This window comes from Pseudomonas sp. NY15437 (assembly GCF_048068435.1).
Classification (GTDB): Bacteria; Pseudomonadota; Gammaproteobacteria; order Pseudomonadales; family Pseudomonadaceae; genus Pseudomonas; species Pseudomonas nitroreducens_B.
Genome location: NZ_JBLUQC010000002.1, coordinates 551,677 through 665,874, shown reverse-complemented (window position 1 = coordinate 665,874; position 114,198 = coordinate 551,677). Strand labels below are relative to the sequence as shown.

93 protein-coding genes, 1 tRNA gene and 1 pseudogene (2 of these 95 cut by a window edge) are annotated in these 114,198 nt (G+C 66.8%); 49 read left to right on the top strand and 46 right to left on the bottom strand.

The features are described 5' to 3' along the window. Together ACNFIA_RS07110 and ACNFIA_RS07105 are read right to left on the bottom strand one after the other, a co-directional pair. A protein-coding gene (locus ACNFIA_RS07110; RefSeq protein ID WP_416783632.1) for a lipopolysaccharide biosynthesis protein crosses the window boundary here: on the bottom strand, positions 1-1,180 show its 5' portion. 86 nt of this gene lie to the left of the window's left edge; the window shows 1,180 of its 1,266 coding nt (coding positions 1-1,180); it begins with the start codon at positions 1,178-1,180; its stop codon lies off the left edge, out of view. Continuing rightward, complete coding sequence (locus ACNFIA_RS07105; protein ID WP_416783631.1) at positions 1,177-2,490, bottom strand: nucleotide sugar dehydrogenase; 1,314 nt, start codon at positions 2,488-2,490, stop codon at positions 1,177-1,179. Before ACNFIA_RS07105 ends, ACNFIA_RS07110 begins: the two co-directional genes overlap by 4 nt. 164 nt (positions 2,491-2,654) lie before the next feature. Between ACNFIA_RS07105 and ACNFIA_RS07100 the strand changes: the two genes are divergently transcribed. After that, positions 2,655-2,730, top strand: a tRNA-Thr gene (locus ACNFIA_RS07100). Between the two features lie 58 nt (positions 2,731-2,788). Here ACNFIA_RS07100 and galE read toward each other — a convergent pair. After that, complete coding sequence (galE, locus tag ACNFIA_RS07095) at positions 2,789-3,805, bottom strand: UDP-glucose 4-epimerase GalE (RefSeq protein ID WP_416783629.1); 1,017 nt, start codon at positions 3,803-3,805, stop codon at positions 2,789-2,791. Between the two features lie 127 nt (positions 3,806-3,932). Next, on the bottom strand, positions 3,933-4,781 hold the full coding sequence (nadC, locus tag ACNFIA_RS07090) for a carboxylating nicotinate-nucleotide diphosphorylase (protein ID WP_169888364.1): 849 nt from the start codon (positions 4,779-4,781) through the stop codon (positions 3,933-3,935). Between the two features lie 279 nt (positions 4,782-5,060). Between nadC and ACNFIA_RS07085 the strand changes: the two genes are divergently transcribed. The 5 genes and pseudogenes from ACNFIA_RS07085 (at position 5,061) to ACNFIA_RS07065 (ending at position 11,189) form a co-directional block, all read left to right on the top strand. Beyond that, positions 5,061-7,352, top strand: coding sequence for a DUF1631 domain-containing protein (locus tag ACNFIA_RS07085; RefSeq protein WP_416783628.1), 2,292 nt, complete (start codon positions 5,061-5,063; stop codon positions 7,350-7,352). Between the two features lie 169 nt (positions 7,353-7,521). Then, positions 7,522-8,094 (top strand): 1,6-anhydro-N-acetylmuramyl-L-alanine amidase AmpD, encoded by a 573-nt coding sequence (ampD, locus tag ACNFIA_RS07080; protein ID WP_416783626.1) that lies wholly within the window; start codon positions 7,522-7,524, stop codon positions 8,092-8,094. After that, the gene (gene ampE, locus ACNFIA_RS07075) at positions 8,091-8,933 is read left to right on the top strand and encodes a regulatory signaling modulator protein AmpE (RefSeq protein WP_259759294.1); all 843 of its coding nucleotides are present in this window, start codon (positions 8,091-8,093) and stop codon (positions 8,931-8,933) included. The genes ampD and ampE overlap by 4 nt, the downstream gene beginning before the upstream one ends. A 258-nt stretch (positions 8,934-9,191) precedes the next feature. After that, positions 9,192-10,331 (top strand): annotated as a pseudogene (locus ACNFIA_RS07070) (HAMP domain-containing protein); the annotation flags it as partial. Between the two features lie 144 nt (positions 10,332-10,475). Beyond that, positions 10,476-11,189 (top strand): methyl-accepting chemotaxis protein, encoded by a 714-nt coding sequence (locus ACNFIA_RS07065; RefSeq protein ID WP_416783753.1) that lies wholly within the window; start codon positions 10,476-10,478, stop codon positions 11,187-11,189. 315 nt (positions 11,190-11,504) lie between these two features. Here the strand turns inward: ACNFIA_RS07065 and ACNFIA_RS07060 are convergent, their stop codons facing one another. Both ACNFIA_RS07060 and cra read right to left on the bottom strand, forming a co-directional pair. Then, positions 11,505-12,284, bottom strand: a complete 780-nt coding sequence (locus tag ACNFIA_RS07060) for a TatD family hydrolase (RefSeq protein WP_416783624.1) — start codon at positions 12,282-12,284, stop codon at positions 11,505-11,507. 4 nt (positions 12,285-12,288) lie between these two features. Beyond that, positions 12,289-13,281 (bottom strand): catabolite repressor/activator, encoded by a 993-nt coding sequence (cra, locus tag ACNFIA_RS07055; RefSeq protein ID WP_416783622.1) that lies wholly within the window; start codon positions 13,279-13,281, stop codon positions 12,289-12,291. Positions 13,282-13,484: 203 nt separating this feature from the next. On the opposite strand from cra, the gene ptsP reads away from it, so the two are divergent. Genes ptsP through ACNFIA_RS07040 form a run of 3 tightly spaced genes read left to right on the top strand, consistent with a single transcriptional unit; the run spans position 13,485 to position 19,079 of the window. After that, complete coding sequence (ptsP, locus tag ACNFIA_RS07050) at positions 13,485-16,379, top strand: phosphoenolpyruvate--protein phosphotransferase (RefSeq protein ID WP_416783620.1); 2,895 nt, start codon at positions 13,485-13,487, stop codon at positions 16,377-16,379. After that, positions 16,379-17,314, top strand: a complete 936-nt coding sequence (gene pfkB, locus ACNFIA_RS07045; RefSeq protein ID WP_416783618.1) for a 1-phosphofructokinase — start codon at positions 16,379-16,381, stop codon at positions 17,312-17,314. The genes ptsP and pfkB overlap by 1 nt, the downstream gene beginning before the upstream one ends. Positions 17,315-17,339: 25 nt before the next feature. Then, positions 17,340-19,079: a PTS fructose-like transporter subunit IIB gene (locus ACNFIA_RS07040; protein WP_416783616.1), complete on the top strand. Its 1,740-nt coding sequence runs from the start codon at positions 17,340-17,342 to the stop codon at positions 19,077-19,079. Positions 19,080-19,401: 322 nt separating this feature from the next. On the opposite strand, the gene ACNFIA_RS07035 is transcribed toward ACNFIA_RS07040, so the two are convergent. Genes ACNFIA_RS07035 through arnB form a run of 8 tightly spaced genes read right to left on the bottom strand, consistent with a single transcriptional unit; the run spans position 19,402 to position 28,285 of the window. Next, positions 19,402-20,784, bottom strand: coding sequence for a UDP-glucose dehydrogenase family protein (locus ACNFIA_RS07035; protein ID WP_259759299.1), 1,383 nt, complete (start codon positions 20,782-20,784; stop codon positions 19,402-19,404). A 41-nt stretch (positions 20,785-20,825) separates the two neighbouring features. Beyond that, on the bottom strand, positions 20,826-21,254 hold the full coding sequence (gene arnF, locus ACNFIA_RS07030) for a 4-amino-4-deoxy-L-arabinose-phosphoundecaprenol flippase subunit ArnF (protein WP_169888331.1): 429 nt from the start codon (positions 21,252-21,254) through the stop codon (positions 20,826-20,828). Then, positions 21,251-21,595: a 4-amino-4-deoxy-L-arabinose-phosphoundecaprenol flippase subunit ArnE gene (gene arnE / locus ACNFIA_RS07025; protein WP_334180726.1), complete on the bottom strand. Its 345-nt coding sequence runs from the start codon at positions 21,593-21,595 to the stop codon at positions 21,251-21,253. Before arnE ends, arnF begins: the two co-directional genes overlap by 4 nt. Continuing rightward, the gene (gene arnT, locus ACNFIA_RS07020) at positions 21,592-23,238 is read right to left on the bottom strand and encodes a lipid IV(A) 4-amino-4-deoxy-L-arabinosyltransferase (protein WP_416783614.1); all 1,647 of its coding nucleotides are present in this window, start codon (positions 23,236-23,238) and stop codon (positions 21,592-21,594) included. Before arnT ends, arnE begins: the two co-directional genes overlap by 4 nt. Beyond that, positions 23,235-24,122 carry a 4-deoxy-4-formamido-L-arabinose-phosphoundecaprenol deformylase gene (arnD, locus tag ACNFIA_RS07015; RefSeq protein ID WP_416783751.1) on the bottom strand — a complete coding sequence of 296 codons (888 nt, stop codon included), beginning with the start codon at positions 24,120-24,122 and terminating at the stop codon, positions 23,235-23,237. The genes arnT and arnD overlap by 4 nt, the downstream gene beginning before the upstream one ends. Next, the gene (gene arnA, locus ACNFIA_RS07010; protein WP_416783613.1) at positions 24,119-26,137 is read right to left on the bottom strand and encodes a bifunctional UDP-4-amino-4-deoxy-L-arabinose formyltransferase/UDP-glucuronic acid oxidase ArnA; all 2,019 of its coding nucleotides are present in this window, start codon (positions 26,135-26,137) and stop codon (positions 24,119-24,121) included. The genes arnD and arnA overlap by 4 nt, the downstream gene beginning before the upstream one ends. Beyond that, positions 26,134-27,138 carry an undecaprenyl-phosphate 4-deoxy-4-formamido-L-arabinose transferase gene (gene arnC, locus ACNFIA_RS07005; RefSeq protein WP_313465391.1) on the bottom strand — a complete coding sequence of 335 codons (1,005 nt, stop codon included), beginning with the start codon at positions 27,136-27,138 and terminating at the stop codon, positions 26,134-26,136. Before arnC ends, arnA begins: the two co-directional genes overlap by 4 nt. Before the next feature lie 7 nt (positions 27,139-27,145). After that, the gene (gene arnB, locus ACNFIA_RS07000) at positions 27,146-28,285 is read right to left on the bottom strand and encodes a UDP-4-amino-4-deoxy-L-arabinose aminotransferase (protein ID WP_259759304.1); all 1,140 of its coding nucleotides are present in this window, start codon (positions 28,283-28,285) and stop codon (positions 27,146-27,148) included. A 278-nt stretch (positions 28,286-28,563) separates the two neighbouring features. Here arnB and ACNFIA_RS06995 point away from each other — a divergent pair, with 278 nt between their 5' ends. From ACNFIA_RS06995 to ACNFIA_RS06980, 4 genes are all read left to right on the top strand, one after another. After that, entirely contained in the window at positions 28,564-30,606 is a 2,043-nt protein-coding gene (locus tag ACNFIA_RS06995; RefSeq protein ID WP_416783612.1) for an aminotransferase class I/II-fold pyridoxal phosphate-dependent enzyme, read from the top strand. A 68-nt stretch (positions 30,607-30,674) separates the two neighbouring features. Then, the gene (locus ACNFIA_RS06990) at positions 30,675-31,460 is read left to right on the top strand and encodes a transporter substrate-binding domain-containing protein (RefSeq protein ID WP_259759305.1); all 786 of its coding nucleotides are present in this window, start codon (positions 30,675-30,677) and stop codon (positions 31,458-31,460) included. A gap of 84 nt (positions 31,461-31,544) precedes the next feature. Beyond that, on the top strand, positions 31,545-32,255 hold the full coding sequence (locus ACNFIA_RS06985) for an ABC transporter permease (protein WP_259759306.1): 711 nt from the start codon (positions 31,545-31,547) through the stop codon (positions 32,253-32,255). Between the two features lie 13 nt (positions 32,256-32,268). Beyond that, entirely contained in the window at positions 32,269-33,018 is a 750-nt protein-coding gene (locus tag ACNFIA_RS06980) for an ABC transporter permease (protein ID WP_259759307.1), read from the top strand. 72 nt (positions 33,019-33,090) lie between these two features. Here ACNFIA_RS06980 and ACNFIA_RS06975 read toward each other — a convergent pair whose 3' ends face one another. Then, positions 33,091-33,714 (bottom strand): TetR/AcrR family transcriptional regulator, encoded by a 624-nt coding sequence (locus tag ACNFIA_RS06975; RefSeq protein ID WP_259759308.1) that lies wholly within the window; start codon positions 33,712-33,714, stop codon positions 33,091-33,093. Between the two features lie 104 nt (positions 33,715-33,818). On the opposite strand from ACNFIA_RS06975, the gene ACNFIA_RS06970 reads away from it, so the two are divergent. Further along, a complete protein-coding gene (locus ACNFIA_RS06970) occupies positions 33,819-34,832 on the top strand; it encodes a succinylglutamate desuccinylase/aspartoacylase domain-containing protein (RefSeq protein WP_416783611.1) in 1,014 nt (337 codons plus the stop codon). A gap of 92 nt (positions 34,833-34,924) precedes the next feature. Here the strand turns inward: ACNFIA_RS06970 and ACNFIA_RS06965 are convergent, their stop codons facing one another. The 3 genes from ACNFIA_RS06965 to ACNFIA_RS06955 all read right to left on the bottom strand — a co-directional run bounded on the left by ACNFIA_RS06965 (position 34,925) and on the right by ACNFIA_RS06955 (position 38,529). Beyond that, positions 34,925-35,368 carry an REP-associated tyrosine transposase gene (locus ACNFIA_RS06965; RefSeq protein ID WP_416783610.1) on the bottom strand — a complete coding sequence of 148 codons (444 nt, stop codon included), beginning with the start codon at positions 35,366-35,368 and terminating at the stop codon, positions 34,925-34,927. 177 nt (positions 35,369-35,545) lie between these two features. Next, positions 35,546-37,129, bottom strand: coding sequence for a peptide chain release factor 3 (locus tag ACNFIA_RS06960; protein ID WP_416783609.1), 1,584 nt, complete (start codon positions 37,127-37,129; stop codon positions 35,546-35,548). Between the two features lie 128 nt (positions 37,130-37,257). Next, the gene (locus ACNFIA_RS06955) at positions 37,258-38,529 is read right to left on the bottom strand and encodes a cation:proton antiporter (protein WP_259759312.1); all 1,272 of its coding nucleotides are present in this window, start codon (positions 38,527-38,529) and stop codon (positions 37,258-37,260) included. A 139-nt stretch (positions 38,530-38,668) separates the two neighbouring features. On the opposite strand from ACNFIA_RS06955, the gene ACNFIA_RS06950 reads away from it, so the two are divergent. From ACNFIA_RS06950 to ACNFIA_RS06925, 6 genes are all read left to right on the top strand, one after another. Then, on the top strand, positions 38,669-38,860 hold the full coding sequence (locus ACNFIA_RS06950) for a hypothetical protein (protein ID WP_416783607.1): 192 nt from the start codon (positions 38,669-38,671) through the stop codon (positions 38,858-38,860). A 91-nt stretch (positions 38,861-38,951) separates the two neighbouring features. Beyond that, on the top strand, positions 38,952-39,668 hold the full coding sequence (locus ACNFIA_RS06945) for an ABC transporter permease (protein ID WP_416783605.1): 717 nt from the start codon (positions 38,952-38,954) through the stop codon (positions 39,666-39,668). Positions 39,669-39,679: 11 nt separating this feature from the next. After that, on the top strand, positions 39,680-40,618 hold the full coding sequence (locus ACNFIA_RS06940) for a glycine betaine ABC transporter substrate-binding protein (protein WP_416783604.1): 939 nt from the start codon (positions 39,680-39,682) through the stop codon (positions 40,616-40,618). Between the two features lies 1 nt (position 40,619). Further along, on the top strand, positions 40,620-41,285 hold the full coding sequence (locus tag ACNFIA_RS06935) for an ABC transporter permease (protein ID WP_259759315.1): 666 nt from the start codon (positions 40,620-40,622) through the stop codon (positions 41,283-41,285). Between the two features lie 2 nt (positions 41,286-41,287). Then, positions 41,288-42,454, top strand: a complete 1,167-nt coding sequence (locus ACNFIA_RS06930) for a betaine/proline/choline family ABC transporter ATP-binding protein (protein WP_416783601.1) — start codon at positions 41,288-41,290, stop codon at positions 42,452-42,454. Between the two features lie 602 nt (positions 42,455-43,056). Then, entirely contained in the window at positions 43,057-44,220 is a 1,164-nt protein-coding gene (locus ACNFIA_RS06925) for a type III PLP-dependent enzyme (protein WP_088421176.1), read from the top strand. A gap of 876 nt (positions 44,221-45,096) precedes the next feature. Here ACNFIA_RS06925 and ACNFIA_RS06920 read toward each other — a convergent pair. From ACNFIA_RS06920 to ACNFIA_RS06910, 3 genes are all read right to left on the bottom strand, one after another. Continuing rightward, a complete protein-coding gene (locus ACNFIA_RS06920; RefSeq protein WP_416783599.1) occupies positions 45,097-46,896 on the bottom strand; it encodes a phosphoethanolamine transferase CptA in 1,800 nt (599 codons plus the stop codon). A gap of 98 nt (positions 46,897-46,994) precedes the next feature. Next, a complete protein-coding gene (locus ACNFIA_RS06915; RefSeq protein WP_416783597.1) occupies positions 46,995-47,789 on the bottom strand; it encodes a tetratricopeptide repeat protein in 795 nt (264 codons plus the stop codon). 6 nt (positions 47,790-47,795) lie between these two features. Next, positions 47,796-48,476, bottom strand: a complete 681-nt coding sequence (locus ACNFIA_RS06910; RefSeq protein ID WP_259759319.1) for a Fe2+-dependent dioxygenase — start codon at positions 48,474-48,476, stop codon at positions 47,796-47,798. Positions 48,477-48,677: 201 nt separating this feature from the next. Here ACNFIA_RS06910 and ACNFIA_RS06905 point away from each other — a divergent pair, with 201 nt between their 5' ends. Together ACNFIA_RS06905 and ACNFIA_RS06900 are read left to right on the top strand one after the other, a co-directional pair. Continuing rightward, positions 48,678-50,939, top strand: coding sequence for a TonB-dependent receptor (locus ACNFIA_RS06905; protein ID WP_416783595.1), 2,262 nt, complete (start codon positions 48,678-48,680; stop codon positions 50,937-50,939). A 185-nt stretch (positions 50,940-51,124) separates the two neighbouring features. Next, positions 51,125-53,674, top strand: a complete 2,550-nt coding sequence (locus ACNFIA_RS06900) for a PepSY domain-containing protein (RefSeq protein ID WP_416783749.1) — start codon at positions 51,125-51,127, stop codon at positions 53,672-53,674. Positions 53,675-54,257: 583 nt separating this feature from the next. On the opposite strand, the gene lpxO is transcribed toward ACNFIA_RS06900, so the two are convergent. Further along, positions 54,258-55,157, bottom strand: a complete 900-nt coding sequence (lpxO, locus tag ACNFIA_RS06895; protein ID WP_416783747.1) for a lipid A hydroxylase LpxO — start codon at positions 55,155-55,157, stop codon at positions 54,258-54,260. 132 nt (positions 55,158-55,289) lie between these two features. Here lpxO and ACNFIA_RS06890 point away from each other — a divergent pair, with 132 nt between their 5' ends. The 3 genes from ACNFIA_RS06890 to ACNFIA_RS06880 are packed head-to-tail and all read left to right on the top strand — an operon-like array spanning position 55,290 to position 57,633. Then, a complete protein-coding gene (locus tag ACNFIA_RS06890; protein ID WP_416783593.1) occupies positions 55,290-56,045 on the top strand; it encodes a 5-oxoprolinase subunit PxpA in 756 nt (251 codons plus the stop codon). Beyond that, the gene (pxpB, locus tag ACNFIA_RS06885) at positions 56,042-56,719 is read left to right on the top strand and encodes a 5-oxoprolinase subunit PxpB (protein ID WP_416783591.1); all 678 of its coding nucleotides are present in this window, start codon (positions 56,042-56,044) and stop codon (positions 56,717-56,719) included. The genes ACNFIA_RS06890 and pxpB overlap by 4 nt, the downstream gene beginning before the upstream one ends. Continuing rightward, positions 56,716-57,633 carry a biotin-dependent carboxyltransferase family protein gene (locus ACNFIA_RS06880; RefSeq protein ID WP_416783589.1) on the top strand — a complete coding sequence of 306 codons (918 nt, stop codon included), beginning with the start codon at positions 56,716-56,718 and terminating at the stop codon, positions 57,631-57,633. The genes pxpB and ACNFIA_RS06880 overlap by 4 nt, the downstream gene beginning before the upstream one ends. A 2-nt stretch (positions 57,634-57,635) precedes the next feature. On the opposite strand, the gene prfH is transcribed toward ACNFIA_RS06880, so the two are convergent. The 3 genes from prfH to ACNFIA_RS06865 all read right to left on the bottom strand — a co-directional run bounded on the left by prfH (position 57,636) and on the right by ACNFIA_RS06865 (position 60,075). Then, positions 57,636-58,247 (bottom strand): peptide chain release factor H, encoded by a 612-nt coding sequence (gene prfH / locus ACNFIA_RS06875; protein WP_416783587.1) that lies wholly within the window; start codon positions 58,245-58,247, stop codon positions 57,636-57,638. Beyond that, complete coding sequence (locus ACNFIA_RS06870; RefSeq protein WP_416783586.1) at positions 58,247-59,383, bottom strand: RNA ligase RtcB family protein; 1,137 nt, start codon at positions 59,381-59,383, stop codon at positions 58,247-58,249. The genes prfH and ACNFIA_RS06870 overlap by 1 nt, the downstream gene beginning before the upstream one ends. A gap of 209 nt (positions 59,384-59,592) precedes the next feature. Next, complete coding sequence (locus ACNFIA_RS06865) at positions 59,593-60,075, bottom strand: Lrp/AsnC family transcriptional regulator (protein ID WP_416783584.1); 483 nt, start codon at positions 60,073-60,075, stop codon at positions 59,593-59,595. A gap of 135 nt (positions 60,076-60,210) precedes the next feature. Here ACNFIA_RS06865 and ACNFIA_RS06860 point away from each other — a divergent pair, with 135 nt between their 5' ends. Beyond that, on the top strand, positions 60,211-60,837 hold the full coding sequence (locus tag ACNFIA_RS06860) for a LysE family translocator (protein WP_416783582.1): 627 nt from the start codon (positions 60,211-60,213) through the stop codon (positions 60,835-60,837). Between the two features lie 377 nt (positions 60,838-61,214). Here ACNFIA_RS06860 and ACNFIA_RS06855 read toward each other — a convergent pair whose 3' ends face one another. The 9 genes from ACNFIA_RS06855 to ACNFIA_RS06815 form a co-directional block, all read right to left on the bottom strand. Then, positions 61,215-61,877 carry a hypothetical protein gene (locus tag ACNFIA_RS06855; protein ID WP_416783580.1) on the bottom strand — a complete coding sequence of 221 codons (663 nt, stop codon included), beginning with the start codon at positions 61,875-61,877 and terminating at the stop codon, positions 61,215-61,217. Positions 61,878-62,037: 160 nt separating this feature from the next. Beyond that, entirely contained in the window at positions 62,038-63,009 is a 972-nt protein-coding gene (locus ACNFIA_RS06850) for a peptide ABC transporter ATP-binding protein (RefSeq protein WP_259759328.1), read from the bottom strand. Continuing rightward, positions 63,006-63,983, bottom strand: a complete 978-nt coding sequence (locus ACNFIA_RS06845) for an ABC transporter ATP-binding protein (RefSeq protein WP_416783578.1) — start codon at positions 63,981-63,983, stop codon at positions 63,006-63,008. Before ACNFIA_RS06845 ends, ACNFIA_RS06850 begins: the two co-directional genes overlap by 4 nt. Before the next feature lie 145 nt (positions 63,984-64,128). Next, positions 64,129-65,040, bottom strand: a complete 912-nt coding sequence (locus ACNFIA_RS06840) for an ABC transporter permease subunit (protein ID WP_416783576.1) — start codon at positions 65,038-65,040, stop codon at positions 64,129-64,131. Between the two features lie 14 nt (positions 65,041-65,054). Then, the gene (locus tag ACNFIA_RS06835) at positions 65,055-66,065 is read right to left on the bottom strand and encodes an ABC transporter permease subunit (RefSeq protein WP_259759331.1); all 1,011 of its coding nucleotides are present in this window, start codon (positions 66,063-66,065) and stop codon (positions 65,055-65,057) included. 72 nt (positions 66,066-66,137) lie between these two features. Beyond that, the gene (locus ACNFIA_RS06830) at positions 66,138-67,721 is read right to left on the bottom strand and encodes an ABC transporter substrate-binding protein (protein ID WP_259759332.1); all 1,584 of its coding nucleotides are present in this window, start codon (positions 67,719-67,721) and stop codon (positions 66,138-66,140) included. An 11-nt stretch (positions 67,722-67,732) separates the two neighbouring features. After that, complete coding sequence (locus tag ACNFIA_RS06825) at positions 67,733-69,109, bottom strand: OprD family porin (RefSeq protein WP_416783573.1); 1,377 nt, start codon at positions 69,107-69,109, stop codon at positions 67,733-67,735. Between the two features lie 161 nt (positions 69,110-69,270). Continuing rightward, the gene (locus ACNFIA_RS06820) at positions 69,271-70,878 is read right to left on the bottom strand and encodes an ABC transporter substrate-binding protein (protein ID WP_416783571.1); all 1,608 of its coding nucleotides are present in this window, start codon (positions 70,876-70,878) and stop codon (positions 69,271-69,273) included. Positions 70,879-71,077: 199 nt separating this feature from the next. Beyond that, the gene (locus ACNFIA_RS06815; protein WP_259759335.1) at positions 71,078-71,641 is read right to left on the bottom strand and encodes a helix-turn-helix domain-containing protein; all 564 of its coding nucleotides are present in this window, start codon (positions 71,639-71,641) and stop codon (positions 71,078-71,080) included. A gap of 174 nt (positions 71,642-71,815) precedes the next feature. Here ACNFIA_RS06815 and ACNFIA_RS06810 point away from each other — a divergent pair, with 174 nt between their 5' ends. After that, on the top strand, positions 71,816-73,033 hold the full coding sequence (locus ACNFIA_RS06810; protein ID WP_416783569.1) for a M24 family metallopeptidase: 1,218 nt from the start codon (positions 71,816-71,818) through the stop codon (positions 73,031-73,033). A 90-nt stretch (positions 73,034-73,123) separates the two neighbouring features. Here the strand turns inward: ACNFIA_RS06810 and ACNFIA_RS06805 are convergent, their stop codons facing one another. The 3 genes from ACNFIA_RS06805 to ACNFIA_RS06795 all read right to left on the bottom strand — a co-directional run bounded on the left by ACNFIA_RS06805 (position 73,124) and on the right by ACNFIA_RS06795 (position 77,305). Next, positions 73,124-74,716 carry an ABC transporter substrate-binding protein gene (locus ACNFIA_RS06805; RefSeq protein WP_416783567.1) on the bottom strand — a complete coding sequence of 531 codons (1,593 nt, stop codon included), beginning with the start codon at positions 74,714-74,716 and terminating at the stop codon, positions 73,124-73,126. Positions 74,717-74,764: 48 nt separating this feature from the next. Then, positions 74,765-76,366 (bottom strand): ABC transporter substrate-binding protein, encoded by a 1,602-nt coding sequence (locus ACNFIA_RS06800; protein ID WP_259759337.1) that lies wholly within the window; start codon positions 76,364-76,366, stop codon positions 74,765-74,767. Positions 76,367-76,588: 222 nt separating this feature from the next. Next, on the bottom strand, positions 76,589-77,305 hold the full coding sequence (locus ACNFIA_RS06795; protein ID WP_259759338.1) for an SIMPL domain-containing protein: 717 nt from the start codon (positions 77,303-77,305) through the stop codon (positions 76,589-76,591). Positions 77,306-77,526: 221 nt separating this feature from the next. Here ACNFIA_RS06795 and ACNFIA_RS06790 point away from each other — a divergent pair, with 221 nt between their 5' ends. The 13 genes from ACNFIA_RS06790 to ACNFIA_RS06730 all read left to right on the top strand — a co-directional run bounded on the left by ACNFIA_RS06790 (position 77,527) and on the right by ACNFIA_RS06730 (position 94,565). Next, on the top strand, positions 77,527-78,783 hold the full coding sequence (locus tag ACNFIA_RS06790) for an ATP-binding protein (protein ID WP_259759339.1): 1,257 nt from the start codon (positions 77,527-77,529) through the stop codon (positions 78,781-78,783). Positions 78,784-78,807: 24 nt separating this feature from the next. Continuing rightward, positions 78,808-79,368, top strand: a complete 561-nt coding sequence (locus tag ACNFIA_RS06785) for a response regulator transcription factor (RefSeq protein WP_054906642.1) — start codon at positions 78,808-78,810, stop codon at positions 79,366-79,368. A 67-nt stretch (positions 79,369-79,435) separates the two neighbouring features. Beyond that, on the top strand, positions 79,436-81,169 hold the full coding sequence (locus ACNFIA_RS06780; RefSeq protein ID WP_416783564.1) for an ABC transporter ATP-binding protein/permease: 1,734 nt from the start codon (positions 79,436-79,438) through the stop codon (positions 81,167-81,169). 192 nt (positions 81,170-81,361) lie between these two features. Further along, positions 81,362-82,339 carry a M23 family metallopeptidase gene (locus tag ACNFIA_RS06775; protein WP_416783563.1) on the top strand — a complete coding sequence of 326 codons (978 nt, stop codon included), beginning with the start codon at positions 81,362-81,364 and terminating at the stop codon, positions 82,337-82,339. 127 nt (positions 82,340-82,466) lie between these two features. After that, on the top strand, positions 82,467-82,700 hold the full coding sequence (locus tag ACNFIA_RS06770) for a hypothetical protein (protein WP_416783562.1): 234 nt from the start codon (positions 82,467-82,469) through the stop codon (positions 82,698-82,700). Positions 82,701-82,718: 18 nt separating this feature from the next. Then, entirely contained in the window at positions 82,719-83,153 is a 435-nt protein-coding gene (locus tag ACNFIA_RS06765; RefSeq protein ID WP_259759343.1) for a bactofilin family protein, read from the top strand. A 69-nt stretch (positions 83,154-83,222) separates the two neighbouring features. After that, the gene (locus ACNFIA_RS06760) at positions 83,223-84,164 is read left to right on the top strand and encodes an AEC family transporter (RefSeq protein WP_416783560.1); all 942 of its coding nucleotides are present in this window, start codon (positions 83,223-83,225) and stop codon (positions 84,162-84,164) included. 187 nt (positions 84,165-84,351) lie between these two features. Beyond that, positions 84,352-85,146, top strand: a complete 795-nt coding sequence (locus ACNFIA_RS06755) for a YfaP family protein (RefSeq protein WP_416783745.1) — start codon at positions 84,352-84,354, stop codon at positions 85,144-85,146. 38 nt (positions 85,147-85,184) lie between these two features. Further along, positions 85,185-86,936 carry a DUF2138 domain-containing protein gene (locus tag ACNFIA_RS06750; protein ID WP_259759345.1) on the top strand — a complete coding sequence of 584 codons (1,752 nt, stop codon included), beginning with the start codon at positions 85,185-85,187 and terminating at the stop codon, positions 86,934-86,936. Next, complete coding sequence (locus ACNFIA_RS06745) at positions 86,921-87,565, top strand: DUF1175 domain-containing protein (RefSeq protein WP_259759346.1); 645 nt, start codon at positions 86,921-86,923, stop codon at positions 87,563-87,565. Before ACNFIA_RS06750 ends, ACNFIA_RS06745 begins: the two co-directional genes overlap by 16 nt. Next, positions 87,562-92,109 carry an alpha-2-macroglobulin family protein gene (locus ACNFIA_RS06740; RefSeq protein ID WP_416783557.1) on the top strand — a complete coding sequence of 1,516 codons (4,548 nt, stop codon included), beginning with the start codon at positions 87,562-87,564 and terminating at the stop codon, positions 92,107-92,109. Before ACNFIA_RS06745 ends, ACNFIA_RS06740 begins: the two co-directional genes overlap by 4 nt. Then, positions 92,110-93,744 (top strand): DUF2300 domain-containing protein, encoded by a 1,635-nt coding sequence (locus tag ACNFIA_RS06735; RefSeq protein WP_416783556.1) that lies wholly within the window; start codon positions 92,110-92,112, stop codon positions 93,742-93,744. Between the two features lie 5 nt (positions 93,745-93,749). Next, entirely contained in the window at positions 93,750-94,565 is an 816-nt protein-coding gene (locus ACNFIA_RS06730) for a YfaP family protein (RefSeq protein ID WP_416783554.1), read from the top strand. Positions 94,566-95,101: 536 nt separating this feature from the next. Here the strand turns inward: ACNFIA_RS06730 and ACNFIA_RS06725 are convergent. Genes ACNFIA_RS06725 through gatC form a run of 5 tightly spaced genes read right to left on the bottom strand, consistent with a single transcriptional unit; the run spans position 95,102 to position 99,158 of the window. Then, positions 95,102-95,491: a carboxymuconolactone decarboxylase family protein gene (locus ACNFIA_RS06725; protein ID WP_259759350.1), complete on the bottom strand. Its 390-nt coding sequence runs from the start codon at positions 95,489-95,491 to the stop codon at positions 95,102-95,104. Between the two features lie 10 nt (positions 95,492-95,501). Further along, complete coding sequence (locus ACNFIA_RS06720; protein WP_416783553.1) at positions 95,502-95,885, bottom strand: septal ring lytic transglycosylase RlpA family protein; 384 nt, start codon at positions 95,883-95,885, stop codon at positions 95,502-95,504. Positions 95,886-95,939: 54 nt separating this feature from the next. Beyond that, entirely contained in the window at positions 95,940-97,385 is a 1,446-nt protein-coding gene (gene gatB, locus ACNFIA_RS06715; protein WP_416783551.1) for an Asp-tRNA(Asn)/Glu-tRNA(Gln) amidotransferase subunit GatB, read from the bottom strand. An 11-nt stretch (positions 97,386-97,396) separates the two neighbouring features. Continuing rightward, positions 97,397-98,851 (bottom strand): Asp-tRNA(Asn)/Glu-tRNA(Gln) amidotransferase subunit GatA, encoded by a 1,455-nt coding sequence (gene gatA, locus ACNFIA_RS06710; RefSeq protein WP_416783549.1) that lies wholly within the window; start codon positions 98,849-98,851, stop codon positions 97,397-97,399. 19 nt (positions 98,852-98,870) lie between these two features. Next, positions 98,871-99,158, bottom strand: a complete 288-nt coding sequence (gene gatC, locus ACNFIA_RS06705) for an Asp-tRNA(Asn)/Glu-tRNA(Gln) amidotransferase subunit GatC (RefSeq protein WP_416783548.1) — start codon at positions 99,156-99,158, stop codon at positions 98,871-98,873. A 239-nt stretch (positions 99,159-99,397) separates the two neighbouring features. Here gatC and mreB point away from each other — a divergent pair, with 239 nt between their 5' ends. From mreB to tldD, 8 genes are all read left to right on the top strand, one after another. Further along, positions 99,398-100,435, top strand: a complete 1,038-nt coding sequence (mreB, locus tag ACNFIA_RS06700; RefSeq protein ID WP_017518164.1) for a rod shape-determining protein MreB — start codon at positions 99,398-99,400, stop codon at positions 100,433-100,435. Between the two features lie 92 nt (positions 100,436-100,527). Continuing rightward, positions 100,528-101,589 carry a rod shape-determining protein MreC gene (gene mreC, locus ACNFIA_RS06695; RefSeq protein ID WP_416783743.1) on the top strand — a complete coding sequence of 354 codons (1,062 nt, stop codon included), beginning with the start codon at positions 100,528-100,530 and terminating at the stop codon, positions 101,587-101,589. Next, positions 101,589-102,077: a rod shape-determining protein MreD gene (gene mreD, locus ACNFIA_RS06690; protein WP_416783547.1), complete on the top strand. Its 489-nt coding sequence runs from the start codon at positions 101,589-101,591 to the stop codon at positions 102,075-102,077. The genes mreC and mreD overlap by 1 nt, the downstream gene beginning before the upstream one ends. A gap of 61 nt (positions 102,078-102,138) precedes the next feature. Next, positions 102,139-102,723, top strand: coding sequence for a Maf family protein (locus tag ACNFIA_RS06685; protein ID WP_259759357.1), 585 nt, complete (start codon positions 102,139-102,141; stop codon positions 102,721-102,723). Positions 102,724-102,770: 47 nt separating this feature from the next. Then, complete coding sequence (rng, locus tag ACNFIA_RS06680; RefSeq protein WP_259759358.1) at positions 102,771-104,228, top strand: ribonuclease G; 1,458 nt, start codon at positions 102,771-102,773, stop codon at positions 104,226-104,228. Between the two features lie 158 nt (positions 104,229-104,386). Further along, positions 104,387-108,205: a YhdP family protein gene (locus ACNFIA_RS06675; RefSeq protein WP_416783545.1), complete on the top strand. Its 3,819-nt coding sequence runs from the start codon at positions 104,387-104,389 to the stop codon at positions 108,203-108,205. 67 nt (positions 108,206-108,272) lie between these two features. Then, entirely contained in the window at positions 108,273-109,121 is an 849-nt protein-coding gene (locus tag ACNFIA_RS06670) for a carbon-nitrogen hydrolase family protein (protein WP_416783544.1), read from the top strand. A gap of 2 nt (positions 109,122-109,123) precedes the next feature. After that, positions 109,124-110,566 (top strand): metalloprotease TldD, encoded by a 1,443-nt coding sequence (gene tldD, locus ACNFIA_RS06665; RefSeq protein ID WP_259759361.1) that lies wholly within the window; start codon positions 109,124-109,126, stop codon positions 110,564-110,566. Between the two features lie 40 nt (positions 110,567-110,606). Here tldD and yjgA read toward each other — a convergent pair whose 3' ends face one another. After that, positions 110,607-111,131, bottom strand: coding sequence for a ribosome biogenesis factor YjgA (yjgA, locus tag ACNFIA_RS06660; protein WP_259759362.1), 525 nt, complete (start codon positions 111,129-111,131; stop codon positions 110,607-110,609). Between the two features lie 116 nt (positions 111,132-111,247). Here yjgA and pmbA point away from each other — a divergent pair, with 116 nt between their 5' ends. Continuing rightward, positions 111,248-112,597, top strand: coding sequence for a metalloprotease PmbA (gene pmbA / locus ACNFIA_RS06655; RefSeq protein WP_416783542.1), 1,350 nt, complete (start codon positions 111,248-111,250; stop codon positions 112,595-112,597). Positions 112,598-113,006: 409 nt separating this feature from the next. On the opposite strand, the gene ACNFIA_RS06650 is transcribed toward pmbA, so the two are convergent. The 3 genes in view from ACNFIA_RS06650 to ptsN are tightly spaced (at most 34 nt apart) and all read right to left on the bottom strand, a layout consistent with a single transcriptional unit that may run on beyond the window. Next, positions 113,007-113,279, bottom strand: coding sequence for an HPr family phosphocarrier protein (locus tag ACNFIA_RS06650; protein ID WP_259759364.1), 273 nt, complete (start codon positions 113,277-113,279; stop codon positions 113,007-113,009). 34 nt (positions 113,280-113,313) lie between these two features. Continuing rightward, on the bottom strand, positions 113,314-114,171 hold the full coding sequence (gene rapZ / locus ACNFIA_RS06645) for an RNase adapter RapZ (protein ID WP_259759365.1): 858 nt from the start codon (positions 114,169-114,171) through the stop codon (positions 113,314-113,316). A 2-nt stretch (positions 114,172-114,173) separates the two neighbouring features. Then, a protein-coding gene (ptsN, locus tag ACNFIA_RS06640) for a PTS IIA-like nitrogen regulatory protein PtsN (RefSeq protein ID WP_037009823.1) crosses the window boundary here: on the bottom strand, positions 114,174-114,198 show its 3' end. The gene runs 443 nt beyond the window's last position; the window shows 25 of its 468 coding nt (coding positions 444-468); its start codon lies off the right edge, out of view; the stop codon is at positions 114,174-114,176.

Here is a 114,198-nt window from a genome sequence, read left to right as displayed (position 1 = left end):
TTTCGGCTCCCGCCAGCGCCATGGCGGTGCCGGAGAGCCCGTAGCTGGGGACTAGCCAGATAATCAGGCCGAGCAGTACAGGAATTCCGATGATCTCAAAGATCAATCGTCGCTCCGGCTGCCCATTCGCAACGAGGATGGTGCCGCTGCTGACGCGCAGGGCGAGCGGGAGCGCTGCACACGCCAATAGCGGAGCAAGCTCCGCCGTCTCACGATAGCTATCGCCCAACAACCAGGGCAGGGCCAAGCTGCCGATGGCGAGTACTACAGCGGCACCTGCACCACCCAAGGCGCTGCACAGTGCGATAAGACTCACCAGCCGGGCCTGTGGCCCACGGGCGGAGGCTCCGCTTAACTGAAATAGTTTGGGTTGCGCAGCCAGCAGCAGCGCGCTCACCGGCGTCATCAGCGCCCCCAGTACTCGATTGGTGATGGCGTAGATTCCGGCATCCTGGGCACTGGCCACCTTGACAATGGCAATCTTGTCGATCTCGGACGGGTTCATTGCCACCACATGCATGACGCAGTACGTCAGTCCTTTACGCCATTCGGCAAGGCCCAGGCGGCGAGCTGTGGAGCGCAGTCGCAGGCCGCGGACGGTCAGCCTGAGAACGATGCACAGCGCGAGGGTGGCGGCCAGCACTTGACCGGCGATGAAGGCTTGTAGATTGGAAAGGCTCTCGGTCAATACGCATGGCAGCAACGCCAGCAGGCGTAGGCCCAGTGGTAGCCATTGCAACATCTGACCACGGGCGACTTGATGGTGAGCCTGATGTGCCCAGCTGCACAGCAGGATCAGCGGCATTATGAACAGCTCGATTAACCCCAGCCCCAGGATGACCGTGAGTCCGAGGTTGAGGTCGAGTGCAAGGCAGTGGGCCAGCAGCAGGAATCCTCCCAGCAGCGCGGTGGCGGCTCCTAAGCTTGCCGGCCATGCGCCACGCCAGATATTTTCCACTGCCTCGTGCCCCTGTGGTGATGCTGCGAGCATCAGGTAGCCGCAGCCAAGCGTAGGCACCAGGCCCAGAAGCGTCGCCAGCGCCGCCAGCGCTGCATATGGGCCGTATACGGCTGGGGGCATGATATGCGTCAGGAGAACCAGAGAGCCTGCCAGCGTGAGCAGGCGTAATCCCAGTATCAGCGAAGTATCGAGCGTGCTGCGTGCCAGGGCACCGATCATGCCGGAACGATGTTCCTGGCTTTATCGGGAGCGTATCGACCACGGGTATCGACCAGCAATCTGGAATGCCTGGCAAGCGATTCGTAATCGAACAGATCGTGGTCAGTTGCCAGCACCACACAGTCAAACTCCTGAAGCTTCTCGCCAGTCAGCTGCACGGAGTCCAGGTCGAAAGAGTAGTCGCGCTTGCGCGGAAAACTAGGAACGTGCGGGTCCGAATAAGCGACCTCGGCGCCCTTCTGTTCGAGCAGTGACATGATCTCCACAGCAGGCGATTCACGCGTATCGTCGATATTCTTCTTATAGGCCAGACCCAGGACGAGAATTCGGCTGCCTTTTACTGGAAGTCCACGATCATTCAGTGCGTCTGCAACTTTCTGAACCACCCAATGCGGCATGTAGTGGTTGATCTCGCCAGCCAGCTCGATGAAGCGGGTGTTAACTCCGTATTCCTTGGCCTTCCAGGTAAGGTAGAAGGGATCGATCGGGATGCAGTGTCCGCCAAGGCCCGGTCCTGGCGTATAGGGAACAAACCCGAAGGGCTTCGTTGCTGCCGCGCGGATCACCTCGTGAATGTCGATGCCCATCTTGTCGGAGACGATCTTCATTTCATTGACCAGGCCAATATTCACTGCGCGGTGAATGTTCTCCAGCAGCTTGGTCATCTCGGCTGCGCGTGGGCTGCTAACCGGCACCAGCGTATTGATAGCGTGGCCGTAGATGGCCTGGCCCAACTCCAGGCAGCGAGGTGTCATGCCGCCGATGACCTTCGGAATGGTCCGCGTGTCGTAATGAGCGTTGCCCGGATCCTCACGTTCGGGGGAAAAGACCAAGGCGCAGTTGGTGCCAGCCTTGAATCCTCGGCGCTCAAGGCGAGGCGCCAGTTCTTCTTCAGTCGTGCCTGGCCAGGTTGTACTTTCCAGGCTCAACAGTTGGCCTTCGCGGAAGAAAGGAAGGATCGCTTCCGTGGTGTCGATGACAAAGCTCAGGTCAGGTTCGTGGTGGGTATTGAGCGGAGTTGGGACGCAAATGATCAGAACGTCCGCCTCGCTACTGCGGGAAAAATCACCGGTTGCCTCGAAGCCGGCCTCCCGAGCGGCTTTGATCAGATGGTCGCCCAGGCGCTCGATATAGCTTCGCCCTGCGTTGAGCGCTTGGACCTTGTTGTCATCGATATCGAAGCCGATGACGTGTATTCCCACCTCGGCAAAGCGCAATGCGAGGGGAAGCCCCACGTAGCCAAGACCGTAAATGCCAACGACAGCACTCCCGTCGGAAATCTTGGTATGAAGCTGGTCCAGTGCGCTCATGGAAATGCTCAGATAGAAATGAATCCGTCTATTCTGGCGAGTTTTTCTAGTGGTGGGAATTATCGGAAACGCAGCTGAGACAATATGTGACTGAACTCTCGCCCATGACCTGCCCGAGCAGAGCAATTGCCTAGCGGTCGGGGGGATGGTAGTTTACGCCCGCCGCCGGTGTAGCTCAGTCGGTAGAGCAGCTCATTCGTAATGAGAAGGTCGGGGGTTCGATTCCTCTTACCGGCACCATCTTCAGCAAAAAGCCCCGCTTTCGAGCGGGGCTTTTTGTTTTCCGGATCAGGGAAAATCAGGCGTAGCCGCCAGGGTTCTGGCTCTGCCAGTTCCAGGCGTCGCGGCACATGTCTTCGATGTCGCGGGGGGCGGTCCAGTGCAGTTCCTGGCCGGCCAGGGTCGGGTCGGCATGGTAGCTGGCGATGTCGCCGTCGCGGCGGGGGAGGAACTGGAAGGGCAGTTCGCGGCCGCAGGCCTTTTCATAGGCGCGGATGATTTCCAGCACGCTGTAGCCGCGGCCGGTGCCGATGTTGAAGGTCTTCGCGCCGCTGGCGCCGTCCAGCCAGCGCAGGGCGCTGAGGTGGGCGGTGGCCAGGTCGACGACGTGCAGGTAGTCGCGCACGCCGGTGCCGTCCGGGGTGGGGTAGTCGTTGCCGAATACGCGGATGAACGGCTGCTTGCCGGTGGCGACCTGGGACACATACGGCATCAGGTTGTTGGGAATGCCGTTGGGGTCTTCGCCGATGCGGCCGCTGGCGTGGGCGCCCACGGGATTGAAGTAGCGCAGGATGGCCATGGTCCACTGCGGATCGGCCTGGGCGATGTCGCGCAGGGCGATTTCCGCCATCAGCTTGGATTGGCCGTAGGGGCTGGCCGGGCCGGTGGGGGCGTCTTCGCGGATCGGGCTCTGCGCCGCCAGGCCGTAGACGGTCGCCGAGGAGCTATAGATGAAGCGCTTCACGCCATGGCGCTGCATGACCTGGCAGAGGGTGACGGTGCCGGCGAAGTTGGTCTGGTAGTAGGCGATGGGGTCGGCCACCGATTCGGCGACGGACTTCAGCCCGGCCAGGTGAATGGTGGCGTCGATGTCATGCTCGCGGAACAGGCGGTCGAGTGCTGCCTCGTCACGGACGTCGCCTTCCACGAAGGGGATCGCCTGGCCGGTGAGTTGCTCGATGCGCTGCAGCGGGATGGGCGAGCTGTTGCTGAGGTTGTCGAGGACGACGGGATGGAAGCCCTGCTCGATCAGCTCCAGGCAGATGTGGGAACCGATGTAGCCACAGCCACCGGTCAACAGAATCCTTTTCGTCATGATCGCGCCTTTTGCTCCCTTCGCTGTTCGCCGATTCGTGAGCGTCTGAGTATGTCAGAGGCGCACGAATCGGCACTATCGAGGGCGGCGTGACCGTGTCGGCAGGTCCGAAACGTCGTACGCCGGTTTACAGGCTCAGGCGCATCGACAGGTCCAGCGCCTTGACGTCCTTGGTCAGGGTGCCGATGGAGATGTAGTCCACGCCGGTCTCGGCAATGGTGCGCAGGGTGGCCTCGGTGATGCCGCCCGAGGCTTCCAGCTTGGCGCGGCCGGCGGTGAGGGCGACGGCGGTGCGCATGTCGTCCAGGCTCAGCTCGTCGAGCATGACGATATCGGCGCCGGCGTCCAGGGCCTGGCGCAGCTCGTCGAGATCTTCCACCTCGATCTCCACCGGCTTGCCAGGGGCGATCTGGTGGGCGGCGGCGATGGCCTGGGCGATGCCGCCGCAGGCGGCGATGTGGTTTTCCTTGATGAGGAAGGCGTCGTACAGCCCGATGCGGTGGTTATGGCAGCCGCCGCAGGTGATGGCGTATTTCTGCGCCAGGCGCAGGCCGGGCAGGGTCTTGCGGGTGTCGAGCAGCTTCACGCCGGTGCCGTCCACCAGGTCGGCGTAGTGGCGGGCACGGGTGGCGGTGCCGGAGAGCAACTGCAGGAAGTTCAGTGCGCTGCGCTCCCCGGTGAGCAGGGCGCGGGCGGGGCCTTCCAGGGTGAACAGGGTCTGGTCGGCGCTGACCTGCTCGCCGTCGCGCACCTGCCATTTCACCTGCACGCGCGGATCGACCTGGCGGAACACTTCGTCGACCCAGGCGGTGCCGGCGAGCGTGGCGTTCTCGCGGGTGATGATGCGAGCGCTGGCGACGCGCTCGGCGGGGATCAGTTGGGCGGTGATGTCGCCGCTGCCGACGTCTTCGGCCAGCGCGGCGCGGACGTTGGCCTGGATTTCCCCGGAAAGCTCGGCGAGGGTGAGGTTGGGCATGGAAAGCTCCTGTTCGCAGTGGCGCGATTATACGGGCGACGGCGGGTGACGTGCAGGGCGGGCAGGTTTTTGGACCGTCGTGCGCTTTGTCGGACGGACGGCGGGTACTTCGCTGTGAATTTCTTCAAGAATGCGTGAAATGTCTCTTGGTTGTGTAAGAAGCTTCCCTATAATGACGTTGAACCTTTCTACTTTTTGACGCCACTAAATTGACGTTACGGATGACGCCTCGATGACTGTTGGTGCCGCCAGCTTGGGTCTGTCGGCAGGAGACTTGCGATGCAGAACGACGCGAACGTAGTGCCGCTGAACAAGTCGGCCACGCAAACCTCGCAGACTTCGTTCGCTGGACGCGTTCCGGCGGGGCTCGTCGCTGTCCGCGACAAGGTCGCCGTCCAACTGCGTCACGCCATGCAGGCCCTGTTCGACAACGCCGACGACACCCTGTTCGAGATGGCCGATCGCGCCGCCAACAACGCCGAGCAGAGCGCCTACTTCGAAGCCATGCGCGACCTGCGCCTCAAGCGCAAGGGCATCGAGCGCGGATTCCTGCAGAAGGTCTTCGAGAACTTCGCCAACCTGAACCAGTATGAAATCGGCCGCGCACCGGCGCTGGACACCGTCTCCTACGAGAATCTGACCCTGGTGCAGAACGACGAGCTGGAAGAAGCCGTCGCCCTGGACGCCATGGTCGCCAAGGTGATGAGCCGCGACGGCGTCGCCCTCACGCACCTCACCACCCGTTTCAACACGCTGGTCAGCAAGAAGGTCGAGGACAAGAGCAACCCGCTCGGTCCGCGCCAGCTGTGCGAGGCCTTCCTCGAGGCCTGCCGTGGCCTGGGCGTGGAGATCAAGGTCAAGCTGATCATCCTCAAGTTGTTCGAGAAGTATGTGCTGGCCGACGCCGAGCACCTCTACGCGGAAGCCAACCAGACCCTGATCGCCCTGGGCGTGCTGCCGGAGCTCAAATCCGTTCCGCTGCGCCGCCCGCCGCAACGCACCGTCGCCGCCAGCCAGGGCACGGCCCCGGCCGCAACCGCCGCCGACGTTGGCGAGCAGGGCGGCGGCCAGTACATGGACGCCGACAGCCAGGCTGCCTTCGCCGCCCTGCGCGATCTGCTCTCGCAGGTGCGCGGCAGTGCCGCCCCGGCCCGCACCCTGCCGGCCGACGCGGTACCGATTTCCAGCAATGATCTGATGCGCCTGCTTTCCCACCTGCAGTCGCACCTGCCGGCGCAGAGCATCGACGAGATCGACGTGCGCCAGCACCTGGATCACCTGCTGACCCGCGTCAGCAGCAAGAGCGGCCGTTCCCGCGTGGTCGGCCAGGTGGACGAGGACGTCATCAACCTCGTGTCCATGCTCTTCGAATTCATCCTCGATGACCGCACCCTGCCGGATTCGCTCAAGGCCCTGATCGGCCGCATGCAGATCCCGATGCTCAAGGTCGCGGTGCTCGACAAGACCTTCTTCAGCCGCGGCAGCCACCCGGCGCGTCGCCTGCTCAACGAGATCGCCTCGGCCGCCCTCGGCTGGGCCGAGCAGTCCGACGGCCAGCGCGACCACCTGTACCAGAAGATCGAGCAGGTGGTGATGCGCCTGCTGAACGACTTCGTCGACGATCCGGCGATCTTCTCCGAGCTGCTCGACGAATTCATTGCCTTCACCGGTGACGAGCGCCGTCGCAGCGACCTGCTGGAACAGCGCACCCGCGATGCCGAGGAAGGCCGCGCCCGCGCCGAACTGGCCCGCCAGGACGTGGAAGGCGTGCTCAACGAGCGCCTGCTCGGCCGCACCCTGCCCGAAGTGGTCGTGCGCCTGCTGCAGGAGGCCTGGAGCCAGGTCCTGCTGCTCACCTGCCTGAAGCACGGCACGCACTCCGCCGAGTGGGAAGCTGCCCTGGCGACCATGGACGACCTGATCTGGAGCGTGGAACCCCACGAGGACCCGGACTCCCGCCTGCGCCTGCTGGAGATGGTGCCGCAACTGCTCAAGTCGCTGCGCGAAGGCCTGGCCTCCGCCGCCTTCGATCCGTTCTCCACCGGCGAATTCTTCAGTCGCCTGGAAGGGCTGCATGTGCAGGCCTTCCAGCGCTACAAGCAGGTCGAGGAAGCCCCGCTGCTCGACCCGGACGACGAGCTGCCGCTGCTGGACGATCCGCTGGATGCGCCAGCGGCCGTTGCCCCGGCGGCCGCGCAGCCGGCCATGGTCGCGGTGGTCGAGGAAATCGTCCTCGCCTCGCCGGAGCAGGGCCGCGCCGCGGAGCCCGAAGAGGTCTTCGCCGAGGATGACGAGTCGCTGCGCAAGGTCGATGAACTGCGCGTCGGCAGCTGGGTGGAAATCCAGGAAGACGAAGAGCACAAGCTGCGCTGCAAGCTGGCCGCGGTGATCCGCCCCAGCGGCCGCTACATCTTCGTCAACCGCACCGGCATGAAGGTGCTGGAAAAGACCCGCATGAGCCTGGCCGTAGAGTTCCGTCGCAACGCCGTGCGCCTGCTGGACGACGCGCTGCTGTTCGACCGCGCGCTGGAGTCGGTGATCGGCAACCTCAGACGCCTGAAGAACGCCTGAGAACCTGCTTGCGATCCGCTGCGCGTAAACGCCGCTGCCTCATCCGATTTCCCCTGGTTCTGCGCTAGCTCGCGAAATCCTAAGCCGATGCTGAGCCCGCTGGCCGCTCGCCAGCGAGTTCATTTCCCCCGTCGCCTGCTTTAGAGTGGGGCTCTGCCAAGGAGCTTCCATGCAGATCGACCCCGAATCCGGCTGGTGCCTCGACGCCCAGCGCTGTCCCTCGCCGAACTTCAACGCCCGCCCCGAGGGCGAGGAAGTCTCGCTGCTGGTCATCCACAACATCAGCCTGCCGCCCGGCCAGTTCGGCACGTGCAAGGTGCAGGAGTTCTTCCAGAACCGCCTGGACGCCGACGAGCATCCCTACTTCGCCAGCATCTGCAGCCTGACGGTGTCCGCACATTTCCTCATCGAGCGCGACGGTTCGCTGTTCCAGTTCGTCTCGTGCAACGCGCGCGCCTGGCATGCCGGCGTGTCGCGCTTCGACGGGCGCGAAAACTGCAACGATTTCTCCATCGGCATCGAGCTGGAGGGTACCGATATCGAACCCTACAGCGAGCGGCAGTATGAGGTGCTGGCGGAGCTGACCCGGCAATTGCGCAAGGTGTACCCGGCGATCACTCCGGAGCGCATCCAGGGTCACTGCGACATCGCCCCCGAGCGCAAGACCGACCCCGGCGAGGCCTTCGACTGGGCGCGCTACCTGGCCGATATCGGCGCCGGCGTGAAGAAGGAGTCGACATGAGTTTCCTGGTGCTGTTGCTGGTCCTGCTGGTCGAGAAGTTTTCCAGCTGGCGTGCCAAGGTGCAGCGTGACGGCTGGTGGCTGGGTTGGCTGGATACCGTGGGCGGCATCCAGTCGCTGATGGCGCAGCCCTGGCTCGGCCTGCTGGTGGCGATCCTGCCGCCGTTGCTGCTGCTGGCGCTGTTGCTGACCGTGCTGGAACCGGTGGCCTACGGCCTGCTGGCGCTGCCGGTGCAACTGCTGGTGGTGGTCTGGAGCCTGGGCCGCGGCGACGTGCTGCGCGCCATCGGGCCCTTCCGCGACGCGTGGCGCCGCGAGGACGCGCAGGCCGCCTATCACGTCGCCGAGCGCGACCTGGGCGTGCAGGTGCAGGCCGATGGCGACGACGACCTGCTCGCCGTGGTGCAGGGCACGCTGGTGTGGGAGGCCTATCAGGCCTTCTTCGCGGTGATCTTCTGGTACGCGCTGCTCGGCCCGGTGGCTGCGCTGGCTTATCGGCTGCTGGCCATCGCTGCCGAACAGAGCCGCCAGCCGGAACTGCGCGAGCGCGCCGCGCAGCTGCGGCATGCCTTCGACTGGCTGCCCTCGCGTGCGCTGGTGCTGAGCTTCGCCCTGGTCGGCAACTTCGTCGCGGTGACCCGCATGCTGCTGCACGACCTGCTGGCCTGGGACGTGCCTGCCGCTCGTCTGCTGGCCCGTGCCGGCTACGTCGCCGAAGACTTCAACGAAGGCGGCCTGGGCGCCAAGGGCGTCGCCAGCCTCGACGCGCTCTGGCAGCTGCTGGTGCGCTCCGCGGTGCTCTGGTACGCCGTCTTCGCCATCTGGACGCTGCTGCTCTGAGGCAGACGATCGGGCCGGCGACCGCCGGTCCGATGATGGCATTTTAACCTTAAGTTACAGAACTCTCCGCCGATATCAGGTACACATCGAACCTGAAGTGCAAGGCGACGGCTGCTACCCGACAGTGGCCGCGCCGCTGAGCGCGCAGGGCGACGACCCGTCCAGGGGCGCGCCGCACCATCCCCGACAAGCGACATAACAATAACGGGAACAGGAGACGTCTTTGTGAGGACCGTGCTCTATCCGGCCATCGCGCTGATGAACCGTCTGAGCTTCGGTATGAAGTTCAGCCTGATCAGCGTGCTGTTCTTTCTGCCGATGCTGATCACCAACTTCTACCTCGTGCGCGACTCCTACGGGCAGTTCGTCAGCACCCGCGCCGAACTGCAGAGCCTGCAGCTGATCGGCGATGGTCTGCAGGTGCGCCGTCACCTCGAGTCCTACAACGACCTGTTGCAGATCAACGGGATTCTCGGCCAGTCGAGCAAATCCGCCGGCATCGACGCGCGCATCGGTCAATTGCACAAGGACCTGCAGGCGCGCATCGGTGCGCTGCAACCAGTTACCCAGGATGCCGAGCAGATCGCCGAATTCAACGCCAAGCGCGATGAGCTGCTGGCCAGCCTGAAGGGCGTCGACGCCGAAGGTTCGCTGCAAAGCAAGTCGGCCATGGCCGGGCGCCTGCTCAGCGAAGTGCAGGTGTTCATCAAGCTGCTGGTGTCCCAGTCCGGCCTGAGCCAGGACGACGCCCGCGACCTGCGCCAGCTCGCCGAGCTGATCACCGCCGGCACCCCGCATGTCACCCAGACCCTCAGCCAGGGCCGCACCATGGGCGCCGGCGCGCTGGGGCAGGGGTTCCTCAATTCCTCCACCAGCGGCAAGCTGGATGACCTGCTGCAGGACCTGGAGAAGCTCCACGCCGAGTACGGCCTCAAGTTGCAGGACGCGCTGGGCGCCAGCCCGGCCGCGCAGAGCGCCTTGTCCGCCGATGCCCAGGCCAGCCGCGACACCATCAAGAGCATGGGCAAGCTGTTCGAGGACAAGGTGGTGATGGCCGACACCCTCGACATGCCCTGGGCGGAATTCTTCGACCAGGTCAGCAAGGCGATGGAACAGACCTACCGGCTGGATGACCACGTCCTGCAGTTCGTCGATGGAGAGTTGCAGGGGCGCCTGGCCAGCAAGCAGCGGCAGATGGTGCTGCTGGTCGTGGCGCTGCTGGTGGTGTTCCTCGGCATCGTCTACCTCTACGGCGGCTTCTACGTTTCCACCCGCACCACGCTGAAGAGCCTGGGCAAGATGATGGAGCGTGTCGCGTCCGGCGACATGACCGTCAACTTCCAGGCCCAGAGCCGCGACGAACTGGGCGAGCTGGGCGATGCCTTCAACCAGACCGTGTCGAAGATCCACGACCTGATCGAGCAGGTCGGCCGCACCGTCAGCGAAGTGGAGCGGCAGACCGTGCGCGTGGAGTCGGTGTCCGCCGAGAGCAACCAGGCGGTGGCCGGCCAGCGCAACCAGATCGAACAGGTCGCCACGGCCATGAACCAGATGGCCGCGACCGCCCAGGAGGTCGCGCGCAGCGCCGCCGTGGCGGTGGGCAGCGCGCGCAACGTGAACCAGGAAACCACCAGCGGCCGTGCCCTGGTGGAGTCCCAGGTGGGCAGCATCCAGCGCCTGGCCGGCGAGATCGACGAGTCGGTGGCGGTGATCAACCAACTGGCCGCCGACAGCGCCTCCATCAGCCGTGTGCTGGACGTGATCAAGGGCATCGCCGAGCAGACCAACCTGCTGGCGCTCAACGCTGCCATCGAGGCCGCGCGCGCCGGGGAGCAGGGCAGGGGCTTCGCCGTCGTGGCCGACGAGGTAAGGACCCTGGCCAAGCGCACCCAGCAGTCCACCGAAGAGATCGAGCAGATGATCGCGCGCCTGCAGAACGGCGTGGGTGCCGCGGTGAAGGCCATGGGCAGCAGCCACCAGACCGCCGATGGCACCGTCAGCCAGTCGGCCCAGGTGCAGCAGGCACTGGAGAACATCCTCCAGGCGGTGGGCGCCATCGTCGACCAGAACCAGCAGATCGCCGCCGCCGCCGAGCAGCAGACCGCCGTAGCCCATGACATCGACCAGAACATCGTCGAGATCAACCAGGCCGGCGAGCGCACTTCCGAAGGCGCCAGCGAGACCGAGCGCGCCAGCCGCGAACTGGCCGGGCAGGTGGTGGAGCTGAAACGACTGATCGGCGCGTTCCGCGTCTGATCCGCAGGACCCGGGGCGGACGCTGCGGTCCGCCCCACACCGGGTTTTCGCCAGCAGACCGATGTCCGTGGGTCGCACGGAAGCACCCCATCTCACGGGCATCGGTTTGTCGGTGAACTTACGAGCGCGACGGCGCGGCAACCCCTCCCTGTAGGAGCGAGCTTGCTCGCGAACCGCCCACGAACGCGTTAATCGGATGCCTCTGTTCGCGAGCAAGCTCGCTCCTACGAAAAGCACCCTCGGCCTAACGTGATCCTGTAGGAGCGGATTCATCCGCGATCAGGGTTGGGCCGGAGCCCTGCGCGACCATGCGGCTCAGCGCCAGCCGAACAACTCCATCGCATTGCGCGTGCTGGCGCTGGCCAGCTCCTGCGGGCTGATGCCCTTGAGCTCCGCCAGCGCCGTGCAGATTTCCGGCAGGTGCTCGGGGCTGTTGCGTACGCCGGGGTACATCGACGGCGCCATGTCCGGCGAGTCGGTTTCCAGCACGATGGCTTCCAGCGGAATCTCCGGCACCACCTTGCGCAGGCGGTTGGCCTGCGGCCAGGTCGGCGCGCCGCCCAGGCCCAGGCGGAAGCCCAGCTTGAGGTATTCGCGGGCCTCCTCGCGGCTGCCGGCGAAGGCGTGGACGATGCCCTGGCGCTGGGGCTTGTAGCGCTTGAGCGTGGCGATCATCGCGGCATGGGCGCGGCGCACGTGCAGCAGCACCGGCAGCTCGAAATCGATGGCGATGCGCAGCTGTTCCTCGAAGATGGCCTGCTGGCCGTCGCGGTCGAGGTCTTCCAGGTAATAGTCCAGGCCGATCTCGCCCACCGCGCAGAGTTTCGGGTGGCCGGCCAGGCGCTCCAGCCACGCGCGCAGCGCCTGCAGATGTTCCGGCCTGTGCCGCGCCAGGTAGATCGGGTGCAGGCCCAGGGCGGTGTAGAGGTCCGGCTCCTGCTCGACCAGCGCCCAGACGTCCTCCCAGTTCTCGCGGAACACCCCCAGCAGCACCTGGCGCTCCACCCCCCGCGCGCGGCTGCGTTGCAGCACGGCGGCGCGGTCCTGGGCGAAGTCCGCGCAGTCGAGGTGGTTGTGGGTGTCGATCAGGCGCATCGGCTCACTCCGTGCGCAGCGTGAGGTTGCGCGGGATCGGGTGCACGCCCGGGGTGTAGTCGTTGCGCTCGATGGCGGCCAGCGCCAGGTCGAGCGCGCGCTCGGCGATCAGCGCGTGCTGCTGGGAAATCGCATTGACCTTCAGCGGCACGAAGTCCAGCAACTGGGTATCGCCGAAGGTGGCGATGCGCAGGTCCGCCGGCCAACCGCTGGGCAGCGCCTGGAGCACGTCGAATACCCCTTCGAGCAGCACGTAGGAGGTGGTGATCAGCGCGTCGGGCAGTTGGCCCTGGCCGACCAGCAGCTCCTCCATCAGGCGACGGCCGCAGGGGCGGCTGAAGGTCTCGCCGTGCTCGATCAGCACCTGGCCCTTGAAGTCGCGCAGGGCGCTGCGGAAGCCCGCGGCGCGCTCCTGGGAGATGATCAGCTCCGGCCGCGCGCCGAGCAGGGCAATGCTGCGCGGCGCCGGCTTGAGCAGGCTGGCGGTGAGCCGCTGGCTGGCGTCGCGGTCGTCGCTGACCACCGAGCAGAAGCGTTGCGGATCGAGCTGGCGGTCCACGGCGATGATCGGCACGCCGTCGGCCTGCAGGCGCGCATGGCTGTCGTCGCCGGCGGGCAGGCAGCTGGCGACGATCAGCGCGTCACAGCGTCGCCCGCGGAACAGGTTGAGTACCTGGCGCTCGGTGTCCGGCTCGTCGTCGGAGCAGGCGATCAGCAACTGGTAGCCGCGCGCCCGGGCGCCCTGTTCGAGCAGCTTGGCCAGCTTGGCGTAGCTGGGGTTCTCCAGGTCCGGCAGGACGAAGCCCAGGGTGCGGGTCTGCCCGCGGCGCAGGCTGGCGGCCTGCTGGTCGGGGTGGTAGCCGTGCTCCTCGATCACCGCGCGCACGCGCTCCACCGTGGCGGCGCTGATGCGGCGCTGGACGGCCTTGCCATTGATCACATAGCTGGCGGTGGTGACCGAAACACCGGCCAGGCGGGCGATATCACTGAGTTTCAACGCGGGATGCTGCCGACAATTGGGGGCTTCAAGGATCACGCATTATCGAGTAACGTGCCAGTCTCAATAGGTGAAACGATTCAGCATTGCATGCGCAGTCTTGCCTGAACCCTGTACCTGCGCCGCAACTTCTAAGCTGATCACCGTACAAGCGGATAACCGCCCCAGCGCCGGCGCGCGCGAACGCCGGTGAGGAGAACGCGATGCTCGAATTCAACGCGCAGCAGGTCCGCATGGGCCAGCGCGCTGCCGACAAGCAGGCCGCCCTGGCCATGCTCGGCGCCGCCCTCGAAGACGACGGCCTGGTCGCACCGGGCTACCTTGCCGGTATCCAGGCCCGCGAGGCGCAGGGCTCCACCTACCTCGGGCAGGGCATCGCCATCCCCCATGGCACGCCGGACACGCGCCACCTGGTGCAGCGCACCGGCGTGCGCCTGATGCACTTCCCCGACGGCGTGCACTGGGGCGACGGGCAGACCGTGCACCTGGCCATCGCCATTGCCGCCAAGTCCGACGAACACCTGCGCCTGTTGCAACTGCTCACCCGCGCGTTGGGTGACGGCGAAGTGGGCGCGGCGCTGCGCACGGCGCAAAAGCCCGAGGACCTGCTGCAATTGCTGCAGGGCGGCGCGCCGCAGCCCTTGCTGTTCGATGAGCGCCTGGTGGGGTTGGGCGTCGCTGCCGAAGATTTCGACGAGCTGGCGCTGGCGGGCGCGCGCCGGCTGAAGAAGGCCGGCTGCGTCGTCCCCGGCTTCGCCGCCGCGCTGCATGACCAGGAAGCCCTGCCGCTGGGCGCCGGGCTCTGGTGGCAGGACAGCACGCAGTGCGTCACCCGCCCGGGCCTGGTGTTCGTCACCCCCGCCCGCGAGCTGAGCCATGCCGGCCAGCCGGTGCGCGGCCTGTTCTGCCTGGCTCGCCAGGGCGATGCGCAGGCCGAGCTGGTGGCGCGCCTGGGCGACCTGCTGGTGGATGGCCGCGCCGGCGAGCTGGCGAGCGCCACCTCCGTGCGTGCGGTGCTGGAGGCCCTGGGCGGCGAACTGCCGGTGGACTGGCCGAGCATCCGCGTGCCACTGGCCAACCCCCATGGCCTGCATGCGCGCCCGGCCCAGGTGTTGATGGTGCTGGCGCGGGACTTCAGCGGGGAGATTCGCGTGCGCATCGCCGAGGGCGACAGCGCGCCGGTGTCGATCCGCAGCCTCAGCAAGCTGCTCAGCCTCGGCGCGCGGCGCGGCCAGACCCTCGAGTTCTTCGCCGAACCGGAGATCGCCGAGGCCGCGCTGGCCGCCGTGCGGGCCGCGGTGGAGCAAGGACTGGGCGAGGAGGTCGAGCCGCTGCCGGACAGCGTCGAGCTGGTCGTCGAAAGCGTCCAGCCGGACGAGCAGGAACTGCAGGCCGTGCGGGCACCCGACGCAGGCGCGCAGCTCCAGGCCATCCCGGCGTCGCCGGGCATCGCCCATGGTCCGGCCTATGTGCAGGTGGCCCGCGCCTTCGAGTTCGCTGCCCGCGGCGAATCGCCCGAAGCCGAGCGCCAGCGCCTGGACGAGGCGCGCACCGCGATCAGCCGGGAAATCGACGCGCTGGTGGAGCGCAGCCAGGTCAAGGCGATCCGCGACATCTTCGTCACGCACCAGGCGCTGCTGGATGACCCGGAGCTGCTCGACGAGGTGCAGGCGCGCCTGGTCGAAGGCGCCAGCGCGGAAGCCGCCTGGAGCCAGGTGATCGAGCGCGTGGCCGGCCAGCAGGAGGCCCTGCGCGATGCGCTGCTGGCCGAGCGCGCGGCGGACCTGCGCGACGTCGGCCGGCGCGTGCTGGCGCGGCTGTGTGGCGTCGAGAGCGCCGTGGAGCCGGCGGAGCCCTACATCCTGGTGATGGATGAAGTCGGCCCGTCGGATGTGGCGCGGCTGGACCCGACGCGCGTGGCCGGCATCGTCACCGCGCGCGGCGGCGCCACCTCCCACAGCGCGATCATCGCCCGCGCGCTGGGCATTCCCGCGTTGGTGGGCGCTGGGGAGAGCGTGTTGGCGCTGGCCTCCGGCACTGCCCTGCTGCTCGATGGCGAGAAGGGCGAACTGACCGTCGCGCCGGATGCGCAGACGCTGCAGGACGCCCAGCGTCAGCGCGACCTGCGCCAGCGCCGCGCCGAGCAGGCCGAGGCGCGCCGCCATGAACCCGCGGTAACCCGCGACGGCCATGCCGTGGAAGTCTGCGCCAACCTCGGCGACACCGCCGGAGCGGCGAAAGCCGTGGAGCTGGGGGCGGAAGGCGTCGGCCTGCTGCGGACCGAGTTCGTCTTCATGGACAACCCCCAGGCGCCGGACCAGGCGACCCAGGAGCTTGAATACCGCCGCGTGCTCGATGCATTGCAAGGCCGCCCGCTGGTGGCGCGCACCCTCGATGTGGGCGGCGACAAACCGCTGCCGTACTGGCCGATCCCCGAGGAAACCAACCCCTACCTGGGCATCCGCGGCGTGCGCCTCACGCTGCAGCGCCCGCAGATTTTCCGCACCCAGCTGCGCGCCTTGCTCACCGCCGCCGCCGGCCGCCCGCTGCGCATCATGTTCCCCATGGTCGGGCAGGTGGAGGAGTGGCGCCAGGCCCGCGACCTCACCCTGGAACTCTGCGCCGAACTGGGCGGCAAGCATGACCTGCAACTGGGCATCATGGTCGAGGTGCCGTCGGCCGCGCTGCTCGCGCCGGTGCTGGCGCGCGAGGTGGACTTCTTCAGCGTCGGCACCAACGACCTGACCCAGTACGCGCTGGCCATCGACCGTGGCCACCCGAGCCTGTCCGCCCAGGCCGACGGCTTGCACCCGGCGGTGTTGCAACTGATCGACATGACCGTGCGCGCCGCCCATGCCCAGGGCAAGTGGGTGGGCGTGTGCGGCGAACTGGCGGCCGACCCGTTGGCGGTGCCGCTGCTGGTGGGACTGGGCGTGGATGAATTGAGCGTCTCGGCGCGCAGCATTCCCCTGGTCAAGGCGCGGGTGCGCGAACTCGACCTGCCGACGGCCCGCACGCTGGCGCAGGCCGCCCTGACCCTGTGCTCGGCGGCGGACGTGCGCCAGAGCGTTGCCCTCGCGCTGCCGGAGGTGCACTGATGGCCCGCATCCTGACCCTGACCCTGAACCCCGCGCTGGACCTCACCGTGCGACTGCCGCAGCTGGCGCTGGGCGAGGTGAACCGCAGCGAGTCGGTGCTCAGCCAGGCGGCCGGCAAGGGGCTGAACGTCGCCCAGGTGCTGGCGGACCTCGGCCACTCGCTCACCGTCGCCGGCTTTCTCGGGGCGGATAACGCGCAACCCTTCGACGCGCTGTTCCGCCATCGCGGCTTCGCCGATGCCTTCATCCGCGTGCCGGGGGAAACCCGCAGCAACCTCAAGCTCGCCGAGGGCAGCGGGCGCATCACCGATATCAACGGACCCGGCCCCGAGGTGGGCGAGGCGCAGCAGGACGCGCTGCTGGATCGCCTCGACCGGATCGCCGCCGATGTCGAGATCGCCGTGGTGGCCGGCAGCCTGCCGCGTGGCGTCGACCCGCAATGGCTGCGCGAACTCCTGCTGCGCCTGCAGGGCCGTGGCCTGAAGGTGGCCTTTGACTGTAGCGGCGCGGCATTGCGCGCAGGCATCGAGGCCGCGCCCTGGCTGATCAAGCCCAACGATCAGGAACTGGGCGAAGCCTGTGGACAGCTGGCCGACAGCGCCGGGGAACTGGCCGCGCAGGTCCGATCACTGCGGGACCGTGGCATCGAGCAGGTGGTGCTGTCCCAGGGCGCCGAGGGGGTGCGCTGGTTCGGCCCGCAGGGTGTCTGGCAGGCGGTGCCGCCGACGGTGGAAGTGGCCAGCACGGTGGGCGCCGGCGACTCGCTGCTGGCCGGCATGGTCCACGGCCTGCTGGCCGGTTGGCCGCCCGAGCGTGTGCTGCGCCAGGCCACGGCCGTGGCGGCGCTGGCAGTGACTCAATTCCAGTTCGGCATCGGCGACGCGCAGCGGCTGCAGCGCATCGAGGACGCGGTGCAGGTTCGGGCCCTGGCCTGAGCGACAGAACACTAGAGGTATGACGATGAACCTTGCCTTGATCACGGCCTGCCCCAACGGCCAGATTTCCAGCGTGCTCAGCGCCCGCCTGCTGCGTGCGGCGGCCGAGCGCCTGGGCTGGTCGGTGTGTGTCGAACAGATCGACCCGCAACATCCGGAACGCCGCCTGAGCGACGGCCAGATCGCCGCCGCCGACTGGGTGCTGGTGGTGAGCACGCAGCCGCTGGAACTGTCGCGTTTCGCCGGCAAGCGCCTGGTGCAGGTGCGCCCGGCCGAAGCGCTGGCCGAGCCGGCGGTGTTCCTCCAGCGTGCGGCGCAGGAGGCGACGCTCTGGCAGCCCGGCGAGCCATCGGAGGCGCCGGCGGATGCGCCGCGTGCGGCGAAGATCGTCGCGGTGACGGCCTGCCCGACCGGCGTGGCGCACACCTTCATGGCCGCCGAAGCACTGCAGCAGGCGGCGCAGCAGATAGGCATCGCGTTGCGGGTGGAAACCCAGGGCTCGGTGGGCGCGCGCCAGCCGTTGAGCGAGGCAGAAATCGCCGCGGCGGACGTGGTGCTGCTGGCGGCGGACATCGAGGTGAATCCCGAGCGCTTCGCTGGCAAGCGCATCTTCCGCTGCGGCACGGGCGTTGCGCTGAAGCAGCCGCAGGCGACCCTCGAGCGGGCGTTGAAGGAAGCGACGGCCGAGTCCGCCTCTTCTGCCGGCGGCGGCGCGGCGCCGACAAAAAATGAAGCGCGTGGCGTCTATAAGCACCTGCTCACCGGCGTGTCCTTCATGTTGCCGATGGTGGTGGCGGGCGGCCTGCTGATCGCGCTGTCGTTCGTCTTCGGTATCGAGGCCTTCAAGCAGCCGGGCACCCTGGCGGCGGCGCTGATGCAGATCGGCGGCGACGCGGCGTTCAAGCTGATGGTGCCGATGCTGGCCGGCTACATCGCCTGGTCCATCGCCGACCGCCCGGGCCTGGCGCCGGGGATGATCGGCGGCCTGCTGGCCAGTACGCTGGGCGCGGGGTTCCTCGGCGGCATCGTGGCCGGGCTGCTCGCGGGCTACTCGGCGCGGGCGATTGCCCAGTGGCTGCCGCTGCCGGCCAGCGTCGCGGCGCTCAAGCCGATCCTGATCATCCCGCTGCTGGCCAGCCTGTTCACCGGGCTGGTGATGATCTACGTGGTGGGTTCGCCGGTGGCGGCGATGATGAGTTCGCTCACCGACTTCCTCGCCGGCATGGGCACCACTAACGCCATCCTGCTCGGCCTGCTGCTGGGCGGCATGATGTGCGTGGACCTCGGCGGGCCGATCAACAAGGCGGCCTACGCCTTCTCCGTCGGCCTGCTCGCTTCGCAGAGCTATGCGCCGATGGCGGCGGTGATGGCCGGCGGCATGGTGCCGCCCATCGGCATGGGCATCGCCACGCTGCTGGCGCGGCGCAAGTTCGCCCAGAGCGAGCGCGAGGCCGGCAAGGCCGCGCTGGTGCTGGGGCTGTGTTTCATCTCCGAGGGCGCGATCCCCTTTGCCGCCAAGGATCCGCTGCGGGTGATCCCGGCGAGCATCGCCGGTGGCGCGCTGACCGGCGCGTTGTCGATGCTGTTCGGCTGCAAGCTGCTGGCGCCCCATGGCGGGCTGTTCGTGCTGCTGATCCCCAACGCGATGAACCACGCGCTGCTGTACCTGCTGGCGATTGCCGCCGGCAGCGTGGTGACCGGGGTGCTGTATGCGCTGCTCAAGCGCGGCGAGGCGGCGCCGATGATGGCGATGGGGCAGGTGTAGAACGGGATTTGCCGTGGCGTAGGTGTGGACTCCGCGAGTGGTACCGGCGCGATGCGGACCTATCGCGGACGGAGTGCGCTCCTGCGCATCCTCAGCACCGAGGTGGCGGATAACCCGTTCCGGGTTATGCGCCCTACGCGGCCGTGGGGCGATGTTCGCGAGCATGGCTCGCTCCTACAGGAAGACAGCCGAGTTCGCCTGTAGGAGCGAGCTTGCTCGCGAACCGCCCCGCGCAGAGATGCCCCTGTAGGAGCGGGCCATGCCCGCGAGCGCGCCCCATGCCTCTCCGAAACCGGCGCGCTCCTACAGCTCAAGGCTGCAATCAGGCGCTGCGTCGGTGACGTTCTTCGACGGCCTGCGCCGGTACCGGCAGGCGGTGCGAGTCGCCGCGGCCCATGGGGAAGTACTCGAAGCCGTAGCGCGCCACGCGCTCGGGATCGAACAGGTTGCGCCCGTCGAAGATCACCGGGGCTTTCAGGCGGCTGGCCAGCAGCTCGAAGTCCGGCGCCTTGAACTGCCGCCATTCGGTGCAGATCACCAGCGCGTCGGAGCCGCCCAGGGTGGCTTCCGGCGTGCCCATCAGGGTCAGGCGTTCATCATGGCCGTACAGGCGCTGCGCTTCGGGCATGGCCTCGGGGTCGAACGCACGCACCTGCGCGCCGGCCGCCCACAGGGCTTCCATCAGCGTGCGGCTGGGCGCGTCGCGCATGTCGTCGGTGTTGGGCTTGAACGACAGGCCCCAGAGCGCGAACGTGCGGCCCTTCAGGTTGCCGCCGTAGTAGCTGTGGATGCGCTCGAAGAGCTTGTTCTTCTGCCGCTGGTTGACCGCTTCCACGGCGCGCAGCAGATCGTTCGAGCAGTGCGCTTCCTCGGCACTCTGGATCAGCGCCTGCACGTCCTTGGGGAAGCACGAGCCGCCGTAGCCGCAGCCCGGGTAGATGAAGTGGTAGCCGATGCGCGGGTCGGCGCCCATGCCCTGGCGCACCGCCTCGATGTCGGCGCCCAGGTGCTCGGCCAGCTCGGCCATCTGGTTGATAAAGCTGATCTTGGTGGCGAGCATGCAGTTGGCGGCGTACTTGGTCAGTTCGGCGCTGCGCAGGTTCATCGCGATGATGCGGTCATGGTTGCGGTTGAACGGCTCGTAGATCTCGCGCATCAGCGCCATGCTGTCCGGGCGCTCGCAGCCGATGACGATGCGGTCGGGCTTGCGGCAGTCGGCCAGGGCCGAGCCTTCCTTGAGGAATTCGGGGTTGGAGACAATATCGAAATCCAGGCTGCGGCCTTCTTCGGCGAGCACCTGCTGCACCCGTGCGCGCACGCGATCGCCGGTGCCCACGGGCACCGTGGACTTCTCGACGAGGATCACCGGCTGCGTGCGGTGGCGGGCGATGCCTTCCGCCACGGCCAGCACGGCGCGCAGGTCGGCGGAGCCGTCGGCCTGCGGGGGCGTGCCCACGGCAATGAACTGCACGCGCCCATGGGCGGCCGCCTCGGCGACGTCGCTGGTGAAGCGCAGGCGTCCGGCTTCGAGGTTGTCCTTCACCAGCTCGGCCAGACCCGGTTCGAAGATGCTGATCTGGCCGCGCTTGAGCTTGGCGATCTTGTCCTCGTCGATGTCCATGCAGAGGACGTCGTGGCCCACTTCGGCCATCACCGCGGCCTGCACCAGGCCGACATAACCGATTCCGAATACGCTGATTTTCATGGTGTTCGCTCTCCCGCAAAGGGACGTGAAACGAGATGGAGTCAGTCGAACTGCGCGCGCTCGGAGGGAGCGTCACTGGGTTTGATGACGGTTGTTCTGTCGGGGCGGCGTGGCGCGTTGATCGCGATCACGCCGGCGATCACCAGGGCGACGCCCAGGGTGCGCGGCAGGCTCAGGGGTTCGCCGAAGCCCGGCAGCACGGCGGCGCCGAGGTAGACGAGGGCATAGCTGAGGCTCAGCAGCGAATAGGCGCGGCTGAGCGGCAGGTGGTTGAGCGCGAGCAGCCAGCAGAGCATCGACAGGGCGTAGGCCAGCACCGCGCCGGCCAGCGCCAGCAGGGCGGCGAGGTCGAGCTGCGCCAGGTCGAAGGGCCAGTGCGCGGGCAGGCGCGTCATGCTCCAGCGCATGCCCAGCTGCGCGCTGCTGACCAGCAGTACGCTGCCCAGGGCGAAGGCGATGCCGCGCTTCATGCGTGCATCCCCAGCAGGGCGACGCCGCCGACAATCAGCGCCACGCCGAACCAGTGGCGGGCGTCGATGCGTTCGCCGAACAGGCGGCTGGCCAGCAGCGTTACCAGGACGAAGTTCAGGCTCAGCATGGGGTAGGCGACGCCCACTTCCAGGCGTTGCAGCACCAGCAACCAGAGCAGCAGGCCGCCGCCCAGGCTGGCGATGGCCAGCAGCAACCAGGGCGAGAAGAGTTTCGCCGCGATGCCGGCCGGCGCATCGCGCCAGCTCTCCACGGCGAACTTCTGCGCCAGCTGGCCCAGGCAGGTGAGCAGGCAGACGCCGGCCAGCAGCAGGGCGGTCATGGCGAGGCCTGCGGGATCAGCAGGACCACCAGGTGGTTCTGCCGGTAGCTGATGGCGTCGCTGGGCAGCATCGCCAGTTCCGCTTCGTCGCTGGCGCTGTTGACGCGCATGACCACGCCGATGGTGCCCGCGGCGCGGTTGCGTTCGAGCCAGGCATGGATGTCCTTGGACGCGATGCTGCGGCCCTGGCCTTCGGGGTAACCCAGGCCGAACTTCAGCTCGCCTTCGGTGTTGAACAGGGTGATGTCGCTGCGCTGGGTGCGCCAGGCCAGGGCAGTGGCGGCGCCCAGGTCGTTGCTCAGCAGGCTGCGCGCGCCCTTGAGCTGCTCCAGGTGCTCGGCGATGAACTGGTCAGGCATCTTGCTGTTGACCATCTTGTTCGGCATCGCGTTGGGCACCAGCGCCACCAGCAGCCAGGCGGCGAAGGCCGGGGCGGCCCAGTAGCGAGTGGGCTGCAGCAGTTGCAGCAGTCCTGTGAGCAGCCAGACGACGCAGACCAGGGCGACCATCAGCACGCTGGGCAGTTCGTCGTGGTACTGCGGGTGGCGCGCCTGCAGGAACAGCAGGCCGGCCAGCGCGCTGCTGCCCAGCAGCAGGTTGAGCGCGCCGTTGAGTTTCAGGGCGAGCGGCTTGCCCTGTTGCAGGGCGCGGCCGATGGCGTCGGCCATCAGCAGGGCCAGCGGGGCGAAGCAGGGCATGATGTAGGTCGGCAGCTTGCCCTTGGACAGGCTGAAGAACAGGAAGGGCATGGCGAACCACAGCAGCAGGTACAACAGCTTCGATTCGCGCCAGCCTTTCACCCCGTTGCGCAGCGCCGGGAAGATCAGCACCGCCCAGGGCAGCGCGCTGGCGAACAGCAGCGGCACGAAGAACCAGATCGGCCGGCCATGCTGGGCGTCTTCGGCGGCGAAGCGGCGGATGTGTTCGTTCCAGAAGAAGAAGTCCCAGAACTCCGGTTCGCGGGCGTGGATCAGCAGTGCCCAGGGCGCGCTGACCAGCACCGCCACCAGCACCGCCAGCGGCCCGTAGCGCAGTAGGTCGCCCACACGCTTCTGCAGCAGCGCGTAGGGCACGCCGACGATCACCGGCAGCAGGAAGGCGAGGAAGCCCTTGGTCATCAGGCCGAAGGCGCAGGCTGCGCCGAGCAGGCTCCAGGCGGCGAAGCGCCCCCGTGCGGTGCTGGCGTCGAAGGCGAACCACAGCGCGCCGAGGCTGAGGTTCACGCACAGGGTGAACTGCGGGTCGAGGTTGGCATAGCCGGCCTGGCCCGCGATCAGCCCGAAACTCAGGTACAGCGCGCCCGCGGCCCAGGTCCGGCGCGGATCGTTCCACAGCCGGCGCGCCACCAGGATCACCAGCAGGGTGCTCAGCGCCGTCACCAGCGCGGAGCCGGCGCGCACGCCGAACAGGTTCTGGCCGAACACCGCCTGGCTGATTGCGGTCAGCCAGTAGCCGCCGGTGGGCTTCTCGAAATAGCGCAGGCCGAGCAGGTGCGGGGACACCCAGTCGCCGCTCTGCAGCATGGCCTGGGCGATCTGCGCGTTGCGCGATTCATCGGGAATCCACAGGCCGTGGAAGGCCGTCGGCAACAGGATGCACAGCACCAGGGCGGCGAGCAGCGACGGGTAGGCCAGGCGCTTCATGCGTGCTGCACCCCCAGCCAGCCTTCGCGGCCGGCCAGTTCGCCGCGCACCAGGCGGGCAACGGGCAGGGTGGTCGGGTCGTCCGGCAGCAGCCGGCCCAGCGGGACGAAGCGGATGCCGCCGGCCCGTGCCTGGGCCAGCAAGCGGCGGAAGTCGTGGGCCATGAGAATGCCCTCGACCTCGGCGTGGATGGTGTACACGTTCAAGGCGTCCATGTCGAAGCGGGAAAGGATGTAGTCGTTGAAGGCGGACGGCGTCACCTGCGGGCCGACCACTTCATCGAAGGTGGGCATGTCCACCGGAATCTGCGGGATGCCGGCGCGGCCATCGGCCAGGCGCGGGCGGAACAGCGAGCGGCCGCGGCAGTCGCTGTTGTAGCGGAAGCCGAAGCGCTCCTTGGCCTCCACGGTGCGCTCGTCGGCGCGCCAGCCGGCCACGGCCGAGCATTCCACGGGGTTGCCGAGGATATCGGCAAGGGTGTCGACCCCGCGGCGGATCTGCTGCTCCAGCTGCTGCGCACTCCAGCGACCGGCGTTGGCCTGCCAGCCGTGGTGGTCCCAGGCGTGCAGGCCGACTTCGTGGCCGGCGTCCTGGGCGCGCCGCATCAGGTGGCCCAGGTCGCGGCCGATCGGCTTGCCCGGCCAGGCGGTGCCGGCCAGGAGGATGTCCCAGCCGTAGAGCCCGGCGGCGTTGGAGCGCAGCATCTTCCACAGGAACTGCGGACGGATCAGGCGCCACAGATGGCGGCCCATGTTGTCCGGGCCGACACTGAAGAAGAAGGTCGCCTTGACGTCGGCTTCCTCGAGCATGTCCAGCAGCCGCGGCACACCGTCACGGGTGCCGCGGTAGGTGTCCACGTCGATGCGCAGTCCTGCCCGCATCAGGCGATGCTTTTCAGCGGGACGGCGTGCGGTTGGCCACCGACGCGCTCGGCCAGGGCTTCGCGCAGGAAGAAGTCCAGCGTCTTGCCGATGGTCTCGGACAGCTCCACGGTGGGCTGCCAGTCCAGCAGGCGGCGGGCGTTCTCGATGCTCGGCTTGCGGTGCGACACGTCCTGGTAGCCGTCGCCGTAGAAGCTGCGGCTCTCCACTTCGCGGAAGCCGGCAAAGGGCGGGAACTGGTCGCGCAGCGGGTGGGCCTCGAACTGGCGCAGCAGCTCCTGGCCCAGCTGGCGGATGCTGGCTTCGTTGTCGGGGTTGCCGATGTTGATGATCTGCCCGTCGCAGCGGCCGCCTTCGTTGTCGATGATGCGTGCCAGCGCCTCGATGCCGTCGTCCACGTCGGTGAAGCAGCGCTTCTGCTCGCCGCCGTCGACCAGGCGGATCGGGGTGCCTTCCACGAGGTGCAGGATCAGTTGGGTGATGGCGCGGGAGCTGCCGATGCGCGCGGAGTCCAGGCGGTCCAGACGCGGGCCCATCCAGTTGAACGGACGGAACAGGCTGAACTTCAGGCCCTTCTGGCCGTAGGCCCAGATGACGCGGTCGAGCAGTTGCTTGGAAACCGAGTAGATCCAGCGCTGCTTGTTGATCGGGCCGACGATGAGGTTGGAAGTGTCCTCGTCGAAGCTGGCGTCGGTGCACATGCCGTACACCTCGGAGGTGGACGGGAAGATCACGCGCTTGTTGTATTTGACGCAGTAGCGGACCAGCTTGAGGTTTTCCTCGAAGTCCAGCTCGAACACGCGCAGCGGGTTGCGGGTGTATTCGATCGGGGTGGCGATGGCCACCAGCGGCAGGACCACGTCGCACTTCTTGATGTGGTACTCGATCCACTCGGTATGGATGCTGATGTCGCCTTCGACGAAGTGGAAGTCCGGGTTGCCCTTCAGGCGCTCGATGGCGTCGGAGCCGATGTCCAGGCCGTAGACCTCGTAGTTGCCGTCACGCAGCAGGCGCTCGGAGAGATGGTTGCCGATGAAGCCGTTGACGCCGAGGATCAGCACGCGGGTCTTGCGCTTGGGCTTGCCGGTGGCGCCGTGCAGGCGCGAGCCGTCCACCAGGCCCATTTCACGGGCCAGCTGCGGGCCGGCGAGGAACAGGCCGCTGTCGCCCTGCTGGCCGGAGAGGATTTCCAGCGAGTCTTCACCACAGGCGATGCGCAGCGGATCGACCGAGAGCACCGAGCCGGGCGCCTTGCCGTTGTTGCCGGCGGCGACGCGCGAACTCCAGACGATCAGCTTGCGATCACCCACCGGGGCGAAGGCGCCGGGGTAGGGCTGGGTCACGGCGCGCACCAGGTTGTGCAGTTCGCGGGCCGGGCGCTTCCAGTCGAGCAGGCCGTCGGCCGGGGTACGGCGGCCGAAATAGGTGGCGCGGGATTCGTCCTGGGCGACTTCCTGCAGCTCGCCGCGCGCCAGGCGCGGCAGGGCGGCGGCGAGCAGCTCGCGGGAGGCCTCGCGCAGCTTGCCGTGCAGCTCCAGAGCGGTGTCGTCGGCGCCGATGGCGACGCTCTGCTGGGCAAGGATGCCGCCGGCATCGGCGCGCTTGACCATGCGGTGCAGGGTCACGCCGGTCTCGGTCTCGCCGTTGACCAGCACCCAGTTCGCCGGGGCGCGGCCACGGTAGCGCGGCAGCAGCGAGCCGTGCAGGTTGTAGGCGCCCTTGGCGGCGCAGGCCAGCAGCTCTTCGCTGAGCAGGTGGCGGTAGTAGAAGGAGAAGATGTACTGCGGCTGCAGTTCACGGATGCGCGCGACCCACAGCGGGTGATTGACGTCTTCCGGCGCGTGCACCGGGATGCCCCGGCGGGCGCAGAGCTGGGCGACGGAGCCGTAGAAGCGGTTTTCCTTGGGATCGTCGGCATGGGTGAAGACGGCGTCGATCTGGTAACCGGCGGCGAGCAGCGCTTCGATGCCGGCGCAGCCGAAGTCGTGATAGGCGAAGACGATGGTCTGCTGGGTCATGGCTGGATGGACTCGAAAGAAGGGGAGGAAGAGGGAATCGACGCGAGAGGCGCCTCGTTGCGGACGATGCGCTCGATGAAGAAGCGGGGGCGGGCACGGACGTCGTTGTACATGCGGCCCAGGTACTCGCCGAGCAGGCCCATGCCGACCAGCTGCACGCCGGTGAACATGAACAGCACGGCGAACAGCACGAACACCCCGTGGCCGGCCCAGGCGGCGCCGAACAGCAGGCGCAGCACCAGCAGCATCAGGGCGAAGGCGAAGCCGGCCACCGCCATGCCGCCGCCGACGAAGGACAGCAGGCGCAGCGGCGAGGTGGTCATGCAGGTGACCAGGTCGAACATCAGGTTGATCAGGCGCAGGAAGTCGTACTTGGACTCACCGTGCTCGCGCTCGGCGTGGGCGACCATGATCTCGCTGGTGTGGCGGGCGAAGCTGTTGGCCAGGATCGGGATGAAGGTGCTGCGCTCGCGGCAGGCCAGCATCGCCTTGACGATGCTCGCGCGGTAGGCGCGCAGCATGCAGCCGTAGTCGCTCATGGCGACGCCGGTGGAGCGCTGCACGGCGAGGTTGATCAGCTTCGACGGCCAGCGGCGCAGGGCCGAATCCTGGCGTTGCTGGCGCACGGTGCCGACCACGTCGTAGCCCTTGGCGGCCTCGGCGACCAGGCGCGGGATTTCTTCGGGCGGGTTCTGCAGGTCGGCGTCGAGGGTGATCACCAGGTCGCCCTGGCACTGCTCGAAGCCGGCCATGATCGCGGCGTGCTGGCCGTAGTTGCGGTTGAGGATCACCGCCACCACGTGGCTGCCCGGCGCCTCGGCGGCTTCCTGCAGCAGGTCGGCGGAGCTGTCGCGGCTGCCGTCGTCGATCAGCACGATCTCGTAGTCGCGGCCCAGTTGCTCGCAGGCGGCGGTGGTGCGGCGCAGCAGCTCGGGCAGGCTGGCCTGTTCGTTGTACACCGGGATGACGATGGACACGCGATGGATCGGATAGGGTTTCACGAGAGGCTTACCGAATCAGGGTTTCGATGGCGTCGACCACACGGTCCTGGTCGGCCTGGGTCATGTCGGGGAACAGCGGAATGGACACGATCCGCGAGGAGTTCCATTCCGTGTTGGGCAGCTGCACGTGCGGGTAGCGCTGGCGGTAGTAGCTGTGCAGGTGGCTGCCGATGAAGTGGATGCCGGTGCCGATGCCGCGTTGCTGCAGGCCCTGCATGAAGGCGTCGCGGTCGATGCCGCAGCGCTCTTCGTCGATGCGCAGGATGTACAGGTGCCAGGCGTGGTGCTGCGGATAGTCCGGCAGTGCCAGCGGTTGCACCGGCAGGTGCGCCAGGCGCTGGGCGTAGGCGCCGGCCAGCTCGGCGCGGCGGGCGTTGATCGCTTTCAGCTTCGGCAACTGCACCAGGGCGATGGCGGCGTTGATGTCGGTGAGGTTGTACTTGAAGCCCGGCTCCACCACCTGGGCCTGCGGCTTGCGGCCATGGGTCAGGCGGTCGTAGGCGTCGACGCCCAGGCCATGGAACTTCAGGGTGCGCACGCGGTTGGCGAGGAGTTCGTCGTCGGTGACGAACATGGCGCCTTCGGCGCAGGTGAGGTTCTTGATGGCATGGAACGAGAAGATCGCGGTGCCGCGCTGGCCTACCGGACGACCACGGTAGAAGGTGCCGGCGGCGTGGGCGGCGTCCTCGATCACGGCGATGCCATGGCGCAGGGCGAGTTCGTCGATCGGGTCCATGTCGCAGGCGGCGCCGGCGTAGTGCACCGGGATGATCGCGCGGGTGCGCGGGGTGATCGCGGCCTCGATGCGCGCGGCGTCGGTCATCAGGGTGTCGCGGTCGACATCGACGAACACCGGGGTGGCGCCCAGCAGGGTGATCATGTTGACGGTGGACACCCAGGTCTGCGACGGGGTGATCACCTCGTCGCCCGGGCCGATGCCCAGGGCCATCAGCGCCAGGTGCATGCCGCCGGTGGCCGACGACAGCGCCACGGCATGGCGGCAGCCGATGGACTGGGCGAATTGCTGTTCCAGTTCCGCGTTCTTCGGCCCGGTGGTGATCCAGCCCGAGCGCAGGACGTCGTTGACTGCCTGGATCTCCTCGTCGCCGATGCTGGGGCGGGAGAAGGGAAGGAAGGGCATTTCCATGTGGTGTTCCAAAGGCCGTGCCGGCTCTGTCAGGGGGTAAGAGAACGCTACTGGGAAGTTCGTTAAGAAGGCGTTAAGTGGATGTCGGGTTTCCGTTGGTCGGCCGAACATGCGACATGAAGCACCCGAAGATGGGTGGAGTGGTGGACGAACTGTCTGAAAACGACGTAGGAGTTGTCGCGAATCGCTGTTGAACACTCGTTCATCCTTGGCTATGGTGGCCCAACGCTCCTGCGCACCCTTCGCAGGACACTCCGTCATTCGGATGAGGCCCTTGCATGCGTTATTCGTCGCTTGTGGACAGGATGGTCGGACCCGGCGTTGCCGCCTGGGACATTCACTACGCCGCCATCGCCGCCCAGCGTGCCGGCCGCGACGTGATCGTGCTCAGCGTCGGCGACCCCGATTTCGCAACTCCGGACTTCATCACCGAGGCCGCCGTTTCCGCCTTGCGCGACGGCGACACCCATTACAGTGATGTAGCTGGCAAACCCGCTCTGCGCCAGGCGATTGCCGCCCTGCATGAGCGGCGTTTCGGCCAGCAGGTCGGTGCCGGGAACGTCATCGTCGTCGCCGGGGCGCAGAACGGCCTGTTCGCCGCCGCGATGTGCCTGCTGGAGAAGGGCGACGAGGTCATCACCTTCGATCCCATCTACGTCACCTACGAAGCCACGCTGAAGGCCACCGGCGCGGTGCTGGTCGGCGTGCCGACCCGCCCGGAAAACGGCTTTCGTCCGCTGGCCGCCGACATCGCCGCAGCCATCACCCCGCGCAGCAAGGCGATCTTCCTCGCCAACCCGAGCAACCCCACCGGCGTGGTGCTCAGCCGCGACGAGTTGCTCGGTATCGCCGAGCTGGCCCGCGCCCATGATCTCTGGGTGGTGGTGGACGAGGTCTACGAGGGCCTGACCTTCGAGCGCGAACACCAGAGCTTCGCCGCGCTGCCGGGGATGGCCGAGCGCACCCTGAGCATCGGCAGCCTGTCGAAATCCCACGCCATGACCGGCTGGCGCGCCGGCTGGATCGTCGCCAACGAAACCCTGGTCGGGCACCTGGAAAATCTTGCCCTGAACATGTTCTACGGCCTGCCGGGTTTCGTGCAGGAGGCGGCGCTCGCGGCGGTGCAACGCCACGACGAGGTGGTGGCGTCGATGCGCGATATCTACCGGCGCCGACGTGACCTGGTGGTCGCCGCGCTGAGCGATTGCCCGCGGTTGAGGGTGCTGTCGCCCGAAGCCGGCATGTTCGTCATGGTCGATGTGCGCGCCACCGGCCTCAGTTCGCTGGAGTTTTCCTGGCAACTGTTCCACGCCACCGGCGTGTCGGTGCTCGACGCGGCGGCCTTCGGCCCGCAGGCGGAAGGCTTCGTGCGGCTGTCGTTCGGGTTGAGCGACGAGAGCATGGCGGAGGCGTGTGCGCGGATCATCCGCTTCGTCGAGTCCCTTCCGGCGAAGGCCAGTAGCGTAGGAGCGGACTCCGTCCGCGATATCTCACCAACCGCGGCGGGTCGCGGGCGTGGCCCGCTCCTACAAGAGCCGACGCAGCCCACGGGCAAGCCGGTCATCGAAGTGCGCGACATCCACAAGCGCTTCGGCGAGTTCGAGGTGCTCAAGGGCGTGTCGCTGTCGGCGCGCGAGGGCGAGGTGATCTCGCTGATCGGCGCCAGCGGCTCGGGCAAGAGCACCCTGCTGCGCTGCATCAACATGCTGGAGATTCCCAACCAGGGCTCGGTCACCGTCAGCGGCGAGACCATCGCGCTGACCCGCAACCGTCACGGCGAGCCGGCGGTGGCCGACCAGAAGCAGCTCACCCGCATCCGCTCGCAGCTGGGCATGGTGTTCCAGAGCTTCAACCTGTGGCCGCACCGTACCGTGCTGGAAAACCTGATCGAAGCGCCGACCTTCGTCCTCCACGAGAGCAAGGCCGAGGCCCGGGAGCGCGCCGAGGCGCTGCTGGAGCGCGTCGGCCTGGCGGAGAAGCGCCACGAGTACCCGGCCTTCCTCTCCGGTGGCCAGCAGCAGCGCGTGGCCATTGCCCGGGCGCTGGCCGTGCGGCCGAAAGTCATGCTGTTCGACGAGCCGACCTCGGCGCTGGACCCGGAACTGGTGGGCGAAGTGCTGAAGGTGATCCGCTCGCTGGCCGAAGAGGGGCGCACCATGATCCTGGTGACCCACGAAATGGCCTTCGCCCGCGATGTGTCCAGCCATGTGGCGTTCCTCCACAAGGGGTTGATCGAGGAGGAGGGCACCGCCGAGGACGTCTTCCAGCGGCCGCGCAGCGAGCGCTGCCGGCAGTTCGTCAACGCGCACCAGAATCGCTGACCGATGCCGCGCAATCGGCGCATCGATGAGCGTGACCCAACACGACTAAAACAAGGCAGGGGATCACGATGAACAAGAAAGGTCTGTGCAATCTGATGGTGGGTGCGGCGATGCTGATGGCCGGCGTGGCGAGCGCCCAGGCCGAGACGATCCGCTTCGCCCTGGCCGCCGAACCCTATCCGCCGTTCTCGCAGAAGCAGCCTGACGGCAGCTGGGTCGGCTTCGAGCCGGACCTGATCCGCAAGGTCTGCACCGAGATGAAGGCCACCTGCGAGATCGACGAAGTGGCCTGGGACGGCATCATCCCGGCGCTGCTGGCGAAGAAGATCGACGTGATCTTCAACTCCCTGTCGATCACCGAGGAGCGCGAGAAGCAGATCGCCTTCAGCCGCCCCTACTACGACACCCCGGTGGCCATCGCCGCGCCGCAGGCGGTGGACGTGCAGGTCAGCCCCGAGGGCCTGAAGGGCAAGACCATCGGCGTGCAGATCTCCACCGTCAGCTCCAACTACCTGAAGAAGTACTACGAGAAGATCGCCGACGTGCGCTACTACGACACCCAGGATTCGGTGAACGCCGACCTGGTGGCCGGGCGCATCGACCTGATGATGGCCGACGGCATCGCCGTGGCGTCCTTCGTCAAATCCCCGGATGCCCAGGCCGCCGGCATCGTCAACAAGGGCGAGGTGAAGTACGACCCGATCTTCGGGCGCGGCGTCGGTGCCGGCCTGCGCAAGGACGATACGCAGCTGAAGGCGAAGATGGACGCGGCCATCGGCAAGCTGCTCGCCAGCGATGACTACAAGGCGCTGTCGGACAAGTACTTCGGCATGAGCGTCGCGCCCAAGCAGTGACCCCGGCGCGAGCCACTCCCGCGCCCGCGCGCCGCTGAACAGGCGCGCGGGTACGACCCTGAGCCTCCCATCCCGGAGACGGCCATGCAAAGCATCTTCGACCTGATCGGCTTCGGCCCTACCGGCTGGGGCCCGGCCCTGCTCAAGGGACTGCTGGTGACCCTGCAGATTTCCGTCGGCGCCTTCCTCGTTGGCCTGCTCATCGGCCTGGCCGCCGCCAGCGCCAAGATCAGCGGGCCGCGGCCATTGGCGGCGCTGGCGCGCGGCTACACCACGCTGTGCCGCGCGGTGCCGGAGCTGCTGCTGATCCTGCTGCTGTTCTACGTCGGCTCCATGGGCCTGAACCAGTTCTTCGAATGGCTCGGCTACGGCCAGGTGAAGCTCAACGGCATGATGGTGGCCATCGTCGTGCTGGGCCTGGTGCAGGGCGCCTACGCGTCGGAGATCTTCCGCGGCGCCATCCAGTCGATTCCCTACGGCCAGATCGAAGCGGCGCGCGCCTATGGCATGCACGGCTTCGGCCTGTTCCGCCGGGTGACCCTGCCGATGATGGCGCCCAACGCGCTGGCCGGCATGGCCAACCTGTGGGTCAACCTGATCAAGGACAGCGCGCTGATCAGCGTGGTGGGCACCAACGAGTTGCTCTACACCGCCAAGCAGGCCGCCGGTTCGACCCGCCACTACCTGACCTTCTACCTCACCGCGGCGGCGCTCTATTACGTGCTCACCGTGCTGTCCAACCTGTTCGCGGGCTACCTGGAGCGGCGTTTCCGCCGCTGGATTCCGGCGGTTTGAGCGAGGCGCGGCAATGAACGAACACTGGCTATTCGTCTACGGTGCCCTGCTGCTCAAGGGCCTGGGCACCACGTTGATCATCCTGCTGATCTCCGCCTCGCTGGGCTTCGTGCTGGCGCTGGGGGTTGCGCTGGCGCGGATGTCGCGCAACTTCCTGGTCTCGCGCCTGGCGCTGGCGTACACCAGCGTGATCCGCGGCACGCCGCTGCTGGTGCAGATCTACATCTTCTACTACGGCCTGGGCAGCCTCTTCGCGCAGTTCCCGCTGATCCGCGGCAGCTTCCTCTGGCCCTACTTGCGCGATGGCTTCTGGTACATCGTCATCGCCCTGGTGCTTTCGGTCGGCGCCTACGTCGGCGAGGTGGTGCGCGGTGGCCTGAAGGCCGTGCCGCGCGGCGAACTGGAGGCCGCCTCGGCGTTCGGCATGAATCGCACGCTGGTGCTCTACCGGGTGTGGCTGCCACGGGCGATCCGCCTGTTGCTGCCGACCCTGGCGGGGGAGAGCGTGATGCTGCTCAAGTCCACCGCGCTGGCCTCCACCATCGCCGTGGTCGACCTGCTCGGCGCCGCCAACGTGGTGCGCGCGCAGACTTTCCAGGTCTACCAGCCGCTGCTGCTGGTGGCGGCGATCTACATCTGCCTGACCTTCATCATCGAGGCGTTGTTCGCCGTGCTGGAACGCGCCACGCCGGTGCGCCGCGAGGCGCAGAAGCCGACGCAGCGTTCATGGCTGGCCAGGCGCCGTGCGAGGACGGCAGTTTGAGATTTCAGGGCTCGCGCGCTGGAGCGGCGCCCAACGGCATCCCACCGACGCGCCGCAGATCGTTGCCGTGCCTCATGCATAGGCGCCGCGGCGCAGCCCTTCCACCCAGCAGCGGCTGAGTTCCAGGCCGTCGGCGGCGCTGAAGTTGGTCGGGTTCAGGCACCACTCCAGCCACAGGCCGTCGAGCATGGCGGAGAGGCCGATGGCGGCCAGACGCGGGCGCGCCACGCTGAAGCCTTCGGCGTGGGCGAGCTCGCTGATGAGTTTTTCCAGGATGGCGAGGTAGCTGTGGTAGCCGCGTTCGTGCGCCTCGTTCACCGGCGGCGAGTGGCGGATCAGGCTCCAGAACACCACCCAGGGGCTGAGCAGGTCGGGGTCCAGCACCTGGGGCGAAAAGGAGCCGGTGAGGAAGGCTTCCATGCGCGCCGCCGGGTCGTTTCCGACGGCGTCGACCTGCTGGTAGAGCGCCTGGGTGACCTCGCTGGCGAGGGTCTCGTAGGCCTGGGCGACCAGCGCGTCGATGCTGCCGAAATGGTGGTTCACCAGGCCCACGGCGACGCCGGCCTCCTTGGCGATGCGGCGCACCGAGATGCCCGCGTGGCCATCGGCGACCAGGCACTTGAGGCAGGCGCGCACGAGATGGTCGCGGCGTTCCTCGGGTGTGGCGCGCTGGGCTTTCTGGCGGGGGATATCCACGGGCGGTTGTCCTGTGTGGCGGGGCCGGTGTGCGGCGAACGGCTTCGATACTAGGAGGCGCGGGGGAAGATTTCCACGGGCGATTCGGACAGAGGAGAGGATGGATGATCGATGACGTATCGTTCAGCGTGCCCGGTGATTCCGGCGCTGAGCTTCGCCTGCGCGCCTGGCGTATCGACGGCGGCAAGCCGGGGCCGGCGGTGCACCTGCAGGCCGGCGTGCACGCCGATGAAATCGCCGGGATGCTGGTGCTCCACGAACTGCTGCCGCGCCTGCGCGATGCCGCCTCGCGCGGTGTGCTCAACGGCAGCGTGACGGTGGTGCCGCAGGCCAATCCCCTGGGCACCGGGCAGTTCCGCCAGGGACGGATTCTCGGCCGACACCACGACGCGACCGCGCGCAATTTCAATCGCGGCTTCATCGCTTCGGCGGCCGCGAGCGGCACGCTGGACAACCTCACGCTGTGGCAGAAGCGCCTGGCCGAACTGGCCGCGCCGGCGGACATCGTGCTCGACCTGCACACCGACGACGAGGCGCTGCAATACCTGTACGTGCACGAGTGCTTCTGGCCCGCCGCCCAGGACCTGGCCGCGGCGCTGCGCGCGGAGCTGGCGATCATCTGGGAAGGCGACGGCGACGGTGCCTTCGAAGAGGTGGTGATTGCGCCGTGGCTGGCCGAGCAGCGTTTCGCCGGGCGCCTGGTAGCGACGGTGGAACTGCGCGGGCAGGGCGACGTCAGCGATGCGCTGGCGCAGCAGGATGCCGAGGGGCTCTATCGCTTTCTTGGCGCCCGCGGCGTGGTCAGCGACGCCGGGCCGTTGCCGGAGTGGAAAGGTGTCGCCACGCCCATGGGCTTCATGGAAACCGTGTTCGCCCCGGCGGCGGGTGTGCTGGTGTTCGAGCGGGAGCTGGGCGAGTGGATTGAGGCGGGCGAACGCTTCGCCCGGATCATCGCCCACCCCGGCGATGCCGCCAGCGAGCACATCCTGCGCGCGCCGCAGAGCGGGCTGCTCGCCACCCGCTATCGCGACCGGCTGATCCCCCGGGGCGCCATCGCCGCCAAGTTGACGGGGAGCACGACGTCCAGCACCTGGAGTTCGGGGGCGCTGGATCCATGAATGCTGCTCTTCGTAGGAGCAAGCTTGCTCGCGAACCCAGGCTCCGCAGCAGGGACTGTTCGCGAGCAAGCTCGCTCCTATAAGGCTATACGTCACAGCCAGGCGGCGTTCCAGAAGGGATAGTCTCGAACAGAGTGGACAAGTCCAGCGCGGACGGGATTGGCGACCAGGTAGCGGGCTGCGGCTTTCAAATCTTCGTCACGGCGCAAGGCGTGATCGTGATAGCCGGATTGCCAGACTTTGCCTGTGCGCTTCAGGGCTCTGTTGAACGAGATGGCAGTGTGGGATTTCAGCTGTTGCATGAAGTCGCTCAATGAACCGCTCTCGAGTTGGACCAGGTAATGCAGATGATCTGGCATCAACACCCAGGCGAGGAGTTTGGTGTGTGTCAGCTGGTGAAGCTCGCGGGCGACCGAACAGCATGCGTTCCATTGCACGAATAGCGGTTCACGTTGATAGGTAACGGTGGTCACCAGATATATCTGCCCTTCGAGCGAATGACGTCCGTTGCGCAAATGCTTGCCATGAAATCCCATCGCCAATCCCTCTCGCAAACCTGCGCCAAGGTTTGCAGAGGAGGCAGGGGCTGACTGTAGGAGCGAGCTTGCTCGCGAACCTGCGGGGTCCTGTTCGCGAGCAAGCTCGCTCCTACGAAAAGCTTTGGTGCAAATGAAAACGCCCGCACAAGGCGGGCGTTTTCGGGAGCGGCGAACTCAGTGGTGTTCGCGGGTAGCGCGGAAGGTGATGTCCGGCCAGCGCTCTTCCATCAGGCTGAGGTTGACGCGGGTCGGGGCCAGGTAGGTGAGGTGGCCGCCGCCATCGACGGAGAGGTTCTCGAACGCCTTGTCCTTGAACTCCTTGAGCTTCTTCTCGTCCTTGCACTCGATCCAGCGCGCGGACCAGACGTTGATCTGCTCGTAGGCGCACTCGACCTTGTATTCCTCCTTCAGGCGGCTGGCGACGACGTCGAACTGCAGCACGCCGACGGCGCCGAGGATGATGTCGTTGTTGCGCTCGGGGAAGAACACCTGGGTGGCGCCTTCCTCGGCCAGTTCCTGCAGGCCCTGGCGCAGCTGCTTGGACTTGAGCGGGTCCTTCAGGCGTACGCGGCGGAACAGTTCCGGGGCGAAGTGCGGGATGCCGGTGAAGCCCAGCGCCTCGCCTTCGGTGAAGGTGTCGCCGATCTGGATGGTGCCGTGGTTGTGCAGGCCGATGATGTCGCCGGCATAGGCCTCTTCCAGTTGCTCACGCTCGCTGGAGAAGAAGGTCAGCGCGTCGGCGATCTTCACGTCCTTGCCCAGGCGCACGTGGCGCATCTTCATGCCCTTCTCGTACTTGCCCGAGCAGATGCGCATGAAGGCGATGCGGTCGCGGTGCTTGGGGTCCATGTTCGCCTGGATCTTGAACACGAAGCCTGCGAACTTCTCCTCGGTCGGCGCCACGGTGCGTTCGTGGGCGCCGCGCTCCAGCGGTTGCGGGGCCCAGTCGACGATGCAGTCGAGCACCTGGTCGACACCGAAGTTGCCCAGCGCGGTACCGAAGAACACCGGGGTCATCTCGCCCTTGAGGAAGGCGTCCTTGTCGAACTCGTGGCAGGCGCCCTGCACCAGCTCCAGTTCTTCGAGGAAGTTGTCGTAGAGGTCGCCCAGGTGCGCGCGCGCCTCGTCCGAGTCGAGCTTGTCGATGATCTTCGTCTCGATGCGCTCGTGGCCGTGGCCCGGCACGTAGACGATGATCTTGTCCTGGGCGAGGTGGTACACGCCCTTGAAGTCGCGGTAGCAGCCGATCGGCCAGGTGATCGGCGCGGCCTTGATCTTCAGCACCGCTTCGATCTCGTCGAGCAGCTCGATGGGGTCGCGGATGTCGCGGTCGAGTTTGTTGATGAAGCTGACGATGGGCGTGTCGCGCAGGCGGCAGACTTCCATCAGGGCGATGGTGCGCGGCTCTACGCCCTTACCGCCGTCGAGGACCATCAGCGCCGAGTCCACCGCGGTCAGGGTGCGGTAGGTGTCTTCGGAGAAGTCTTCGTGGCCGGGGGTGTCGAGCAGGTTGATCATGTGCTCGCGGTAGGGGAACTGCATCACCGAGGTGGTGATGGAGATGCCGCGCTGTTTCTCCATTTCCATCCAGTCGGAGGTGGCGTGGCGGTCGGATTTGCGCGACTTCACGGTACCGGCGACGGCAATCGCCTTGCCCATCAGCAGGAGCTTCTCGGTAATGGTGGTCTTACCGGCGTCGGGGTGGGAAATGATCGCGAACGTGCGGCGCTTCGCGACTTCGGCGGCTTGGATGCTCATGGATGGGTGCCTGGTCGATTCGGTGAAGACGGGCGGCAAGCGGCCCGAAAAGCGCGGGATTATAGCGTAAACCGCAGCGTCGCCGGCAGACCCGGCGACGCAAGGCTTGCGGACCCTGTCGGGCGCCGTCAGTGCTGGCTGTCGGCGGCCGGCTCGGTGCCCTGGTAGAGGCGCCGCACGAGGGGGCCGATGGACAGGCCCTGGAACAGGATGGACACCAGCACCACGACGTAGGTCAGGCTCAGGATCAGGTCGCGCTGCTCGCCCAGGGGCAGGGACAGCGCCAGTGCCACCGACACGCCGCCGCGCAGGCCGCCCCAGACGAGGATGCGGATGGTGCCGGCGGGCACCTGGCGGCGGCCGTTCTCCCGCTGGCGCAGCACCAGGATGGCCGGGGCCACGGTGAGCAGGCGCGAGATCAGCACCGCGCCGCCGAGGGCGAAGGCGGCCACCACGTGCAGCCAGTTGAACGGCAGCAGGAGCAGCTCCAGGCCGATCAGGGCGAACAGCAGGGCGTTGAGGATCTCGTCGATCAGCTCCCAGAACTTGTCGATGTAGCGCCGCGTCTCGTCGGACATGGCGTAGTGGCGCGCCTGGTTGCCGATGATCAGGCCGGCCACCACCATGGCGATCGGCGCGGACACGTGCAGCCGCGCCGCCAGCGCCGCGCCGCCGATCACCAGAGCCAGGGTGAGCATCACCTCCACCTGGTACTGGTCGATGCCGCGCATCATCAGGAACACCCCGTAGCCCAGCGCCGCGCCGAACAGCACGCCGCCGATGGCTTCCTGCACGAACAGCCAGGCGATGGAGGACACGGTGGGCGTCTCGCCGGCCAGCAGGATGCCCAGCAGGATGGTGAACACCACCACGGCGGTGCCGTCGTTGAACAGCGACTCGCCGACGATGGTAGTGGCCAGCGGCTTGGGCGCGCCGGCGGACTTGAGGATGCCCAGCACCGCGATGGGGTCGGTGGGCGAGATCAGTGCGCCGAACAGCAGGCAGTAGATGAAGTCCACGTGCCAGCCGAACAGGGCGAAGGTGTAGTACGCCAGGTAGCCGATCACGGTGGTGGCGATCAGCACGCCGAAGGTGGCCAGCAGGCCGATGGGCCACTTGTAGTTGCGCAGGTCGGCGAGGTTCACGTGCAGCGCGCCGGCGAACAGCAGGGCGGGAAGGAACCAGGTCATCAGCACGTCGGAGAAGTCGATGCGGCTGATGATCTGCTGCATCTCGACCTCCAGCACCGGATAGCCCAGCAGCGACATGCCCTGGGCGATGAAGGAGAACACCAGGGCGGTGGCCATGACGCCGATGGTCGGCGGCAGGCGGATGAAGCGGTAGTTGACGTAGGTGAGCAGGGTGGTCAGCGCGATGAACGCCGCGGCCAGATCGAGCATGGCGATGAATCTCCGTGGTAGGCAAGACGCCGGCCCCGAGTGACCTATCCATGGGTCGGGGGCACGCGAAAGGAAGCCCGATGATAACCGCTGGGGCGGCCGCCGGGCGCATTCGGCGTTGGGCAAGGCGCGAATGCCGATGGTTCAGCGCGATCCGCGTTTTTTTGAAAAAAAGCGTGTCGCCCACAGCCCCCGGATCACGGGCGCTGCCGCCGATTCAGCCGCTGCGCAATGGCAGAAGGATGGCAGTTTTATTGAACGCAACGGCACGCAGGAGGGTCCATCCCTTCGTGTCGGCAATCCGCAAGTGCTTGATTCCCGTCACCTTTAATCACGGTCCCGGCGAGCATTCTGGACGGGATCGAGCGTCAAGTGAGCGTGGCGATGCCAGTCGCCGCGCACCCGAAGGGAGTCCCCCAACCATGGTGAAAACCACCACGGGCAAGGCCCTGTTCGGCGTCTGCTTCGCAGTCGTTGTGCTGGCCCTGCTGATCCACTGGATCACCCCCGCCACCCTGTGGCAGTACCGCGAAGACCTGCTGTTCTACCTGCAGGCGCACCTGGTGCTGGTGTTCGCGTCCATGCTGGCCGCCGTCGCGGTCGGTATCCCCGCCGGCATCCTGCTCAGCCGCCCCACGCTGCAGGGGCAGGCCGAGCGCCTGATGCAGGTGTTCAACGTCGGCAACACCATTCCGCCGCTGGCCGTACTGGCCATCGCCCTGGCGATCGTCGGGATCGGCAACGGCCCGGCCATCCTCGCGCTGTTCCTCGCCTCGCTGCTGCCCATCGTGCGCAACACCTACGAAGGCCTGCGCGCCGTGCCCGCTTCGCTGAAGGAAGCCGCCACCGGCATCGGCATGACACCGCGCCAGGTGCTGCTGCGCGTCGAACTGCCCAACGCGGTGCCGCTGATCATGGGCGGCGTGCGTATCGCCCTGGCGCTGAACGTCGGCTCGGCACCGCTGGCCTTCCTGATCGGCGCCAACAGCCTGGGCAGCCTGATCTTCCCCGGCATCGCCCTGGACGACCAATCCAAGCTGCTGCTCGGCGCCGTGTGCACCGCGCTGCTGGCGCTGGTGCTCGACGGCCTGGTGGTGCTGTTCAGCCGCACGCTGCTGGAGCGGGGGCTGACACGATGAAAGGACTCGCCATGAAACCATTGCTCGGCGCGCTGGGCGTGCTGCTTCTCGCCGCCACCGCCACTGCCCACGCGGCCGATGTGATCCGCATCGGCGGCAAGCCGTTCACCGAACAGCGCATCCTCACGGCCCTGACCGCGCAGTACCTGCAGAGCAAGGGCTACGCGGTGAAGGTCACCAACGGCCTGGGCAGCACCCTGGCGCGCAGTGCCCAGGAGAGCGGCCAGCTGGACCTGGTCTGGGAGTACACCGGCTCGTCGCTGATCGTCTACAACAAGGTCACCGAGAAGCTCGATGCCCAGCAGTCCCTGGCCAAGGTGCGCGAGCTGGACGCCAAAAAGGGCCTGGTCTGGCCCAAGCCCGCACCGTTCAACAACACCTACGCGCTGGCGATGCCCGAGGAGAAGGCCGAGGAACTCGGCGTCCACACCCTGAGCGATCTGGCCCGGGTGATGAAGGAGCAGGGCGAGGGCAAGACCCACCTGTTCGCCATGGACCCGGAATTCGCCGGGCGCCCCGACGGTCTGGGGCCGATGAGCCAGCTGTATGGCTTCCACTTCACCCGCGACGACGTGCGCCAGATGGATGCCGGGTTGGTCTACACCGCGCTGAAGAATCGCCAGGTGTTCGTCGGCCTCGTCTACACCACCGATGGCCGCCTGAAGGACTTCAAGCTGCGCGTGCTCAAGGACGACAAGCAGTACTTCCCCTTCTACAACGCTGCCCCGGTGATGCGCGCCGACCTGGTGGAGAAGCATCCGGAACTGAAGACCCTGTTCGAGCCCCTCTCCGACCTGCTCGACGACAAGACCATGCAGGCGCTCAACGCCCAGGTCGATATCGAGCAGGAGCCGCCGCAGCGCGTCGCCCGGAAGTTCCTGGACGAGCACGGCCTGCTGGGCGACAAGGCGCAGCCCTCGAATGACCAGCCCACCGGGAAGGAGAACTGACATGGACTTCATGACCGTGATCTCGCGCCTGGACTGGTCCCAGGTCGGCCAACTCACCCTCGAGCACCTGATGCTGGTGTCCATCGCCGTGGGCCTGGCCATCCTCGTCGGCGTGCCGCTGGGTGTGCTGATGACACGCTTCAAGTGGCTCGCCGGGCCGCTGCAGGGCGCCGCCACCGTGGTGCTGACCATCCCGTCCATCGCGCTGTTCGGCCTGATGCTGCCGCTGTATTCGAAGATCGGCCAGGGCCTGGGCCCGCTGCCGGCGATCACCGCGGTGTTCCTCTATTCGCTGCTGCCGATCCTGCGCAACACCTACCTGGCGCTGACCAACGTCGAGCCCGGCATCCGCGAAGCCGGCAAGGGCATCGGCATGACCTTCTGGCAGCGTCTGCGGATGGTCGACATTCCCATCGCCGTGCCAGTGATCCTCGCTGGTGTGCGCACCGCCGTGGTGATGAACATCGGCGTGATGACCATCGCCGCGGTGATCGGCGCCGGCGGCCTGGGCGTGCTCATCCTCAATTCCATCAGCCAATCCAACATGCCGATGCTGGTGGTCGGCGCCGTGCTGGTGAGCCTCCTGGCGATCGCCGCCGACCTGCTGCTGCAATGGCTGCAGCGTGCGCTCACCCCCAAGGGCCTGCGCCCGCAGACAGGAGACTGAACATGATCGAACTCGACCAACTGACCAAGACCTTCACCCTCAAGGACGGCAAGGAGTTCCGCGCCGTGGACAAGGTCAGCCTGACCGTGGAGAAGGGCGAGATCTGCGTGTTCCTCGGGCCGTCCGGTTGCGGCAAGACCACCACGCTGAAGATGATCAACCGCATCATCCAGCCCACCTCCGGCCGCGTGCTGATCGATGGGCAGGACACCCGCGAGCTGGACGAGGTGACTCTGCGCCGGCACATCGGTTACGTGATCCAGCAGATCGGCCTGTTCCCCAACATGACCATCGAGGAGAACATCATGGTCGTGCCGCGCCTGCTCGGCTGGGACAAGCAGAAGTGCAAGGACAAGGCCCGCGAGCTGATGGCCATGGTCAAGCTCGAACCCAAGCAGTACCTGTCGCGCTACCCGCGCGAGCTTTCCGGCGGGCAGCAACAGCGCATCGGCGTGATTCGCGCGCTGGCGGCCGATGCGCCGCTGCTGCTGATGGACGAGCCGTTCGGCGCGGTGGACCCGATCAACCGCGAGTCGATCCAGAACGAGTTCTTCGAGCTGCAGCGCAAGCTCGGCATGACCGTGATCATGGTCAGCCACGACATCGACGAGGCGATCAAGCTGGGCGACAAGGTGGCGGTGTTCAAGAGCGGCCGGCTGCTCCAGTTCGACCATCCGGACACCCTGCTGGCGCACCCGGCGGACGAATTCGTCAGCGCCTTCACCGGCCAGGACAGCACCCTGAAGCGCCTGCTGCTGGTGCGCGCCGAGGATGCCGCCGACAGCAGCATCGTCACCGCCAGCCCGGAGACACCGGTGGCCGAGGCGCTGGAGAAGATGGAGGAGGACGACCGCCGCTACCTGGTGGTGGTGGACGCCAACGGCAAGGGCCTGGGTTACGTGCGCCGCAAGGAGCTGCGCCGCCAGGACGGTGTGTGCGGCAACTTCCTCAACGAATTCCGCGTTACCGCCAGCCACGACGAGCACCTGCGCATCCTGTTGTCGCGCATGTACGAGTTCAACAGTTCGTGGCTGCCGGTGCTGGATGCCGAGGGGCAATTCCTTGGCGAGGTGACGCAGGAGTCGATTGCCGATTACCTGAGTTCGGGGCGCTCGCGCGGCAGCAAGGGCATCATCGTGTCGCCGGCGGCGGTAGCGCAGGCTTCCTAAGGTTTCCGGTGGGCGCGTGCCCCTCACCCTCACCCTCTCCCGGAGGGAGAGGGGACCGTCCGGAGTTTGTTGGCGGGCCAGCGTCAGCCTGTCCATCCGCGACAGACTTCCGGCCTGCTCGGGTTACCCCCTCTCCCTTTGGGAGAGGGCAGGGGCGAGGGGTGGCGTCCGCTCCGAAATTCCCGAAAAAATCCTCGCCCGCCCCACCCATCCTTATCAGCTGAACTCCCCCCTCTGTCACCGGTCGTTAACCCAGTAGGACGATGATGCAAAAGATCGTCGAAAGCCCCGTCCTGTGCGGTATTCCGTGCATTTTGTTGAGTATCCGAAACAGTCAACCGGCAGTGCGACAAAGGGATGTAAAAAAGCGGCAATCCAGGGTTGAACTCATGAACTTCAGGTCCTAAAGTTCGCGCCCGAACGTCCATGCTGGAAACGATCCATCCGGCTCAAGTACTGACGACGAGAGTCAGCCTGACTATTGAGCTCAGGTGATACTCGGCGACATGCCTTGGGAAGTAGGCGAACCAAAGTGGGGAAACGGATTCGACGTTCAGCTTCACCCCTACGAATAACCTGTTCTGCCATTTGGAGTCCCAACCATGTCCATCAAGGTCGAGGATTACTTCGCCCCCGAAACCTTCCAGCGCATGAAGGCGTTTGCCGACAAGCAGGAAACCCCCTTCGTCGTCATCGACAAGCAGACCATCGCCGACGCCTACGACCAGCTGACCGACTGCTTCCCGTTCGCCAAGATCTACTACGCGGTGAAGGCCAACCCCGCCACCGAGATCACCGAGCTGCTGCGCGACAAGGGGTCGAACTTCGACATCGCCTCCATCTATGAGCTGGACAAGGTGATGAAGACCGGCGTGCGCGCCGAGCAGATCAGCTACGGCAACACCATCAAGAAAGCCCGCGACATTCGCTACTTCTACGAGAAGGGCGTGCGCCTGTTCGCCACCGACTCCGAAGCCGACCTGCGCAACATCGCCAAGGCCGCGCCGGGCTCCAAGGTCTACGTGCGCATCCTCACCGAAGGCTCCACCTCGGCCGACTGGCCGCTGTCGCGCAAATTCGGCTGCCAGTCCGACATGGCCATGGACCTGCTGGTGCTGGCCCGCGACCTGGGCCTGGTGCCCTACGGTGTGTCCTTCCACGTGGGTTCGCAGCAGCGCGACATCGGCGTGTGGGATGCGGCCATCGCCAAGGTCAAGGTCATCTTCGAGCGCCTGAAGGAAGAAGACGGCATCGAGCTGAAGCTGATCAACATGGGTGGTGGCTTCCCGGCCAACTACATCGCCAAGACCAACAGCCTGGAAACCTACGCCGAGGAAATCATCCGCTTCCTCAAGGAAGACTTCGGTGACGACCTGCCGGAAATCATCCTCGAGCCGGGCCGCTCGCTGATCGCCAACGCCGGCATCCTGGTCAGCGAAGTCGTGCTGGTGGCGCGCAAGTCGCGCACCGCGGTGGAGCGCTGGGTGTTCACCGACGTAGGCAAGTTCTCCGGCCTGATCGAAACCATGGACGAGTCCATCAAGTTTCCGATCCACGTGGAGAAGGCGGGCGAGCTGGAAGAAGTGGTCATCGCCGGCCCCACCTGCGACAGCGCGGACATCATGTACGAGCACTACAAGTACGGCCTGCCGCTGAACCTGGCTGCCGGCGACCGCCTGTACTGGCTGTCCACCGGCGCCTACACCACCAGCTACAGTGCGGTGGAGTTCAACGGCTTCCCGCCGCTGAAGGCGTTCTACCTGTAAGCCTTGCTGCACGAAAAAGCCCCGCATCCGCGGGGCTTTTTATTTGGGTAGGAGCGGACCTTGTCCGCGAAATCCCGCGCGGTCCCCTGTAGGAGCGGGCCATGCCCGCGATCCGCCGGCAGGGCCGGCGCTGTCTTTTTACTGGCGTTTTGGGGCTGCTTGCTGCGTTGGCGTGGGGGGCCAGCGCCGCTTCGGCGTGCGCGCGGGCTTCCTGTTTCGCCCCCTCGGGCGAGTCCCTTTTGGCAAACGCCCCAAAAGGAACCAAAAGGTCTTGCCCCGGACATCCGGTTTTTCGCTCAGGCGAAAAATTCCCTCGCTCCAGCGAAGTTCCAGGGGCCCGCCGCGGTGGGCCATCCCTGGCCCATCGCGGCTCTCGCGGCATCCATGCCGCTCAACCCCTGAAACTCCGCTTCCACTCGGCCTCCTGAACGGGGCGATGCGCAGCGCGCGGACGTTTCTCTGGAAACCTTCATGAGCCAATGCCAATGGCGGACGGCTCGTCGTAGGAGCGGACCCTGTCCGCGAAATCCACCGCACTGACGCCGAGGTTTCAGGTGTAAGCCGGGGCATTCCCAGGCACCGGCGTTGCGGTGTAGGAGCGGGCCATGCCCGCGATCGCGCGCATGGCGCGCTCCTACAGGTCAACTTCGGCGTTCCGGTTCGCGTAGGAGCGGACCTTGTCCGCGAAATCCTCCGCGGCGGCCCACGGAGTAACCGGAAACCATCGAGGTAGCACGCCACCCGTAGGAGCGAGCTTGCTCGCGAACCGCACTCTGCCGCCTTTACCCTGGTGATACCGAGGCTGTCACTGCACCGTCGGGCCCAATGAAAAACGCCCCGCAATGGCGGGGCGTTTTTCAGGACATCCGGGACGACTCAACCCTCCTTGGGTTGCGCCGGTTCCGGTGTCTGCGCGGTGGCCGGCGCCTTGGCGTCCTTGGCGATTTCCTGCGGCGCGGGCTGGTCCTGCGGCAGTTTGTCGAACTCGTGCAGGCCGTCTTTCTTGTACGGGTCGCCGATCCAGCGCGGGGCGACGACGAACTGCGGGCTCACCAGGCTCTTGGCCGGCTCGTAACGGTCGTAGCTCAGGCCGGCGAGGTCGGACAGGGTGTGGATCAGGTGCGAGCTGCTGTACGCACGGTCGGCTACCGCCTTCAGGTCGCGCGGGTGGGCGGCTTGCCAGCTCGGCGAGGTCCAGACCATGAACGGAATGGTGTACATCGGCCGGGTCGGGGCCATTTCGTTGCGGCCCAGGCGGTCGTGGTTGCCCGAGCTGTAGACGTCCTCGCCGTGGTCGGAGAGGTAGACCATGAAGCCGTTGGCGCTGGACTCGGCGTAACGCTTGATCAGGCTCGACACCACGAAGTCGTTGTAGCGCACCGCGTTGTCGTAGAAGTTGTAAGTCTCCACCTGGTCATCCGACAGCGCCGAGGGCACGCCCTGGCGGTCCTTGAAGTAGGCGAACTCTTCGGGATAGCGGTAGCGGTAGTCCATGTGCGTGCCCAGCAGGTGGACCACGATGAACTTCTTCTGCGCCGGGTCCTTCAGGGCCTTCTCGAACGGGTCCAGCACCACGCCGTCGTACTGGCTGGCGTTCTGGTTGCGCTGGTTGTTCAGGTACGCCTGCTCGTCCGTCTGCTGGGAGAAGGTGGTGAGCATGGTGTTGCGCTTGGTCATCGTCTGCTGGTTGGTGATCCAGAAGGTCTTGTAGCCCGCCTGTTTCATCAGGTTGATCAGCGACGGATCGGTGAGGAATCTGTCCGGGTTCTGCTCGTCGCCGAAGGTGAGGATCTGCTGCATCACCTCGATGGTGTAGGGGCGCGGCGCCACCACGTTCTGGAACACCGTCAGGCCCTGGCCGCTGGCGGCGAGGGCGTCGAGGTTCGGCGTGGTATCGCGGCCGTAGCCGTACAGGTGCATGTGCTGGCGGGTAGTGGATTCGCCCAGTACCAGCACCAGGGTGCGCGGTTCGTCGCCGCTGCTGTCCTTGAGGTTCTGCAGGGGCGGCAGGGAGGCGTTCTGTTGCAGCAGCTTCTGCATGTTGTCCAGCTGCTGGCGGTACTGGACATAGCCCACCACCAGTTGCCACGGTACCGCCGGCTCCATGCGCGACTGCACCTTTTCCAGCGCCTGGGCGAAGGTGCGCTCCTGGGTGACCATCTGCTTGTAGAAGGGGTAGAACAGGTTCATCACCACCAGCAGCACGGCCAGTGGCACGCGGGCGTAGGCCGGCATGCTGATGGGGCGGATGCGCTTCCACAGCAGCACCGCGACCACGCTGTAGGCCAGCAGCGCCAGGCACAGCCAGAGGCTGAAGTACTGGCTGAAGTACTCGCCGGCTTCGGCGGTGTTCGACTCGAACATCACGAAGATGACGCTCTGCGAGAACTCCTGATGGTAGATGCCGAAGTAGCTCAGGCCTACCAGCGAGGCGCCCCACAGCACCAGGCCGATGATGGCGGCGATGCCCTTGGTGAAACGCGGCAGCAGCAGCGGCGGCGCGAGCCACAGGCTGCTGAGGAAGAAGGCGTCACGGAAGCCGGCGAAGCCGGTGGTGCCGCTGAACAGGATCAGCGCCTGGGTAACGCCGGAGAAGTACCAGAAGAACAGCAGGAGCCAGCCCAGGGCGGCCCAGTCCACGCGTTTGCGCGCTGCGGGGGATGTGGTGTTCGACACTTGCGCCTCGTCGTTGCCAGGCGGCTGCCGAACACTCCGGCAGCCAGGGTAGCCGGCAAAGGTAGCAGGACGCGCGTGAAAATTACGTCAAATGAGCTTCACGCGGCGCCCAGGTGTTCGGCGAGGTGACGCAGGTCCGACTCATCGCCCAGTTCGGCGGCGCGCTGGAAGTAGGCCAGGGTCAGCTCGTTCAGGCTGGGGGGCAGGGAGGCGGCGAGTTGCTGGCGGGCCACACGCAGGAAGTTGAGGTTGCCGCCTTCCAGCGCGCGTTCCAGCCAGATGCGTGCGCCTGCCAGGTCGCCGCGTTCGGCGAGCACCGTGGCGTGGCTGAACTGGCCGCGGAAGTCGCCGGCCTCTGCGGACCGGCGGTACCACTGGTGCGCCAGGTCCAGGTCGCGCGGCACTGCCCGGCCTTCCTCATGGAAACGCCCGACCAGGTTCATCGACTTGGCATGCCCCAGCGCCGCGGCACTCTGGTACAGCGCCAGGGCGCGGGCGTCGTCGCGCGGCACGCCGCGGCCGGTGGCGAGCAGGTTGGCGAGGTTGTACATGGCCCAGTCGAGCTTCTGCCCGGCGGCCTGCGCGTAATGGCGGGCGGCGCCGGCTTCGTCCTGCGGGCAGCCCCAGCCGTGTTCCAGGCAGCGCCCGAGCATGTTGCGGGCCATGGCGTGGCCGCGCTCGGCGGCGATGCCGAACCAGGCCAGGGCAAGGCGTTCGTCCTGCTCGATGCCGTGGCCGTCGAGGAGAATCTGGCCGAGCAGCGCCTGGGCTTCCAGGTCGCCGTCGCGGGCGCCGGCGACGATCAGCCGGGCGGTTTGCCGCGGGTCATCGGCAAGCTGGCCGGTGAGGTCCTCGACGTGGATTTCTTCGGTGCGACGCAGGATGAAACTCATGGCGAATCAGACATCCACCCAGCGGCGCAGCAGGTTGTGGTAAGTGCCGGTCAGCTCGACCAGCGCCGGGTGGTCCGGCACGTCGCGGGTCAGCGCCTGGATCGACTGGTCCATCTGGAACAGCAGGGCGCGCTGGCTGTCCTCGCGCACCAGGCTCTGGGTCCAGAAGAACGCGGCGAGGCGCGCGCCGCGGGTCACCGGGTTGACCTTGTGCAGGCTGGTGGCGGGGTAGAGCACCAGGTCGCCGGCCGGCAGCTTCACCTGCTGGGTGCCGTAGGTGTCCTGGATCACCAGCTCGCCGCCGTCGTAGTCCTGCGGGTCACTGAAGAACAGCGTCGAGGAGACGTCGGTGCGCACGCGCTCGCGGCCACCCTGGGCGTCGCGCACGGCGTTGTCGATGTGGAAGTCGAACGAGCCGCCGCCGGTGTAGCAGTTGAACAGCGGTGGGAACACCTTGTTCGGCAGCGCGGCGGACTGGAACAGCGGGTTGCTCCACAGGCGCTGCAGCATGGCCTCGCCGATCTCGCGGGCCAGCGGGTGGTCCTGCGGCAGTTGCAGGTTGTGCTTGGCGCGCGACGACTGGTAGCCGGCGGTGACCTTGCCGTCGGCCCACTCGGCCTGTTCCAGCGCAACGCGGATGCGCGTCACTTCATCGCGGGTGAACACGCCAGGGATGTGCAGCAGCATGGGCCGATTCCAACAGCTTCGATAGTTTGCCAATGATAATGATTTGCAACATGGCGGCACAACCGGCCTGTTCCCGCTTCCGACGGGGGGAAAATGTAAAAGTTGTAAATCATGTGCGTATGGTAATGAATGTGAATTGATACAGGTTCTCAATTGCAATAAATTGCGCGGCCTTCATGAACCCCTGGGGAGGGAGTCTCGATGTCGCGTCAATCCACCGAGTTCGCCGGCAGCACGCCGCGCCTGCTGGTTTCCGCCGTCGGCGTGGCGATCACCGCCATGTCGGGCACTCACCTGGCCCACGCTGCCGAGGCGTCGCCGAAGAAGTCCGGCGAGGACGTGCTGTCCCTGGACGCCGATACCGTCGTGGGTACGCAGCAGCAGGATCCGACTACCTACAACGTCGAGAAGTCCTCCAACGAGAAATACACCGCGCCGCTGCTGGACACGCCCAAGACCGTGACCGTGATCCCGCAACAGGTGATCAAGGACACCGGCGCGCTGACCCTGCAGGACGCCCTGCGCACGACGCCCGGCATCACCTTCGGCGCGGGCGAGGGCGGCAACCCGGCGGGCGATCGTCCGTTCATCCGCGGCTTCAATGCCGAGAGTGACACCTTCCTCGACGGGATGCGCGATGTGGCTTCGCAGACCCGCGAAGTCTTCAACATCGAGCAGATCGAAGTCAGCAAGGGGCCGGGCTCGGCCTACACCGGCGCGGGTTCCACCGGTGGCAGCCTGAACCTGATCAGCAAGACCGCCAAGCAGGCCGACTTCAACGACGCCAGCATCGTGCTGGGCTCCGACCAGACCCGCCGCACCACGCTGGACGTCAACCACCGCCTGGGTGACAACGCGGCCTTCCGCCTGAACCTGATGAAGCACGACGCCAACGTCGCCGGCCGCGACGAGGTCAACGTCAGCCGCTGGGGCGTCGCGCCGACCGTCACCTTCGGCTTCGACACGCCGACCCGCGCGACGCTGTCGTACTACCACCTGTCCACCGACGACATGCCCGACTACGGCATCCCGCTGACCCTGGCCGGGCGCAGCGAGCGCAACCCGAGCAAGCCGGTGTCCGTGGACAAGAGCAATTTCTACGGCCTGAACGACCGCGACTACCGCAAGAGCACCACCGATACCGGCACCTTCCGCATCGAGCACGACCTGAACGACAACCTGACCCTGTCCAACAGCTTCCGTCTGGTGCGCACCACCCTCGACTACATTGCCACCAACCCCGACGACAGCCGCGGCAACGTCGCCAACGGGCTGGTGTATCGCTCCTCGAAGAACCGCAACTCCACTTCCAAGGGCTGGGTCAACCAGACCGACCTGAAGGCCAGCTTCGACACCGGCTTCGTCGGCCACACCCTGGTGACCGGCATGGAGTTCAGCTACGAGGACGTGCACAACCGTCCCTATGTGATCACCCCGGGCGGCGGCAGCGGCAACCTCTGCACCCCGTCGCTGATCGCCAGCGGCGACTGCACCAGCCTGAACAAGCCCACCCCCGGTGACCACTGGACCGGCCGCATCACCGACAGCGCCGCCTTCACCGACACCGACACCAAGACCGCCTCGGCCTACGTGTTCGACACTTTGAAGCTCAGCGAGCAGTGGGACCTGAACCTCGGCCTGCGCTACGACGACTTCGAGACCCGCTCCAGCGGCTACTCCACCGGCGGCCGCGGCTCGCCCGCCGGCGATTTCGACCGCCAGAACAACAGCCACTTCTGGAACTACCAGGTCGGCGTGGTCTACAAGCCGGCGCCCAACGGCAGCGTCTACGCCGCCTGGTCCACCTCCAGCAACCCCAGTGGCGAAACCGCCGGTGAAGGCGGCGGCGACCTCGCCCTGGCCAACGAGAACCTCGATCCGGAACGCAACCGCAACTACGAGATCGGCACCAAGTGGGCGTTCTTCGACGAAGCGCTGTCGCTCAACGCGGCGATCTTCCGCACCGACAAGACCAATGCCCGCGTCGCCTCGCCGGATGATTCCACCGTGCAGGTGCTCGACGGCGAGCAGCGCGTGCAGGGCATCGAGCTGGGCTTCAGCGGTGCACTGACGCCCCATTGGAAAGTCTTCGGCGGCTACACCTACCTGGACAGCGAGATCCTCAAGTCCAGCGTGGCCAGCGACGAGGGCAACCGCATGCCGCAGACCGCGCAGAACAACTTCACCCTCTGGTCGACCTACGACGTGCTGCAGAACTTCACCGTGGGCGGCGGCGCCACCTACGTCGACGAGCAGTTCGGCAACACCGCCAACAGCACCATGATCCCGTCCTACTGGCGCTACGACGCCATGGCCAAGTACGTGATCAGCAAGAACGTCGACCTGCAGCTCAACGTGCAGAACCTGACCGACAAGCGCTACTTCGACCAGGTCTTCAGTACCCACATGGCGCACGTGGCCCCGGGCCGTACCGCGCTGCTGGGCGTCAACGTCCACTTCTGAGGTCGCGCCCCGCTGGCGACCCGCCCCGGCCGATGCTCCTCGGCCGGGGTTTTTCAATATCCGGGCCTGGCCGCTCCGGCGAAGTCGGGCCCAGGGTTAAGAGTGTTAAATTGGCTGCGTTTGCGATCAATTCTCATTAAAATGCCCGCCCTGCGTGATGGCTGGTCGAAGGTGAAGCTGCGGTGTTGAAGAAAGTCCTGTTCCAGTTGCATTGGCTGTTCGGCATCAGCGCAGGTCTGGTGCTGGCGCTGATGGGCATCACCGGGGCGATGCTGTCGTTCCAGGATGAAATCCTGCGCGCCATCAACCCCGAGAGCCTGGTGGTGGAAAAGCGCGCTGACGCCGTGCTGCCGATGGACGAGTTGATCCGCCGGGTGGAAAGCGCCGAGCCGGGCAAGAAGGTCGCCTTTCTCTGGCTGAAGACCGAAGGCGTGGAATCCGCGCGGATCTTCTTCACCCCGCCGCCGGGCCAGCGCCGTGGCGAATCGCGCTATGTCGACCCGTACACCGCCCAGGCGCTGCCCGCGCCGGTGGGCGAGGGCGTCTTCCAGTTCATCATGCAACTGCACCGCTTCCTCGCTGCCGGCGAAACCGGGCAGAAGATCACTGGCGCCTGCACCCTGATCCTGATTTTCTTCTGCCTCTCCGGGCTCTACCTGCGCTGGCCGCGCAAGGCGCTGAGCTGGCGCACCTGGCTGACCTTCGACTGGCGCAAGCAAGGCCGTGCCTTCAATTGGGACCTGCACGCGGTGGCCGGCACCTGGTGCCTGGTGTTCTATCTGCTCGCTGCGCTGACCGGCCTGTACTGGTCCTACGAGTGGTACCGCAACGGCCTGTTCAGGCTGCTCGACGACGCTCCCGCCGGCCAGGCCAAGAATGGCCAGCGCGGCGGCGGCAAGCGCGGCCCGGCGCCGCAAGGCCCGCCGCCGGTGGTGGACGCCACGGCCATCTGGAGCACCATCCAGCAGACCGGGGGCGCCGCCATGACCGCCTACAACCTGCGCCTGCCGCCGGTGCAGGGCCAGCCGGCCACCGTGTTCTACCTCCTCGATGACGCCGCCCACGAGCGCGCCTTCAACGAGATGACCATCGACCCAGCCAGCGGCAAGCTGCTCAAGGACCGCCGCTACAACGACAGCAGCGCCGGCAAGCAACTGCTCACCAGCGTCTACGCCCTGCACGTGGGCAGCTACTTCGGCCTCACCGGGCGCATCCTGATGATGCTCGCCAGCCTCGCCATGCCGCTGTTCTTCATCACCGGCTGGCTGCTCTACCTCGACCGCCGGCGCAAGAAGCGCGCTGCGCAGGCCGCCCGCGGTGAACTGGACAACAGCGCCGGTGGCGCCGACGCCTGGCTGATCGGCTATGCCAGCCAGAGCGGCTTCGCCGAGCAACTGGCCTGGCAGAGCGCCGGCCAGTTGCAGGCCGCCGGGCTGCCGGTGCGTGTCGAGCCGCTGGGCAAGCTGGACCGCGCGCAGCTGGAGCAGGCCCGCAATGCGCTGTTCGTGGTCAGTACCTTCGGCGAAGGCGAAGCGCCGGACAGCGCCCGCGGCTTCGAGCGGCAGGTGCTTGGCCAGACGCTGGGCCTGAACGATCTGCGCTTCGCCATCCTTGCCCTGGGTGATCGCCAGTACGAGCACTTCTGCGGCTTCGCCCGGCGCATGCAGGGCTGGCTGCAAGGGCAGGGCGCGCGCCCGCTGTTCGATGGCGTGGAAGTCGACAACGGCGACGCCGCCGCGCTGCATGACTGGCAGGTGCGCCTGGCCGAACTCTCCGGTACGGCGCCGCAGGTGGTCTTCAGCGCGCCGGCCTTCGAGGTCTGGACGCTGAGCGAGCGCATCCACCTCAACCGCGGCAGCCAGGGCGAATCCACCTGGCTGTTGCGCCTGACCGCGCCGAGCCAGTCGCAGATCGACTGGGCCGCCGGCGATCTGGTGGAAGTCGTCCCACGCCAACCGGACTTCCTCGTGGCCCGCTGGCTGGAACGCCTCGGCCTCGATGGCGCGACCAAGGTGCAGGTGGATGGCCTGACCCTGCCGCTGAAGGATGCGCTCGCCGGTTGCCTGCTGCCGGGCAACCTGGAGCACCTGGTCGGCCAGCACGGCCAGGCGGTGGTGGATGCGCTGATCAAACTCTCGGTGCGCCAGTATTCCATCGCCTCGCTGCGCAGCGCAGGCGCCCTGGAGCTGATCGTGCGCCAGGAGCAACACGCCGACGGCTCGCTGGGCATCTGCTCCGGCTGGCTGACCGAGTACCTGCCCGAGGGCGGCAGCCTGCTGCTGCGCCTGCGCCGCAACCGCAGCTTCCACCTCCCCGAGGACGATCGCCCGCTGATCCTGATCGGCAACGGCACCGGCATCGCCGGCCTGCGCGCCTTGCTGCAGGCGAGCGTGGCCGAGGGGCGCTCGCGCAACTGGCTGCTGTTCGGCGAGCGCAACATCGCCCACGACTTCTACTGCCGCGAGGAGCTGGAAGGCATGCTGGCGCGTGGCGAACTGCAGCGCCTGGACGTCGCCTTCTCCCGCGACCAGGCGCAGAAGGTCTACGTGCAGGACCGCCTGCGCGCCAGCGGCGAAGTCCTCGCCCAGTGGCTCGACGACGGCGCGGCGATATACGTCTGCGGCAGCCTGCAGGGCATGGCCGAAGGCGTCGACCGCGCCTTGCGGGAGATGCTCGGCGATGCCGAGGTCGAAGCGCTGCTGGAGAGCGGGCGCTATCGGCGCGATGTGTATTGATCGGGAGTCGGGCGTAGCCGATCGCGGACGGAGTCCGCTCCTACGCTCGGTGTGACGGGCCTTTCGTAGGAGCGAGCTTGCTCGCGAACAAACTTCCCGTCGGCTCAACCGCTGGGCGGGTTCGCGAGCAAGCTCGCTCCTACAAGATCAAGAGCCGCGCGCCGGCATTCTCCTGTAGGAGCGGGCCATGCCCGCGATCCGCCGGCAGGGCCGGCGTTGGCGTCGCGAGCAGCGATGACCGGCAGCAACGGAATCCGCCGCACGGGATTTCGCGGACAAGGTCCGCTCCTACCTGGAAAATCCTGCGCTGGTCCCAGCGCTATCCCCACCCTGGCTGCGCGCCGCGCTCGGAAGGGAGCGGGAGCTGTCCGTGCCGGCTGATGCTGAGGTTTCATCCTGCACCATACGGTCCCCTCTCCCTTCAGGGAGAGGGTTAGGGAGAGGGAAATACACGCACGGATTTTCAAACGAAGACAGTTGCTCCTACTGCCGCCTGCTGTGCATCCACTGACCCAAAACAAAAAGGCCCCCGCGAATGCGGAGGCCTTTTCGGTTTCCGGTGCAGCCCGGATTCAGGCGTAGCTCAGATCCACAGGAACAGCGCCAGTACCGCCGCGAAGAAGCCCCACTTCTGCAGGTAATACAGGGTACGGTTGCGCTTCTTCAGGGCCTTGCCCTGCAGGCGGATCTTGTACAGCGAGGCGAAGGCGCGGTTGATGCCGCCAGTCTTGTCGCCGTCGTCGTTGGGCGAAGCCGCCGCGGCCATCACGTTGCGGCTGAACCAGCGGTTGAACGCCGTCGCCCAGCGGTACTTCAGCGGCCGCTCGATGTCGCAGAAGAGGATCACCCGGTCATGCGCCGTGGTGTTCTCGGCGTAGTGGATGTAGGTCTCGTCGAACACCACCGCCTCGCCGTCGCGCCAGTGGTAGCGCTCGCCGTCCACCTCGATGAAGCAGCCCGGATCGTTCGGCGTCAGCAGGCCCAGGTGGTAGCGCAGCGAGCCGGCGTAGGGGTCGCGGTGGCGCACCAGGCGCGAGCCCGGCGGCAGCTCGGCGAACATCGCCGCCTTCACCGACGGAATCTGCCGCAGCAGCTCGGTCGTCCTGGGGCACAGGGCGTCGGCGGACGGGTGGCTGTCGTCGTACCATTTCAGATAGAAGCGCTTCCAGCCGGTCTTGAAGAACGAATTGAACCCCACGTCGTTGAGCTGCTCGGAGCGCTTGATGCTGCCGGCGTCGCGCAGGTGCAGGGCTTCGCTGCGGATCGTCTCCCAGTTGTCGCTGAGCAGACGCATCTCGGGGAACTCGTCGGTCGCCAGGTACGGGCGGCTCGGCACCTTGGAGAACAGGTACATGATGCAGTTGATCGGCGCCAGGAAGCTGGAGTGGTCGCTCAACTGGCGCGTGAACTTGTGGCGCACCCGCCCACGCAGGTGGACGTAAACGATGCTCAGGCCGAAGGCGGCCAGGATGGCAGCTTTGATCATTCGGAGGGATATTTCCACGGGTCTAATGGCGCAATGGTACTCCTCCTGGGCGGGACTGAGTATTCTCCAAAGGCCAAAGGCCTGTTGCTGCCTTAACCTGTAGGAAATCTGGAAAGGACGGCGAAATAGATGACCGAGCCCACCGCGCGAATCCTGCTCAACTGCGATATGGGCGAAAGCTTCGGCGCCTGGCGCATGGGCGACGACACCCACGCCATGCCCCTGATCGATCAGGCCAACCTCGCCTGCGGCTACCACGCGGGCGACCCGCTGACCATGCAGCGCACCGTGCGCCTGGCGGTGGAGCAGGGCGTCAGCATCGGCGCGCACCCGGCCTACCCGGACCTCGCCGGCTTCGGTCGTCGGCACATGAGCTGCTCGTCGGAAGAGGTGCATGCACTGGTGCTTTACCAGATCGGCGCGCTGGACGCCTTCTGCCGCGCCGCCGGTACCCAGGTAGCCTACGTCAAGCCCCACGGCGCGCTGTACAACGACCTGGTGCGCGATGACGCGCTGCTCGCCGCGGTGCTCGACGCCTGCGCCGCCTACCGCAAGCGCCTGCCGCTGATGGTGCTGGCGCTGGCCGACAACACCCGCGAACTGCAGCTGGCCGACGTCGCCGACGTGCCGCTGATGTTCGAGGCCTTCGCCGACCGCGCCTACCTGCCCGACGGCCAGCTCGCCCCGCGACGCCTGCCCAACGCCGTGCACCACGATCCCCAGCGCATCCTCGACCAGGCCCTGGCCATCGCCCGTGGCGAAGCCTTCCCGGATATCGACGGCAACCCCCTGCGCCTGCGCGCCGACAGCCTCTGCGTGCATGGCGACAACCCCGAATCCCTGGCGGTGCTGCGGCGCCTGCGTGGCCTGCTGGACCAGGCATGATCCGTGTCGAACCCTTCGGCGCCACGGCGCTGCTGATCACGCTCGCGGAGCAACCCGACGACGCCCTGCCGTTGCGCATCGCCCAGTTGGCCGAGCGCCTGCGCGTCGAGCTGGGGGAAGCGCTGACCGATTGCGTCCCCGGCTGGACCACGCTGTTGCTGCATTACGACCTGATGCGCATCGACCTGCCGCAGTTGCATAAACGCGTGCAGGCTGCGCTGCAGGATTGGCCCGGCGATTACCCGGCGAACGAGGCCGGGCGCCTGCATGAAATCGCCGTGTGGTACGCCGGCGAAGACCTCATCGAGGTCGCCCGGCACTGCGGGCTGACGTCTGCCCAGGTGATCGACCTGCACACCGGCCGCGACTATTGCGTCGGCGCCATCGGTTTCTCCCCTGGCTTCGCCTACCTCGGCGAACTGCACGAACGCCTCGCCCTGCCGCGCCGGGCCACGCCGCGCACGCAAGTGCCCGCCGGCAGCGTGGCGATTGCCGAGCGGCAGACGGCGGTTTATCCACAGGCCTCGCCCGGGGGCTGGCATCTGCTCGGCCGCACTGCGCAACGCCTGTTCGATCCCCATCGGCAGCCGCCGTGCCCGCTGGCGGTGGGCGACCGCGTGCGCTTCGTACCCATCGATGAGGTGACTTATCGTGCGGCCGGGGGCCAGCCATGAGCCTGAAGGTCATCGCCTGCGGGCCCTTGTGCCTGTTGCAGGATGGCGGCCGCCTGGGCTGGCAGCACCTGGGCGTCTCGCCCGGTGGCCCGGTGGATAAACACGCGGCGGCCTGGGCCAATCGCCTGCTGAACAACGCGCAGGGCTTGCCGCTGCTGGAAATCGCGCTGGGCGGGCTGGAGCTGCAAGCGCAGGTGGACACCTGGCTGGCGCTGACCGGCGCCGAGCTGCCGGCGACCCTGGATGGCGAGGCATTGCCGAGCTGGTCGCGTTTTCCCGTGCGGGTCGGCCAGCGCTTGAAGCTGGGCTTCGCCCGTGCCGGGCAACGGGCCTATCTGGCCGCGGCGGGCGGCTTCCGGGCGAATTCGGTATTGGGTAGCGTCGCGACCCAGACGCGGGAAAAGCTCGGTGGTCCTGGCGGCAATGGGCTGCCTCTAGCCGTCAACGATCGGCTGGAATGCGTAGCCGACGGCCAGCGCTGCGCGCGTGGCGCCAGCGTGCCCTGGCCGTATCGGCCGGACTACCGCGAGACCCCGACCCTGCGCGTACTGCCCGGCCCGGATGCTTTCAGCGAGGAACAGCGGCGGGCCTTCTTTGCGCAGCGCTGGCAGGTCAGCCCGCAATCCGACCGCATGGGCATGCGACTGCGCGGCGAAGCGCTGAGCGCCCCGCGCCGGCAATGGTCGTTGGGGATAGTGGAGGGCGCCATCCAGGTGCCGCCGGATGGCCAGCCGATTGTCCTGCTGGCCGACCGCCAGAGCATGGGCGGCTACCCGCTGCTGGGCGTGCTGCACCCGCTGGACATCGGCCGCCTGGCGCAATGCCCGGCGCACAGCGACGTGCAATTCGCCTTGGCAAGCGTGGAACAGGCGCAGGCGGACCTGCGCGCGTTCCTGCGGTTTTTCTCAGGCTGATCTCAACCCTCGAAGCGTTCACCGCGAAACACCCGGCGCGGATTGCCGCGTTCCAGGTGGTGATGGGCCAGTCGGCGTTCGGCGCGCAATTCGCTGCTCGCCTGCTCCGCGCGTTCCTCCAGCTTGCGGGCGATCAGCAGCAGCGCCAGGCGCTTGTTGGCGTGCTGGCTGCGTTCGCTCTGGACCTTCACGCTCAGCCCGCTGGCGAGGTGAGTGGCGCGCACCGCCGAGTCGGTGGTGTTGACGTGTTGCCCGCCGGGGCCGGAGGAGCGCAGGGTTTCGAAGCGCACTTCACCTTCGAGGCTGGCCGGCGGCGCGCTGAATCGTGCGCCGCCGAAGTACCAGTTCTTGCGCCCATGGTTGGGCCGGTAAGGGCTGGCGCAGACCCATTGCAGGGTGCCGCTCCAGCCCTCGGCCAGCCTTGCCGCCGAGTCGCCCTCCAGCGTCAACAGCACCGAGAGCAGCGTGCCCCGGCGCGGGCCGGCTTCCTCCTCGATCACGCGCGCCTCGGTGCCGCTGGCCTCGGCTTCACGCAGCAGACGCTGCAGGGCCTTGGCCACGGCCAGCGCACATTCGTCCGGCCCCTGGGCCGCGGATAGTTGCAGCAGGATCATCAGCAGCACTCCCCGCGGGTCTTGTAGGTCAGCACCGGCTTCAGTCGCGCCAGTACCCGCAGCAGCCCCGCTTCACGCAGCGCGCCGACCACCGAGTCGATGGCCTTGTAAGCTTCCGGCGCCTCCTCGTAGATCAGCCCGCGATCACCGCAGATCACCCGGCTGCCCAGCGCAGTGCGCGCCAGCTGCTCGACGCGGTAGCGCGCCGAGAGACGGTCCTTGCACTCGCTGCGCATCCACTTGCGCCCCGCGCCATGGGCGAGGGAGAAGAGGCTGCGCGGATCGGCGACCGGTTCCACCAGGTAGCTGAAGTCGCCGCGCGAGCCGGGGATGACCATCACCCCGCGGTCCGCCGGCGTCGCGCCCTTGCGGTGCAGCCAGCCGTCGACGCCGTCGACCTGGGCCGGGCTGACCAGGTTGTGGTTCACGTCCAGCACCTGCGCACCGTCCGCTCGCAGGCGCTCGAGCATGCGCAGGGCGATCAGCTGGCGGTTGGCTTCGGCGAAACGCAGCGCGCCATCGTGGCGGGCCAGGTAGTGCGCGCAGTCGTCGGTGCCTTGTGCCAGGCCCTGGTGGCTGAAGCGATCGACCTGCTCGCGCAGGATGGCTTCGCCCAGGCCGCGCGAGCCGCTGTGCACCAGCAGGAGCAGGTGACGGCGGTCGAGGCCGAGGGCTGCCACGGCGGCTTCGTCGTAGAGCTGATCGAGTTGCTGCAGCTCGGCGAAGTGGTTGCCGCCGCCGATGGTGCCCAGCGAATGCTCGTGGCCGCAGGGCGGCAGGCCGAAGCGGGCGATGCGCTCGCTCCAGTCGTCGTCCAGCGGGCCGTCGAGGTTGCCCAGGCGCTTTTCCAGCTTGTCCAGGTTCAGCTTGGCGGTGGCGATATCGGTGCGCCACAGCGCCATGCCGCAGCCGATGTCGTTGCCCACCAGCGCCGGATACAGGCGACCGGTGGAGAAGAACGCCGCGCCGATCGGGTAGCCCCGGCCGGGGTGCAGGTCCGGCATGCCGGCGACACGCTGCATGCCCGGCAGGCGGGCGGTGGTTTCAAGTTGCTGGATCGCTTTACCTTCGATCCAGGTGTCGTCCGCGGCGATCAGGGTGATGCCGTCGGACAGATTTTGGATGCAATTGCCCATTGTCCAATCCCAGGAGGAATGAAACGAAAAAAGAGGATGGGGGCAGGCCGGAGCCGGGCAATGCGATGCCGCCAGAGGGCGGCGGGGAAGCGATTACGCCAGACGCGACCTGCAAAGGGTGATCAGTGCTTGCATGATGTCTCTCCTTTGCTGTCGGTGGATGGGAAGGTGGCGAATGATAGGCGCACGGTGGCCCGCGCGCAATCCTGCTATTTCGGCAGGTGGCGCAACGGCAGCGGAGCCGACTCCTTCACCGTCTGGATCGCGAAGTTGCTGCGGATATCGCTGACGCCCGGCAGCTTGAGCAGGGTACCGGTGAGGAACTGCTCGTAGGCACGCAGGTCGGGCAATACGACTTGTAGGAGGAAATCCGACTCGCCGCTGACCAGGTGCACCGAGATGACTTCCGGCAGGTCGATCACTGCCTGGCGGAAGGCGGCGGCACTGGTGTCGCTGTGGCGCTCCACCTTCACCCCGACGAACACGGTCAGCCCCAGGCCGACTTCGTCGCGGCCCAGTTCGGCGTGGTAGCCGCGGATCATCCCGGCCTCTTCCAGCAGGCGCACGCGACGCAGGCAGGGGGAGGGCGACAGGCCGATCTCCTCGGCGAGCTGTACGTTGGTCAGGCGGCCATCGCGTTGCAGGGCGGCGAGGATGCGGTGGTCGTAGGCGTCGAGTTTCGTAATTGGCATGAGTGAAGACTCTGCGGTGATCTTTTTGGCAGGATATGCCAGTTCAGTGCTGATCGCTGGTCGAATACGCAAGCACCTGCCTCGGCCTTCAGGCATAGAATCCCTATCCGCAATGACTGCTGTGGAGTAGTGCTTGTGGATATGGGTGTGTTCCTGCTGGCCCTGGCGATGGTCTACCTGCTGCCGGGGCCGGACATGATTCTCCTGCTGCACACCGGTGCCCGCGACGGCTCGCGTGCGGCGTTAGCCACGGCCCTGGGGCTGGGTGTCGCGCGGGGTTGCCACGTCGTGCTGGCGGCGACCGGGCTGGCGTTGCTGTTCCGCAGCGCGCCGTGGACCTTCGATGTGGTGCGCATTGGCGGCGGGCTCTACCTGGCGTGGATTGGCCTGCACCTGCTGCGGGCGCCGGCGGGGTTGCCGGTGGCCACGGGCGAGGCGCCGGTTTCCACGGTCAGCTACGGGCGTGCGTTCCGTCGTGGGCTGCTGACCAATCTGCTCAACCCGAAGGCGCTGTTGTTCTGCTCGGTGCTGCTGCCGCAGTTCATTCATCCGCAGAACGGCCCGCTGGCGCTGCAGTTCGCGTTGCTGGGCGGCCTGCTGGTGGTGGTCGGGCTGGGCTTCGACAGCTGCTACGCGGTCAGTGGCGAGCGCATGGGCCGCTGGCTGGCGCGGCATCGGGCGATGCAGCGCATGCAGCAGTGGGGCTTCGGCGGAATTCTGCTGGGCTTTGGCGTGCGCCTGGCGCTGATACGCGACGTGTAGCAGCGCGCTTTGCGCGCGATCGCGGGCATGGCCCGCTCCTACAGGGCTGCTCCGCCTTGTCCGTTGTAGGAGCGGACTTCGTCCGCGATTGATGGCCGGCAGCGCTGAGCGGGCCTGTTGCACATCGCGGACAGAGTCCTACCTGATCTGTCGTGCCGGGGCGTGCCCTCTCCCCCCGCCCTCTCCCTGAAGGGAGAGGGAGCTGTCCGTGCCGGCTGACACTTCGGCCTCAACCTGCACCAGACGGTCCCCTCTCCCTTCGGAGCTGGGCGCGCAGCCAGGGTTAGGGAGAGGGAAATCCCAGGCATGGAGTCCCAGAAGAAGGCTGTCGCTCCAGCAAGAGCCGGACGTGACGGTACGAGGTTGCATGCGTGGGATCAAAGGTCTTCCGGCTGGATCTTCCACAGGCGCGCCACCGAGGGTTTCTGCGGGTTGCGGGCGACCACCAGCAGGCCCAGTTCCTTGCCGCGCAGTTCGCGCAGCAATTGCGCGCCCTGGCGCTGTTGCAGGTTGTCGGCGAGGTGCCCGAGGGCGATGGTCGCTGCTGCCGGATGGGTGGCGACGGGCACGTAGCTGCCGTCGTCCATGTCCAGCACGACGTGCGTCTCGCCCGGTTCCGGGGCGGGGAGGTACAGGCGGGCCTTGAGCAGGTGCGCCATGGCGGCGTCGCGCTGGGCGGCGGACAGCTGGCCTGGCGGCAAGGCCCGCTCCAGCGGGAAGAATTCGTCGGTCGGCTCGGCCTTCCGCTCGGCTTTCGGCTTGGCCGCAGGCGGCGCGGCGGGTGTCCTGGCGCGAGGCTGTTCAGGGAGCGGTAGCGGTGCCGGTGCGGGCGCGCCGACGTCCGCTTCGTCCAGGTCGAGACCGTCCCAGTCGATCTCGTCGAGGTCCGCCGGCTCCGCCGTCTTCTTCCGCCGCGCGGGTCTTCTCGATGACGTCACCGCGGCACGCACGTCCATCCGCCGCTGGCGTTTCCACCGGTGCAGCTGGATGTTGGCGATGATGGCGGCGACGAGGATGAGCAGGAGGAAGAACAGCAGCATGGAAGACCGTGGCCCTGTGGATAACGGCCACGGCGCGCAGGCAGTGGCGGGACGCCACCCTGTCGGGAAACGGGGGATCAGGCGATAGGCCTGTTCCGGCTACGTTGTAGGACGCAGCTGTATCCGAAAGAGGGCCGGCCTATGACCGGCCCGTTTCGCATCAGTTCAGGAACTGCTCCGCGTGGTGGCAGGCCACCTGGCGTTCGTCGAGCAGGCGCAGTGCCGGCACCTCGCTCCTGCAGCGCTCGGTCGCATAGGGGCAGCGCTTGTGGAAGGCGCAGCCGCTGGGCGGGTTGAGCGGGTTGGGGAGTTCGCCCTGGATCTTGATCTTGGGCTTGTCCGGATCGGGGTGGATGGCCGGGGTCGCCGACAGCAACGCCTGGGTGTAGGGGTGCAGCGGGCGTTCGTAGAGCTTGTCCGCCGGGCCCATCTCCGCCGGGCGGCCGAGGTACATCACCAGCACGTCGTCGGCGACGTGGCGGACCACGGCGAGGTTGTGCGAGATGAACACGTAGGCCGTGCCGAACTCCTGCTGCAGGTCCATGAACAGGTTGAGCACCTGGGCCTGGATCGACACGTCCAGCGCCGAGGTCGGCTCGTCCGCCACCAGCACCTTGGGTCGCAACATCATGGCGCGGGCCAGGGCGATGCGCTGGCGCTGGCCGCCGGAGAACATGTGCGGGTAGCGCTGGTAATGCTCGGGACGCAGGCCGACCTGCTTCATCATCGCCTGCACACGCTCGCGGCGCTCGGCGCGCGACAGGTCGGTGTTGATCAGCAGCGGTTCGGCCAGTTGGTCACCGATCTTCTGCCGCGGGTTGAGCGAGGCATAGGGGTTCTGGAAGACCATCTGCACGTCGCGGCGCAGCTGCTTGCGGGTGTCGTGGTCGGCGCCTTTGACTTCGTGCCCGGCGATCTGCAGGGAGCCGGAGGTGGGCTCCTCGATCAGCGTCAGCGCACGGGCGAGGGTGGACTTGCCGCAGCCGGATTCACCGACGACGGCCAGGGTCTTGCCGGCCTGCAATTCGAAGGACACGCCGTTGAGCGCGCGGACCAGAGCGTGCGGCTTGAACAGGCCCTGGGAGATTTCGTAGTGACGGGTCAGGTCGCGGGCGGTCAGAACGGCGTTCATCGGGCCACCTCGGTGTTCAGGTTGAGCGGGTAGAAGCAGCGCACCGCGCCGCGCTCATGGGCGTCCAGGGTTGGCCGCACGGCGCGGCAGTTGTCCTGCACGTAGGGGCAGCGTGGCGACAGCAGGCAGCCCTGGGGGCGGTCGTACTTGCCCGGAACGATGCCGGGCAGGGTGGCCAGGCGTTCCTCGCCGGCGCTGTGTTCGGGGATCGCCTTGAGCAGCGCCTCGGTATAGGGGTGGGTCGGCAAGTCGAACAATGCCGGCACCTGGCCGATTTCCACGGCTTGCCCGGCATACATCACGCAGACCCGCTGGGCAGTCTCGGCAACCACGGCGAGGTCGTGGGTGATGAGGATCAGCGCCATGCCCTGGTCGCGCTGCAGGTTCAGCAGCAGCTCCATGATCTGCGCCTGGATGGTCACGTCCAACGCGGTGGTGGGTTCGTCGGCGATCAGCAGCTTGGGCTCGCCGGCGATCGCCATGGCGATGGCGACGCGCTGGCTCATGCCGCCGGAGAGCTGGTGCGGGTAGGCGTCCAGGCGCTGGGCGGCGCCGGGGATTTCCACCCGTTCGAGCAATTCCAGCGCGCGCTGGCGCAGGGCCTTGCCGCGCAGGCCGAGGTGCAACTTGAGCACTTCCTCGATCTGGTAGCCGACGGTGTAGCTGGGGTTGAGGGCGGTCATCGGGTCCTGGAAGACCATGGCGATGTCCTTGCCGACGATGCGCCGCCGGTCGCGGCCCTTGAGACGCAGCATGTCGGTGCCGTCGAACTGCATGGCGTCGGCGGTGATGATGCCGGGGGCGTCGATCAGGCCCATCAGGGCCATCATGGTCACCGACTTGCCGGAGCCGGATTCGCCGACGATGGCCAGGACTTCGCCCTTGTCCACCGAGAGGTCGAGGCCGTCCACCACCGGGACGGCGTTGCGGTCGCCGAAGCGCACCGAAAGATTGCGCAGGTCGAGGAGGCTCATACGGCGGTCTCCGTCAGGTTCTTGTTCTTGCAGGAGCGAGGGGGACGCCTTGGTCCTTGCTCGCGAACGGGGAACGCGGGGGATTGCAGGTTGGCGAGCAAGCTCGCTCCTGCAGCACGTGCGAAAGTCATCATGTGTGTCTTCCTCACGCCGCGTTCTTCAGCTTCGGGTCCAGCGCATCGCGCAGGCCGTCGCCCATCAGGTTGATCGCCAGCACGCTGAGCAGGATGGTCAGGCCGGGCAGCGAGACGACCCACCAGGCGCGTTCGATGTAGTCGCGCGCGGAGGCCAGCATGGTGCCCCACTCGGGCGTCGGCGGCTGCACGCCGAGGCCGAGGAAGCCCAGGGCGGCGGCGTCGAGGATGGCCGAGGAGAAGCTCAGGGTGGCCTGCACGATCAGCGGCGCCATGCAGTTGGGCAGCACGGTGACGAACATCAGGCGCAGGGTGCCGGCGCCGGCGAGGCGCGAGGCGGTGACGTAGTCGCGGTTCAGCTCGCCCATCACCGCGGCGCGGGTCAGGCGCACGTAGGCCGGCAGCGAGACGATGGCGATGGCGATCACGGTGTTGATCAGGCCCGGGCCGAGGATGGCGACGATGGCCACCGCCAGCAGCAGCGAGGGCAGCGCCAGCATGATGTCCATCAGGCGCATGATCACCGGGCCCAGGCGGGTCGGCGAGAAGCCGGCGAGCAGGCCGAGGAAGATGCCGGGGATCATCGAAATCAGCACCGAGGTCAGGCCGATCATCAGCGACAGCCGCGCCCCGTGCATCAGGCGCGAGAGCAGGTCGCGGCCCAGCTCGTCGGTGCCCAGCAGGAACTGCGAACTGCCACCCTCCAGCCACAGCGGCGGAGTCAGCAGGAAGTCGCGGAACTGTTCGCTCGGATCATGGGGCGCGACCCAGGGCGCGAACAGCGCGCAGAACACGATGACCAGCATGAACAGCAGGCCGCCCACTGCGCCCTTGTTGCGCGAGAAGGCGTGCCAGAACTCTTTCAGCGGGGACGGGTAGACCAGGCTCGGGTCGCTGGCGGGAGCTTTTGCGTCGGTATTCATGGCGTCGGCTCCGGTTAGCGCTGGTGGCGGATGCGGGGGTTGGCGAGGCCGTAGAGGATGTCCACGACGAAATTCACCAGGATCACCAGGGTCGCCACCAGCAGGATGCCGTTCTGCACCACGGGGTAGTCGCGGCGGCCGATGGCGTCGATCAGCCATTTGCCGATGCCGGGCCAGGAGAAGATGGTCTCGGTCAGTACCGCGCCGGCGAGCAGCGTGCCGACCTGCAGGCCGAACACGGTGAGCACCGGGATCATCGCGTTGCGCAGGGCGTGGACGAACACCACGCGGGCCGGCGACAGGCCCTTGGCACGGGCGGTGCGCACGTAGTCTTCGCGCAGCACTTCGAGCATCGAGGAGCGGGTCATTCGGGCGATCACCGCCAGCGGGATGGTGCCCAGCACGATGGCCGGCAGGATCAGGTGGCGCACGGCGTCCATGAAGGCGCCTTGTTCGTCCGAGAGCAGGGTGTCGATGAGCATGAAGCCGGTTTTCGGCTCGATGTCGTAGAGCAGGTCCAGGCGCCCGGAGACCGGCGTCCAGCCCAGGGACACGGAAAACAGCATGATGAGGATCAGGCCCCACCAGAAGATCGGCATCGAGTAGCCGGCCAGGGAGATGGTCATCACCCCGTGGTCGAACAGCGAGCCTCGCTTCAGGGCGGCGATCACCCCGGCGAGCAGCCCGAAGACGCCGGCGAACAGCAGGGCGGCGAGGGACAGTTCGAGGGTGGCGGGGAACAGGGTGAGGAACTCGTGCCAGACGCTGTCGCGGGTGGTCAGCGACTCGCCGAGGTTGCCCTGGGCGAGGTTGCCGACGTAGTCGAGGTACTGCTGGTACAGAGGCTTGTCGAGCCCCAGTCGGTGCATGGCCTCGGCATGCATCTGCGGATCGACGCGGCGTTCACCCATCATCACTTCCACCGGGTCGCCGGGAATCAGGCGGATCAGCGCGAAAGTGAGCAGGGTGACGCCGAAGAAGGTCGGGATCAGCAGCCCGAATCGGCGTGCGATGAAACTGAGCATGGTGGTTGGGGGCTCCTCACCGAGCGGCTACCCGTCGGATCGACGGGCGCCGGTTTCTTATTACTTCGCCGGTTACTGGATGCGAACGTCGGCGAAGTTGTTATTGGTCATCGGGTTGATGGTGTAACCCGAGACATTGCTGCGGCGCACATTGAACAGCTTAGGATGCGCCAGGGGAATCCACGGGGATTGTTCGTGGAATATGGATGTCGCCTTTCTATAAAGTTCCGCCCGTTTTGTAGGCTCATTCGTACGGCGGGCTTCCTGGATCAGCGCTTCGAAGTCCTTGTCGCACCAGAACGCCTGGTTCTCGCCGCCCTTGGCGGCATCGCAGCTCAGGTTCGGGCTGACGAAGTTGTCCGGGTCGCCGTTGTCGCCGGCCCAGCCCAGCAGCGACAGGTCATGCTCGCCGGCCTTGGAGCGCTTGAGCAGCTCGCCCCATTCCAGGGAGCGGATCTGCAGGTCGATGCCGACCTTGGCCAGGTCCGCTTGCATCATCTGTGCCGCCAGCGCCGGGTTGGGGATGGTCGGGGAGCTGCCATTGCGGATGAAGATCGTCAGCTTGAGCTTCTGCGCGCCGGCGTCCTTGAGCAGCGCCTTGGCGCGCTCGGGGTCGTGCGGCCAGTCCGTGAGGTCCTTGTTGAAGCCCAGCAGCGTCGAGGGGTACGGATTGATCGCCGGGCTGGCGGCGTTGGCGCCGAACACCGAATCGAGCAGGGCCTTCTTGTCGATGGCGAGGTTGATCGCCTGGCGCACGCGCACGTCGTCCAGCGGCTTGTGCCGGGTGTTGATGGCCACGTAGGTGGTCATCAGCGCGTCGATGCTGTCCACCGCCAGGTTCTTGTCCTGCTGCAGGGCGGGGACGTCCGACGGCTTGGGATAGAGGGCGATCTGGCACTCGTTGCGGCGGATTTTCTGCATGCGCACGTTGGGATCGAGGGTGATGGCGAACACCAGATTGTCGATCGCTGGCTTGTCGCCGAAGTAATCCGGGTTGGCGCGGTAACGCACCTGGGAATCCTTGGCGTAGCGCGCGAAGACGAACGGCCCGGTGCCGATCGGCAGGTTGTTGAGCTGGCCCTGCTTGCCGGCGGCCAGCAGCTGGTCGCCGTATTCGGCGGAGTAGATCGAGGCGAAGCCCATGGCCATGTCGGCGAGGAACGGCGCTTCAGGGTGCGTCAGGGTGAAGCGCACGGTGAGGTCGTCGACCTTCTCCACCGACTTGATCAGCTCACGCATGCCCATGGCGTCGAAGTAGGCATAGCCGCGGTTGGCCGACTCGTGCCAGGGATGCTTCGGGTCCAGCGGGCGCTGGAAGGTCCAGAGCACATCGTCGGCGTTGAAGGTGCGGGTGGGTTTGAAGTAGTCCGTGCTGTGGAATTTCACATTGGGACGCAGGTGGAAGGTATAGGTCAGCCCGTCGGGGCTGACCTCCCAGCGCTGCGCCAGCGACGGCACCAGTTCGGTGGTGCCGGGGCGGAAGCCCACCAGGCGGTTGAAGACGGTTTCCGAGGTGGCGTCGTTGGTCACGGCGCCGGTGTACTGGACCACATCGAACCCTTCAGGGCTCGCTTCGGTGCAGACCACCAGGTTCTGCGCCAGGGCGGTGCCGCTGCCGAGCGCCAGCAGAAGCGGAATCAAACGCGAGATGGGCATGCCGGTTCTCCTTACAGCAGGTTGAACGGGAAGCTGCTGACCAGGCGGATCTCGTTGACGCTGCCGTCAATCTGATTCTGGCTGGCCAGGTGCTTCATGTAGGTGAGTCGGAAGTTGCTGCTCTTGAGCGGCCCGTCCTGCAGGGTATAGCCGGTGCTCAGCCCCAGTTCGTGGTGCTTGGCGCCGTCCAGGTCGCGCACATCGGCGTAGTTGCCGTAGGCGCCGTTGCGGTCGCCGTCGTAGTGGGTGCCGTCGATGCCCCAGCCCTTGGCGTACCAGACCATGCTGGTCAGGCCGGGCACGCCCAGGCCGGCCCAGTCGGTGGTGTAGCGCAGCTGCAGGGACTTTTCGTTGGGGCCGTTGTAGTCCGAGAGCAGCGAGTTCGCCAGGTTGATGGCGGCGGTCTCGTGCACGTAGTCGAAGTATTCGTCGCCACGGATCTGTTGCCAGCCCAGCAGCACGGCGTGGGCGCCGTGGGTCAGTGTGAAGGCCAGGCTGTAGGCGTCGTTGTCGATGTAGCCCGCCTTGCGCGCGCCGGTGTCGCGGGTGGCGTAGTAGTTGAGGCTGGTGTTCAGCGCCAGGGTCGACGGGTCGCCCAGGTCGTGGGAGGCGCCGAGGAAGTACTGGTTCCAGATGTCCTCGAAATTGCCGCCGTAGGCGGTCACCTTCAGCGCATCGGTCACGGCGTAGCTGCCGCCCAGGTAGCTGAAGCGATCGCCGGTGACTTCGCGGGTGCCGTATTCGGTGGTCAGCTTTTCGCTGCCGGAGCCGGTGCGCGGGCTGGCGCGGGTGAAGCTGCCGGCTTGCAGCGACAGGCCGGTGAGCTCGTCGCTCTTCAGGCTGATGCCGTCGAAGGAGGAGGGCAGGGCGCGGTTGTCGTTGGGCGTGAAGACTGGCGTATCCGGCTGCTGGCGGCCGATTTTCAGCACGGTGTTGGAGGCGCGCAGTTTCAGCGCGCCCAGGCCGATCTTCGACCATTCGCTCTCGGCGTCGCCGTCGCTGTCCGCCAGGGTGCGGTTGCCGCCGCCCGCGATGCGGCCGTGGCCCTGCTCCAGGTTGATGGCCTGGAAGGCCGCCGCGTCGATGCCCACGCCGATGGTGCCCTGGGTGTAGCCGGAGTTGTAGTCCAGGCGGCTGCCCTGCACCAGGGTGTAGCGGCTGTGGGTGGGTACTTTGACGTTATCAGGACCCTTCTTAATGTAGAAGTGGGAGCCGTCCTTCATCTGCTCGCGGGAGGCGAAGTTGCGGGTATAGAAGGTCAGCTTCTGGTCTTCGACGAAGCCCTTCGCGCCAGCCTGGGCGCTGCTGTCGTCGGCCCAGGCGTGGCCCAGGCTGCCGCCGCAGATGGCGAGCGCCAGAAGGGATCGGGTGATTGCGTGGTGTTGCATGAGGTGCTCCATGTTGTTGTTGAGTTTCCTAGCAACGAACGCATCCCCTCCGCCCATCGCGCAGATGGGGGAGCCGGCAGGCAGAGGGGATGGCGGGGGGCCGCCCGGTCTTCGCCGGGCTGGCGTTCAGGCGGTCAGTGCCGCCAGTGACTCATCGGGGATCAGGGCTGGTTGGCCACGCCATAGAAGGAGTTGCGCCCGAAGGGGCTGATCAGGAACCCCTGCACCGACTTGCGCATGGGCTGGTAGACGGTGGAGTGGGCGATGGGGCTGATGGGCAGTTGTTGCGCGAGCAACTGCTGCGCCTTCTGGTAGAGCGCGACGCGCTGGTCGTGGTCGGTGGTGGCCTTGGCCTGGCGCACCAGCTTGTCGTAATCGGCGTTGCACCACTTGGAAACGTTGTTGCCGTTCACCGAGTCGCAGCCGTAGAGCGTGCCCAGCCAGTTGTCCGGGTCGCCGTTGTCGCCGGTCCATCCGAACAGCATGGCGTCGTGCTCGCCGGCGTGGGCGCGCTTGATGTACTCGCCCCATTCGTAGGTGACGATCTTCGCCCGGATGCCCACCTTGGCCCAGTCGGCCTGGATCATCTCGGCCATCAGCTTGGCGTTGGGGTTGTAGGGGCGCTGCACCGGCATGGCCCACAGGGTGATCTGGGTGCCCTCGGCGACGCCGGCCTTCTTCAGCAGCGCCCTGGCCTGTTCCGGGGCGTACGCCTGGCCCTTGATGGAGGTGTCGTAGGACCACTGGGTCGGCGGCATGGCATTCACTGCCAATTGGCCGGCGCCCTGGTAGATGGCGTCGATGATCGCCTGCTTGTTCAGCGCCATGTCCAGGGCGCGGCGCACGTCGGTGTTGTCGAGCGGCGGGTGGGTGACGTTGTAGGCCAGGTAGCCGAGGTTGAAGCCCGGCTGCGAGGGCATGTTCAGGTTCGGGTCCTGCTTCAGCGCTTCGAGGTCCGCCGGGCGCGGGTTCAGGGTGATCTGGCATTCGCCGGCCTTGAGCTTCTGCATGCGCACCGAGGCATCGGTGTTGATGGCGAAGACCAGGTTGTCGACCTTCACGTCCTCGGGCTTCCAGTAATCCTTGTTGCCCTTGAAGCGGATCATCGCGTCCTTCTGGTAGCGGCTGAAGACGAAGGGGCCGGTGCCGATGGGCTTCTGGTTGATGTCGCCGGGCTTGCCCTGCTGGAGCAACTGGTCGGCGTACTCGGCGGACTGGATCACCGCGAAGTTCATCGCCAGGTTCTGCACGAAGGCGGCGTCGACCTCGTTCAGGGTGAACGTCACCGTGTGCTCGTCGACCTTGCTCACCTTGGCGATGTTGCGGTCCAGGCCCATGTCGGTGAAGTAGGGGAACTCGGTGGGGTACGCCTTGCGGAACGGCTGCTCCTTGTCGAGCATGCGGTTGAAGGTGAACAACACGTCGTCGGCATTGAATTCGCGGGTCGGCTTGAAGTACTCGGTGGTGTGGAACTTCACGCCGGGGCGCAGGTGGAAGGTCCAGGTCTTGCCGTCCGCGGAGGTTTCCCAGCTCTGCGCCAGGGCCGGCTGGGCCTCGGTGCCGCCGCGCTGGAACTGCACCAGGCGATTGAACAGGGTCTCGGACGTCGCGTCGTAATCGGTGCCGGTGGTGTATTGGCCGGGGTCGAAGCCCGCCGGGCTGCCTTCGGAGCAGTACACCAGGCTGGAGGCTGCCTGGGCCGTGGAGCCGGCGAGCAGCAAAGCGCCCAGGGCGATGGCGTGCAGGGAATTACGTCGCGTGATGGGCATTGCCTGACCTCATTGTTGTTCTTCTGAGGGACCGGCGATCCAGAGAGAGAACAGGACCGGCTCGGGCGAACGGCAAGGGTGGGCGCCGTCCGCAGATGGCCGAGCGGTGTGCCCGGCCACTTTCGTCGCCGAAGTTAAAATACGTCGAATTTAAGTGCAACTTAAAATTCAGTGAGACTGAATTTTTGCTGCCGGCGCGTCAGCCAGCGGGCTGTTCGCCGAACAGCGGCAGGGTGGTCACCGTCAGCATCTCGGCGACTTCCTCGCCGGTGTTGCGCAGGCAGTGGCGCTTGCCGGAGTCGAAATGTATCGAGTCGCCGGGGGCCAGGGGATAGGTATGACCGTCGATCACGTAGGCGATTCGTCCGCTGAGGACGTAGGCGAACTCCGAGCCGTCATGGGTAATCAACTCGGACTCATAGCCCACCGGCACGGTGACTTTCACCGCGTTCAGCTGATTGCCCGGAAAGCTGCTGGAGAGCCGCTCGTAGCTCAGCGGCTGGCCTTCGATGGTGTAGCGCACACGCTCGCCCTGGTGCGAATCCGGCGGGATCTGCTGCGGGGAATCGAACAGCGCGTTGAGTGGCACATCCAGCGCCTTGGCGATGCTGGCCAGGGAGGACAGCGAAACGCCGGTGAGATTGCGTTCGGCCTGGGACAGGAAGCTGGCGGTCAGGCCCGATTCGGCAGCCACCTGGTTCAGGGTCTTCTTCGCTGCGCGGCGATAGCGGCGCAGGCGTTCTCCGATGCGATCTGCGGACATTGGCAAGGCTCTTGTGGGACGCCGGCAGCATACCAGCGTCCTCGCCCGGTGAAAGCATCGGGCCATCCGCCAGGGGGAAATCCCGGCGAAAGCCCCAGGGGGCGGAATATCCTTTGACCTGAAAATTCAGTGCTGCTTAAATTTCTCGCTGTTTTCATTCCTCGGGAGAGACGCATGACATTGGGAGTAGGGGGCGCGAGCCCCGAACAGGCGCTGGCGAAGCTGCAGGTCATGACGGCCGGCGCGTCCCCCATTGCGCTCGAGGAATACCAGGCGCGCATCGCCCGCTTGCAACGGCTGATGCAGGCGCGGGAAATCTCCGCGGTGTTCGTCGATGCCGGCAGCTCGCTGGTCTATTTCACCGGCCTGAAATGGAACCCCAGTGAGCGGCTGGTGGGCGCGCTGGTGCCGGCGCGGGGCGACGTGCGCTACATCGCCCCGGCGTTCGAGGAAGGCACCGTGCGCGACCTGCAGGTGCTCCCCGGCAGCATCTGCGTCTGGGCCGAACATGAAAGCCCGTTCACCCTGTTGGCCGGCATGCTGGCGGAAATCGAGGTGAGCGACGGCGCGCGGGTCGGGCTGTGCCACAGCCTGCCGTTCGGTATGTTCGAGCGCCTGCGCCAGGCGGCGGGCCGGCTGCAATGGGTGGATGCTGGCGCCCTGGTCGAGCAGTGCCGCCGCTGCAAGTCGCCGGCAGAGCTGGCGCTGCTGCAGCGGGCGAAGGATATGACCCTGGCGGTGCACCGGGCCGCCGCGAGCATCCTGCGAGAGGGCATCACGACCACCGAGGTGACGCGTTTCATCGAGGCCGCCCACCGCCAGGTGGGCGCACCGGGTTCGACCTTCTGCATCGTGCTGTTCGGCGAGGACAGCGCCTTCCCCCACGGCGTGCGCCAGCCGCGGCCGCTGCGCGAGGGCGACATGGTGCTGATCGATACCGGCTGCCAACTGTTCGGCTACAACGCCGACATCACCCGCAGCTACGTGTTCGGCACGCCCAGCGCCCGCCAGCGCGAGCTGTGGAACCTGGAGAAGGCCGCGCAGCAGGCTGCGTTCGACGCCGCCGTGCTGGGGGCGCCCTGCGAGCAGGTGGACGCCGCCGCGCGCCGCTGCCTGGAAGCCGGCGGCCTGGGGCCGGACTACGCGCTGCCCGGCTTGCCGCACCGCACCGGCCATGGCATCGGCCTGGACATCCATGAAGGGCCCTACCTGGTGCGCGGCGACAGCACGCCGCTGGACGTCGGCATGTGCTTCAGCAACGAGCCGATGATCTGCGTGCCCGGCGAATTTGGCATCCGTCTGGAGGACCACTTCTACATGACGCAGGACGGCCCGCGCTGGTTCACCCAGCCGAGCCATTCGGTGGACGATCCGTTCGGCCTGGAGGCTTGAGGCTGGCGGCTCTTCGTAGGAGCGAGCTTGCTCGCGAATCGCTTCACTGCGGGGGGTGTTCGCGAGCAAGCTCGCTCCTACAGTAACTGCTCAGGGAGCGACTTCAACCCGCGAGAAGTTGTTCGACCCCAGCGGGCTGAGGGTGAAGCCGCTCACGCCGGGCCGTACCACGGCGAACTGCTTGGGATAGGCCAGGGCGATCCACGGCGCCTCGCGCTGGAAGATCGCCAACGCCTGGCGGTAGAGCCCCGCGCGGGTTTCCTGGTCGGTGATGGCGCGGGCCTGGCGCAGCAGCTCGTCGAATTCGGCGTTGCACCAGCCGGCCTGGTTCTCGCCGCTCCTGGCGGCAGCGCAGGACAGGTTCGGCGTGAGGAAATTGTCCGGGTCGCCGTTGTCGCCCGCCCAGCCCATGAAGATCAGGTCGTGCTCGCCTTCCTTGGCGCGCTTGATCAGCTCGCCCCATTCGAACACGCGGATGTCCGCCTGGATGCCGATCTGGCCCAGGTCGCTCTGCAGCATCTGCGCGCCGATGCCGGGGTTGGGGTTGGTCGGCCCGCCGCCGGGGCGGGTCCAGATCGACAGTTTTAGGCCCGGCTTGATGCCGGCTTCCTCCAGCAGCTGCTTCGCCCGTGCCGGGTCATGCGGCCAGACCTCGAGCTGTGGGTCGGAGCCCCACAGCGTCGGCGGATAGGGCGCCACGGCCAGGGTCGCGGCGCCTTCGCCGAACTGCGCGCGCAGGTAGGCGTTGCGGTCGAAGGCGAGGTTGATGGCCTGGCGCACGCGCACATCGTCCAGCGGCTTGTGCCGGGTATTGATGCCGACGTAGGCAACCAGCAGCGAATCCAGCTCCTCGATCTTCAGCATCGCGTCCTGGCGCAGCGCCGGGACGTCGGTGGGTTTGGGGTACACCGCGATCTGGCAGTCGCCGGCCTTGACCTTCTGGATGCGCACGTTCGGATCGGGGGTGATCGCCAGCAACAGCCGGTCGATCTTCGGTGGGCCGGCCCAGTAATCCGGGTTGGCGCTGAAGCGCACCTGGGCGTCCTTCTGGTAGCGCTGGAAGACGAAGGGACCGGTGCCGATGGGCAGGTTGTTCAACTGGTCGGCCTTCTCGGCGGCCAGCAGCAGGTCGCCATACTCGGCGGAATAGATGGAGGCGAAACCCATCGCCAGGTCGGCGAGAAAGGGCGCCTCGGGATGCCGGAGGGTGAAGCGCACGTGGTGCTCGTCGAGCTTCTCCACCGCGCTGATCAGGCCGGGCAGGCCCATCGCCTCGGCGTAGGGGAAGCCGCGCGGGGCCAGCTTGTTCCATGGGTGCTTCGGGTCCAGTTGGCGCTGGAAGCTCCAGAGCACGTCGTCGGCGTTGAAGTCGCGGGTCGGCGTGAAGTAGTCGGTGCTATGGAATTTCACGCCCTGGCGCAGGGTGAAGGTGTACTGCAGGCCGTCATCGCTGATGCTCCAGCTCTCCGCCAGCGCGGGCACCAGGCGGGTGCTGCCGGGGGCGAACTGCACCAGGCGTTCGAAGACCGTCTCGGCCGAGGCGTCGGCGGTGGTGGCGGCGGTGTATTGGGTGATGTCAAAGCCTTCCGGGCTGGCTTCGGTGCACACCACCAGGGATTGGCCAAATGCCGGCGTGCAGCCGAGCAGGCTGGCCAGGGCCAGGCGGATGAGCGCGTTGCGCACGGCGGCTGCCGGAAGAAAGGGCCGCCGGGAAGCCCGGCGGCCTTGGCCTTACTTGCCTACGCTGACGCCGTAGAACGAGTTCAACGCGAACGGGCTGATCTTGAAGTCCTGCACCGTCTTGCGCATCGGCTGGTACACGGTGGAGTGGGCGATCGGGGTGATCGGCACCTGCTCCTTGAGGATGTGCTGGGCCTGCTTGTACAGCTCGGTGCGCTTGGCCTGATCCGGGGTGCGCTTGGCCTCCTTGATCAGCTTGTCGTACGCCGGGTCGCACCATTTGGAGAAGTTGTTGCCGTCCACGGCATCACAGCCATAGAGGGTGCCGAGCCAGTTGTCCGGGTCACCGTTGTCGCCGCTCCAGCCGATCAGCATGGCGTCGTGCTCGCCGCCCTTGGCGCGCTTGATGTACTCGCCCCACTCGTAGGTGACGATCTTCGCCTTGATGCCGACCTTCGCCCAGTCGGATTGCAGCATCTCGGCCATCAGCTTGGCGTTGGGGTTGTAAGGACGCTGCACCGGCATGGCCCACAGGGTGATCTCGGTGCCTTCGGCAACGCCGGCCTTCTTCAGCAGTTCCTTGGCTTTTTCCGGGTTGTAGCCGGCGTCCTTGATGCTGTCGTCGTAGGACCACTGGGTCGGCGGCATGCCGTTCACGGCGAGCTGGCCGGCGCCCTGGTAGACGGCGTCGATGATCGCCTTCTTGTTCACCGCCATATCCAGCGCCTCGCGCACTTCGAGCTTGTCGAACGGCTTGTGGAGGACGTTGTAGGCGATGTAGCCGAGGTTGAAGCCCGGCTGCGACGGCATGCTCAGGTTCGCGTCCTTCTTCAGGGCGTCCAGGTCGGCCGGACGCGGGAAGAGGGTGATCTGGCACTCGTTGGCCTTGAGCTTCTGCATGCGTACCGAAGCGTCGGTGTTGATCGCGAAGATCAGGTTGTCGATCTTCACCTCGCCCTTGTTCCAGTAGTCCGGGTTGGCCTTGAAGCGGATCATCGCGTCCTTCTGGTAGCGATTGAACACGAACGGACCGGTGCCAACGGGCTTCTGGTTGATGTCGCTGGCCTTGCCCTGCTTGAGCAGCTGGTCGGCGTATTCGGCGGACTGGATCGAGGCGAAGCTCATGGCCAGGTTCTGGATGAACGCGGCGTCGACTTCGTTGAGCGTGAACTTGACGGTGTGGTCGTCGACCTTTTCCACCTTGGCGATGTTCGCGTCCATGCCCATGTCGGTGAAGTAGGGGAACTCGGTGGGGTACGCCTTGCGGAACGGATGGTTCTTGTCGAGCATGCGGTTGAAGGTGAACAGCACGTCGTCGGCGTTGAATTCGCGGGTCGGCTTGAAGTACTCGGTGGTGTGGAACTTCACGCCGGAACGCAGGTGGAAGGTGTAGGTCTTGCCGTCTTCGGATACGTCCCACTTTTCCGCCAGGCCCGGGATGACCTGGGTGCCGCCGCGCTCGAACTGGGTGAGGCGGTTGAAGACCGTCTCGGCGGAGGCGTCGAAGTCGGTGCCGGTGGTGTACTGGCCGGGGTCGAAGCCCGCGGGGCTGCCTTCGGAGCAGTAGACCAGGTTGTTGGCGGCGTGGGCGAGCGGGGCGCTGGCGATCAACCCTGCGGCGATCATGGAGCGAATGACGGCGTTCTTACGCATACGGACCTCTGGTTATTCTGGTTTTCATCGAGGAACAGCCTTGTGAGCTGCGTTGCGTGAAGCTATGCACGGCACATGCCGGGCGCAAGCGGCTAACCGGGGTCAGTGTAGAAGTTGTGACGCGAGTGCAAGGGAATGTCGCAATTTCGACAATGGGAACCGTGCGGTCGGGCGACGGCGCCCCGGTTCCCGGAGGCGCCGCGCCGAAAGAGGCCGCGAGCGTTACGGCATCTGCACCTCGATCGTGCCGTCGGCACTGACGGTGACCTGGCTGGTGCCGGCTTCGATTTCCTGTGCCGGGGCCGCGTCCATGGAGGCGAACTTGGCCGCGGCCATGCGCATCACCGGCATCGGGCGCGGTGCGCCGGAAGTGTTCAGGTTCAGGCTGACCAGCTTGTAGCCCTTGCCGCCCAGCGCCTCGGTCAGCACCTGGGCGCGAGCCTTGAAGGCATCCACGGCGCCTTTCATCATCGCGTCCTCGTTCTTGGCGCGCGTGGCATCGGCGATGCTGAAGTCCATGCTGCCCATCTTCAGGTTCCCCAGCAGGTCGGCGGTGAGCTGCGAGAGGGCAGCGAAGTCGGTGCTTTCCAGGCGGATCTCCGCGCGCTCGCGCCAGGCGGTGATCTTCTGCCCCTTGTCGTCATATACCGGGTAGCTGTTGCGGCTGCCCAGGCTGACGGTCACGCCCTTCACCTTGCGCGCCCGCTCTAGGGCGGCGTTGAGCGTGGTGGTGGTTTCGGCGGCCAGCTTCGCCGGGTCGGCGGCCTGCCCTTCGCTGAACAGGGTCACGTGCATCAGGTCGTGGGCGACTTCCTGGCTGACCTCGGCGCGCAGCGACACCTGGTTGTAGCGCGGCTCGTCTGCCAGGGCGCCCAGGCTGGTGGCGCACAGGGCAATGGCGGCGGCGATGGCGGTGAAGGGTTTCTTCAATACAGACATGGATGACTCCTTGCTCCAGAAAATGTCCGAGGCCACAGCCTAGTCGAGGCGGTGGCGAAGACTGTCAGACCCTTTGACGAGGCAGGGTTCGAGTACGGGTTAATGATCCATGTCACCAATTGTTTCCGACCGTGGCGGCGGCACTGGAGTATGCTGTGGCGCTATGCCGCATTAGGGAGAGGGGGCTCTTGGCTATACTCGCGCAAATTCCGGAATTCACCATGCGCCCACCGGTTTTCCAGCTGTCCGCCAGTCGTCAGAACCTTCTGCATCTGACGCTCATCCGTATTCTCGTGCTCGCTGCCCAGGCCGGTTCGGTCGGGCTCGCCTACAAGGCCCAGCTGATCCAGCTGCCCTGGCTGGCGCTCGGCGTGACCATCGGTGTCTCCCTCGTGCTCTGCCTGGGCACCGCGCTGCGCCTGCGCGGCCCGTGGCCGGTGACCGAACTCGAATACGCCGTCCAGCTCGCCTGCGACCTGGTCATCCACAGCGTGCTGCTCTATTACTCGGGCGGGTCGAGCAACCCCTTCGTCTCCTATTACCTGGTGCCGCTGACTATCGCCGCGGCGACCTTGCCCTGGCTCTACACCATCGCCCTGGCCGGTCTTGCGCTGGCCAGCTACACGGTGCTGCTGGTGTGGTTCCACCCGCTGGAGATGGCCTCGGCGCAACGCGACAACCTGCTGATCTACGGCATGTGGCTGAGCTTTGCCCTGGCCGCGGCGCTGATCACCTTCTTCGTCGCGCGCATGTCCGAGGCACTGCGCCGCCAGGAGCAGTTGCAGGCGCAGCGGCGCGAGGAAGGCATGCGCGACCAGCAATTGCTGGCGGTGGCCACCCAGGCCGCCGGTGCCGCCCATGAGCTGGGCACGCCGTTGGCTACCATGAGCGTACTGCTCAAGGAATTGCGCCAGACCAATGCGGACCAGCCGATGTTGCAGGAAGATCTCGCCCTGCTGCAGGAGCAGGTCAAGCTCTGCAAGACCACCCTGCAGCACCTGGTGCGGGCCGCCGAGGCGGATCGCCGCCAGGCGGTGGAAGAGCAGGGCGCCAACGAATGGGTCGAATCGGTGCTGCGTCGCTGGCACCTGATGCGCCCGGAGGCGAGCTATCGCTACCAGACGCTGGGCAAGGGCAAGGCGCCGCGGATGATTCCGCCGACCGACCTGAGCCAGGCGCTGCTGAACCTGCTCAACAACGCGACGGACGCCTGCCCGGACGATCTGGACATCCGCCTGGACTGGGATGCCGGTGAAATCTGCCTGAGCATCCGCGACCAGGGGCCGGGCGTGCCGCTGGCCATTGCCGAGCAGCTCGGCAAGCCGTTCTTCACCACCAAGGGCAAGGGCTTCGGCCTGGGGCTTTTCCTCAGCCAGGCCAGCGTGACCCGGGCGGGTGGGACGGTGAAGTTGTATAACCATGAAGATGGCGGCACTCTGACGGAGTTGCGTCTGCCCAGAAGCTATGGCGTGGCCTGACCGCCGCGCCCGCGAGGAAGTACCATGAGCGAAGAGATCCTGTTCGAAGGCGAAGAGCAGCCCCACCTGCTGCTGGTGGATGACGATGCCACCTTTACCCGCGTCATGGCCCGCGCCATGACCCGTCGCGGGTTGCGGGTGTCGGTCGCCGGCTCTGCCGAGGAAGGCCTGGCCATGGCCAAGGATGATCTGCCCGACTACGCCGTGCTCGACCTGAAGATGGATGGCGACTCCGGCCTGGTGCTGCTGCCCAAGCTGCTCGAGCTGGATGCCGAAATGCGCGTGGTGATTCTCACCGGCTACTCCAGCATCGCCACCGCCGTGGAAGCCATCAAGCGCGGCGCCACCAATTACCTGTGCAAGCCGGCCGACGCCGACGACGTGCTGACCGCCCTGCTGTCGCAGCACGCGGACCTGGAAACCCTGGTCCCGGAAAACCCCATGTCGGTGGATCGCCTGCAGTGGGAACATATCCAGCGCGTGCTTGCCGAACATGACGGCAATATCTCCGCGACCGCCCGTGCGCTGGGCATGCACCGGCGGACATTGCAACGTAAGCTGCAAAAACGCCCGGTGAGGCGTTAAGCGATCGATAACATAAGGGAGCGCCAATGAGCGCTCCTTTTTATTTCCAGCCGTGCGAGCACACCCCATGACCGACAGCGCCGAATACCGCGCCGCGAACGACGCCGTTCGCAGCCGCTTCTTCCACCGAGTCTGGCAACTCACCGCGCTTTACTGGCGCAGCGAAGAGAAGGGCATGGCCTGGCTGCTGCTGATCGTGGTGATCGCCCTGTCGCTGGTGGGTGTGGCCCTGAGCGTCTGGCTCAACAGCTGGTACCGCGATTTCTACAACGCCCTGCAGAACAAGGACCTGAAGAGCTTCATCCACCTGATGCTGATGTTCTGCGGCATCGCCGCGGTGTTCATCCTCACCGCGGTCTACCGCCTGTACCTGACCCAGATGCTCACCATCCGCTGGCGCCGCTGGCTGACGGAGAAGCACTTCGCCGCCTGGCTGGGCGACAAGAGCTACTTCCGCCTTGAGCAGCGCGGCCACACGGACAACCCCGACCAGCGTCTGACCGAAGACCTGGACAACTTCACCAGCACGACGCTGAGTCTCGGCCTGGGCCTGATCCGCAACGTGGTCAGCCTGGTGTCCTTCTCGGTCATCCTCTGGGGAGTTTCCGGCAGCATCGAGCTGTTCGGCATCACCATTCCCGGCTACATGTTCTGGGCTGCGCTGGTCTATGCAGCGGTCGGCAGCTGGCTGACCCACCTGATCGCCCGTCGCCTGATCGGCCTGAACAACCGCCAGCAACGCTTCGAGGCCGACCTGCGCTTCGGCCTGGTGCGGGTGCGGGAGAATGCCGAGAGCATCGCCCTGTACAACGGCGAGGCCAACGAGAAAGAGCGGCTGATGGGACGCTTCCGCAATGTCTGGGGCAACTTCTGGGAGCTGATGAAGGTGCAGAAGCGCCTCACCTTCTTCACCGCCGGCTACGGCCAGATCGCCACCGTATTTCCCTTCATCGTCGCCGCGCCGCGCTACTTCTCCGGGCAGATCCAGCTGGGCGAACTCATGCAGATCAACTCCGCCTTCGGCAACGTGCAGGAAGGCATGAGCTGGTTCATCGACGCCTACACCAGCCTCGCCAGCTGGCGCGCTACCAGTGATCGTCTGCTGAGCTTCCGCCACGCCATGGGCGAGACCACCCAGGAAGCGGCCAACATCGACGTGCGCAAGACCGGCGCCAACCTGCAACTGCACAACCTCACCCTGAGCCTGGGCAATGGCCGCGAGCTGCTGGAGCCCACCAGCCTGGAACTGAACCCCGGCGAACACGTGCTGATCGGCGGCCCCTCCGGTGGCGGCAAGAGCACCTTGCTGCGCGCCATGAGCGGCCTGTGGCGCTACGGCAGCGGCGTGGTGCAGATGCCCGACGCGCGCAGCCTCTTCGTGCCGCAGAAACCCTACCTGCCCATCGGCACCCTCGCCGAGGCGCTGTGTTACCCCGAGGCGGGTGATCGCCACGATCCGGAGCGGCTGAAGCAGGTGCTTCACCTGTGCCGTCTGGATGCGCTGGTGCCGCGCCTGGACGAAGCCGATCACTGGCAGCGCGTGCTCTCGCCCGGCGAGCAGCAACGCCTGGCCATCGCCCGTGCCTTGCTCTACGCACCGCAGTGGCTGTTCCTCGACGAAGCCACCTCCGCGCTGGATGAAACCGACGAGGCCGCGCTGTATCAGGTACTGCTCGACCAACTGCCCGGTGTGACCTTGCTCAGCATTGGCCATCGCGCCAGCCTGAAGCGCTTCCACCCGCGCCAACTGCGCCTGGACGAGCATCGCCTGCAGGAGGTCGAGTCCGTTCTGCCGGCGTAATGGCAGTTTGAATCACTGCGAAAATGTGATCTCGTTAGTGGGAAACATCTGAAAGCTTTATCAGACAGGATGATTTCTTCTTATTTTTTTACATTTTTCAGTGTTTCGCCGCTGCGAAGATTTCAATAACAGGTACCCTGTGCACCCCGGCGGTCACCCCGCTGGGGTCGAATGCATTCCAACGGTACCTTTATGAAGTTCCTTTCCCCGTCACGACAGGCCTTGACCCGTTCGGACCTGCGCCTGGTCGACCCGCGCAAGATCGTGCTGGTTGCCGGCTGCGCCGCCGTATCGTTCGCGGCGCTGGCGTTCGCCGGCGGAATCTGGGTGGGCCGTGCCAACGTCGCGCCGGCGCCGGCGGCCGCGCCTGTCGTCGTGCAGGCCGAACAATCCGAGGAAGAAGCTTCCGGCGAACGTTTCGCCGCCGAGCGCATCGGCGAACTCGCCGGCCGCCTGCAGGTGCTGGAAAAGGACGCCACCTATCTGCTCCAGGCCGTCGACAGCCACGAGGAAATTGCCCGCAAGCTGGCCAAGGTCGATCCGTCCCTGGTACCCAAACCCAAGCCGAAGGTCGCGGCCAAGGGCGAGGGCGGCATCCTGCTGCCGCCGCGCCCCTGCGCGGAACCGCTACCCGGCTCCAACGACGACCTGGAGCAGGGCGAGCGTTCGGCGAAATGCCTGCGCCGGGTGTTCGATCTGCTGATGGACCAGGTGGCCCGGCGCAACGCCGACTTCATGGCGATCCCCGCGCGCCGGCCCATGGAGCAGGCGCGCCTCGGCTCGCCGTTCGGCAATCGCTCCGATCCGTTCAACCACCGCCTGGCCTTCCATTCCGGCCAGGATTTCTCCGCCCCCGCCGGCAGCCCGATCCACGCGGCGGCAGGCGGGCGGGTGATCGTGGCGGGCCCGAACCCGTCCTATGGCAACCGCGTCGAGATCGACCACGGCAATGGCCTTGTCACTCGCTACGCCCATGCTTCCAAGCTGCTGGTGAAGGTGGGCGATGTCGTGCTGCCGGGGCAGGAAATCGCCAAGGTCGGTTCGACCGGGCGCTCCACCGGCCCGCACCTGCATTTCGAAGTGCTCTACCACGGTGAGTTCGTCGACCCGCAAAACTTCCTCTCTCTGGGCGGCATGGAGATCGATAGCGATGGTATGGCCTCGGACTAGAAAACCTTCTACCCGCGACCTGCTACGCGCCGACCACCTGCCCCACGCCCCCCGTCGTTCTGCGCGGCTGGCGTGGGCGTGGTTGCTGGCCCTGGTGCTGGGCGCGTCGGCGGCGGGTATCGGGTGGATGCGTTACCACGATGATGGCGCGGCCCACGCTCGCGAACACGCCGACGAACTCCAGGCACTGCACGCACAAGTAGGGCAACTGACCGCCGAGCTGGAGGAGAAGCGCCTGCAGAACGAAGAAGCGCAGGCCAATCGCGACCAGTTGATGCAGCGCATCGACGCCATGTCGGCGGAAATCAAGAAACTCAAGACCGAGCTGGCCTTCTTCCGCCAGCAGAAGCCTGGCAAGTAATTCGTCCGAGGAGGACCGATGTTCAGCAACAGCAAGAAGAAGGGGCCGCAGGTTTCGGTCGACAAGTTTTCCAGCCTGCTCTCCGGCAATGTGGCCCTGGTGGGCGACATGCAGTTCGAGGACGGCCTGAAGATCCTCGGCACCGTGAAGGGCAACGTCACCCACAAGCCTGGCGCGGCCAGCCTGCTGGCGCTCAGCGCCGAGGGTCGGATCGAAGGCAACGTCAGCAGCTACGACGCGCTGATCGATGGCACCATCGTCGGCGACCTGTACGTCGAGCACCTGCTGGAACTGCACTCCAATGCGCGCATCGTCGGCAACATCCAGTACCGCCAACTGAGCATGGAAAACGGCGCCACCGTGGACGGCAAGCTCACCCGCCTGGCCGAAGGCGAAGCGCCCAAGCCGCTGGAGCTGCCGGCGCCCGTGCGCGAAGAGGCTGCGGAAGTCTGATCGGCCACGGCGCGGCGGGTACTTAGCTTGCTATGATTGCCGCCCCCGCCGCCCAGATTGTCTCCTGTCATGCTCGCACTCCTGCTCCAGACCCTCAGCATCACGGCCCCGGTCTTCGCCATGTTGTTCCTTGGCGTGCTGCTGCGGCGGGTCGGGGCGATCAATCCGGAGTTCATCCAGACCGCGTCGGCGCTGGTGTTCAATGCCACCATGCCGGCAATGCTGTTCCTCGGCATCTATCACTCCGACCTGCACAGCGCCGCGCGCCCGCAAGTGCTGCTGTATTTCTGCGCGGCGACCCTGGCCGGCTTCCTGCTGGCCTGGGGATGGGCGGCCTGGCGGGTGCCGCGTGCGGAGCGCGGCGTCTATGTGCAGGGCTCGTTTCGCGGCAACAACGGCATCATCGGCCTGGCGCTGGCCGCCAGTCTCTACGGTGACCACGGCCTGGCCCTGGGCTCGGTCCTCGCCGCCCTGGTGATCCTCTGCTACAACACGCTGTCCTCGGTGGTGCTGGCGATCTACAGCTCGAGCATGAAGTCCGATCCGCTGAGCATCGCCCGCAACGTCATCGGCAACCCCTTGATCCTCAGCGTGCTGGCGGCGCTGCCGTTCTCCTGGTTCGGCATCGGCCTGCCGAAGTGGTTGCTGACCTCCGCCGATTACTTCGCCCAGATGACCCTGCCGCTGGCGCTGGTGTGCATTGGCGGCACCCTGTCCCTGGCCTCGCTGCGCGAAAGCGGTGGCCTGGCGATCAGCGCGAGCCTGATGAAGATGGTCTGGCTGCCGCTGATCTGCACCTTCGTCGCCTGGGCGCTGGGCTTTCGCGGCGCCGAGCTGGGCGTGCTCTTCCTCTATTTCGCCAGCCCCACGGCGGCGGCCAGCTACGTCATGGCCCGCGCTGCCAATGGCAATCACGAACTGGCCGCGTCGATCATCGTGATCACCACCCTGGTGGCGGCGCTGACCACCAACGTCGGCATCTTCGTCCTGCAGTGGGGCGGCTGGATGTGACTTGCGCGCGGGTGAGACGCTTCCAAGTGGTAGTGCGTAAAAAGCTATTTGGCGTGTAAGAAATTTCTTAAAGATCGGTCTGCGTCGCATCGCCATGCGAAGGCCGTTCCGCGCGTCGACAAGACCAGTTACATTTGGCTCCCCCGCAATGCACGATCAAGGAATGTTCATGCAGCTCACGCGTCGGATGGTTCGTGCCGTCTTGTATCTGTCAGCCAGTCTCCTGGCTGCGATGGCCGCTGCCGAGCCGCGTGCGGACCTCTCCAGCCCCAGCGCCGGCTGGCGCTATTCCGGCCTGACCGATGACCCCAGCGTGCCCCGCGTGGCCTACCCCACGCCGCCCATCGACCGTGGCGGCGCGCGCGGTCGCAGCCTGATCGAAGGCCACCTGCGCGAAGTCGCCGGCGTCGACCGCGCCCAGCGCCTGGTGGTCAACGGCAACCCGCTGCCGCTGTACACCGACGGCGAGGGCAAGTTCGTCCGCCCCTACAACTTCGGCGCCGGCAGCAACAGCGTCGAGGTGGCCAGCGCCGAGGGCAAATCCCTCAAGCGCGTCCAGTTCTATGAAGCCAACAACAGCCGGGTCGCACCGCGCATCCGCCTGGCGCTGGGCTGGAACGACCCCAAGGCTGAACTCGATCTGCATATCGTCACGCCTGATGGCCAACATGCCTTCTGGGCACGCCCGCGCCTGAGCAACGGCGGCGGCCTCGACCCCGATGGCGTCGATGGCCCCGGCCCGGAAATGTTCACCATGGCCGCGCCGCTGCACGGTACCTACCTGGTCTACGTGAACTACTGGGGCAACTACAACGCCAGCCAGGGGTACAACTTCCAGGAAGGCAATCACGAGCAGGACGTGATCACCGCCGAGATCAACCTGGTGTTCAACGAAAACACCGTCAACGAGAAGCGCGAGACCTTCGTGGTGCCCATGCGCACCATCGGCGATCTGGTGCTGGTGAAGACCTTCAACTACTGAATTCGCCCCTCGCAGGGATGACACGGGACAAGCGATCCATGAGCGACAACACTCCAACCAGCAGCCCAGACAGCACCCCGGCCGCGCCGGCCGTGCAGCCTTCACGCCGTGGTCCGCTGATCGCCATCGGCGCGCTCGCCGCCGCTCTGGTCGCCGGCGGCCTGGCCCTGGCCTTCGGGCTGATCCCCGCTTTCCACAGTGCGCCGGTGGGCACGCTGGAAGCGCCGGCAAGCCCGGAAGTGGTCCGCGATCTGAAGCGCCCGGACGCGCTGATCGAGAGTGCCTCCCTCAGCCAGTTGCCCAAGGCCGTGCTGGAGGTGCCGCTGCTGCGCGACGTGCTCACCGAGGACTTCGTCTTCTACTACGAGAACAACGCCGACCGCCTGGGCCTGACCGGCACGCTGCGGCGCATCGTCTACGAGCACGACCTGACCCTCAAGGACAGCGTGATCGAGGAGTTGCTCGACCAGCCTGCCCAGGTCGCCCTGTGGCGCGGCGCCGACGGCCGCCTGCGCGACTTCATGGTGGTGATCAAGCGCGGCGGACTGGCCAAGGTGCTGGAGCCGCTGGCCAAGGTCGCGGCCGATGACACCCAGTTGAAGAAGGTTGCCGAGGTCCAGGTGAAGGGCAGCGCCACGCCTGTCTACAGCCTGCGCTACGGCGCCGAGAAGACCGTGCTGTTCGTCTCCCGTGGCGACCAGATGCTAGTGCTGTCGAACCCGAAGATGCTCTTCCCGCATCCGGACTACGACAACCTGGGCGAGCCCGATGCCGCCGTTGCCAAGGACCTGGGCAGCGCGCTGGAAGGCGAGCCGCTGTTCGCCAAGGACTTCGGCCTGGAGCCGCGCGGCGAGCTGAAGCAGCGCATCACCCTGGGTGCCGGTGTGCTCGCCATGGGTTACCAGCGCTTCATCCCGACCTTCGCCGGCGTGCGCTTCGAACAGGGCAACGACGGCTGGCACAGCTACCTGGCGCTCAATGAGGTCGCCCGCCAGCCGGACCTGGATTTCGCACCTGTCTGGCAGGCCATGCCCATGGGCGCCAGCGCCTGCGTCGCGCTGCCGGTTACGCCGGGCCTGTACGACAACATGCTGGTGAAGCTGGGCGCCGAGCAGAAGATGGCCGCCGCCTTCTCCGAACACCTTTCCGGTGCCGCGGGTCTGTGCTGGTACCCGGATTCACGCCTGCATTCGCCGCTGCTCGCGGTGAAGCTCGATGCACCCGCCAGCCCCGAACTGGACGACCAGTTGGGCAAGCTGTTCGGCAGCGTGATCGGCGCCTACGAGGCCAACGTGGAGGGTGGCGCCTTCGAGGTGGAAAGCCGCGCCGAAGGGGAAGGCCACCTGTGGCAGCGCCAGGTCAGCTCGCGCTTCGGCCAGTATCCGGCCAGCGAAGCGGAGAACCCCGATCAGGTCAGTGGCAACGGTTTCTTCCGCGTCAGCCTGCTGCGCGATGGCAACACCCTGTTGTTCTCCATCGACGACAAGCTGCTCGACAAGGCCCGCAACACCCTGGCCAAGCGCTTCCCGCCGCTGGCCGACGTGCTGCCCAAGGACGCCCTGGTGCCCGCCTACCTGGCGCCGAAGACGCTGTCCGAACTGCTCCAGCGCGAAACCCTCGACAGCCTGCCGCAGGACATCGAGCCGGTGTTCCGCAACGCCGCCGACACGCTGCTCCTGCCGCGCCTGAAGACCCTCGCCGGCAATGGCTCCTACGCCCTGACCCTGCCGGCCGGCAGCGAGCCCGGCGGTGAGTGGGAGTGGCTGCCGTTGGAATGGAAGGCGCTGTGATCCGCACGCCGTTCACGCTGCTCGCCGGTCTGTTGCTCGCCACCGTGGCGCACGCGGCGGAGCCGGCGCTGGATGCCCGGCAGACCCAGGTGTTCCGCGCCTGGTTCGTGCGCATCGCCGAAGAGCAGCTGCGCCGCGGGCCGAACCCGCGCTGGTACCAGCAGGACTGTGCCGGCCTCGTGCGCTTCGCCGCCAACGAGGCGCTGAAGGTGCACGACGCCAAGTGGCTGCGCGCCAACGGCATGTCCAATCGCTACCTGCCGCCGGAGCTGGAGCTCACCGAGGCGCAGCGCAACCTCGCGCAGACCTGGCAGCAGGGCGGCGGCAAGACCGGCCCCTACGTCAACGCGATCAAACTCATTCAATACAACAGCCAGCTCGTTGGCCGCGACCTCAACCAGGCGCGTCCCGGCGACCTGATGTTCTTCGACCAGGGCGATGACCAGCATCTGATGATCTGGATGGGCCGCGACATCGCTTATCACACCGGCACTCGTACGGCGACCGACAACGGCATGCGCTCGGTCAGCCTGCAACAACTCATGACATGGAAGGACACCCGATGGATACCCGACGAATCCAATCCCAACTTTATCGGCGTCTATCGCTTGTCCTTCCTGACCCGATGAACGCGCTGCGCGGCATCGCCGCCGCCCTGGCCTGCGCCGGCCTGATCGCGGCCGCGCCCGCCATCGTGCAGGCGGACGACGACGTCCCGGCGAGCGGCTACACGCCCATGGCCGGCGAGTCGTTCTTCCTGCTGGCGGACTCGAGTTTTGCCTCCGACGAGGTGGCCAAGGTGCGCCTGGAAGCGCCGGGCCGCGACTACCGTCGCTATCGCATGGAGCCCTACGGTGGCGCGGACATCCGCGTCTACCGCATCGACCAGCCGCTGGACTTCCTCAAGCGCCAGAAGAACCTGCACCGCGTGCTGTCCGAAGGGCAGTTCAAGGGCGAGGGCCTGTCCAACACCCTGGCCTACCTGTGGGACAACTGGTACCGCAAGTCGCGTCGGGTGATGCAGCGGACCTTCTCCTACGAATCGCGCCAGCAGGTCACCGAGGTGGTGCCCGAGCTGAAGATGGGCAATGCCATCAAGGCGCCGACCCCCTACGACGCCCAGCCGCAGTACGCGCCGATCCCCGGCCTGCCGATGGTCAGCCAGTTCCGCTACCCGCTGTGGGACGCCAAGCCCATCCAGCCGCCGAAGGACGTGACCCTGATGGGGTCCTCCAGCGAGTTCATCAACGTCGCGCCGGGCAACGTCTACGTCCCGCTGGGCAAGCTCAAGCCTGGCCTGTACCTGGTCGAGGCGCTGGTGGGCAAGTACCGCGCGACCACCGTGGTGTTCGTCTCCAACAGCGTGGCGGTGAGCAAGATCGCCGGCAACGAGTTGCTGGTGTGGACGGCGCGCAAGCATGAAGGCACGCCGGTGGGCGGCGCCAAGGTGCTGTGGACCGACGGCCTGGGCGTGATGAGCAGCGGCAGCAGCGACGCCGACGGCCTGCTGCGCCTGCAGCACGTCAGCCCCGAGCGTTCCTTCGTGATCGGCGAGGACGAGGAGGGCGGTGTCTTCGTCTCCGAGAACTTCTATTACGACAGCGAAATCTACGACACCAAGCTCTACGCCTTCACCGACCGCCCGCTGTACCGTCCGGGCGACTGGGTCTCGCTGAAGATCGTCGGCCGCGAGTTCAAGAACTCCCGCGAATCGCAGTCGCCGCAGAGCGCGCCGCTGCGCCTGTCGGTGATCGACGCCGCCGGCACCACGCTGCAGACCCTGGACCTCAAGTACGACGCCAAGAGCGGCACCAACGGCCGCTTCCAGCTGCCGGCCAACGCCGTGGCCGGGGGCTACGAGCTGCGCTTCGACTACCGCAACCAGACTTACAGCAGCGCCTTCCGCGTTGCCGAGTACATCAAGCCGCACTTCGAGATTTCCCTCGACCTCGCCAAGCCGGACTTCAAGACCGGCGAGCCGGTGAAGGGCAACCTCATCCTGCTCTACCCGGACGGCAAGCCGGTCGCCAACGCCCGCCTGGAGCTGAGCCTGCGCGCCCAGCAGCTGTCCATGGTGGACAACGAACTGCAGTACCTGGGCCAGTTCCCCGTGGAGCTGTCCAGCGCGCAGCTCACCACCGATGACCAGGGCCGTGCCGCGCTGGACCTGCCGGCGGCGGAAAAACCCAGCCGCTACATGCTCACCGTGTTCGCCAGCGATGGCGCTGCCTACCGCGTGAAGACCAGCAAGGAAATCCTCATCGAGCGCGGCGCCGCGCGTTATCGCGTGAGCGCACCGCAGCGCTTCAGCGCCGCCGGCGACAAGGTCGAATTCAGCTACGCCGCGGAGCAGCAGACGCAGATCCAGCCGACCGCCTACCGCTGGCTGCGCCTGGAAGACCGCAGCAGTGGCGACGGCGCTGTGGCCGATGGCACGTTCGCCATCACCTTCGACAAGCCCGGCACCTACAGCATCGAGCTGCGCGACAAGGCCGGCCAGTTGCTCGGCGGCACCGGTCACTCGGTCAGCGGCGATGGCGTGAAGGCCGTGCCGGGCACCGTGGAAATCGTCCTCGACAAGGCCGAGTACAAGGCCGGCGAAGAAGCGCTGGCGCTGATCACCTTCCCGGAGCCGGTGGACGACGCGCTGCTGTCGCTGGAGCGCGACAAGGTCGAGGCCACCGCGCTGCTGTCCAAGGGCGGCGACTGGCTGAAGCTGGAGAAGCTCAACCCGACCCAGTACCGCGCACGTATCCCGGTGAAGGCCGAGTTCTCGCCGAACCTGACCTTCTCCGTGCTCTACACCCGCAGTGGCGACTACAGCTTCCAGAACGCCGGCATCAAGGTGGCCGTGCCGCAGGTGGAGATCGCCGTCAGCACCGACAAGGAGCGCTACGAGCCGGGCGAGACGGTCACCGTCAACCTCGACACCACCTACGCCGGCAAGCCCGTCTCCAGCCACCTCACCGTGAGCGTGGTGGACGAGATGATCTATGCGTTGCAGCCGGAGATTGCCCCGGGCATCGACCAGTTCTTCTACCACCCGCGTCGCAACAACGTGCGTACCAGCGCAAGCCTGGCGTTCATCAGCTACGACGTGGCGCTGCCCGGCACGCCCAGCGCCCCGAGCCGCGCCAACCGCAGCGAGCGTGGCGTGAAGGTGCTGGAGCGCCCGCGCCGCGAAGAGGTCGATACCGCCGCCTGGGAACCGGAGCTGGTCACCGACGCCAACGGCAAGGCGCAGTTCACCTTCCGCATGCCCGATTCCCTGACCCGCTGGCGCATCACCGCCCGCGCCATGGACAACGACGGGCAGGTCGGTCAGAAGAAGCAGTTCATCCGCTCGGAGAAGCCGCTGTACCTGAAGTGGAGCGGGCCGAAACGCTTCCGCACGGGCGATGCCCCGGACCTGGGCCTGTTCGTCTTCAACCAGGGCGAGCAGGACGCCAAGGCCGAACTGCTGATCCGCGCCAATGGCGAGGAGAAGACCCAGGCGCTGGCGCTCAAGCGCGGCGTCAACTACATCGCCCTGCCGAAGCAGCCGCTCAGCGATGGCGACTGGAGCGTCGAGCTGCGCCAGGACGGCCAGGTGCGCGACAGCCTCGGCGTGCACTTCAGCCTGGTGGCGGACAGCTGGCAGGTCCTGCAATCCAGGCCGCTGCAGGTCAGCGCGCAGAACACCCCGCTGCAACTGCCGGCGGATGCCCGCGACGTGACCCTGCGCCTGGATGACAGCGCCCAGGCCCTGCTGCGCGGCAACCTCGATTCCCTGCTCGATTATCCCTGGGGTGGCGTCGAGCAGACCGCCAGCCAACTGCTGCCGCTGAGCGTCGCCTACCCGCTGCTGGCCAACGGCGAGCCGCGCGTGCGCGACCGGCTGCGGCTGATCATGCAGACCAGCCGCCTGCGCCTGGTGCAGATGGCCGGCCCGGATGCGTACTTCACCTGGTGGGGCGGCGAAGACAACGACGCCTTCCTCACCGCCTACGCCTACTACGCCGACTGGCACGCCAGCCGCGCGCTGGAAATCCAGCTGCCGGCGGACCACTGGCAGCGTGTGCTGGAACTGTACTCCGCGCGCGCCAGCGCCACGCCGTTGTTGCAGCGTGCGCTGATCCTGGCCTTCGCCCGCGACATGCAGTTGCCGGTGCAGACGCTGGTCAGCGGCCTGCTCACCGACCTGCAGAACGCCGGCACGGGCGAGGCGGCGAAGTCGGTGAACGACTTCGACAGCGAAGACAGCCTGGTCATGGGCCAGCCGGACTCCGAGCTGGGCCTGGCCGTGGCCCGCGTGCTGACGGCCAGCCTGGCCGAGCAGAACAAGGTCGCGCTGCCGCAAGGCTTCGCCAAGCAGCTGGATGCCGCGCGTCTGAAGCTCAACACCAGCGACCAGCCGTTCGCACGCGCCGTGCAGCTCTACAGCGGCAGCGTGGACGCCGGCCGCGCCCGCGCGCTGCTGCAGAGCCTGGCGCCGCAGCAGTCCACCCTCGAACGCGCCCTGGCGCTGACCTGGATGCAGCGCGCCGTCGCCGATGCTCCGACTGCCGAGCTGCCCAAGCCGGTCGCGGACTGGAAGGAAGACCACAGCACCACCGGCGATGCCTTCTGGCGCTGGCAGGGCAAGGCGGTGCCGGCGCAGCTGGATCTCTCCGCCGCGCCGTCGCGTCCGCTCAATGCTTCCGTGACCTTCCGCAGTGCCGACGCGCCGACCACCCAGTTGCCGGTGACCATCAAACGCCGCCTGCTGCGCCTGGTGCCGGGGGAGGACGCCTTCGCCTTCAGCGCCGAGGAGCTGGGCGACAAGCCGCTGTCCAGCGACGAGCTGTACCTGGACGAAGTGACTCTGAACACCGCGCAAGCCCTGCGCTACGGCATGCTGGAAGTGCCGTTGCCGCCGGGCGCGGATGTCGAGCGCACCACCTGGGGCCTGCAGATCAGCGGCCTGGGCGGCGTCGAGGCGACCAGCCTGGAGCGCGCACGCAACGAACCGGGCGACCTGTTCTACGGTGTGCCGGTGGACACCCTGGGCGGCGAGCTGCGCTTGCGCCACCTGGTGCGCTTCTCGCAGAAGGGCGAGTTCGTCCTGCCGCCGGCGCGCTACCAGCGCCTCTATGCGCCGCAGGAACAGGCGCTGGAGCAGCAGCCGGCCCTGGCGAAGATCAAGGTTCAGTAAATGCGCGCGCGTTTCGCCGGGCTGAGCCTGCTGTTGCCGCTCTGCGCCTTTGCCGCGCAGGAGCCGGCGCAGTTGGCCTGGCGCACCGCGCAGGGTGACGAACTGCTGCGGCTCGGGCCGCAGCAGGTGATCGATCGCCAGCCGCTGCCCGCGGATTTGCGCGCGCCGCTGGGCAGCCTGTGGAAGCTGTTCGTCTACGCCTGGCTCAGCGACACCGGCCAGCAGGAGCCGGCCTACCAGTGTCGGGGCGAGAGCAAGGAAGAGGTCTACTGCTGCTCGGCGGGGCAGAGCATCGCGCGCGATGCCGCGCTGGTGAAGTCCTGCGGCCTGTACTTCCAGCCGCAGCGCCTGGGCATCGACGGTTCGCTCTGGCAGCAGTACTGGCAGGCGCGCCAGGCGCCGGCGTGGATCGCTCAGCTGGACAAGCTGGCGCCGCAGACCGAGGTGCCGGTCGCCGAACTGCTCGATCAATTGCAGCACTTGCCGGCCCAGGAACAGGCGCGCAAGGTGCTGCTCGATGTCAGCCTGGCGGCAGATGACGGGCGAGCGCCCGCTGCCCTGGGCGGCCGCTTGCGGGTAAAAACCTGGAGTTGGGACGAGCGCGGCCAGCGCGAGGGAGGCTTCGCGGGTTGGCTGGTGGACGGCACGCCGCTCTGGGCACGCGGGCCGGGCACCAGCAAGACGGTGCTGGCCACCTACGGCAACGCCATCGGCGCCGCGCTGCCGGCGCCGTGGCCCGGTGATCCGGGGCGCTGCGTGGAGGTCGGGCTTTTCAGCCGTTATCCGCTCAAGGAGGTCTACAACGCTCAACATCAGCCCGCCGCCGAAGGCCTGCTGGTCGGCCGGCAGAACGTGCTATTCAGCAATGGCGTTCGGCTCGACATCGATAGCAGCGGCGACCTGTTCCTCGAACGCGATGCCCAGGGGCCGCGGCTGACGGCCCGCCTGTCCCGCGAGGAATACGTCGCCCGCGTGCTGGACCGCGAGGCCTCGGCGACGCCGGCGGAAGCGGCCAAGGCGCTGGCGGTGACCATCCGTACCTATCTGTTGCAGAACGCTGCGCCGCGCGGCGACTGCCTGAGCATCGACGACAGCAGCCAGCGCCAGCGCGTGGCGCCGCGCCCGGCCAGTGAGGCGGCTCGCGGGATCGCTGCCTGGACCGCCGATCTGGTGTTGGCTGGCGGCACCGTTACCTATCACTCGGACGAGGCGGGGCCATCGAAGCTGTCCTGGCGGGACGCCCAGGAGCAGGCGGCCAAAGGCCTGCGCTACGACGCCATCCTCGCCCGCGCCTTCCCGCGCACCAGCCTGAGCCGCTGGAGCAACCCGACCGCCGCCTGCCAGCCGCTGCCCGAGGCCGAGCGCTGGCTGCAGGCGCAACGACGCGACTGGCGCCCGCGCCTGGAAGGCGAGGCGGGCTATGAAGAGTTGCAATCCTTCGCCGTATGCCGCCTGAGCAGCGGCCGGCCCTACGTCGATCGCGAACGCCAGCGCATCTATGTGCGCGGCCTGTACTCCCAGCAGGACCGCCTCGACCTGGCGCATGAATACCTGCACCTGGCCTTCCAGGCGCACCCCAATGGACAAGACGAGGGCTACGTGGAAAGCCTGGCCCGTCGCCTGATACTGGAATGATCACCATGACACTCGCCCACGCGCTCCGCCTGACCCTGCTTGCCGGCCTGATCCCGCTGGCCGCGCAGGCCGCCGAATCGCCGATCCGCCTGGACACCCCGTTGGGCGGTTGGCGCGCGGGCGATGGCGACAAGGCCGACTTCCGCCAGACGGTGAACTACCCGGCGTCCTCGGTGAACGCCCGGGCGGACCAGGCCGATACCGCGCGCATCCGCGGCGAGATCCGCGCGCAGCCCAAGGACAGCAAGGAACCGGCGCGCCTGGTGGTCAACGGCGTGGCGATGCCGATGCGGGTCGAAAGCGACGGTACGTTCGACCGTCCGTTCGCCTTCCCGGCGGGCTCCAACAGTGTCGAGGTCATCAGCCCGGACGGCCAGCAGCACAAGCGCGTGCAGTTCTATCACGGCGGCGGTGGCGGTGAGGTGGCGGCCAAGCTGCGGGTCATGCTGTCCTGGGATTCGGACAACACCGACCTCGACCTGCACCTGGTGACGCCGGATGGTGGCCACGTCTGGTACGGCAACCGCTCGCTGCCCAACGGAGCGGCCCAGGACGTCGACGTGACCACCGGCTACGGCCCGGAAATCATCGCCAGCCCGACGCCGCTCAAGGGGCAGTACCTGGTCTACGTGAATTACTACGGCGGCGGCTGGAGCGAGGACGACAGCTCCGGCGACGTCAACGCGGCCAAGCCGCTGACCACGGCGCAGGTGACCATCGTCACGGAGGAGGGCACGGTGAACGAGAAGCAGGAGTCCTTCCTCATCCCGATGCGCCAGCCGAGCGAGCTGACGCTGGTCAAGCGGTTCAGTTATCCGTAACGGCTAGGCCGTCGGCCCTGCCGACGGATCGCGGGCGTGGCCCGCTCCTACATGCCGAGTTTGTAGGGCGAATAACGCGTCAGCGTTATCCGCCGCCGTGGAGCTGCATGGTGCTTCGGGTGAGGTCTTTTGGCGCCGCTTCGGCGTGCGCGCGGACTCTGTGTTTCGCCCCCTCGGGCGACCTACTTTGGCAAACGACCCAAAGTAGGCAAAGGTCTTGCCCCTCCATCCGGTTTTTCGCCTAGGCGAAAAATACCCTCGTTGAAGCGGAGTTTCAGGGGCACGCTGCGAAGGGCCGTCCCTGGCCCATCGCAGCTCTCGCGACATCCATGTCGCTCAACCCCTGAAACTCCGCTTCCACTCGGCCTCCTGAAAGGGGCATTTCGGCGCGTGAGGGTAATTCACTGGAAGTCTTCAAGAGCCAGAGCCCAATACGCTTTTCGTAGGAGCGAGCTTGCTCGCGAACCGCTGCGCTGCGCACTCCCTTGTAGGAGCGGGCCACGCCCGCGAACAGCGCCAACAGGCGCTGTCGGATCTCAAGCCTTCTGATCCGCCTGCCACGCCTCGATCACTTCCTGCGCTGCGCGGAAAGCATCGATGGCTGCCGGGACGCCGGCATAGACCGCGCAATGCAGGAGCGCTTCACGAATCTCTTCCACCGTGCAGCCGTTGTTCAACGCGCCGCGCACGTGGCCCTTGAGTTCCTGCGGGCACTTGAGCGCGGTCAGCGCGGCCAGGGTGATGAGGCTGCGGGTCTTGCGCGGCAGGCCGTCACGGTTCCACACGCCGCCCCAGGCGTGTTCGTTGACGAAGTCCTGCAGCGGCTGGGTGAACTCGGTGGCATTGCCCAGGGCGCGATCCACGAAGGCGTCGCCCATCACTTCACGGCGTACCTGTTCGCCGGCCTTGCGGTTGTCGTTGTTCATGGTGGCTCCTTCAGAGTCCTTCCAGGCGTACCGGCGCGGTGCCGGAGCGCAGCATGTTGAGTTGTTCGGCGGCTGCCTTGGACAGATCGATGATCCGCCCGCGGCCGAATGGCCCGCGGTCGTTGATGCGCACCACGACGCTGCGGCCGTTGTCGAGGTTGGTTACCCGCACCCGCGTGCCGAAGGCCAGCGTGCGATGGGCGGCGGTGAGGGCGTTCTGATTGAAGCGCTCGCCGCTGGCGGTGCGTTTGCCATGGTGCGCCTTGCCGTAATAGGACGCGGTGCCTTCGGCGCGGTAGCCGCGGCCGGAGACTTCCGTTTCGCTGTCGTAAGACGGGGTGCTACAGCCGGCCAGCAGGGCCAGGCAGCCGACGAGGGCCAGGGGGCGCAGCATCGAACCTCCAGATGTGAAAACGCCGGGCAAGCCCGGCGTCGGTGAAGTATGGGCTCAGGCTTCGAGCTTCTTCTTCAGCAGTTCGTTCACTTGTGCCGGGTTGGCCTTGCCCTTGGCGGCCTTCATGGCCTGGCCGACGAAGAAGCCGAACATCTTGCCGCGCTTGGCTTCGTCGCTGGCACGGTACTGTTCGACCTGCTCGGCGTTGGCCGCCAGCACCTCGTCCAGCAGCTTCTCGACGGCACCCGAGTCGGTGTTCTGCACCAGGTCCTTGGCCTTGATGATCTCGTCCGGCGAGCCTTCGCCCTCGGCCATGGCGGCGAACACGGTCTTGGCCGCCTTGCCGTTGATGGTGCCGTCCTTCAGGCGCAGGATCATCTGACCAAGGTGCTCGGCGGATACCGGCGACTGCTCGATCTCCAGGCCGTCCTTGTTGAGCAGGCTGGACAGCTCGCCCATCACCCAGTTGGCCGCCAGCTTGGCGTCGCCGCAGATGGTCTGGACCTGCTCGAAGTAGTCAGCCATTTCGCGGCTGGCGGACAGCACGCTGGCGTCGTAGGCGGACAGGCCGTACTGGCTCTCGAAACGCTCGCGCTTCTGGTCCGGCAGTTCCGGCAGGTTGGCGCGCAGGTCGTCGAGGAAGGCGCGCTCGATCACCACCGGCAGCAGGTCCGGGCAGGGGAAGTAACGGTAGTCGTTGGCTTCTTCCTTGCTGCGCATGGAGCGCGTTTCGTCCTTGTTCGGGTCGTACAGGCGGGTTTCCTGCACGACCTTGCCGCCATCCTCGATCAGCTCGATCTGGCGCTGCACTTCGTGGTTGATCGCCTTCTCGATGAAGCGGAAGGAGTTCACGTTCTTGATCTCGGCGCGAGTGCCGAACTCGGCCTGGCCCTTGGGCCGGACCGAGACGTTGCAGTCGCAGCGCAGCGAGCCTTCGGCCATGTTGCCGTCGCAGATGCCCAGGTAGCGCACCAGCGCGTGGATCGCCTTGACGTAGGCCACGGCTTCCTTGGCGCTGCGGATGTCCGGCTCGGAGACGATCTCCAGCAGCGGAGTACCGGCGCGGTTCAGGTCGATGCCGCTCATGCCGTGGAAGTCTTCGTGCAGGCTCTTGCCGGCGTCCTCTTCCAGGTGCGCGCGGGTGATGCCGACGCGCTTGACGGTGCCGTCTTCCAGGGTGATGTCCAGGTGCCCCTTGCCGACGATGGGGTGGTCCATCTGGCTGGTCTGGTAGCCCTTGGGCAGGTCCGGGTAGAAGTAGTTCTTCCGGGCGAAGACGTTGCGCTCGGCGATTTCGGCGTTGATCGCCAGGCCGAACTGGCAGGCCATGCGTACGGCCTCCTGGTTCAGCACCGGCAGGGTGCCGGGCATGGCCAGGTCGATCAGGCTGGCCTGGGTGTTCGGGGCGGCGCCGAAGGTGGTGGCGCTACCGGAGAAGATCTTCGATTGGGTGGAGAGCTGTGCGTGGATTTCCAGCCCGATCACGGTTTCCCATTGCATCTATATCGTCCTCAGAATCCAGCCGGTGCTTGTTTGTGCCAGTCGCTGACCAGTTGGTACTGGTGCGCGACGTTGAGCAGGCGGCCTTCCTGGAAGTACGGCGCGAGCAGCTGGACACCCACCGGCAGGCCGTCGACGAAGCCGGCGGGCATGGACAGCCCCGGGATGCCGGCGAGGTTGGCGGTGATGGTGTAGATGTCTTCCAGGTACTGGGCGACCGGGTCGTTGTTCTTCTCGCCCAGTTTCCAGGCCGGATTGGGCGTGGTCGGGCCGAGGATCACGTCGACTTCGGCGAAGGCGCTGGTGAAATCGTTCTTGATCAGGCGACGAATTTTCTGAGCCTTCAGGTAATACGCGTCGTAGTAACCGGCGGAAAGCGCGTAGGTACCGACCATGATGCGGTTCTTCACTTCCGCGCCGAAGCCTTCGGCGCGGGAGCGCTTGTACAGGTCCTGCAGGTCCTTCGGGTCTTCGCAACGGTAGCCGTAGCGCACGCCGTCGAAGCGCGACAGGTTGGAGCTGGCTTCTGCGGGCGCGATCACATAATAAGCAGGGATCGCGTGCTGCATGTTCGGCAGGGAGATGTCCTTGACCACCGCGCCGAGCTGCTTGAGCTGCTCGACCACCTTCATCACCGCGTCGGCGATGCGGCCGTCCAGGCCCGCGCCGAAGTACTCCTTCGGCAGGCCGATGCGCAGGCCGGTCAGCGGCTTGGCCAGGGCGGCCAGGTAGTCGTCCACCGGCTGGTCGACGCAGGTGGAATCCTTCGGGTCGAAGCCAGCCATGGCGCCGAGCATCAGCGCGCAGTCCTCGGCGGTGCGGGCCAGCGGGCCGCCCTGGTCGAGGCTGGAGGCGTAGGCGATCATGCCCCAGCGGGACACGCGGCCGTAGGTGGGCTTGATGCCGGTGAGGTTGGTCAGCGCGGCCGGCTGGCGGATCGAGCCGCCGGTGTCGGTGCCGGTGGCGGCCGGAATCAGGCGCGCCGCGACGGCGGCGGCGGAGCCACCGGAAGAGCCGCCCGGTACGCGGGAGGTATCCCAGGGGTTCTTCACCGGGCCGTAGTGGCTGGATTCGTTGGCCGAGCCCATGGCGAACTCGTCCATGTTCAGCTTGCCCAGGCTCACGGTGCCGGCATCGGCCAGGCGCTCGACGACGGTGGCGTCGTAGGGCGAGACGAAGGCGTCGAGGATCTTCGAACCACAGCTGGTGCGCACACCCTGGGTGCAGAACAGGTCCTTGTGGGCGATCGGTGCGCCGAGCAGGGCGCCGGTCTCGCCCTTGGCGCGCCGCTCGTCGGCGGCCTTGGCCTGGGCCAGGGCGCTTTCCTCGGTGACGGTGATGAAGCTGTTCAGCTGCGGGTCGAGCTGCTGGATGCGCGCGAGCAGGGCAGTGGCCAGTTCCTGGGCGGAGAATTGCTTGTCGGCGAGCCCGCGGGCGACTTCGGCGAGGGTCAATTGATGCAGCATATGTCCGTGTCCTTAGCGCTTACTCGATGACTTTCGGGACGAGGTAGAGGCCGTCTTCCACGGCCGGCGCGATGGCCTGGTAGGTATCGCGGCGGTTCTCCTCGGTGACCTCGTCGGCGCGCAGGCGCTGCGTGGCTTCCAGCGGGTGAGCCAGGGGCTCGACGCCGTCGGTGTCGACCGCCTGCATGGCGTTGATCAGGCCGAGGATGTTGTTGAGGGTGTCGGTGGTGCGCGAAATGTCGGCTTCCGCCAGGCCCAGGCGGGCGAGGTGGGCGATCTTTTCCACGTCGGAGCGTTCAAGCGCCATCGGGGTCTCCAGCTAGAGCGGCCCGGTTCGAACTGGACCTGGCCGGAAGGAAGTGGTGGGGCGGGGAACAGAACCCGCGGCAGGTGGTCGAAGGCCGCTGGGACGGGCCGGGCAGGCCCGAAAAACGAGGAATCTAGCATAAATTGGCGCCTTGCCCAAAATGCCCGTGATTGTTAGAGTTTGCCGCACTTTTTTACCCGCGCATTTTCACCCACGCGCCATCTATGGGTTTCTTTCCAATGTTCAAAAAACTGCGTGGCATGTTCTCCAGTGATCTGTCGATCGACCTGGGCACGGCCAATACCCTTATTTATGTGCGCGAGCGCGGCATCGTCCTGAACGAACCGTCCGTGGTCGCCATTCGTAGCCACGGCAGCCAGAAGAGCGTGGTCGCGGTCGGTACCGAAGCCAAACGCATGCTCGGCCGTACCCCGGGCAACATCGCCGCCATTCGTCCGATGAAGGACGGCGTGATCGCCGACTTCAGCGTCTGCGAAAAGATGCTGCAGTACTTCATCAACAAGGTGCACGAGAACAGCTTCCTGCAGCCCAGCCCCCGCGTGCTGATCTGCGTGCCGTGCAAGTCCACCCAGGTGGAACGCCGCGCCATCCGTGAATCGGCCCTGGGCGCTGGCGCCCGCGAGGTGTACCTGATCGAAGAACCGATGGCCGCCGCCATCGGTGCCGGCCTGCCGGTGGAAGAGGCCCGTGGTTCCATGGTCGTCGATATCGGCGGCGGTACCACCGAGATCGCGCTGATCTCCCTCAACGGCGTGGTCTATGCCGAATCCGTCCGCGTCGGCGGCGATCGCTTCGACGAAGCCATCGTCACCTACGTGCGCCGCAACTACGGCAGCCTGATCGGCGAATCCACCGCCGAGCGCATCAAGCAGGAAATCGGCACTGCCTTCCCGGGCGGCGAAGTCCGCGAAGTCGACGTCCGTGGCCGCAACCTGGCCGAAGGCGTACCGCGCAGCTTCACCCTGAACTCCAACGAAGTGCTCGAAGCGCTGCAGGAGTCCCTGGCGACCATCGTCCAGGCCGTCAAGAGCGCCCTGGAGCAGTCCCCGCCGGAGCTGGCTTCCGACATCGCCGAGCGCGGCCTGGTGCTGACCGGTGGTGGCGCCCTGCTGCGCGACCTGGACAAGCTGCTGGCGCAGGAAACCGGCCTGCCGGTGATCGTCGCCGAAGACCCGCTGACCTGTGTCGCCCGTGGCGGCGGCAAGGCGCTGGAAATGATGGACCGTCATTCGATGGACCTGCTTTCCACCGAATAAGGTGGGGAGTCCTGTAGAGGTCGGTTGACGTTTCGCCCTGGCGGGTGAAACTTCAACCGACTTTGCACAGCTAGGAGCCGGTCATCAAACCGATATTCTCCAAAGGGCCCTCGCTGGGCGCGCGCCTGCTGGTGCTCGCCGTCCTGTCGGTCGCCTTGATGGTGGTCGATGCCCGCTTTGATTACCTCAAACCGGTACGCAGCCAGTTGGGCCTCGTGCTGAGTCCCTTCTATGGCATCGCCGATTTCCCCGTTCGTGCGTGGGAAGGCGTGCGTGACCAGTTCACCAGCCGCAGCGAACTGCTGGCCGAGAACGAGCGCCTGAAGGCCGAGCAGCTGCTGATGCAGCGCCGCCTGCAGAAGCTGGCCACCCTCACCGAACAGAACGTGCGCCTGCGCGAACTGCTCAATTCCTCCGCCCTGGTCGACGACAAGGTGCTGGTGGGCGAGCTGATCGGCGTCGATCCGAACCCGTTCACCCAGCGCATCCTGATCGACAAGGGCGAGAAGGACGGCGTGTTCCAGGGCCAGCCGGTGCTCGACGCCAGCGGGCTGATGGGGCAGGTGGTCGAGGTCATGCCCTACACCGCGCGCGTGCTGCTGCTGACCGATACGACCCACAGCATTCCGGTGCAGGTGAACCGCAATGGCCTGCGCGCCATCGCCGTGGGCACCGGCAACCCGGAACGCCTGGAGCTGCGCTACGTCGCCGACACCGCCGACATCAAGGAAGGCGACCTGCTGGTCAGCTCCGGCCTCGGCCAGCGCTTCCCCGCCGGCTATCCGGTGGCGGTGGTGAAGGAAGTGCTGCACGACACCGGCGGGCCATTCGCCACCATCCGTGCCGTGCCGACGGCGAAGATGAACCGCAGCCGCTACGTGCTGCTGGTCTTCACCGATAGCCGCACCCCCGAACAGCGCGCCACCGACGCCGCCGAGGCCCAGGCCGAGGCCGATCGCAAGGCCGCCGAATCCGGCGCGCCTGCACAGCCCGCACCGGGCGCTCCGGCCGCCCAGCCGCATGACGCGGCGCAGCCCGCAGCGCCCGCCGCACCGGCGCCCCAGCCTGCGCACCCGGCTGGCGCCAGTGGCGCCGCTCCGACCGCGCCCGCCGCGGCACCGGCCACGCCTGCCGCGCCCAGGGCTCGTCACTGATGGCCAGCCAGGGTTCCAACAACGGCTGGGCCGTCTGGCTGACCTTGCTGCTGGCGTTGTTGCTGTCGGTCGCGCCGATGCCCAGTTTCATGGAGATCGGCCGGCCGCTGTGGCTGGCGATGTTCCTTACCTACTGGGTGCTCTACCTGCCGCACAAGGTCGGCATGCTCAGCGCCTGGGTGCTGGGCGTCGCCGAAGACGTGCTCTACGGCAGCCTGCTGGGGCAGAACGCCCTGATCCTCAGCCTGATCATCTGCCTGGTGCTCTCGCTGCACCAGCGCCTGCGCATGTTCCCCATCTGGCAGCAATGCCTGGTGCTGCTGGTGGTGTTCGGTCTCGCCCAACTGGTCCAGCTGTGGATCAGCGCCCTGACCGGCAACCGTCCGCCGACCCTGGTCTTCCTGTTGCCGGCATTGGTCAGCGCCCTGCTCTGGCCCTGGGTCTACACACTGCTGCGGACCCTGCGGCTGCGCCTGAACATCAACTGATAGTCCCCCTCGCGGGGGAATCGCCGGGCCCGCGTTGCGCGGGCTCGCTTCGGAGTCCCTGATGGCCCAGTTGTACCTCGCCTCCAGCTCGCCGCGCCGCCGCGAACTGCTCACCCAGATCGGCCTGCCGTTCCACATCGTGCCCGCCTCCATTGACGAGACGCCCGAAGCCGGCGAGACCGCGCACGCCTATGTCGAACGCCTGGCGCGCAGCAAGGCGCAGGCGGGGCTGAACTTCCTTGCCCAGCGCGCGGACGTCTGCGTGCTCGGTGCCGACACCGCCGTGGTGCTGGATGGCCGCATCCTCGGCAAGCCGGTGGACCGCGACGATGCGCTGGCCATGCTGCAGGCGCTGTCCGGCCGCGAGCACGAGGTGCTGACGGCGGTGGCGGTGGCCGACCGTGATCGCTGCGAGGCGCGCGTGGTCAGCAGCCGGGTCACCTTCCGCGCGGTGTCCGCCGAGGAAGCCGAACGCTACTGGGAAACCGGCGAGCCGCAGGACAAGGCCGGTGGCTATGCTATCCAGGGGCTTGCGGCGGTGTTCGTCAGCCGCGTCGAGGGCAGCTACAGCGCGGTCGTTGGCCTGCCCCTGTGCGAAACCTCGGCATTGCTGGCTGACTTCTCCATCCCCAGCTGGCAGTCTTGATCGGAAAGTAGCGCTGGCACGACTCCGGGCGCGATAAGGAAGGGCGCATGAGCGAAGAGATCCTGATCAATATCACGCCGATGGAATCGCGCGTGGCGGTGGTGGAGAACGGCGTCCTGCAGGAGGTCCATGTCGAGCGCACGCTGCGCCGCGGGATCGTCGGCAATATCTACAAGGGCAAGGTCGTGCGCGTGCTGCCGGGCATGCAGGCGGCCTTCGTCGACGTCGGCCTGGAGCGCGCCGCCTTCATTCATGCGGCGGAAATCTCCACCCGTGAGGGCAGCGCGGTGGAGAGCATCGGCGCGCTGGTCCACGAAGGGCAGAGCCTGGTGGTGCAGGTCACCAAGGACCCCATTGGCACCAAGGGCGCGCGCCTGACCACGCACCTGTCGATTCCCTCGCGCTACCTGGTCTACATGCCGCGCACCAGCCATGTCGGCATTTCCCTGAAGATCGAGGATGAGCACGAGCGCGAGCGCCTCAAGCAGGTGGTCGCCAAATGCGTCGAGGCCGAGGGTATCGTCGAGCAGGGCGGGTTCATCCTGCGCACCGCCGCCGAGGGCGCCGGGGAGGACGAGATCCTCGCCGACATCCGCTACCTGCGCCGCCTCTGGGACCAGATCGATGCGCAGATCAAGACTGTTGGCGCGCCGACGATGATCTACGAAGACCTCTCCCTGGCCCTGCGCACCCTGCGCGACCTGGTGAACCCGCGCATCGAGAAGATCCGCGTCGATTCCCGGGAGAACTTCCAGAAGATCACGCAGTTCGTCGAAGAGCTCATGCCGGAAATCGCCGATCGCCTGGAGCACTATCCCGGCGAGCGGCCGATCTTCGACCTCTACGGCGTCGAGGACGAGGTGCAGAAGGCGCTGGAGCGCAAGGTGCTGCTCAAGTCCGGCGGCTACCTGATCATCGACCCGACCGAGGCGATGACCACCATCGACGTGAATACCGGCGCCTTCGTCGGCCACCGCAACCTCGAAGAAACCATCTTCAAGACCAACCTCGAGGCGGCCACCGCCATTGCCCGCCAGCTGCGCCTGCGCAACCTGGGCGGCATCATCATCATCGACTTCATCGACATGGAAGACGAGGAGCACCGCCGCCAGGTCCTGCGGACCCTGGAGAAGCAGCTCGAACGCGACCATGCCAAGACCAACATCATCGGCATCACCGAGCTGGGCCTGGTGCAGATGACCCGCAAGCGCACCCGCGAAAGCCTGGTGCAGGTGCTCTGCGAGCCCTGCCCGAGCTGCCAGGGGCGCGGCATGCTGAAGACGCCGGAAACCATCTGCTACGAAATCTTCCGCGAGATCCTCCGCGAGGCGCGGGCCTACCAGGCCGATTCCTACCTGGTGCTGGCCAACCAGAAGGTGGTGGATCGCCTGCTCGACGAGGAGTCGGGCAACGTGGCGGATCTCGAGCTGTTCATCGGCCGCCCGATCAAGTTCCAGGTGGAGGCGATGTATTCCCAGGAGCAGTACGACGTGGTCCTGCTTTGAGTGGCGGATCGCACAATGCGGGCATCCGGCAGGAGGCCGCTGTGAAATGGGGTTTTGGGGAGCTTTGCCTGACGCACACTGTCAGACCTGATTCGACCGTGCATGGCTGGGAGGCCACTCGATGATCCTTCGCTTCGCCCCGCGGCCGGACGCCTGACATGGAACGCGCCGGCCGCCTGTTCGCCACCTCCCTGCGTATCGTCCTCGCCCTCCTGGCGCTGGGACTGGTGCTGCTCGCGTTGTACGTCAGCCTCGGCCGACAACTGGTGCCGCTGGTGGCGGAGTACCGCGACGACCTGGCGCGCAAGGCCAGCGAACAACTGGGCCTGCCGGTCGCCATCGGCGCGCTGGAGGGCCACTGGCATGCCTTCAGCCCGATCATCGTGGTGCGCGACATCCAACTGGGCGAGGGCAACGACTCGCTGCGCCTGGAGCGGGTGCGCCTGATCCCGGACATCCTCGGCAGCGTGATGGCACGCCAGCCGCGCATCGACAGCCTGGAGCTGGAAGGCCTGCACCTCACCCTGCGCGAAGACGAGGACGGCCAGTGGCACGCCGACGGCCTGCCCAGCCGGGGCGGCGACACCGACCCGCGCAAGCTCATCGACCTGCTGCTGACCCCGCGCCGCCTGTCGCTGATGGACAGCCAACTGACCGTGCTGCCGCAACAGGCCAACCCGCTATCGCTGAACTACGTCGGCATGACCCTGCGCAGCGGCAGCCGCCAGCGCCTGGAAGCGCGCCTGAGCCTGCCCGGCGGCGAGCCAGTGGCCGCGCGCCTGGAAACCCGTCTGAACCGCGACGACTGGACGAAAAGTTCGGCCGAGCTCTACCTCAGTCTGCCGCAGGCCGACTGGGCCAAATGGCTGCCCGCGCGCCTCACCGGGGCCTGGACGCTGGCCCAGGCCAAGGCCGGCGGGGAACTCTGGGCGACCATCGACCAGGGCGTGCCGGTCTCCGCCGTGGCGCGGCTGAACGCCCCGAAGATCGAAGCCGCGCTGGGCGAGCGCAAACCGGTCAGCTTCAGCGACCTCGGCGTGAGCCTGTTCTTCCAGCGCCAGGGGGATGATCTTGACGTGCGTGTCGCCGATCTGGCGGCGAACTTCGGCGAAACCCGCTGGGGTGAGGTGGAACTGGAGCTGACGCGCCGGCTCAAGGGCGAGGAACACTGGCAACTGCGCGGCGACCGTCTCGACCTGACCCCGCTGGGCCCGGCCATCACCGCCCTGGCGCCGCTGCCGGACAAGGCCATCGAATGGCTCGACGGCCTCAAGCCCCACGGCGTGCTGCACAACGTCAACCTCGACTACTGGCCGCAGCGCGAGGGGGCCGAGCGTGTCACCTATGCCGCCAACCTGGAGAAGGTCGGCGTCAATGCCTTCCATGACGTGCCCGCCGTGGCCAACGTCGACGGCACCTTCAGCGGCAACCTGGGCGGCGGTACGCTGGACGCCAACGCCCAGGACTTCATGCTGCACCTGGCGACGCTGTTCCCCGAGCCGTGGCGTTACCGCAGCGCCCACGCCCGGCTGTTCTTCCAGCTCAATGACGAAGCCTTCACCCTCGGCAGCCACCTGATGAAAGTGGAGGGCGAGGAGGGCACCCTCGCCGGCGACATGCTCATCCGCCTGATGCGCGACCCGGCGCTCGAGGACTACATGGACCTGCGCGTCGGCATGAGCAATGGCGACGCCCGCTACACCGGCAAGTACCTGCCCACCGTCATCCCGCAGATGAGCAAGGACCTCGCCGCCTGGCTCAAGGGCTCGATCAAGAGCGGGCGCATCGAGCAGGGCTACTTCCTCTGGCAGGGTTCGCTGCAGAAGCACTCCGCGCCCGAGGCCCACGCCATGACCCTGTATTTCAAGGTCCACGACGGCGTCCTCGACTACCAGCCGGGTTGGCCCGGCCTGAGCAAGGCCGAGGGCGAGGTGCGCGTCGAGGACACCGGCGTCAGCATCCACGCCAGCAGCGGGCGCATCCTCAACAGCCAGGTGCGCGATGTCTCGGTGGAGATTCCCCATACCAATCCCGGCGAAGTCGCCCACCTGCACGTCAACGGTGATATCGACAGCAACCTCGTCGATGGCCTGAAGATCCTCCAGGACTCGCCGATCGGCGCGACCCACACCTTCGCCGGCTGGGAAGGCTCGGGCAACCTCAACGGCCACCTCAACCTCGATATTCCGCTGGCCAAGGGCGAGGCGAGCAAGGCGCGGGTGATCGTCGATTTCGACACCGACAAGGCGCAGCTGAAGATCGCCAAGCCGGAACTGAACCTGGAACAGGTGAAGGGCAAGTTCCGCTACGACACCGACAGCGGCCTGAGCGGGCAGAACATTGCCGCCCAGGTGCTGGGCAGCCGCGTCACCGGCAGCATCCGCGCCGAAGGCCGCAATGGCGTACCGCGCACGCGGGTGCTGGTGGGTGGGCAGGTCCCGGTGAAGGCCCTGCTCGACTGGGGCAAGGTGCAGAAGCAAGTGCCGGTGGATGGCCGTGTGCCGTTCCAGCTCAACCTGTTGCTCGACGGCAAGGACAGCCAGTTGCAGGTCGCTTCCAATCTGCAGGGTGTCACCATCGATCTGCCAGCGCCGCTGGGCAAGGCCGCGCAGGAAACCCGTGACAGCGAGTGGCGCATGACCCTGGATGGCGCCGAGCGCCGCTACTGGGCGACCTACGGCGACCGCGCCAGCCTGGCCTACGCCGCTCCGGCGGACCAGCCGCTGGCCGGACGAGGCGTGCTGCGCCTGGGCGGCGACCCGGCGGTACTGCCCAACTGGAACGGCGTGCAGGTGCGCGGCAAGATCGATGAGGTCGACGCCGACGCCTGGCAGGCCGTGGCCAAGAAGTACTCCAATAGCGGTGTCGAGGGCGCGGCAGGGCTGCTGCGTGGCGCGGACCTGCAGATCGCTCGTTTCAAGGGCTTCGGCCAGACCCTGGAAAACCTCTCGCTGGATCTCGCCCGCGTCGACAGCAGCTGGCAGCTCGGGTTGGTGAGCGCGCTGGTCTCCGGCAAGATCACCCTGCCCGACAGCAAGGTGAAGCCGATCCAGATCGCCCTGGACCGCATCGACCTGCCCAAGGGCGAGGCCATCGATTCCGAGAAGGCAGTGGAACAACCGGACCCGCTGGCGAAGATCGACCCGCGCAGCCTGCCGCCGATGGATGTGTCCATCCGCCAGGTGCTCAAGGCCGGAAAGCCGGTCGGCGCCTGGAGCTTCAATGTGCGTCCGACACCTACCGGCGTGGGCTTCAACGACGTCAATCTGGACCTGCGCGGCCTGTCGGTGAAGGGCAACCTGCGCTGGGACGGCATGGACGCCAGCGCACGCAGCACCTTCCAGGGCCAGCTCGAAGGCAAGAACCTGGGCGACGTGCTCAAGGCCTGGGACTTTGCGCCCAGCGTGACCAGCGAGCGCTTCCGCGTGGACATCAACGGCAACTGGCCGGGCTCGCCGGCGGCGCTGAACCTGCGCCGCTTCGGCGGCACCTTGGATGCCAGCCTGCGCAAGGGCCAGTTCGTCGAAGTGGAAGGCGGCGCCAACGCCCTGCGGGTGTTCGGCCTGCTCAACTTCAACGCCATCAACCGCCGCCTGCGCCTGGACTTCTCCGACCTGCTGGGCAAGGGCCTGAGCTACGACCGGGTCAAAGGCGTGCTCACCGCCACCGACGGTGTCTACTTCACCCGCGAGCCGCTGCGCCTGGACGGCCCGTCGAGCAACCTGGAGCTCAACGGCACCCTCGATCTGGCCCACGACGAGATCGACGCCAAGCTGCTGGTGACCCTGCCGGTGACCAACAACCTGCCGTTGGCGGCGCTGATCGTCGGGGCGCCGGCCATTGGCGGCGCGCTGTTCGTGGTGGACAAGCTGCTGGGCGACCGGGTGGCGCGTTTCGCCAGCGTCCAGTACAGCGTGAAAGGCCCGTGGCAGAGCCCGACCATCGCCTTCGAGAAGCCTTTCGAAAAGCCTCATTGAGCCGCTCAATCGAGCACAAAGCCTGGGCTTCGGTTAGCATGAAACCCAGACACCGACGGAGCTTCGCATGTCCCTTGCCGTCATCCAGATGGTCAGCCAGGACGACGTCCTGGCCAATCTCGCCGCCGCCCGTCGCCTGCTCGAGCAGGCCGCCGAGGGTGGTGCGCGCCTCGCCGTGCTGCCGGAGAACTTCGCCGCCATGGGCCGCCGCGACCTGGCGGACATCGGTCGCGCCGAAGCCCTGGGCAGCGGTCCGATCCTGCCCTGGTTGAAAAGCGCCGCCCGCGACCTCAGGTTGTGGATAGTCGCCGGCACCCTGCCGTTGCCGCCGGCGGGCCAGCCGGACGCCAAGGCCAACGCCTGTTCGCTGCTGGTGGACGAACGGGGCGAGGTGGCGGCGCGCTATGACAAGCTGCACCTGTTCGACGTGGACGTTGCCGACGCCCGTGGCCGCTATCGCGAGTCGGACGACTACGCCTTCGGCCAGCGTGTGGTGGTGGCCGACACCCCGGTCGGACGCCTCGGGCTGACGGTCTGCTACGACCTGCGCTTCCCCGAGCTCTACACCGCGCTGCGCGAAGCCGGCGCGGAACTGATCAGCGCCCCCTCGGCCTTTACCGCCGTGACCGGCGCGGCGCACTGGGAGATCCTCGTCCGCGCCCGCGCCATCGAGACCCAGTGCTACCTGCTGGCGGCCGGGCAGGGCGGCACCCACCCCAAAGGACGGGAAACCTGGGGGCAGTCGGCCATCGTCGACCCCTGGGGGCGTATCCTTGCCGAACAGGCCAAGGGCGAAGCCGTGCTGCTGGCCGAGCGCGACAGCGAGGAACAGGCGGCGGTCCGGCAGCGCATGCCGATTGCCCGGCACAGACGATTTTTCCCGCCGGTCGAACCTCGACCGGCGCGTACGGAGTGAATATGAGCGAACTGTTGTCATCCGTCAGCCAGCACCTGCTGGCCCCCGGTGGGCTGGACATCGACCAGCTGTCGCCGATCCTGCACGAGCTGAGCGGCCCCGGCATCGACGCCGCCGACCTGTACTTCCAGAGCCAGGTCTCCGAGTCCTGGATGCTGGAGGACGGCATCGTCAAGGAAGGCAGCTTCCACATGGACCAGGGCGTTGGCGTGCGCGCGCAGTCGGGTGAGAAGACCGGCTTCGCCTACAGCAACGCGATCAACCATGAGGCGCTGATCCAGGCCGCCCGCGCTGCCCGTTCGATCTCCCGTGCGGGGCAGAACGGCAAGGTGCAGGCCTTCAATGCCGTGGTGCCGGCCCGTCTGTATTCCGGCGAGAACCCGCTGGACGTGCTCAGCCGCGCCGAGAAGGTGGAGCTGCTGCAGAAGATCGATGCCGCCACCCGCGCCCTCGACCCGCGCATCCAGCAGGTCACCGTCAGCCTCGCCGGCGTCTGGGACCAGGTGCTGATCGCCGCCGCGGACGGTTCGCTGGCCGCCGACATCCGCCCGCTGGTGCGCTTCAACGTCAGCGTCATCGTCGAACAGAACGGCCGCCGCGAGCGTGGTGGCCACGGTGGCGGCGGGCGTACCGACTACCAGTACTTCCTCCAGGAAGACCGCGCCATGAGCTACGCCCGCGAGGCGCTGCGCCAGGCGCTGGTCAACCTCGAGGCGGTGCCCGCGCCGGCCGGCAGCCTGCCAGTGGTGATGGGCGCCGGCTGGTCCGGCGTGCTGCTGCACGAAGCCGTCGGCCATGGCCTGGAAGGCGACTTCAACCGCAAGGGCAGCTCCAACTACAGCGGCCGTATTGGCGAGAAGGTGGCTTCCAGCCTGTGCACCATCGTCGATGACGGCACCATTGCCGGCCGTCGCGGTTCGCTGTCGGTGGACGACGAAGGCACGCCGACGAACTGCAACGTGCTGATCGAGAACGGCATCCTCAAGGGCTACATGCAGGACAAGCTCAACGCCCGACTGATGGGCGTGGCGCGCACCGGCAACGGCCGGCGCGAGTCCTACGCGCATCTGCCGATGCCGCGCATGACCAACACCTACATGCTGGCCGGGCAGAGCGATCCGCAGGAAATCATCGCCAGTGTCGAGCGCGGCATCTACTGCGCGAACCTCGGCGGCGGGCAGGTGGACATCACCAGCGGCAAGTTCGTCTTCGCCACCAGCGAGGCCTACCTGATCGAGAACGGCAAGATCACCCGCCCGGTGAAGGGCGCGACCTTGATCGGCAACGGCCCGGAAGTGATGAGCCGGGTGTCCATGGTCGGCAACGACCTGGCGCTGGACAGCGGCGTGGGCACCTGCGGCAAGGACGGCCAGTCCGTGCCGGTGGGTGTGGGTCAGCCGACCCTGAAGATCGACGCCATTACCGTCGGCGGCACGGGCGCCTGAGGTCGTTGCCGGTGAGGCTGGACGGGCAGGACGCGGCCGCTCAACGCAGGCCGCGTTTGATCTCGTCCAGCTCGCGGATGTACTTGAAGATCTTCCGCGCCGCGGCCGGAGGCTTGTTGTGAGCGGCCTCGTGCTGGGCGTGGCGGATCAGTTGGAGCAGGTGCTGGCGGTCGCTTTCGGGGTATTCGCCGAAGAAGGCCGACAGCGCCGCGTCACCACCGGTGATCAGGTGGTCGCGCCAGCGCTCCAGGGCGTGGAAGCGTTCGTTGTACTGACGGGTCGAGGTGTCGACCTGTTCCAGCAGGGCGAGGATGGCCTCGACGTCCTGGTCGCGCATCAGCTTGCCGATGAACTGCCGATGGCGCTTCTTGGCAGCGTTGGCCTTGTGCTTGGGAGCTTCTTCCAGCGCGCGGCGCAGCGGATCGGTCAGCGGCATGCGGTCGAGCATGTCGGCCTTGAGCGTGGTCAGGCGCTCGCCGAGTTCCTGCAGCGCGTGCATTTCGCGTTTTACTTGCGACTTGCTCTTCTCTTCGAAGGACGAGTCGTCATCGTGAATTTCAGCCATGGCGGGGGTCTCGTAGAAAACGCCGCCATGATAACGAGTCAGGGGCCGCTTGTCCGGCCCGCGCCGGTCGCCGCCGCCTGATGGCGGGGCCGGACCATGAACAGGAGAGGCATGCAATGAGCGAACACAACCCGGCAGTGAGCCCGGAGGTCCTTCCCGAACTGCGCGAGCAGGTCGAGCGGATCATCGCCGAGGCGTCCCGGCAGGGCGCCAGCGCCTGCGAAGTGGCGGTGTCGGTGGAGCAGGGACTGTCGACCTCGGTGCGCCAGGGTGAAGTCGAGACCGTCGAGTTCAACCGCGACCAGGGCTTTGGCATCACCCTCTACCTCGGCCAGCGCAAGGGCTCGGCGAGCACCTCGGCGACCGGTGCCGACGCCATCCGCGAGACCGTGGCGGCAGCCCTGGCCATCGCCAGGCATGCCTCCGAGGATGATTGCGCCGGCCTGGCCGACCCCGCGCTGATGGCCCGCGACCTGCCGGACCTGGACCTGTACCACGGCTGGTCGATCACCCCCGACCAGGCCATCGAGCGGGCCCTGGCCTGCGAGGCTGCCGCGTTCGCCGCCGACAAGCGCGTCACCAAGGCCGACGGCACCACGCTCAATACCCACCAGGGCTGCCGCGTCTACGGCAACAGCCATGGCTTCGTCGGCGGCTACGCCAGCACCCGCCACAGCCTGAGCTGCGTGATGATCGCCGAAGGCGAAGGGCAGATGCAGCGCGATTACTGGTACGACGTGAACCGTCGCGGAGAGCTGCTGGCTACTCCCGAATCCATCGGTCGCCGCGCCGCCGAGCGTGCCGCCAGCCGTCTGGGCGCACGCCCGGTGCCGACTGCCGAAGTGCCGGTGCTGTTCGCTCCGGAGGTCGCTGTCGGCCTGTTCGGCCACTTCCTCGGCGCCATTTCCGGCGGCAGCCTGTACCGCAAGTCCTCCTTCCTGGAGGGGGCGCTGGGCCAGCAGCTGTTCCCCGACTGGCTGACCCTGGACGAGCGCCCGCTGCTGCGCGGCGCACTGGGCAGCGCCTCGTTCGACAACGACGGCCTGGCGACCTATGCCAAGCCGTTCGTCGAGGGCGGCGAGCTGGTGTCCTACGTGCTCGGCACCTACTCCGGGCGCAAGCTCGGTATGCCCAGCACGGCCAACTCCGGCGGTGTACACAACCTGTTCGTCAGCCATGGCGACGAGGACCAGGCCGCCCTGATCCGCCGCATGGGTCGCGGCCTGCTGGTGACCGAGCTGATGGGGCAGGGCGTTAACCTGGTGACGGGGGATTACTCCCGCGGCGCGGGCGGCTACTGGGTGGAGAACGGTGAGATCCAGTTCCCGGTGCAGGAAGTGACCATCGCTGCCAACCTGCGTGACCTGTTCCGTAACATCGTCGCCATCGGCAACGACGTGGAATACCGCGGCAACCTGCACACCGGCTCCGTGCTCATCGAAAAGATGATGGTCGCCGGCAACTGATCCTGCCCGCCGCGGCCAGTCTGGTCGCGGCTTCCCGTTTTTCTCGTTCCACGTCTTCGAGCCAGCGTGCTGCTGGCGAGGGCGATCATCGCGGCGCTCCAGGCCGGGAATCGCCGAGGACCAGGCAGGAATGATCGGACAACTGCTGGTCCTGCTGGGGGAGCCCGCGACACCGGCTGACCGCTGAAACACCTGTAGGAGCGCGCCATGCGCGCGATCGCGGGCATGGCCCGCTCCTACAAGGGAATGCCGTTCCTGCGGCTCGCTCTTACAGAGAGCCATAAAAAGCCCGCCGATTGGCGTCTTCCGGATAGCAACGTGCGACCACGCGGCTCTGACCGTGCAGGGCTGTTATTCGGGGTTGTCGGATAAGAGGGCTGGGTACGACGCTGGGCTGAAGCCCGGCGCGTCACTCGCCTTCGTCGAAGTAGTTGTTGATCAGTTCGACCAGCGCCTGGAGCGCTTCGTCTTCCTGTTCGCCTTCGGCAAAGAGGTGCAGATTGGTGCCCTTGCCGGCCGCCAGCATCATCACGGCCATGATGCTCTTGCCGTCCACGGTGCTTTCGGGGCTGCGCCCCACGCGGACCTGGCAGGGGAAACGTCCCGCAACGCCGACGAATTTGGCCGCCGCACGGGCGTGCAGACCAAGCTTGTTGATGATGGTGACTTCGAGGGCGGGCATCGCGAGGGGCTGTCCTTTTGTTGTCTGTCGCTGCTTAGCTCAGGTCGCGGTGGCGAATCTGTACGTTGGTGAGGGTTTCCTTGAGGGCCTGGCCAATGCGCTCGGCCAGGTAGGTCGAGCGATGCTGGCCACCGGTGCAGCCGATGGCGATGGTGACGTAGGCCCGGTTGCTCGCGGCGAAGCGCGGCAGCCATTTGTTCAGGTAGGCGAGGATGTCCTGGTACATCTCCTCGACGTCCGGTTGTGCCGCCAGGTATTCCTGCACTTCCACTTCCAGCCCGGTGTGCTCGCGTAGCTCCGGCTTCCAGTAGGGGTTGGGCAGGCAGCGTACGTCGAACACGAGGTCGGCATCCACCGGCATGCCGCGCTTGAAGCCGAAGGATTCGACCAGGAAGGCGGTGCCCAGTTCGGGCTTGTTCAGCAGGCGCAGCTTGAGGACGTCGCGCAGCTGATAAAGGTTCAGGTTGGTGGTGTTGAGCTTGAGATCGGCCAGGTCGGCGATGGGCGCCAGCAGGTGCGATTCGTCGGCGATGGCTTCGGCCAGGGAACGGCTGTCGCTGGTCAGCGGGTGGCGCCGGCGGGTCTCGGAAAAGCGTTTGAGCAGGGTTTCGTCATCGGCATCGAGGTACAGCACGTCGCACTGGATGTGCTTGTCGCGGGCTTCCTGCAGCAGCTCGGGGAAGCGCTGCAACTGGCTCGGCAGGTTGCGCGCGTCGATGGAGACGGCGACCTGGGGATGCAGCAGCTCGGTGTGCAGCAGCGCGCGCTGGGCCAGGTCCGGAAGGAGGCTGGCCGGCAGGTTGTCGATGCAGTAGAAGCCGTTGTCCTCGAGCACATTGAGCGCGGTGCTCTTGCCCGAGCCGGATCTTCCACTGACGATGATCAGGCGCATGATCAGTGCCCGTTGTTCTGGAAGTCC

Bases quoted from the DNA above. Each gene is read 5' to 3' on its own strand.
- ACNFIA_RS06985 (WP_259759306.1), top strand. From the start codon at position 31,545: ATGCAAAGCATCTTCGACCTGATCGGCTTCGGCCCTACCGGCTGGGGC.
- ACNFIA_RS06925 (WP_088421176.1), top strand. From the start codon at position 43,057: ATGTCCATCAAGGTCGAGGATTACTTCGCCCCCGAAACCTTCCAGCGC.
- ACNFIA_RS06945 (WP_416783605.1), top strand. From the start codon at position 38,952: ATGGTGAAAACCACCACGGGCAAGGCCCTGTTCGGCGTCTGCTTCGCA.
- ACNFIA_RS07060 (WP_416783624.1), bottom strand. From the start codon at position 12,284: ATGCGCCTGATCGACACCCACAACCACCTCGACTGCGCGGACTTCGCC.
- ACNFIA_RS06995 (WP_416783612.1), top strand. From the start codon at position 28,564: ATGCGTTATTCGTCGCTTGTGGACAGGATGGTCGGACCCGGCGTTGCC.
- ACNFIA_RS06890 (WP_416783593.1), top strand. From the start codon at position 55,290: ATGACCGAGCCCACCGCGCGAATCCTGCTCAACTGCGATATGGGCGAA.
- ACNFIA_RS06835 (WP_259759331.1), bottom strand. From the start codon at position 66,065: ATGCTCAGTTTCATCGCACGCCGATTCGGGCTGCTGATCCCGACCTTC.
- gatA (WP_416783549.1), bottom strand. From the start codon at position 98,851: ATGCTGCATCAATTGACCCTCGCCGAAGTCGCCCGCGGGCTCGCCGAC.
- galE (WP_416783629.1), bottom strand. From the start codon at position 3,805: ATGACGAAAAGGATTCTGTTGACCGGTGGCTGTGGCTACATCGGTTCC.
- ACNFIA_RS06685 (WP_259759357.1), top strand. From the start codon at position 102,139: ATGGCCCAGTTGTACCTCGCCTCCAGCTCGCCGCGCCGCCGCGAACTG.
- yjgA (WP_259759362.1), bottom strand. From the start codon at position 111,131: ATGGCTGAAATTCACGATGACGACTCGTCCTTCGAAGAGAAGAGCAAG.
- ACNFIA_RS06955 (WP_259759312.1), bottom strand. From the start codon at position 38,529: ATGCTCGATCTGGCCGCGGCGTTCATCGCGCTGACCACCCTGCTCACC.
- ACNFIA_RS06935 (WP_259759315.1), top strand. From the start codon at position 40,620: ATGGACTTCATGACCGTGATCTCGCGCCTGGACTGGTCCCAGGTCGGC.
- ACNFIA_RS06790 (WP_259759339.1), top strand. From the start codon at position 77,527: ATGCGCCCACCGGTTTTCCAGCTGTCCGCCAGTCGTCAGAACCTTCTG.
- ACNFIA_RS06910 (WP_259759319.1), bottom strand. From the start codon at position 48,476: ATGCTGCTGCACATCCCTGGCGTGTTCACCCGCGATGAAGTGACGCGC.
- ACNFIA_RS06990 (WP_259759305.1), top strand. From the start codon at position 30,675: ATGAACAAGAAAGGTCTGTGCAATCTGATGGTGGGTGCGGCGATGCTG.
- ACNFIA_RS06720 (WP_416783553.1), bottom strand. From the start codon at position 95,885: ATGCTGCGCCCCCTGGCCCTCGTCGGCTGCCTGGCCCTGCTGGCCGGC.
- ACNFIA_RS06735 (WP_416783556.1), top strand. From the start codon at position 92,110: ATGCGCGCGCGTTTCGCCGGGCTGAGCCTGCTGTTGCCGCTCTGCGCC.
- nadC (WP_169888364.1), bottom strand. From the start codon at position 4,781: ATGCCCAACCTCACCCTCGCCGAGCTTTCCGGGGAAATCCAGGCCAAC.
- ACNFIA_RS06815 (WP_259759335.1), bottom strand. From the start codon at position 71,641: ATGTCCGCAGATCGCATCGGAGAACGCCTGCGCCGCTATCGCCGCGCA.
- ACNFIA_RS06830 (WP_259759332.1), bottom strand. From the start codon at position 67,721: ATGCCCATCTCGCGTTTGATTCCGCTTCTGCTGGCGCTCGGCAGCGGC.
- ACNFIA_RS06780 (WP_416783564.1), top strand. From the start codon at position 79,436: ATGACCGACAGCGCCGAATACCGCGCCGCGAACGACGCCGTTCGCAGC.
- ACNFIA_RS06760 (WP_416783560.1), top strand. From the start codon at position 83,223: ATGCTCGCACTCCTGCTCCAGACCCTCAGCATCACGGCCCCGGTCTTC.
- ACNFIA_RS06840 (WP_416783576.1), bottom strand. From the start codon at position 65,040: ATGAATACCGACGCAAAAGCTCCCGCCAGCGACCCGAGCCTGGTCTAC.
- pfkB (WP_416783618.1), top strand. From the start codon at position 16,379: ATGGCCCGCATCCTGACCCTGACCCTGAACCCCGCGCTGGACCTCACC.
- ACNFIA_RS06855 (WP_416783580.1), bottom strand. From the start codon at position 61,877: ATGCTGCTGTTCTTCCTCCTGCTCATCCTCGTCGCCGCCATCATCGCC.
- ACNFIA_RS06950 (WP_416783607.1), top strand. From the start codon at position 38,669: ATGGTTCAGCGCGATCCGCGTTTTTTTGAAAAAAAGCGTGTCGCCCAC.
- ACNFIA_RS06745 (WP_259759346.1), top strand. From the start codon at position 86,921: ATGGAAGGCGCTGTGATCCGCACGCCGTTCACGCTGCTCGCCGGTCTG.
- ACNFIA_RS06970 (WP_416783611.1), top strand. From the start codon at position 33,819: ATGATCGATGACGTATCGTTCAGCGTGCCCGGTGATTCCGGCGCTGAG.
- gatC (WP_416783548.1), bottom strand. From the start codon at position 99,158: ATGGCGCTTGAACGCTCCGACGTGGAAAAGATCGCCCACCTCGCCCGC.
- ampD (WP_416783626.1), top strand. From the start codon at position 7,522: ATGCAGATCGACCCCGAATCCGGCTGGTGCCTCGACGCCCAGCGCTGT.
- gatB (WP_416783551.1), bottom strand. From the start codon at position 97,385: ATGCAATGGGAAACCGTGATCGGGCTGGAAATCCACGCACAGCTCTCC.
- ACNFIA_RS06785 (WP_054906642.1), top strand. From the start codon at position 78,808: ATGAGCGAAGAGATCCTGTTCGAAGGCGAAGAGCAGCCCCACCTGCTG.
- ACNFIA_RS06845 (WP_416783578.1), bottom strand. From the start codon at position 63,983: ATGAGCCTCCTCGACCTGCGCAATCTTTCGGTGCGCTTCGGCGACCGC.
- ACNFIA_RS06795 (WP_259759338.1), bottom strand. From the start codon at position 77,305: ATGTCTGTATTGAAGAAACCCTTCACCGCCATCGCCGCCGCCATTGCC.
- ACNFIA_RS06880 (WP_416783589.1), top strand. From the start codon at position 56,716: ATGAGCCTGAAGGTCATCGCCTGCGGGCCCTTGTGCCTGTTGCAGGAT.
- ACNFIA_RS07065 (WP_416783753.1), top strand. From the start codon at position 10,476: ATGAACCAGATGGCCGCGACCGCCCAGGAGGTCGCGCGCAGCGCCGCC.
- rng (WP_259759358.1), top strand. From the start codon at position 102,771: ATGAGCGAAGAGATCCTGATCAATATCACGCCGATGGAATCGCGCGTG.
- ACNFIA_RS06905 (WP_416783595.1), top strand. From the start codon at position 48,678: ATGTCGCGTCAATCCACCGAGTTCGCCGGCAGCACGCCGCGCCTGCTG.
- mreB (WP_017518164.1), top strand. From the start codon at position 99,398: ATGTTCAAAAAACTGCGTGGCATGTTCTCCAGTGATCTGTCGATCGAC.
- ACNFIA_RS06770 (WP_416783562.1), top strand. From the start codon at position 82,467: ATGCGTTACCACGATGATGGCGCGGCCCACGCTCGCGAACACGCCGAC.
- ACNFIA_RS06825 (WP_416783573.1), bottom strand. From the start codon at position 69,109: ATGCAACACCACGCAATCACCCGATCCCTTCTGGCGCTCGCCATCTGC.
- ACNFIA_RS06765 (WP_259759343.1), top strand. From the start codon at position 82,719: ATGTTCAGCAACAGCAAGAAGAAGGGGCCGCAGGTTTCGGTCGACAAG.
- arnE (WP_334180726.1), bottom strand. From the start codon at position 21,595: ATGACCGCCCTGCTGCTGGCCGGCGTCTGCCTGCTCACCTGCCTGGGC.
- ACNFIA_RS06980 (WP_259759307.1), top strand. From the start codon at position 32,269: ATGAACGAACACTGGCTATTCGTCTACGGTGCCCTGCTGCTCAAGGGC.
- ampE (WP_259759294.1), top strand. From the start codon at position 8,091: ATGAGTTTCCTGGTGCTGTTGCTGGTCCTGCTGGTCGAGAAGTTTTCC.
- ACNFIA_RS07085 (WP_416783628.1), top strand. From the start codon at position 5,061: ATGCAGAACGACGCGAACGTAGTGCCGCTGAACAAGTCGGCCACGCAA.
- ACNFIA_RS06675 (WP_416783545.1), top strand. From the start codon at position 104,387: ATGGAACGCGCCGGCCGCCTGTTCGCCACCTCCCTGCGTATCGTCCTC.
- arnF (WP_169888331.1), bottom strand. From the start codon at position 21,254: ATGAAGCGCGGCATCGCCTTCGCCCTGGGCAGCGTACTGCTGGTCAGC.
- ACNFIA_RS07040 (WP_416783616.1), top strand. From the start codon at position 17,340: ATGAACCTTGCCTTGATCACGGCCTGCCCCAACGGCCAGATTTCCAGC.
- ACNFIA_RS06800 (WP_259759337.1), bottom strand. From the start codon at position 76,366: ATGCGTAAGAACGCCGTCATTCGCTCCATGATCGCCGCAGGGTTGATC.
- ACNFIA_RS06670 (WP_416783544.1), top strand. From the start codon at position 108,273: ATGTCCCTTGCCGTCATCCAGATGGTCAGCCAGGACGACGTCCTGGCC.
- arnT (WP_416783614.1), bottom strand. From the start codon at position 23,238: ATGAAGCGCCTGGCCTACCCGTCGCTGCTCGCCGCCCTGGTGCTGTGC.
- ACNFIA_RS06850 (WP_259759328.1), bottom strand. From the start codon at position 63,009: ATGAACGCCGTTCTGACCGCCCGCGACCTGACCCGTCACTACGAAATC.
- ACNFIA_RS06915 (WP_416783597.1), bottom strand. From the start codon at position 47,789: ATGAGTTTCATCCTGCGTCGCACCGAAGAAATCCACGTCGAGGACCTC.
- pmbA (WP_416783542.1), top strand. From the start codon at position 111,248: ATGAGCGAACACAACCCGGCAGTGAGCCCGGAGGTCCTTCCCGAACTG.
- ACNFIA_RS06755 (WP_416783745.1), top strand. From the start codon at position 84,352: ATGGTTCGTGCCGTCTTGTATCTGTCAGCCAGTCTCCTGGCTGCGATG.
- ACNFIA_RS06775 (WP_416783563.1), top strand. From the start codon at position 81,362: ATGAAGTTCCTTTCCCCGTCACGACAGGCCTTGACCCGTTCGGACCTG.
- arnA (WP_416783613.1), bottom strand. From the start codon at position 26,137: ATGACCCAGCAGACCATCGTCTTCGCCTATCACGACTTCGGCTGCGCC.
- ACNFIA_RS06725 (WP_259759350.1), bottom strand. From the start codon at position 95,491: ATGAACAACGACAACCGCAAGGCCGGCGAACAGGTACGCCGTGAAGTG.
- rapZ (WP_259759365.1), bottom strand. From the start codon at position 114,171: ATGCGCCTGATCATCGTCAGTGGAAGATCCGGCTCGGGCAAGAGCACC.
- arnB (WP_259759304.1), bottom strand. From the start codon at position 28,285: ATGGAAATGCCCTTCCTTCCCTTCTCCCGCCCCAGCATCGGCGACGAG.
- ACNFIA_RS07105 (WP_416783631.1), bottom strand. From the start codon at position 2,490: ATGAGCGCACTGGACCAGCTTCATACCAAGATTTCCGACGGGAGTGCT.
- prfH (WP_416783587.1), bottom strand. From the start codon at position 58,247: ATGATCCTGCTGCAACTATCCGCGGCCCAGGGGCCGGACGAATGTGCG.
- ACNFIA_RS07035 (WP_259759299.1), bottom strand. From the start codon at position 20,784: ATGAAAATCAGCGTATTCGGAATCGGTTATGTCGGCCTGGTGCAGGCC.
- ACNFIA_RS06865 (WP_416783584.1), bottom strand. From the start codon at position 60,075: ATGCCAATTACGAAACTCGACGCCTACGACCACCGCATCCTCGCCGCC.
- ptsP (WP_416783620.1), top strand. From the start codon at position 13,485: ATGCTCGAATTCAACGCGCAGCAGGTCCGCATGGGCCAGCGCGCTGCC.
- ACNFIA_RS06810 (WP_416783569.1), top strand. From the start codon at position 71,816: ATGACATTGGGAGTAGGGGGCGCGAGCCCCGAACAGGCGCTGGCGAAG.
- ACNFIA_RS06820 (WP_416783571.1), bottom strand. From the start codon at position 70,878: ATGCCCATCACGCGACGTAATTCCCTGCACGCCATCGCCCTGGGCGCT.
- ACNFIA_RS06940 (WP_416783604.1), top strand. From the start codon at position 39,680: ATGAAACCATTGCTCGGCGCGCTGGGCGTGCTGCTTCTCGCCGCCACC.
- mreD (WP_416783547.1), top strand. From the start codon at position 101,589: ATGGCCAGCCAGGGTTCCAACAACGGCTGGGCCGTCTGGCTGACCTTG.
- ACNFIA_RS06870 (WP_416783586.1), bottom strand. From the start codon at position 59,383: ATGGGCAATTGCATCCAAAATCTGTCCGACGGCATCACCCTGATCGCC.
- ACNFIA_RS06650 (WP_259759364.1), bottom strand. From the start codon at position 113,279: ATGCCCGCCCTCGAAGTCACCATCATCAACAAGCTTGGTCTGCACGCC.
- tldD (WP_259759361.1), top strand. From the start codon at position 109,124: ATGAGCGAACTGTTGTCATCCGTCAGCCAGCACCTGCTGGCCCCCGGT.
- ACNFIA_RS06930 (WP_416783601.1), top strand. From the start codon at position 41,288: ATGATCGAACTCGACCAACTGACCAAGACCTTCACCCTCAAGGACGGC.
- ACNFIA_RS06730 (WP_416783554.1), top strand. From the start codon at position 93,750: ATGACACTCGCCCACGCGCTCCGCCTGACCCTGCTTGCCGGCCTGATC.
- ACNFIA_RS06960 (WP_416783609.1), bottom strand. From the start codon at position 37,129: ATGAGCATCCAAGCCGCCGAAGTCGCGAAGCGCCGCACGTTCGCGATC.
- ACNFIA_RS06965 (WP_416783610.1), bottom strand. From the start codon at position 35,368: ATGGGATTTCATGGCAAGCATTTGCGCAACGGACGTCATTCGCTCGAA.
- pxpB (WP_416783591.1), top strand. From the start codon at position 56,042: ATGATCCGTGTCGAACCCTTCGGCGCCACGGCGCTGCTGATCACGCTC.
- ACNFIA_RS06750 (WP_259759345.1), top strand. From the start codon at position 85,185: ATGAGCGACAACACTCCAACCAGCAGCCCAGACAGCACCCCGGCCGCG.
- ACNFIA_RS06740 (WP_416783557.1), top strand. From the start codon at position 87,562: ATGAACGCGCTGCGCGGCATCGCCGCCGCCCTGGCCTGCGCCGGCCTG.